The following is an 82,490-nucleotide window of genomic DNA, read 5'->3' as shown; positions in this document are numbered from 1 at the left end:
TGGTATCCACGCGAGCGCTGCCGGTCGTGCGAGGGCGAGTCCTTCACCTGGGAGCCGCTGAGCGGTCGCGGCACGCTGTTCTCCTGGGTGGTCGTGACCCACCCATTCCTCCCGCAGTTCGCCGAGATCGTCCCGTTCGCGCCAGCCCTCGTCGCGTTGGAGGAGGATCCGCGTGTGCGCCTCGCCACCCGCATGGTCGACTGCGATCTCGACGCGCTGGAGTTCGAGATGCCGGTGCACGTCACGTTCCGCCCGCTCAGGTTCGCAGATGTCAGCGGCGAGGTCCTCGCGCCACTCTTCGTCCCAGCTCCGGCCACATCATGACGGCGTTGTCGCCGAGATAGCCGGCGCGATGTTCGGGTGAGAGCTTGGCGGTGGCGGCCCGGCCCCACTCCACGAGCTCGCCGTACGGGCGGTCGTGTGTCTGGGAGTAGTCCGAGCCCCACATCAGCCGCCCGTCGAAGCGCCCCGCGAGCTCGGCGACGACCTCGGCCGGATCACCATGTGCGGCCATCAGGTCGAGTGCGTTGGACGACACCTTGAGGTACAGGTTCGGAAAGACCGCGAGCGCGCTCAGCTCGTCGGGCACACCGTGTGAGAAGTCGGCGAACGCGCAGTGGTCGAGCGCGAGGGGAACCGACGGGATGTTCGGGATCGTCGCCGCGAGCTCCGCGAGTCGGTGGGCAAGGATCGTGACGACGACCGGCACCTCGAGTGTCGAGATCTCGTCCCACAGCCCGCGCGGCTCCTGGAGGCCCCCGTCGGTGATCGCGACCCAACGGATGCCACGCATCGCCTCGTCGCGCACCACCTGTCGAGCCGCAGCGATCGGATCGGACGCGGTCACGTCGATGCACGCGACGCTCGTGCACCGCTCGGGGAAGCGCCGGGCACTTTCGGCGCAGTACCGATTGTCGTGTCGGTACGCGCTGATCGCCTGCACAAGCACCGCCGCGTCCACGCCGGCGTCGTCCATGAGCCGGAGCAACCGCTCCACCGAGCACGGGTCGTCGCGGTACCACGCACCCGTCACCCCGCTCGGGTCGAGGGGGAAGCGCTCCTCGTCCTCGCTGATCACATGTACATGCGTGTCGATGAGCGTCACCATGTCGCGCTCGCTCGGGGCCGGGATACCCGACCCCGTCCCTGTGGGACCGCGCGCCTGCGCATCAGTCCGCGCCTGCGATCGTTGGCTGCGTCGTCAGGAGCGCATCGGCATGCACGGGTTCGCTCTCGTCGATCGATTCGTTCAACGGCCCCATCGCGTCGTACACGAGTGCCGCGAACACCGCGAATGCGAGAACGACGGTGCCGCCGCCGATCACCGTCGCCCGGAGGCCCACGAAGTCAGCAACGGCACCGCCGAGGAGTGCGCCGAACGGGACGCCGGCAAGCAACCCCATCAGGTAGATGGACAACACCCGGCCGCGATGGCTCTCCTCGACCCGAGCCTGGATCGACGTGTTCAACGACACGGCGATGAACATGTATGCGAAGCCCATCCCGAAGAGTCCGACAACGCCGGCCGCATACGCGGGCGCGCCACCGAGCAGCATCTCCCCGACCGCGAAGAGCACGAGACCGATCATCGCAAGCCGCGATCGGCGGATGCGGTCACCGAACGCAAGGGTGAAGAACGTCCCGAAGACCGCTCCCAAACCGAACGCGGCGACCATCAAGCCGTACTCCGCCTTGCCGACGTCGAAGACGCGTCGGGCCAGCGGGGCGCAGAGCTGGATGACGGACGATCCGAAGAACGAGACCACGAAGATCGTCAGGACTGGAAGGAGGAGCGCCTGACGCTCTCGCACGTATCGCACACCGGCCCGGAAGTGCTCGAGTGATCCGGTCATCACCACCGGAAGATCAATCGCACGCGGATGGATCGCGAGCAGCGCCACCAGGACGAGCAGGAACGACACCGCGTTGAAGAGGAACCCCACGCTCGGCCCGAGCTCGGCGAGGACGAGCCCGGCGAGCGCCGGGCCGAACGCGCGCGCGGCGGTGAACTGCACCGAGTTGAGTCGAATGGCGCTCAGCATGTGCTCCGTGGGCACGAGCTGCGGAATGAAGGACTGCCACGACGCAATCCCGAGCCCGGAGCCAATCCCCGACACGAGGAGGATCGCGACGATCGACTCAGGAGTCGCGGCGTCGCTGACCCATAACGCGAAGAGCGCGAACGCTGCGATCATCATCAATGCTTGCGTCACCAGCACGACCTGCTTGCGCGGGTACCGGTCGGCAAGCGAGCCTGCCAACGGCCCCATCGCCAGCGCCGGCCCGAATGCCATGAACGCGGCGAACCCCACCCAGGTCGTCGAGTGGGTCATGCGGAGGATCACGTACGGCACTGTGATCGTCTGCATCCAGTTGCCGGAGTTCGACACGATCGCCGCCAACCAGAACACCCGGTAGTCGCGCGACCGGAATGCCACCAGCGCACCCGGAGAAGCCGGTGTCATGCATCGGTCCCGAGCGCGTTGAAGGGTCCGGCGAGGTATCCACCGTCGATCACGAACTCGGCACCCGTGCAGTACGCGCTCGCGTCGGACGCGAGCCAAGCCACGAGCTCGGCGACTTCCTCGGGCTGGCCGATACGCCCGAGTGGATTCGAGTGGGCCAGCGCCGGCCGCATGTCGAAGCCGTCCCAGCTCTCGGGCTGCACCATCGGCGTATCGATCGGACCGGGGTGCACCGAGTTGACCCTGACCCCACTGCGGCCGAGCTCGAGCGCCGCCACCTTGGTCAACCCGCGCAGCGCGAACTTGCTCGAGACGTAGCCGGCGATTCCGCCGGCGCCCACGAAGCCGTTGACCGACGAAATGAGGACGATCGACCCTCCTCCGCGCTCGACCACGGCCGGCGCGGCAGCGCGCACGCCGAGGAAGGCCCCGACCTGGTTCACCTCGATCACCTTCCGATAGTCGGCCAGATCGGTGTCGACGATCGGTCGGGGCATCGGTGAGATCCCCGCGTTGCTCACGAGCACGTCGAGGCCATCGAAGCGATTCACCGCCGTATCGACCGCAGCGGCCCAGTCGCCTTCGCTGGTCACGTCCAGGTGGCAATAGGCGGCACGTTCACCGATCTCGTTGGCGACGTTCTCGCCGTCATCATCGAGCACGTCGCCGAGAACAACGGCCGCGCCTGCTGACGCGAAGAGCCGGGCCTCCGCGGCACCCTGTCCCCTCGCCGCACCGGTGATCAGCGCGACCTTGCCGTCGAGTCGCGTCACCTCAGGGGAGAAGGTCGGGGACGTGATCCAGGTTGTAGAGGGCCTTGCAGTTGTCGTGGAGCATCGCTTTGACCTGGTCCTTGGGCACTCCGCGGAAGTTGCGCTCGATCGAGACGCGGTTGTTCGGCCACTCCGTACCCGTGTGTGGGTAATCGGTCGACCACATGATGTGCTCCAGGTTCAACCGGTGCCGAAGCTCGATGCCGACGGTGTCGACCATGAACGTGGCCCAGAAGTTCCGGTGGAAGATGCGGCTCGGCATGGTGCGCATCTGCTCGACACCGTTCGTGAACCACCGGTAACGCAGGAACATGTCATCGACCTGCTCGAGCAGCGTCGGGATCCACCCGATGTTCGCCTCGACGAGGAGCAGCTTCAGACGCGTGAACCGTTCGAAGATGCCGGAAAACAGCAAGTCGCACACGACGGGCAGAGTGTGCGCGCCCGCCTTGCTCGAGCCTGCGACGCCCATGAACGCGAGCGTGTCCATCCCTGGCGGATTCTGACCGACCGCACCCTTCACGAAGCTGCCGATGTGCACCGCGACCGGAACGCCGGTGTCCTGCACGAACGACCAATACGGATCGTCCTCAGGCGCGGGGTCGAGGCTGCCGTTGGGGAACGCTGACATCACGACGCCGCGGTGCCCTAGCTCAATGCACCGCTTCGTCTCTTCGATCGCGTCGTCGACACCGGTCGTGGGCAGGATCCCCTGCCCGACGAGTCGACCGTCGGACGCGTCGCAGAACTCCGCGAGCCACTCGTTGTACGCGCGCACACAAGCTCGTTGGAGCTCGGGCTCCGCGCCGTAGACCTTTGCGCCCCCCAACGTGACACTCGGATACAGCACCTGGAGCCAGATGCCGTCGGCATCCATGTCGGCGAGCCGAGCCTTCACATCGAAGCTCCCAGGCCTCATCCCCTCGTACGTGATGCCCGCTGGCTTGAACTGCAGGTACGAAAGCCCCGCGGTCGCCGTGAGGCCGACGGGGCGTATTGACTTGCCGTCGTCGAAGGACCACACGTCGCCGTTGTCGGTATGGACGACTTTCGGTGCCCGGTCCTTGAACTTCGCCGGGACTCGCCCCTGCCACGTATCGGGCGGCTCGTTCACGTGCGCGTCGGAGTCGAGGATCGGGTAGTCGATGCTCGCAACCTCGCTGAAGATGTTGGCGTCCATCGGGTTATCCGACCACTTGCGACCCGGACCCGCAACTGCGAGGGTCGCGTCCGCATGTCGACCGCCGAGATCTGCCACGGCACGTGCGACCCTCGGTTCGCTGCGGTCGGTGATGCTTTCGCCTCCGGCTTTGCCGACGGGCGCGAGCTCGGCGCTTCCCTTGCGGTGGAGATCGACGGCCGCGCGGTGGTCGATCTCTGGGGCGGTCACGTCGACGCGGCGCGTTCACGGCGCTGGGATCGGGACACGATCGCGTGCACGTTCTCGTGCACGAAGGGGCTGGCCGCGATCGCGCTGCTCATGCTCGTGGATCGCGGTGTGGTCGATCTGGACGCTCCGGTCGCGAAGTGGTGGCCGGAGTTCGCGGCAGCCGGCAAGGACGACGTGCCTGTGCGCTGGCTCCTGACCCACGAGGCCGGGCTGTCGGCGATCAGCCGACCGATGCCGTTCGGCTCATTGTCGGACTGGGAAGCGATGACCGACGCGCTGGCCGCCCAGGAGCCGTCGTGGGTTCCGGGCACCGCGCACGGCTACCACGGCGTGACGTTCGGCCACCTGCTCGGCGAAGTTCTGCGCCGCGCCGACGGGCGCACGATCGGGACGTTCCTTTCCGAAGAGATCGCGGACCCGCTGAGCATCGACTGCTTCCTCGGCCTGCCCGCTGCGGAGGAGTCACGCACCGCAGACATGGCGATCGATCTCGTCGAGGGCGCACCGACGTTCTTCTCGCACTGGCAGCCCGACGGTCTGGGCCCGAAGTCGTTCGGGAACCCGCCCGACTGCAACGTCATCGAGCACACGAACTCTCGTACCTTCCGCGCGGCCGAGATCCCTGCTGCCAACGCTCACTCCAACGCGCGCGCGTTGGCGCGCGTCTACGGAGCACTCGGAAGCGGAGACCTCGTCGATCCCGAGCTGGTTGCCGAAGCCGGGCGCATCCACGTGGACGGACTCGACGTCGTGATGGACCTCCCGACCCGCTTCGGCCTCGGGTTCGAGATCACGATGCCCGAGGCCGAGTTCTCGTTCGGACCCGGCGAGCGCACATTCGGTCACAACGGCTCGGGTGGTTCCCTCGGCTTCCTCGACCCGGACGCCGGGGTCGCCTTCGGTTACGTAATGAACCGCATGCAGTGGACCACGCGCCGCGACGACGAGCGGTGGTTCCCGATTCTCGACGCGCTCTACGAGGCGCTGTGAAGGCGTCGGATCGGGAGCAGATCGTGCACACGCTCTTCGAGCGTCTCTCCGCCCGCGACTTCCGTGGTGTGGCCAACCTGCTCGACGACGACGTGGAGTTCGACCTCGCCTTCGCGCCCGACTTCCTCGAGATGCCGGTCCGGGGTCCAGCCGCGATGGAAGCGCTGCTCACAAACGTGATCGGCGCGATGTTCGAGCCGTTCCGCATCGAGGTCACCGCGACGTATCCCGGCGAGGACACCGAGACGTTGGTCGCGGAGTACCGCAGCGAGGCCGTGGTCAAGCACAACGAGCGCCCGTACCTCAACCGTTACGTCGGCATCTTTCGATTCGCCGGCGACAAGATCCGGTTCTGGCGCGAGTACCACAACCCCGAAGCCGCGACCGCCGCGCTGTCCTGACCGAGGCGCGGCGAGTGCCAGCCACGCCATCCAGCGTGCTCGCAGCTCGGCGCGCAGTCGCGCGAGCACCGCGGTCAGGACGTGCCCACTCCGTAGCCCCGGTCCATGGCGGCACCGTACCTGTCGACCTCTGGCTGGACTAGAACGGTCCCAGCAAACGCGCACGGAACGAGGGGGACGAGAATGGGCACGCCAGCCGAGGTCCGCGACATCGCGACCGGCCTGGAATTTCCCGAGGGTCCGATCGTCATGCCCGACGGCAGCGTGCTCGTGGTCGAGATCCGACGCGGCACGCTGAGCCGCGTCGGCACCGACGGCAAGGTCGACGTCGTCGCCGACCTCGGCGGCGGCCCCAACGGCGCGGCGATCGGCCCCGACGGTGCTTGCTACATCGCCAACAACGGCGGCTTCCTGTGGAGCGAGCTCGACGGGATGCTCATCCCGTTTGACCTCAAGACGATGAGCAACCAGCCGGTCGACTTCACGGGTGGATGGATCAACCGCGTCGACCTCGAGACCGGCGAGCACTCCGTGCTGTGCGAGGAATGCGACGGGTTCGCGTTCCGGGGGCCGAACGACATCGTGTTCGACACCGACGGAGGATTCTGGTTCACCGACTTCGGGAAGTCCCGCGCCCACGACACCGACCGCGGCGGCCTCTACTACGGCACGGTTGCCGGGAAGTCCGTCGTGCAAGTGGCGCGAGGGCTGCTCGGGCCGAACGGCGTCGGGCTCTCCCCCGCCGGTGACCGCGTGTACGTGGCCGAGAGCTACACCGGTCGGCTGAATGCTTGGGACGTAACCGGACCCGGCAAGGTCAAGAGCCCGATGGCCACCGTGGTCGAGGCCACCAAAGGCCACTTCGACTCCCTCGCGGTCGAAGCTGACGGCGCGGTCGTGGTCGCGGCGATCGGCGAAGGACTGTGCGTCGTGCAAGCCGACGGCACTGGGCACGAATACGTGGCGCTGCCCGACCGGTTCACCACGAATGTGTGCTTCGGCGGCGACGACATGCGCACCGCCTACGCGACGCTGTCCGGAATGGGAAGGCTGGTCGCGCTGGATTGGCCTCGCCCCGGGTTGAAGCTCGCGTTCTAGCCATGCCCGACATCGCGGAGCTGGTGCGAGCCAGGGCAGCCGGCGGTGAACGCTTCGCACTTCGGTTCGAAGACGACACCTGGACGTGGATCCAGTTCGTGGATGCCGCGACGCAACGCGCCGCGTGGCTGCGCGCCGAGCTCGACCGTGACGTGCCGCGTCACGTCGGACTGCTCCTCGACAACGTCCCCGAGTTCGCGATTTGGCTCGGGGCAGCCGCGCTGACGAACGACGTGCTCGTCGGTATCAACCCGACCCGGCGCGGCGCAGAGCTCGAGCGCGACATCTGCCACACCGACTGTCAAGCCATCGTCACCGAGCGTCGCCACCTGCCGTTGCTCGATGAGCTCGACCTCGGCCCCGCGAACGGTCGGATCCTCGTGATCGACGGCGATGGATACGCCGACGCGCTCGCTCCATACGAGGGTGCCCGGGTTCCCGAAGCCGAGATCGACCCGATCGCGCCCTACCTGCTGCTGTTCACGTCGGGCACCGGCGGTGCACCGAAAGCGTGCATCGTCTCCCAGGGTCGGTTGGTCCGCATGAGCACCGGGCTCACGATGATGCAGCAGCTGACGCACGACGACGTCATGTACTGCACGATGCCGCTCTTCCACTCGAACGCGATCATCACGTCGTTCGGGCCATGGCTGATCTCGGGCGCCGAGCTCGTCCTTCGCCGGCGCTTCTCCGCATCGGGCTTCCTGCCCGACGTGCGCAAGTACAGCGTCACATACTTCAACTACGTCGGCAAGCCACTCTCGTACATCCTCGCCACCCTCGAGCAGCCTGACGACGCCAACAACACCCTCGTGCGAGTGTTCGGCAACGAGGCCGCCGATCTCGACATCGAGCGGTTCGGCACGCGGTTCGGTTGCACGGTGGGTGACGGCTACGGATCCACCGAAGGTGGCGCCAACATCAACCGGATGCCCGAGATGCCCAAGGGTGCGCTGGGCGTGGGTCCCGACGGAACGTCGATCGTGAACCCCGACACCGGGGAAGACTGCCCGCCCGCGCGCTTCGATGACGCCGGGCACCTGCTGAACTCCGACGAGTCGATTGGCGAGATCGTCAACAAGCAGGGCGTGCCCTCGTTCGAGGGGTACTACAAGAACGCCGAGGCTGACGCGCAGCGCGTGCACGACGGCTGGTACTGGACCGGCGACCTCGGATATCGCGACAAGGACGGGTGGTTCTACTTCGCCGGCCGCGATTACGAGTGGCTCCGCGTCGACGGCGAGAACTTCGCCGCCGCACCCCTCGAGCGCATTCTCGCCCGTCACCCCGACGTTGTCCTCGCCGCCGTCTATGCCGTGCCCGACGAGGTGGTCGGCGACCAGGTGATGGCCGCGCTCCAGCTGAAGCCGGGCGCGTCGTTCGACGCGGCCGGCTTTGACGCGTTCCTCGCCGAGCAGGCCGACCTCGGGACGAAGTGGTCACCGCGCTACGTGCGCGTCGTCGACTCGCTCCCCGTGACCGAGACGCAGAAGATCCTGAAACGCCAGCTTCGCAACGAACGCTGGGACGTCACCGTTCCCAACCTTCCCAGCAAGGTCTGGTGGCGCCCCGCCAACGACGAGCAGCTGCGGCCGATGACAGACGCGGATCGGTCCGACCTGCACGCCCGGTTCGAGGCGCGTGGTCGGACCGATCAGCTCGAACGCGTCTGAGGTCAGTACATCATGACTCCCCCCGCAGCGACCCGTGGGGCCGCCAACGGCATGGACGCTAGCCGCGCACTTGCTGCCGCGGCGTTAGCGTCAGTGCCCATGGTCGATCTGAACGGAAGAGTCGCCGTCGTCACCGGCTCGGGCCGTGGCATCGGCCGCGCCGAGGCGACGCGCCTCGCCGCCTATGGCGCCAAGGTGGTGGTCAACGACCTCGGCGTCGCCACCGACGGCAGCGGTACCGACGAGACCCCGGCCGATGAGGTCGTCGGCGAGATCCGTGCTGCCGGTGGCGAGGCCGTCGCGGACCGGTCCGACATCTCCACGCCCGAGGGTGGCGAGGCGGTGGTGCAGCGCGCCATCGACGAGTGGGGCGGGCTCGACATCGTGGTGAACAACGCTGGGTTCGGCCGCCCGCGGATGGTCTTCAACATGGCGACTGAAGAGTGGGACGACGTAATCCGAGTGCATCTCCGCGGCACGTTCGCCGTGACCGCGCCGGCCTGCCGCTGGTGGCGCTCTGAGGCCAAGCGCCAGGACGGGCCGGGATACGGGCGAATCGTCAACACCTCCACTGGCCTGCTGATGCTCGGCGGCGCCGGCCAGTCGAACTACGTCGCGGCCAAGGCCGGGGTGATGGCGTTCACCAACGCGATCGCCACCGAGATGGCGCCATACGGCGTGACGGCCAACACGATCATGCCGTCGGCCTACACACGCCTCGCGGCGATCGGCTGGCGCTCGGCCCGTAACCGAGAGGCCGCGCCGGGCGAGATCGACTACGGCGACCCGGTTCATGTTGCCGAGATGGTCTGTTACGTCGCGTCCCCCGAGGCGGGCTACCTCAGCGGTCAGACGTTCCAGGTGCGGGGTGGGACCGTCGAGCACATCAGCGCGTGGGAGATCGACCGGGTCTTCGATCGTGTCGATCGCGGTTGGACGGCCCCTGACCTCGCGGGCGAGATCCCGCGCCTGTTCGGCGCCGGCGCCAAGCGCCCCGAGCTGCCCCCCAAGGAGTGGAAGAGCAAGTACCAAACCAAGAGCGGGTCCGCGACCACTCCGGAAAGCTGAGGCTCCATGGAGCTCGAACGCATCAGCCACGTGATCGAACAAGCACGCGATGCGCTGACCGTGCGGCGCGTGTACGGCGACCCGATCGAGCGTGACGGCACGGTCGTCATCCCCGCAGCCGCGGTAGCCGGCGGCGCCGGCGGCGGCGGCGGCACGGACGAGCTGGGCAACGTCGGCGGCGGGAGCGGGTTCGGCCTGCACGCGCGACCGGTCGGCGCGTTCGTGATCCGCGACGGCAACGTGCGCTGGGAGCCGGTGATCGACCGCGAACGCCAACTCGTGATCAACGCCGCGCTCGCAATCGGCATGCTGCTCGTGCTCCGGCCGCTCCTGCGCGGTCGCCGTCGCGGCCGAGGTCGGAGCTGAAGCAAGTGTTCTTCGATGTCGACTCCCACTTCATGGAGCCGCCCGACCTCTGGGCCGAGCACATCGAGCCCGCCTTTCGTGACCGCGCGCCCACCACCAGCGATCGCGGCGCGATGTCGGTCGACGGGATGCGCCTGCCGACGGTGAGGTGGCGACGCTTGGCCGGTGGCATGAAGACCCTCGAAGACACCTGGGCCAGCACGTACGGCCGCTACGACGAGCGCGACTGGGACCCCGACGCCTACGTGCTCGCGATGGACGACCAGAGCATCGACCGCATGGCGCTCTACCCCAGCCGCGGGCTGATGCAGGTGGCTGTGGCCGGTCTCGATCCTGCGCTCGCGGCCGCCATCGTGCGCGCGTACAACGACTGGGCCACGAAGTTCGTCGCCCATGTACCGGACCGACTCCTCGCGGTCGGACAGCTCGCACTGAACGACGTCGACGCGGCAATCGTCGAAGCCCGCCGCGGTGTGAACGAGCTCGGGATGAAGGGATTCTTCGTGCTGCCGGAGCCTCCCCTCCCCGGCGTCACGCTCGAGCATGACTACTACGAGCCGCTGTGGGCGACCTTGGAAGAGCTGGGCGCGTCGCTGTCGTTGCACAATGTCGCCGGCACCGGCCTCGGGCAGATCGGCGCCGATCGCTTCGGCGACTGGGCACTGCCGCGCGTCGCCGCTGCGTTCCCACTCGAGTCCCAGCTCACCCTGTTCTCCTTCTTGGTGGGCGGCATCTGCGACCGGCACCCCGGCTTGCGGGTGGTCGTGTTGGAGTCAGGCGCGGGCTGGCTTCCCTTTTGGCTCTGGTGGCTCGACGAGCTGTACGAGCGCTACGCGAGACTTGACGTGCACGAGCTGTCGGCCACGCCGGGCGAGCTCTTCCGCCGACAGTGCTTCGTCTCGGCCGAGATCGAGGAACCCAACCTCCGACAGGTCATCGATGCAGTGGGGCTGGACTGCATCGTGACCGCGGCCGACTTCCCCCACCCCGAAGGCTCGTTCCCCAACGGCGTGCGCGAGTTCATGGCGCGCGACGACCTCAGCAGTGCAGAGAAGACCGCGATCGCCTGGGACAACCCCCGCCGGCTCTACGGACTGGACTAGCCAAAGAGCACGGGAAGGTGGCTCGGCGCGCGGAATGCGAGGCCACTGATGTGCACGTCTTCGGCGTCGGGATCCAAGCGCACGTTGGGCAGCCGGTCGAGCACCGTGTTGATCACGACCGTCGTCTCCATACGGGCGAGGTGGATGCCGAGGCACATATGCGGGCCGAACGCGAACGACATGTGCTGCTGCGAGTCGCGGAACATGTCGAAGTCGTCGGGCCGGTCCCACCGGGACGGATCTCGGTTGGCGCCGCCCATGCACACCTGCACCGGTGAGCCTGCGGGGATCGTGACGCCGTCGACCTCGACTTGGCGCATCGCCGTACGTCCGATGCTGGTGAGGGGCGGCTCCCAGCGCAGACCTTCTTCGATCGCTTGGGGCATGAGCTCGCGGTTGGCGCGCAACGCCTCGAGTTGGTCGGGGTTGCTCAACAGGCCGAACATGAGGTTGCTCGACGACCGATAGGTGGTCTCCGCGCCAGCCGGGAGCAACAGCCGGAGGAACGCGATGATCTCATCATCGGTGAGCCGCTGACCGTCCAGCTCGGCTTCGGCGAGCACGCTGATGACGTCGCTCTGTGGGCTCGATCGCCGGTCGGCGATGATCTTCGCGAAGTAGTCGTAGAGCCACTGCGACGCGACGAGGCCGCGCTCGATGTCGGAAATGATGCTGATCAGCTCTACCGCCTTCGCGTGAAAGGCGGGCAGATCGTCGCGCGGGAGTCCCAGCATCGCCGCGATCACCTGCACCGGGAACGGGAAGAAGAGCTCGCGCACGAGATCGGCGTTCCCGCGGTCGGCGAAGGCATCGATGTTCGCGGCAACGGTCGGCCCGACGATGTCGGCTTCCCACCGTTCCATGGCCTTGCGGGTGAACGCCTGCTGGATGAGCGACCGGTACCGGTGGTGCTCGGGCTCATCCATCTCGAGGATGGAATGGCCCATCAGCAGGCCGATGTTCTCGGCGTAGCCCGACGACGAGAACGTCTCGCCGTCCTTGAGGACCTGCTGCACGCCGTCGAACGACAAGACCGTGTGCGGGACCGATGTCGCGTCACCGAGCAGCGCCGCTTCCATGCCCGTCTCCATTCCGAAGCGGTCCCACATCGGCCCGGCCTGCACCGGGCACTCGCCCCGCAGCTCGTGGTAGACGGGGTACGGGTCTCGAACTTGGCCGACCCCGGCGGACTCGTCGAAGGCCGCGAACGGGTCGTACTCCTCGTGCGCTTCGGAATCGATCGTGTCAGTCATGGCCACCATGCTGCCACGGCCCGCCCTCGGTAGCCTCCCGCCGTGCCCCAAGAGCCCAACCATCCCCTGCTGTTCCAGCCCCTCAAGGTGGGGCCGTTGGAGCTGCGCAACCGGGTGATCTGCGGCGCCCACTTCACGATGTTCAGCGAGCCGAACCCGGTCTGGGGCGAGCCCGGCTTCTACGGGCGCCGGTACGGGCGATATCTGGCCGACCGGGCTCGCGGCGGAGTTGCGGTGGTGATCGCGGGCGAGACCGCGGTGGCACCGAACACCGCGTACAAGATGCCCAACAACGCCAACGGCTGGGATGAGGCGTGCGTCCCCCACTATCTCGATCTCACGAGCCAGGTGCATGAGCACGGCGCGCTCGCCTTCGTGCAGCTCACGCACTCCGGGGCGATGATGCTCGGCAACTGGTCGAAGCAGGTCGCGGTGGGCCCGTCGATGTCACCCGACTACTTCGAGGCGCCCAAGGCCATGGACGCCCGCGACATCGCCGAGGCCATCGACTACCACGTTCGCTGCGCGCGCAACGCGGTGGCCGGCGGCTTCGACGGCATCGAGATCCAGAGTGCGCACGGCTATCTTCTCCACCAGTTCCTCTCTCCCAAGTTCAACTACCGGTCCGACGAATACGGCGGCTCGTTGGAGAACCGCATGCGCTTCGGCGTGCAGGTGATCACCGCGGTACGCGAAGCAGTTGGCAACGAGGTGGCCGTCGGACTCCGGCTGGCGGGCGACGACGAGCAAAGCCACGGCCAACCAGGACTCACCGCCGAAGACTGCGCCGACGTTGCCGCCCGCTACGAGCAGCTCGGGCTCGTCGACTTCTTCAACGTGAGCGTGGGCATCGGCGGCATCGGCATGGTGCGCACCAACTATGCCCCCCACCTCCTCGGCGTCTACGCCGCGCACAAGGTTCGCGAGCGGGTGGTCACCGAGATGCGAGACACGCCCGTGTTCACCGTGCATCGCATCCTCACTCCCGACGAAGCCGAGGGAATCCTGGAGCGCGGCGAGGCCGATGGCATCACGCTCGTGCGCGCGCTGATCGCCGATCCCGAGTGGGTGAACAAAGCAAGGGAGGGAAGGTCCGACGAGATCCGCCATTGCACGGGGATCAACCAGTCCTGCTACGGCAACCTGCTCCAGTCGATGCCGATCAACTGCGTCCAGAACCCCGCGGTCGGACGAGAAGACGAGCTCGGTCTCGGCACCCTCCAAATGGCTTCGCAGACGAAGAAAGCGGTCGTCGTGGGCGGCGGACCTGGGGGCATGGAAGCCGCCGCGGTCGCGGCGGCGCGCGGACACGACGTGACGTTGCTGGAACGAGACGAGGAGCTCGGCGGCGCACTGCGTCTCGCGGCGCAACTGCCGGGAAGGGAAGAGATCTGGGAGATCGCCCGCTGGCGGATCGGTGAATGCGAGCGCCAAGGCGTGGACGTGCGCACCGGCGTGGACGCGACCGCCGATACGGTGCTCACGTTGTCACCGGACACGGTGGTGATCGCAACCGGCGGCGTGCCGTCGAAAGAGGCGCGCTCGGCGTACCACCCGATGCCGGTCCCGGGGTCCGAGCAGGAATGGGTGCTCGACCACGTGGAAGCGCTGCGACGAATCCTTGCGGACCCACGCGCCCTCGGGGACAACGTGGTGCTCTTGGACGGGGTTGGCCACGCCCAGGCCATCGGCCTCGGCGAGATGCTCGCGACGCACGGCGTCGAAGCCACGTGCGTGACCACGCTGCCGGTGCCCCTCGCCCTCGACGGCGAGACGCAGGCTGCGATCCTCCCCCGTGCCGTGCACGCGGGCATGGCCTGGCGACCCAGCACTGCGCTCGCGTTCATCGGCGACCACGAGGTCACGCTCCTCGATGTGCTGTCGAGCAAGCTGGAGACCATCTTTGGTGTGGACACCGTCGTCATCCGCACCAACGGTCTTCCCGACAACCACCTCGCTGAAGATCTGCGCGAACAAGCCTCCGACCTGGACATCAAGGTGATCGGCGACGCGGTCGCGGTTCGCCCGGTCGACCGCGCCGTGTACGACGGCCACGTGGCCGGCCGCGCCATCTAGGAACGCTGGAGCTAGATCAGCCCCTGAGAAAGAAAGCCTGGCGCCGGGTCTTTGGCGCATGCCGCCTCGGGGCTGACACTGAGATCCACGTCAGGATCGTCGAGGAAGACCTGGCGGATCGCGCGCGGGCAGTCGGTGCCCTTGGTGACCGCGTGCCCGAAGCCTGCAAACTCGAAGTACTGCGCGTTCTTGAGCAACTTCGCGGTGCGCTTGCTGTCGGCTGCTGGGGTGATGGGATCGAGGCTGCCCGCGAGCACCAACGTCGGGATCTTCGACCGCACGGGTCGGCTGAACGAGTCAGGCAACGGCTCGACATCCCAGACGTCGCAGTACGGCTGCGCCGCGAATCGCACCAGAACCGAGGACGGACCGGGCTTCTCGGCCTCCTTCGCCTCGCGCTTGGCATTCGCGAACTTGGCTGCGTCGGCGCACTCCACGGAGAGGAACATCCCCTTGGAGGGCGTCGCCAGCGCGGGTATGCCCTGCTCTGCCAACACTTCGAGGAGCCCGGTGTCTCCGGCGGCGAAACTCTCGATGACAGTGGGCAGCGTGGGGATGAGGTCGGTGTCGTACATCGCGTCGAACAACCCCGTGTAGATGTCGTCGCCCGTGACCACGAACGTCTCACCGCTGCTCAGCGTGACGTCCACCGGCGCGTCGTTGTAGCGGTCGACGACGGCCTGGATCGTCTGACCGAGATCGGGTTGGAGGACCGAGCAGTCGGCGTCGGCATCGCATGCAGCGACCAAGCGGTCGAGCGCCGCGCCCGCGCCGTCGGTGTAGAGCTCGAGCCCCCCGACGTCGGGTGGATACACCGAGTCGAGCACCACCGATCTGATCCCCTCAGGGAAAGATCTCATGGTCTCGAGCGCCAACCGCGTGCCGTACGCCACTCCATAGAGGTTCCACTCGTCGAGCTGAAGGGCTTCGCGCAGCGCGGCGACATCTGCCGCACTCTCCTTCGTGTTGTAGGCGTCGAGGTTTACGCCCTCCTCCACCAGCCGCTCGCGGCACGCGACCGTCGCGTCCACCAGCGCGGCCAGCTCGTCGGCGTGCGCATCAGCCCGCGACAACGTGTCGATCGCAGCCTCCGCACGCTCGGGACAGTCGAGCGACGGCCCCGAGCGACCAGTGCCACGCTGGTCAAAGAGCACGATGTCGCGGTTCTCGAGCATCGGGCTGGTCACGAAGTTCTCGAAGCCCTCGATGCCTGGGTCGCCTGGCCCCCCGGACAGGAACACCACAGGATCGGGCTCGGGCGTGGCTGACCGGCTCTCGAGCACCATCACCTCGAGCTCGATGGTCTTGGCCCTCGGTCGGGCCCAATCCTCTGGCACCACCAACGTGTGGCACGTGGCTGACACGCCCCCAGGGATCAGCAGGCCGCATTCGTGGTCGCGCAGGCGGGGTGCACTCTCACCGGCCACGGCTGGCGCGGGAACGAGGCTCAGCGACGCGAGCGCGGCGACGACCGTCAGCCTGAGGAAGCGGATGCGCATATGCCCAGATCTTCGCATCGCAGTCGGCAGCGGATTACTTCCCGAGCCCTGCGAGGAGCATGGTGGCGAACTCCTCACCGATCTCGGGCAGCGTGCGCTTGCCGTCGGGCGTGTACCAGCGATGCGACCAGTTCAGCATCCCGATGATGCCCAGCATGACGAGCCGCGGATCGAGATCGCCGCGGAACTCCCCCGCCGCGATCCCCTCTTCCAACAGCCCGACCATCACCTCGCCGTACGCGTGCGCGTTCTGCTGGATATCACGATCCGAGCCGACCGTGAGGACGTGCAGGTTCTCGGCCAGGAAGACGAAGAGCTCGGGGTAGTTGTCTTCCAATGTCTGCATGTGGTGGATGACGGCCTTGCGCAACCGATCCGTCGGAGACAAGGGAAGCGCTGCGATCTCCCGCAGGTCGGTGGTCATGCGGTGGATCGGCTCATCGAGGATGGCGATCAGGAGCTCTTCCTTGTCGGCGACGTAGTAGTAGAGCGTCGCCCGGTTGATGCCCACCTCACGCGCGACATCTTCGAGTGTGGCGTGCGCGTACCCGAGGCGTCGGAACACCTCGGAACCCGCCTCCATGATGGCGGCCCAACGCTCCTCGGAGTTGCGCCGATCGGCGTTCCGACGTTCGGCGCGTCGCTGTGCCATCCCCGACCCCGGCTTGCCGCGCGTCCGCGCCTGCTTCGCCGGCACTAGCTCTTCCCCTCGGGATCAGTGTTCGCCGCGGGCGCACCCTCGGCGCGCTGGCTCGGATACGTCGGGCGCTTCGTGCCCTCGGGATCCTCGGTCTCGCCGCGCATCCGTCGTTGGTACACCGGGTCGAGGAAGCCCTGCACGTCGCCGGCTGACGACGCCACCGTCATCATGTCGGCCGACTGTTGCATGTGCAGCCGCATCCCCATCATCTCCCACGCCCGCCGCAGCCCCATCTTCGCCGTCATCAACGTCGTGAGCGGCGCATGTGCGATCGTGGCCGCGAGCTCCTCCACGGTCGACTCGAGCTCGGCGAGCGGCACCACCCGGTTGACCATGCCGAACTCGAGCGCCTGCTGCGCCGTGAGCTTCTGGGACGTGAGCAGGTACTCGGCCGCGCGCTTGTAGTTCATGAACACCCACGGCTCGACCATCGTCTGCCCGCCGGGAAATCCCAAACCTTGGACGAGCGGCATCTGGAACCACGCGTCGTCGGAGCACACCGTGAGGTCGGTGAGCAACGCCCAATACGAACCACCCCCCAAGGCGTAGCCGTGAACTTGAGCAATGGTGGGCTTCGGGAACTCCCAGAGGTACAGCACCGGCCACACGAACAGCTCGTAGCGGGCGCGCCACACGCTCCCGAGCCGCTCGATCGCCTCCTCGGTCTCCGGGTACGTGCCCGGCTCTCCGCTCATCACGTGCCCGGCGCAGAAACCCTTGCCGTTGCCCTTGATGATCACGACCTTCACGTCGTAGTCATGCTCGGCCTTGCGCAAGGCGGCATCGAAGTCCCACACCAGCTGTGACGACTGGGTGTTCGCCTTGTCGCCCCGGTTGAGGATGACGCGTGCGACCGCGCCCTCCTTCTCGTAGATCACGCTCTCGAGCTCTTCTCTTTCCATGCTCAGAGCCCCATCGTCACTGCTGCACTTCGACGCCACCGACGTTGGCGGCCGTCTCCTCGATCGTTCCATCGGCGTCGACGAACTTCAGCTCGGAGCGCCTTGCGCGGAAGTTGATCGTCTCGAAGCCACTCGGCTCGGCCGCGAGCGCGTACTTCACGTTGGCCGGGAACGCGAGGCACGTGCCCGTGCTGTTCACCTGGTTCCCCGTGCGCACACCGCCGCTGAGCACGTAGATGAGCTCGTCGGCACTGTGCGAGTGCGGCGTGACCGACCAACCGTCGTCACGCTGCGAGAACAGCAGAAAGGCGTCGCACGTCTCGCATGTGGAGTCGGCGAAGAACCGGAAGAACGGCTTGTCGGGCGGCGACTCGTAGCGCCCACGTGGCCCGATCACGTGGACCGTCGCGCCCCGTAGTGCAGCCGACGGATTCGCCGACCCGAAGTGAGCAACTTTCGTGAAGCCGGACGCCACGACCCTGCCCGCGACGCCCGATTCCACGATGAGCGCCCCGCCGGCGGGACACGATGCGTCCCGCTCCACATCGTTCTCTGGCTTGCCGTCCTGTGCTCCAGCGCTGTCGATCTTGCCTGCATCAACACCCAGCGCGCCACTGATCACGTACACGGCCTCGTCGCCGTGCTCGCGGCCCCACTCCAAGCTCGCGCCCGGCTCGAGCTCGCTCACGTAGAGCCAGATCGAGAAGCCGTCGGGGCTCAGACGACGCGACGTGATCGCACCGTTCGTTGCACAGGTCGCCGGAGAGTCGGCCGCGACCGGCGCATCGGCTTCGGTGGCGCGCTGCTGCTTGACCATGGCTCCCCTGGGCGGACGGCCGTGGCAGCCTACGGGCGGCATGACCCAAGCATCAACGTTCGCGTTGATGAGCATCATGCGGCCACGAGAGCCCGGCGCCCGGGGCGGCTGCCCCTGTGGTTGTCGGCCACCTGGGCAGTCGGGTGGTCGATCGGGCGGCAGCCACTCGGCGGCGGACAAGAACCTCTTGTTGGTGCCTTCGCCGACCAGGCGCAGCTTGTGGCGGTGCTTGTACGTGTGGTGGTAGCGACAGAGCTTGTTGAGGTTGCGGCGCTCGGTCAGTCCGCCTACCTCGACCGGTTGGTTGTGGTCGATCTCGAGGCCGTAGCTGGCGTTGCAGCCGGCGATCGCACACTCGGGGTAGAGCTCCTCGAGCGCGGTACGCAGGTGTGCGGGGATCGTGCGGCCGAGATGCGAGACCGCGAGCACGTCGACACCATTGGTGACGAGCGCTTTGAGGAACGCGTCTTCCGCGAGGCGCTGCGCCACGCTCACCGGGATCGGGCCGACGCCGGCGATCTCACACACCTCGCCGGGCAATGTGTCACCGGTCACGAACGCTCGGTGGTCGATCCGGACCGCGATGGTCGGCATCGGCCCCGTGCCCTTGGGCATCTCTCCGGTTGACGCGTCGGCCATGGCCACCAGCGCGTCAAACATCAGCGCGTCGGCGCGCTCGCGCTCGTCGTTCTTGCGGGCGGCCTCGAACAGCTCGTGCTCATACGGCACGAGGGCCAGCGCGACGCGGGTGGTGAGGTCGAGTGGGCCGCGCACATCGATGCGGCCGGAGCCGTGATAGTCGCTCCAGTGCCGGAACGTCCGCTCGCGATGAATCCGCTCGTACTGCTTGTCGGCATCGCGGGCCGCGGCCGCGATCACGCGGGCACCCTCGGCCTTGAGGCCCTTGATTCCGTCGATCTGCGCACATCGGAGCATCATCGGCTCCGCCGACGGATCCGCGGCGGCCGCGGCGGCGACCTCCTTGACCTGCACACCCGAGAGCCGGCCAGCGCGCAATGCAGCGTGGGTGGCCGGCAGGTCTTCGAGCTGACGCGCGGTGCGGATCTGCTGCTCGGCAGCAAAGACCGTCGTGCCGGTGACCTTGGCAAGGTAATGCGCCGCGCTGCGGTGCTTGGCTAGATCGAACGCGCCCGCCGCTTCCACCCGTCGCGCCATGATCGTGACCCCGGCACCCCCGAGGTGCTGGACCTCTGCGAAGTCCTCCATGAGCTCTCGGGCGCGAGATCCGTCGACACAGGAGGGGTCGACGTCGGCCAGCTCGGCGAGGAGCAGCTCGATCGCCTGGCGGACTCTCGTGGACACGACTTCCCTCCTCCGGGACGGCCCACCTGGGTGGGGCCGATGGGGGAAGTTGTCGTCGACACGATAGCGAACATATGTTCGCCTTGTCAAGCCCAGGGGCAGATTTCTCAAGAAATCTCGGGGCCTGGCGTCAACGCGAACGTTGATGAATTGTCGACGACCGTGGGACCATGAGAACCGCATGAAATCGGGGGCTGCGCCGGAGCGGGTGACCAAGGACTTCGCCGTCTTCGACTGCGACGCCCACATCAACGACCCCCTGAAGATCTGGGACTACGTCCCCAAGTCCCAGCGCGAGCTGGTGCGGGCCACGTACTGGAAGACGAACGAGCAGGCCTGGCTCAACGGCGAGAGGGCCAGCGGCGGAGGGAATGGCGAGTACGCGCCGGCGGGCATGTACAACCCGATCTGCATCGCCGGTCCGCAAATGAATAAGAAGATCGTGCGCCGGCTCGCGTCCATGGTGCCGCTCACCGCCGAGCAGCGCGACTACCTCGAGCACAAGGGTGCCACCGACCCGAAGGCCAGAGTGCGCGACCTCGACCTCATGGGCATCGACCAGGTGCTGGTGATCCCAACGAAGGTGATCCAGAACCTGCCGTTCGCCGAGAACGTGGCGGGCGTCGACGTGTTCTGCCGCGCGTACAACGACTTCGCCCGCGACTGGTGCTCTCACAACAAGCGCCGCCTCTACCCCGCCGCGCTCCTCCCCCTCCAAAGCCCCGAGCACGCCGTGACCGAGCTGCTTCGGGTGGCCGACCGTGGCTTCCCGGTCGCGCTCATGCGCCCGTTCGACGCGGCCGGCTGCTACCCCAACGACCTCGGACTCGACACGGCGGGCTTCGGCATCGGCGGCACGCCGCCGGTCACGCTCGACAACCTGTTCCGCACGTTCGAGGCGACCGGCGTCGTGCTCGGCATGCACACATTCCCCGCGCACCATCCGCCGTCGACGGCAGGACCTGGTTTGCTCGCGTCGCCCGGTGAGCTCGTGGCCTACGCGGGTGCCGACAGCCAGACGCTCTCCTTCATCTTCGAGATCCAGGTGTGGCTCGCACAGGTGCTGTTGTGTGGGTTCCTCGACCGCTATCCCGGATTGAGGATGGCGGTGTTCGAGTCAAACTCGCAGTGGCTGGTGCCGTTCCTCGCGCACTGCGATCGGCTGTTCCAGCTGTACGCCAACGAGCGGAAGTGGGAGGCGAAGCGCCTGCCGTCGGAGGCGTTCCACGAGCAGTGCGTCATCTCGTTCGAGTCCGACGAGACGCAGACGATGCGTCAGTGGGACACGTTCGAGGAGATCGGGATCTGGGCGTCGGACTGCTATCACCACGACGGCGCCGATTCGTGGAGCGCCATCCGCGCCATGCGCGAGATCGGTGTGCCCGACGAGGTGCAGGCGAAGCTGCTCGGCGGCAACGCCCGCCGGATGTACAACATCGACGCCAGGGTGTTCGTGAAGGACGAGCCCGCGCCGATCAAGCGGCCCGACTGGTTCCCCGGCGGTCCCGAGCTTGACGAGTGGGCCGAGCAGCAGGCACACGCGCGCCGCACCGAGCTGACGACATGACCGTCGTCGATATCGACTCCCACGTCTACGAACCCGAGTTCCTCTGGGAGGACTACGTCCCCAAGGAGTACCAAGCCGCGGCGCGTGCCGCGCTGTGGCACGGCTTCGACGACGACGGCCATCGCCTCACGATCCGCAATGGCGCACCGGTGCAAGAGCTCGGTCGATCCCGACTCATCCGAGAGGCGATCTGGTATCCAGGCACGACGCCGAGTGACATCGGCGGCCTCGACCCCAACGTGTTCCATGACCCGAACGCAGGCGCATGGGACGCCGAGATGCGGCTGCACGACATGGACGCCATGGGCGTCGACCAGGCCGTCTTGCACCCCACGTTGTTTGCCGAGCACCTCCCGCTCGTCGCCAACCCCGACGTCGCGGCGGTGCTCGCCCGTGCGTACAACGACTGGGTGTGGGACTTCGCCCAGGCCGCGCCCAACCGTCTGCATCCGGCGGCGGTGTTGCCGCTCCAGAGCGTGCTGCTGGCGCGCCGAGAGCTCGACCGAGCTGCCGAGCGCGGCTTCCGCTCGGTGTCGATCCGTCCGATGTTCTACGCCCGCGAGCCGAACGCCAGCATGAACGGCTCGGCCGGCGGATCGGCGTTCATGGCGTATGACCACCCCACCGGCGGTGTGTTCGTGACCGACGCGCACTTCCTGCCGCTGTGGCGCCAGCTCGACTCGCTCGGCCTCGTGGCCTGCGTGCACCCGTCGCTCGGAATCACGAACCCGGAGCCGACGTCAGCCGGTTCGTTCGTCGAGCGCGTGTCCGCTCGCCTCGGCATCGGCCACACGGTCGCCGAGCCCACTGCGCTGTTCCAGGACAACGCGACGTTTCTCACGGCCACGCTGTTCACCGGCCTGTTGGAGGACATGCCAACCCTCAAGCTGGCGCTCCTCCACTCCGGCGCGTCGTGGCTGCCGTTGGTGCTCGAGAAGGCCGAGACCTACTTGTGGCTCTCGATCCCGGGCGTGCTCAACCCGCCCGAGAATCCGGTCAGCCTCGAACCTGAAGACGTGATCGCCGAGCACCCGCTGTTGCTGTCGTTCGATGCCTGGGAGACGCCCGTCGCACGCCTCGTCGACGAGATCGCCGCCAAGGCCGCGTTCGGCTCCCGGTATCCCAACCACGACACGTCGACGTCCGCCGAAGCAAGGTCGATGCTCGGAGGGAACGGCATCGACCAGAAGACCGCCGACGCGCTCATGGGCGGTAACGCGGCGGCACTCTTCGGCATTGCTGCACGCGTCTGAGCGATCCTGGTCCCATGCCGAAGCAGTTCGTCAAGAAGATCGCCGACCACGATGACCTGGAGCCAGGCGAAGCCGTGATCGATGCCTGCTACGGGCTCGGGAAGGGCGTCCTCCACCTCGCCGACCGAATCGCGCCGACACGGTACGAGGCCACGGCCGACCAGGCGACGGATGACCCCGCCGGGAGTGAAGCAGCCAAGATCGATCGCACCGGGATCCTTGGCGTGTCCGATCGACGAGTGCTGTTCTTCCCGGTGAAGACCGTGCTTGGGAGGCCGAAGGCGGTGAGTGCGGCGTGGTCCTTCGACCAAGTCGCAGGTGCCGCGTACGAGAAACCGATGCTGACGGTCACATTCGCCGACGGTTCGACCGGCGGCCTCCATGTGCCGCGCGATGGCGATGCATTGGCCAACGCGATCAACGAGCGCGCCAAGGCGAACTGAGGCTCGGTATCGTGAGCGAATGCCTTACGTCGTCATGTGTGGTCCGGCGCACACCTCGCCGGACAAGATCGTCGGACCGTTCGAGTCTGGCGACGACGCGGCGCAGTTCACCGCTGGTGAACCCGGTGCGCCCGAGCGCTACGCGGAAGTTCGTGAGCTCGTTCCCCCGCCGGGCTGAAGCCGAGCTACTCGACAAGAATCCAGACGATCAGCCCGACCGCGATGACCGCGGCCACCCAGAAAAAGTGCTTGAAGAAGGTCTGATCGCGCGGTCCCATGGGCGCGTCGCGACCGCCGTCGTTGACGGGACCGATTCGTGGGTCTCCGTCTGGTGGTCCGCCGAGGTTCCCGCGTCGGAAGATGACGCCGTACCGGCGGCGATAACGATCCGTCACGTCGGCAAGCGTACGGCGAGGTCATCGCCATGAGTGCCGGCTTCCGTTGGGAGTACCGGCTCTTCATCGACGGGAAGTGGGAGGACGGGACCGGCGCGGAAACTCTCGAGGTCATCAACCCGGCGACCGAGGAGATCATCGGACAGGTACCGCAGGCGTCGACGAAGGACGTGACGAAGGCCGTCCTCGCGGCGCGCACCGCGTTCGATGACAGACCGTGGGGTCGACTCACGCCGCAAGAACGATCCAAGCTCATGCTGCGCGCCGCAGAAGAGATGATGAAGCGCCAGCCTGCGTTCGCGGAGCTCAACATCGCCGAAGCCGGTTCGGTGGTCGACCTGGCGAACTCGACACAGACGACCGTCGGCATCAACCATTTCACCCACTGGGCCGAGCGTGCCGCCACGTTCCCGTACGTCGAACCGCTGAACGACCCGTCGATCGCCGGCGACGGCGCCATCTTCAAGGTGCCGGTCGGTGTGGTGGCGGCGATCACGCCGTTCAACTTCCCGATGTACCTCAACCTCTGGAAGCTCGGTCCCGCGCTCGCCATGGGCAACACGGTGGTGCTGAAGCCGTCGCCGTACACGCCGCTAGAAGCATTCGCGCTCGCCGAAGTGCTCGAGACGGCCGACTTCCCGCCGGGCGTGGTGAACGTGGTTACCGGCGACGCCGCCGCGGGCGAGGAGCTCACGTCGCACCCGGCCGTCGACATGGTTACGTTCACCGGCTCCGACGTGGTCGGCAGCCGCATCATGGGCCAGGCATCCGACTCGGTGAAGCGCTTGCTGCTTGAGCTCGGCGGCAAGGCGCCGTACATCGTGTTCGCCGACGCCGACATCGACACCATCGGTGCGGCCGCGGCCAACCAGTACATCCGCCACCAGGGGCAGGGTTGCGGCAACCCGACCCGCATGCTCGTGGAGCAGTCGGTGCACGACGACTTCGTCGCGCGCATGGTCGACACGCTCGCCGGCGTGAAGGTGGGCGACCCGGCCGACCCGACCGTTGCGATGGGCCCGCTCATCCGTGAGTCGCAGCGCGCCCGGGCCGAGCACTACATCCAGTCAGGCCTCGACGATGGTGCGTCCGTCGCCTTCGGGGGCAAGCGGCCGGCGCACCTCGAACGCGGCTACTTCCTAGAGCCGACGCTGCTCGTCGACGTGGACAACTCGTGGCCAGTCGCCCAGGACGAGATCTTTGGGCCTGTCGCCTGCGTGATCCCGTTCCGCGACGCGGACGACGCGGTGCGCATCGCCAACGACTCGCGTTACGGGTTGTGCTCGTGGGTGTGGAGCGCCAGCACCGAGCGGGCGATGGCAGTGGCGCAGCGGCTGCGCATCGGCATGGTGAACGTGAACGGCGGCGCCGGCGGCCTGAGCCTCAACGGCACGTTCGGCGGCTTCAAGCGCAGCGGCCTCGGCCGTGAGCTCTCCGACCACGGGCTGCACGAGTACCTGGAGCTCAAGACCGTGTACTGGCCCGCGGAGGGCGGCTGAGGCATCGTGGCCGGCATCGACGTCATCCACTCCCTCACCCTCGGCGATGTCCTGCGCGAGCAGCGCCGCTCGTATCCCGAGCGCACCGCGGTTGTCTGCGGCACACACCGCTTCACATATCCCGAGCTCGACGAACGGGTGAACCGTCTGGCGAACGCGCTTGCCGACCTCGGCGTGACCGAGGGCGAGCGCGTGCTTTGGCTGGGGCAGAACTGCCATCGATTCCTCGAGACACTCCTGGCCACCGCGAAGCTCGGCGCCATCTGTTGCCCGGTGAACTGGCGCAATAGCGCCGACGAGATGGCGTTCGTGCTCGACGACTCGAAGCCGAAGATCGTGATCTGGCAAGAGGAGGAGATCGGCGAACGGGTGAGCGCTGCGCGCGAGAAGGCGGCACACGCGGCGACTTGGATCCAGCACGACAACGGCGAGTTCGAGGCGCTACTTGTCGACGCCTCCCCCGTTGATCCGGACGTCCTGGTCGACGCCGCGGCGTCGGCACTCATGCTCTACACGGCTGCGTTCGAATGCACCCCAAACGGCGCATTGCTCAGCCAGACGGCGATGCTCTGGCAGTCGCTCGTCTGGAGCACAACCCACGACTTCACCTACGAGACCAAGTACCTCGCGAGCGAGCCGATGTTCCATGTAGCCGGCCTGATGAACCTCATCGGCACCTTCCACCGGGGCGGCACGAACGTCTTCGCGCGACGCGTCGACGGCGAAGAGATCTGCCGCCTCATCCAGACCGAGCGCTGCACCACGGCCTACTTCATCGACAAAACCATCAACGAGATCGTCGAGCTCAACAAGGTCCGCAAGTACGACCTCAAGAGCCTCCGCTCACCATCCCGCAACCCCGCATGGGACGCGATGGTCACCCTCGGCACAAGTCCATGGGACACGCAACCCGGCGGCTACGGCCAAACCGAGACGATGGGCATGCTCACGTACCACGCACTGGGCAGCCGTCCTCCCCATGGCGTGCAGGCACGCGTCGTGGACGAAAAGGGCACCGAACTGCCAGCAGACGAGGTCGGCGAGCTCATCGCCAGGGGCCCGACGACGATGAAGAAGTACTACGAGCGCGCTGAGCTGAACGCGAAACGACGGACGGGCCACTGGCACCACACCAATGACCTCGCGCGCCGAAAAGAAGACGGCTCGCTCACCTGGCTCGGCTCGATGGACCGCCTCATCAAGTCAGGGAGCGAAAACATCTATCCAGCCGAAGTGGCGGCACGGATCAAGGAACACCCAGCGGTCGCAGCCTGCGAGGTCATTGGAGTTGCCAATTCCGAATGGGGTGAGGTCGTGCAAGCACTCGTGGTCACGAAACCGGGCATGAGTCTTTCCGAGGACGAGCTGATCCACTACTGCGGTGAGCGCATGGCTTCGTTCAAGAAGCCCCGCACGGTCCGGTTTGTCGACGTACTTCCCGGCGCGTAGCAGTACCGGAGTTCGTGGATCCGCTTCATGATCTCGACGCACGCAGAACGCTCGGCACCTAGGATCCCGGCGGACGCCGCTCCTTTCGCGGCGAGGGGGAGAGACGACCGATGCCACACCCTGACGTGTTCAAGATCCCGCAGGTCGAGGCCCTCGATGAGTACCTCAGTGGCACACCCGACGAGCTGCGCGCCACGTATCGGCACGCGCTCGACTTGATGAGCGAGTACGACGACCAGCCGCTGTCGGAAATCACAGCCCACATCGAGCGGGCCAACGAAGCCAAGGACGCCACGCAGCGCCTCCCGCGCGACGTGGGCACGGCATCGCACTTCTACGAGCACTGGCTCGCCGACTTCAGCGCGCTCGGCGGCAAGAACGTCGACCGCGTGTTCCGCGACGGCTACACGACTGCGATCGAACTCGCGATGAGCGGTGACGAGCCGCTGCCGATCGACACGGTGTGGGTGAGCGGGGTCACCGAAGACTTCGAGATCCACAGCGCTGCAGGTCCGCGACAGATCAGCGTCGTGGTCTTCGTGCCGCTTTCGCAGGAAGAGTTCCAGGCCAGCATCCTCAACGCCAAGTAACGCGCAATCGAGCCAGGCGGTCTGGGCCGAGGCTTCGCCGGCGTATCCACGCCATCCTTCACTCGTTCGCCAGCGCCGAGGCCTGCTCGCCCAGCTGACGCATACCGAGACGCGCCGACTCGTCGACCACAGCTTCGAGGATCGCTCGCGCGTCACGCACATCATCAGGTGCACCGCGGGCGCGGAGTGCGCGTGCCCGCCAGTACTGCGTGCGGGGAAGGAGCGCCCGACCGCCGATCCGCTCCTCCAGAACGAGCGCGTTGTCGAAGTGCGCAGTGGCGACATCCCACTGCCGCCGCGCGGCGGCAAGCATGCCAAGGTAGCGGTCGGCCGCGCCGAGACAGGCCAAGCCACCCAAGGCAACCGCCAAGCGGCCTGCGTACGGGCTCAACAGTTCGTAGAGCTCGCGGGCCGAACCCGGATCACAGTCGCTCGCGATCTCGGCCAGGAGGGCGAGGCCGCCCGCCCATCCGCTCTCGCGCGCGTCGCGGTGGAACCCCGCGGCGCCCAGCCGCTCGAGCACGGCGCGCGCGCCGTCCGCGTCGCCCGACGCGTGCAACGAGGCCGCGAAGAGCGCGCGCGGATAGATGGTGTGGACGTGCTGCTCTGCTACTCCGGCCAGCCCGTGCGCGTCCCTGACCTCGCCGCGCTCGCGTGCCAGGAAGAAGCTCTGGACCGCGAGCATCCCTGCCGCGGCCTGGTAGGCACGTTCGTACCCCCGCATCGCCTCGGCGTAGGTGCCGACCTCGTCGAAGCGACCCTCGAGCAGCGCGACCGTTGCGCTCCATTGCGCGTGGAAGAGCCGGGCGGGCAGCCACCGGAGCTCGGTGCCGACGCGACCGAGCTCCGCGATCGTCGCCGACAACGCGATGGCGTCACCCGCCTCGATGTGGGCCCGCGCGAGGACACGGAGTCCGAACGTGGTCGGTGCCGCGCCGAGGCTCCGTCCGAGCTCGACCAGCTCCTCGCCGAGAGCGATGCGATCGGCGACATCGGGACTCCCTTCGAGGCTGGTCGCACGCGCATGCAGTGCGTTGGCCAGCGTGAAGGAGTCATCGGCGGTGCGCGCTAGTCGGAGGGCCTCGCCGGTCAGCTCCCAGCCGGCTCCGACGGGGAGCTGGTACGACGCGCTCTTGAACGCCTGGATGGCGATCAAGCGAGCCCGCAGCGCGGGGTGCCCGTCGCCGAGCGCGGCGACGGCCTCGCGGAGCAACTCGGTCACCTCGGAGGGGTAGGCCATCGCGCCGTAGCCAGGCTCCGCGAACACCACGACCACGCGCCCCAAGCGCTCCGGTGAGGCCATGGCGCGGGCCTCGTGCACGGCCTCCAACGCGGCCTCGATGCCCGCGCGCTCGTCGACGCTCACGAGCGCTTCGGCGCGATCGATGAGCAGGTCGACGCGTCGAATCGCGTCGGTCGGCGCGTGCTGCTCCAGTAGCTCGAGCGCACGCTCGAAGAACGCGACGGCATCGTCGAAGACGAGGTCGGCCGCCGCGTCGTGGCCCGCCTTCGTCGTGTACTCGATGGCCTTCCCGACGTCGACCAGTGGCAAGGCCCGGGTGAAATGCTGTGCGAGCACGGCGGCACCGACCGGAAGCCCCCGAGTCGCTTCCAGCGCCTCGCCCACCCGGGCATGCAGCTGCGCGCGCCGGGCGACGCCGAGCTCGCCGTAGAGCGTCTGGCGGATCAAGGCGTGCGAGAACGTGTACCGCCCCGCGCCGCCCGCATCTTCGGCGACGAGCCCTGCTGCCCCGGCTTCGTCGAGCGCGTTGAGGACCTCCTCCGTGGCACGCTCGATCGCGCGACCGAGGAGCATCGCATCGAAGTCCGAGCCCACGACGGCCGCCGCGCTCAGCACGTCGTTCACCACGGGCGACAGCCGCGCGAGGCGGCGCACGACGACCTCGCGCACCCCCGCGGGGAGGTCGAGGGCCCCGACATCGATCGCGCGGGTCTCGCCGCCGGTCGACGCCAGCGCGCCCGTCTCGATGAGGTGGCGCAGCAGCTCCTCGAGGAACAGTGGGTTCCCGCCCGTCTCACGGTGCAACGCCTCGACGAGCGGGGCCTCGAGCACGTGCCCGGCGATGCCCTGGAGCAGCGCTGCGCTCTCCGCGACGGACAGGCCGTGCAATGCCACCCACGTTGCGAACGACTCGCGGCGCAGGTCGGCGAGCAGGTCGGCGAGCGGAGCGTCGCGCGCGAGCTCGACGTCGCGGTAACAGATGACGACGAGCAGCGCGGCGCGGCGCGCCGCCCGCACGAGGTGGCGCAGCAGCTGCAAGGTCGGCCGGTCGGCCCAATGCACGTCGTCGAGCACCAGCAGCGCCGGCTGCCCGACCGCGACCCCGGTGATCATCGTCGTCATCGCCTCGAACAGGCGGTACCGCTCGGTCTCGGGGTCGCCCGAGATCGGTCGCACCTCTCCGGGGATCCGGCCGAGGAACTCGGGGAAGAGGCGCGCGAGGTCTTGCTCGAGGCCGTGCAGCCGTTCGTGCATCGCGGCGGGCGAGATCGTGGCAACCAGCGGGCGCAGCGCCTCGACGAAGGGCTGGTACGGAACGATCGTCTCCTGGTCGCAACGGCCGTAGAGCACCACGCCACCCTGCTCGTGGGCGCGCCGCGCGATCTCGGCCGCGAGTCGCGTCTTGCCGATCCCCGGCTCCCCCGCAACGAGCGCCACCTGCACCGCGCCGTCGCCGGCTTGCTGCCACGCGCGTTCGAGCCGGTCGACCTCGGCGTCGCGGCCCGCGAGCCCATCGTCGAGGCGGGCGAACGACGGCTCCTTGCGCCGCAAGCTGCCGGGGAAGGCATCGAGCGTCTGGAGGGGCGGGAACTGCGAGGGCAGCTCGGCGACCGTCAGCTGGTAGACGCGCTCCGGCCCGCTGAGCCCACGAAGTCGATGGTCGCCGAGATCGAGGAGCCCGAGGTCGCGGGGCAGCGCGTCGCGCACCTCGTCGGCGCTCGCGCGACTGAGCACGATCTGACCCCCGTGCGCCGCCGCCATCAACCGAGCGCCGCGGTTGACCGCGGGGCCGTGGTAGTCGCCGTCACGCGGCTCGGCGTCGGCCGTGTGGATGCCGATGCGGACGCGCAACGCTCCGGTGCCACCCCACTCCTCCGTCGCGAGTCGCCGGAGTGCATCAGCGGCGGCGGCAACCGCGTCGGACGACGACGTCAGCACGGCGAGCAGGCCGTCGCCGGTCGTCTTGACCACTGCTCCGCCATGGCGTTCGACCGCGGCGCGAAGGAGCTCGTCATGGCGCGCCAGCGCGGCCGGCATCACGTCGGGGTGCTCGTCCCACAAGCGGGTCGAATCCTCGAGATCGGTGAAGAGGAACGTCACCAGCCCCTTGGGGAGGACCTTGGCGTCCTTGCCCGCCTCGCTCGGTGATGCGTCAGGAGGCACTGAGCTGATCCCGCAGGGTTTGGTGGCGGACCTTCCCCGTCGTCGTCAGGGGGAGCTCGTCGATCGACTCGATGCGCTCAGGCCACTTGTACTTGGCGACGCCCATCTCGCCGAATGCCGTGGTGATCTCGTCCACCGTCGGTGGCGTCTTGCCCGTCGGGACGATGAAGGCGCAGATGCGTTCGCCGTATCGGGCATCGGGTACACCGACCACGGCGGCGTCCTTCACGTCTGGGATGCGCAACAGCAGCTCCTCCACCTCTCGCGGTGAGACGTTCAGCCCGCCGCGAATGATGATGTCGCGCTTCCTTCCGGCGATGCGCAGGTAACCGTCGGCGTCGAAGGTGCCGAGGTCTTGGGTGGTCTGCCAGCCGTCGGGGCGGAATGTCTCGTTGGTGAGGTCGGGCTGGTTGAAGTAGCCGAGTGCCACGTTGGGGCCGCGGCACTCGAGCTCGCCGGGGTTGCCCGGAGCGCACTCGTTGCCGTCGTCGTCCACCGCGCGCACCTGCACGTTCGGCAGCGCGCGGCCGTCGGAGCCGGTGAGCTTCTCGATCGGGTCGTCGAGCCGACCGAGCACCGAGTGGAGGTGCTCGGTCTGGCCGTAGCCGGGGATGAGCGACAGACCGAGGCGCTCGCGGGCGTCGACGCACATCTGGCGCGGGATCGGCGCGCCTGCGCAGATCATCGTCAGCGGACCGGCCGGGCGCCATTCGTCGGCGAGGTCGACGAGGTCGCGCGCCATCGTGGGCGGGCCGTAGATGAACGTGCCGCCCTCGGCGTCGATGAGGTCGGCGGCAGCGCGCGGGTCCCAGCGCTCCATCGAGACGAGGGTCGCCCCGCTGAACAGCGCGAAGCGCAGGCCCCAGCACAGCCCCGCACCCCACGACATCGGCACCGCACACATCACCACGTCATCAGGGCCGAGGGCGACGATCTCGGCGACGGTGCGCGACGAGTATTGCGCCTCTTCATGGCTGTGTAGCACACCCTTCATGGCGACCGTGCCTGACGTGTTGAGGATGTACGCACCGTCGGACGCCTTGGATGGTGTCGTCTCAGGCGCGCCTTCGACCGCTTCCCCGCCCAGGACGTCGCTCGCGGCCGCGACCCGTCCATCGGTCGCGGCCTGGGTCGCACGTTGGATGGCGCCGTAGTCGACGTCCCGCCACGTGCCCGGGTGCAGCACGAGACGACTGCCGAGCAGTCCGTACACCTGGTCGATCTCGTGCTCCCGGAACTGGACTGCGAGCGGGTTGTGGACGCCGCCCACGAGTTCGACGGCCACGTGCAGCACCACCACGTCCGCGCCGTTCGGCAGCTGCGACGACACGATGTCGCCCGGTCCGATGCCGAGGCGCTGGAGCGCCGCCGCCGTGGCCCTGGCCTCGTTCCACAGCTCGGCCCACGTGATGCGCCGGTGCTCGTCAATGACAGCGACGCGGTCACCCTGCGTCGACGCCCAGCGGTGCACGTCGTCAGTGAGCCTGTCCTCGCGCCACCAACCCTCGGAGCGGTACCGCTCATGGTCCTGCTCCCGCTCGGTCGGTGATCCGCCCATCGGCAGGCGAGTCTGTGGCCGCGCCTCACGAAGCGTCAACCAGACGACTGAGGCAAAGGGGGGTCGGTCCGGGCGAGGGCTCCGTTGTGCAGTCGACCGTGATCTGGTGCTCTATCCGGCACGCTGGCTACCGCTCCGTCAGCCGCTCCCAGCCCTCAGGCGGTGGTGCCAGGCGCCAGTACTGCTCGGGTACGGGCGCGTTGAGACGGGTGGACAGCGCGTGGTCGCGCTCCAACGGGCCGAGCTGCGACTTGTAGCAGTCCATCGCGCGGCGTTTGCGCTCGGGGTCGGGCGGCGCAGGGATGACCGCGGGTGTGGGCCAGAGACCGGAGTGGAACAACTTCGAGATGCGCCAGGCGAGCATTCCCGGGATGTGCTTGTAGCCGCTGTCCTCGTACGCGAACCACGCGATATCGGGCATGCGGTCGACCACGAGGCGGCCCGCATCCTGCGTGAGCTCGTGGTCGGGGTTGGCGATCCCCATCGGCACGAACACCGCGCTAGGCGCGGCGGCGCGCAGCGCGGCCTCGAGTGCTTCCGCGACCCGCTCGGGTGTCGCACGCTCGTGCTTCTGTTGGTACTGCCAGTCGACGAAGTCGAGCCACACCGGCTCTGCCTCGAACACGGCCATCGCGGCGCGCTCTTCGACACGGCGGAGCTCGACGACGTCGTCCCCGACCGTGAAGCCGCCAAGGGCGTCCCACTCCGTCGGTTCGGCGGGATAGGTCGGCGGCTTGCCCGCGCACACGGTGATCACGGTCGAGCCTGGGTTCGCCGAGAGCAGGTGTGCGGTGCCGAGCGCGGCATCGTCGAAGTGCGGTGACACGACCACGATGCGCTCAAGGTCACTGGTTGCGACGGCGCCGAACATCGATCTGGAGGCTACCGACGCACCAGGCCTGGGGTCATCGGAACGCCGACGAAGTCAATGCGACTTGTCGGACATTTGGTAGATCTGGAGCCGGTTGCCTGCGGGATCGCGAAAGTAGGAGAACCGACCCCATTCCTCTTCGAGCACTGGGTGGCAGCTGATCCCGGCCTGCTCGAGGCGAGCGCGTTCGGCATCTACGTCGTCGACGAGAAAGCACAGCTCGATGGCCGAGCGCGCATCGGCGCGGAGCTCGTCGACATCGCGGCAGTACGCGACGGCGTCGAAGAGCTCCAGAATCATGTTCCCGGCCACCATCGATGCCCAGTTGACGAGTGGCACGGCGGGCGGGCCCGGTTCGATGTCGATGATCTCGCACCCGAGCTGATCTCGGTAGAACGCGAGCATCGCCGGGAAGTCCTCTACGAAGAGATTCACCTGGGCGAGGATCACGTCTTGTCAGCTGTTCTTCTGGTGCTCCGTCAGCCGAGCGAGCTCCACCGCCACGTCGCTGGCGAACTGGCGGGCGTCCCAGTGCACACCACCATCGCTGTTTGTCGACGCCTTGTTGTCCTCCATGCTGGCGGCGAAGTCATCGAGCAGGAACAGGTCGACGTCGTCGTTCGTGAAGCGGCGGGGCTGGAACGGCGTGTCGAGGATCCGGAGCAGGCGCGCGAGGTAGAGCAGCAGGAAGTAGATCGCGCCCAGGAGCACATACGCCTCAGCACTCGACGAGTTCTCGGTGAACGTGAGCATGCCGACCGCCACGAACAGCACGGTCCAGATCAACATGTACGCCGAGGGCACGAACTCGGTCTGCTGGATGTGGTACACCCGCAAGACGGACTTGCGGATCGCCGACTGCTCACCGCGCAGGCGGGAAATGTACGTGGCGATCACTTCCAGCCGGTCCATCTCCGCGAACGACTCGCTGATGGCGTTCACCGCCGCGACACACGTGCGCTCCCCTGGCTTCTCCAGATCGGAGCGGAACGTGAGCACCACGTTGCGCAGCCGGCGCTCGAGGCCTGCGAGGTCGAAGTGGGCCTTCTCCTTCTTGAACATCGTGCCGTCGGTGTGGATGCTCGACAGGCCGGCGACGATCTCGGCCGGCACGCGCTCACTCTCCTTGTAGTCAGTAAGCGTGCCTGCGACGACGAGCGCGACCACGAAGATCCCACCAGACACCAGCGCCGTGAGCAGCGACGAGACCTCGACGAACTCCCAGTCGAACTCCTCGACCGCGAAGCGCAGGCCCAGGAGCAACGCGACGATGACCGCGGTCTGGAACGCGAGCTTGCCTCGCCTGGCGATGAGACTGATGAACGAACCCATGGATCCTCCGGTGCCGCGTGGGGCCATGGTAGGTGCGCCTGAACCGGAGACCGGGAACCCGGTTCCGGGCACGCCCGCGGACGATCAGTGCCGACTGATCTCCACCGGAAGCGATCGCGGGCCGATCTCGAAGAACGTCGGGACATTGACGAACTCGTAGCCGGGCGCGAGGCGGATCGAGTCCGGCGGGAACCGCTCGAGGAACGCGGCGATCGCGATGCGAGCCTCGGCTCGGGCAAGCGCCGCACCGGGACAGACGTGCGAGCCGTAGCCGAACGTGAGGTGCTGATCGGCGTTCGCACGGTCGATGCGGAACGTGTCGGCATCGTCGAACAGCTGCTTGTCGCGGTTGGCGGATGCGGAACCGACGATCACGCGCTCCCCCGGGTGCACCGGGACGTCGTCGGCGATCGTGGTGTCGTGCACGCAGCCGCGGGCGACGAACAGCACTGGCGGTGAGAGGCGGAGGCTCTCCTCGATCGCGCGATCGAGCGCGGCGTCATCGGTGCGCAGCGCGTGCTCGACGCTGGCGTTGGTCAACATCTGGTTGAGCAAGTTCCCCAGCAGCTGGCTCGTCGTCGTGAACCCGCCGGTGATCAGGTTGCGCGTGAGCGCCCGGACCTGCCGACGGGTCAGCCGACTCCCTTCGACCTCGAGCGCGAGCAGCTTGGTGACGACGTCGGTCGGTGCATCAGGGTCGAGATCGGCGCCTTCTCGTCGGTCGATCTGCTCGTCGATGTAGCCGACGAACTCGGGAAAGGCGTTCTCGAACCCTTCGCCGCGGGCGGTTCGGTTCGTAAGCGGGAAACCGCTCTCCATGAACTCCTTGGTCCACGCCGCGATCCGGTCGGAGTCTTCCGGCGGGAACCCGAGGAGGTACACGGTCACTCGGTTGGGAAGCGGGGCCGTGAACGCCGGCACCAGGTCGGCCGTGCCGGCCACTGGGATCGCGTCGAGCAGACGACCGGCCGTCTCGCGGATGAACGGCTCAGCCGCGTGCACCACGCGCGGGGTCAGCGCCGTCACCATCACCCGGCGGACCGGCGTGTGCAGAGGTGGATCGAGCTCGCCCAGCACCCGATCCTCGAGCGGCACCACGACACCGGGCTCCTTGAGGCCCGATGCGTTCGAGAACGAGGTCGTGTCCCGGAGCACGGCCTGACACTCGGCATGACGGGTCACGTAGTGCATCCCACCGGAGATCGACGCGACCGGTCCTTCCTTCCGAAGCTCGGCGAGCAACGGCCATGCGTCCTGCACCTGCTCGGCGTCGAACGGGTTGAACGCCTTCTCGTCGTCGGTCACGGCCACAACGTATCCCGCTAGTCGGCGAAGACCTCGCGACTCAGCTGGATGAAGAACGTGTGGTCGTGGCCCTTGTTCTCGTCCTTCGCGTTGTACTTGGCGTTCGCGCTTCCGTCGGGGACGCCCTCCTCGGTATAGATGGCGCCGACAGGGCACACGTCGGGCTGGTAGCACGCAGTGCACGACGTGCACTCCTCGAGGTTCACGTACAGGATGCTGTCCGCGAAGACCGAGACCATGTCCGGGTTCGGCTGATGGGTGTTCTCGGTGACGCCGCTTCCCGCCTCCGCCTCGGAGAAGAGCATGTTCTTCGCCGGGTCGAACTCGTAGATGCACTGGACCGGACATACGTCCACGCACGCCCGATCCTTCACGTCGATGCACGCCTCGGTGATGATGGCAAGCCCGGACATCTCTCACTCCTCTGGTCGCTCTCGGGGATCTACCCAGGAGCTCCCTCGAGGAAGCCCCGCTGTGATCAGGGTTGGCTGATGAACGTGGCGCTGTAACGCATCTTGACCGGGTTGCTGCGCATGACGCGCTCGTTCCACACCTCGACGATCTGCGTCCACTTGGAAGCGTCGACGCCGTGCTCGGCGACGATAACCAGCGCCTTCTGCTCGTCGGCTTGCGGGCCGGCGTTGACGATCGCTTTGCAGATCGTGGCGTACTCATCGACCCCGACACCCTCGACCGGCGCGAAGTCGGCGTCCTTCGGGTCGATCTCGGCGCCCTTCACAACTTGCTCCATGAGGCTCTCGGCCGCGCCGGTTGCACCCGCCTGGTCGATCGCATCCATCGACTCGAGCGGCTTCGCTGCACCGCGAGCGCGCAGCGCGGCGCGCAAGCTGTCGAACATTCGTCCCATGGTCCTTCGAGTGTACGGTCCCCCGCGTGACGGCGGCGCGGGGGAACACCACGATCCGAACGATGGCTGAGGCAGTGGGCGAGCTGCGACCGCGCGACTCGCTGACGATCCCACTTGGACCGGGGCAACCGACCGGGTTCCTGCACGCGCTCGGCGAACGCGATGATTGGGAGCAGCTCGATGTGCTGGGCGCGCTGCTCGTCGACCTGTTCGAGGTGCTCACGAAGCCGAACGTGCACTACCGCACCGGGTTCTTCGGACCCGCCGAGCGGTTCCTCATCGACTCGGGCGCCGAGGTGCAATACATCCCGGCTGACTTCCGACGGTTCGGCCCTGTCGCGGAGCAGACCTCGTCGCGAGTCGTGGCAACGCTCGCGACACCACCGGATGAGTCGGGCTTCATGAGCCTCGGCCTGCACTCGGGTGCGATCCAGGACGAGCTCACGCGTGTTGCCGCCGACCCCGATCGGGTGCTCATCGTGGAGATCAACCCTGCCTGCCCGCGCACACTCGGGCTTCCGCCCGACCATCCGCACGGGTTGCACGTGGACGATGTGGACATCCTCGTGGAGAGCGACCGACCGATGTTCGTGCTCGCTGACGTCGAGCCGACCGCGGTGGAGCTCGCGATCGCTGAGCAGGCCGACGGATTCGTGGTCGACGGCTCGACGCTCCAGACCGGTATCGGTGGTGTCCCGTCGGCCGTCGCCGGTCTGCTCGCGCAGGGACAAGGCGGAGACTACGGCGTGCACTCCGAGATGTTCACGACCGGCCTCATGAAGCTGCACGCGGCGGGCAAGATCACGAATCAGCGAAAAGGCGTGTTCGTCGGCCATTCGATCAGCACGTTCGCGGCCGGCACGGCCGAGCTCAACACGTGGCTCGACGGCAACCAAGAGGTCCGGTTCCTCCCCGTGTCGGTCGTCAACTCGCCTGACGTCATCGCGAAGAACGAGCGCATGGTCACGATCAACAGCGCGCTCACGATCGATCTCTTCGGTCAGATCGTGGCCGACACCATCGGGGGCAAGCAGTACTCGGGCATCGGTGGGCACGAGGACTTCGCCGCCGCGTCCGGCATCCAGCTCCAGGACCGTGCGCTCCTGTGTCTACCGTCGACCTCCACGATCGCCGACCAGCTGACCTCTCGGATCGTCGCCTCTTTGCCGGCGGGATCGATCGTCACGACGCCGCGCCATCAGTTGGACGTGGTGATCACGGAGCACGGAACCGCAGAGCTCAGGGGTCGGACCGTGCGCGAGCGCGCCTTGGCGCTCGCCGAGGTTGCCCATCCCGACTTCCGCGACGGGCTGCGCGAGCACGCTCGCTCCCTCGGCTGAGGACCGCGAGCTACTTCAAGCGCTGCTTGTGGGCCACGGACTCGACGTCGAGCGAGCGGTCGACCAGGGCGTGGGCAACGTCGACGAGTCGCAGGTTGTGGTCACGGGCATGGCCGCGGAGCAGCGAGAACGCAGTGTCCATGCTCAGATCGGCGTGCTGGCCGATCACGCCCTTGGCCTGCTCGATGGCCACCCGGCTGTCGAGCGCGTATTGGAGCTGCTCGGCCAGGAGCCGATGCTCTTCCGCGGCGCGGTGCTGGAGGATGCCGATGGTCGCGACATCAGCCAGGGCTTGTGCGGCGACAAGGTCGGCCGCGTCGATCAGGCCCGTCTGGGCCCGCAACAGGTTCAGGGAGCCGATCGTGTCGTCGCGCAGGCGCATCGGCAGGGCATAGGACGAGAGCCAACCCGACGCCACGGCCTGGTCGACGAACCGTGGCCAGCGATCGGCGGCGGTGCGCAAGTCCTCGCACTGAACCAGCGCGCCGGCGCGGAAGCAGTCGAGGCTCGGCCCTTCGTCGCGCTGGATCTCGAGCACGTCGAGCAGACGGGCGTCGTGGCTCGACGATGCAGCAACGCGGACGCCTCCAGGACCGTTGCCGAGGAGCAACCCTGCCTCGGCCAGGTCGAAGAGCTCGACGCATCGCGACGTGAGCACGGTCAGGAACTCCAAGACGTCAAAATCCGCTACCAGGGTGTCGGCAACGTCGACAAAGGTCTGAGCGAGCAAGGTCTCACGCTTCGTGACCACCGCGCCCTCCTCTCGCCGCTCGTGTGCTCAACCCGTCTCGCCTGTCACTCCGTCAGACCGTCCATCGTGACGCGCCGCATGACCACATCACGGGCGACTGCATTGATCGACTCCCCCCGAGCGTACGCGAACGCGCGGAGGCGAACGAGCGCATCCACGATGCCGATCTCCAGCTGCTCGGAGATCATCCCTGACGCCTGGTGTACCTCAGCCCGCAGACCGTCGGCGTGGTCGATCTCGTGGGGGAGCTTGCCCGCCGGCGCACCGGCCTGCATCGAGAGCACGGCTTGGGTCACGACCTCGGCCAGGACGATTGCGTCGGAGATGCGCTCGGGGTCGAGGACCGTGGGGCGATCTGCGTACAGGTCGAGCGCGCCCATGCGCGCCGCGCCGACCCGCAAGGGGAAACCGAAGGCCGCGTGCACACCGAGCTCGCGCACTGCCGGGCCGAAGGTCGGCCACCGGCTGCCCAGCGCCGCCAGGTCCGGTTCTAAGACCGGACGGCCCAAGTCGTGGGCCTGGATCCCAGGCCCTTCACCGAGTGTGAACTGGAGATCTTCGACCGCGCGGATGGCGTCGTCGGAAGCCGCCAGCGCGCTGCCGTTGCCGTCATCGTTCATCAGGACGATGGCGGCTCCGCTCACCGCGAACAACTCAACGCAGGCATGGCACAGATGAGGGCCCAAGTGCTCACCGCGTTCGCGATCACCCTCGAGGCGAGTGAGGAGCTCGACCAGCTCTGGGCGCTGCATCGTCAGCGCGCCGAGTTCTGTAGGGGAACCCCCGATGGAGGTCGAGCCATGTTCAAGCTGCCCTGACGAGACCGAAGCGGGTCATCGAGCGGCGGAACCAGAAGACCGACGCCGCCACTGGACCGAGGAACAGCACCCACGACAACAACGTCTTCGCCATGATGAACGTCGTCGTCGATTGGCTGAGGAGCAGCCAGAGTGTGATCGCTGTGTTGGCAAACCCGACGGCGGCCCACATCATCGAGCAGCGCACCATGAATGCGTGGACGCGTTTGTCGTCCTGGACATGATCCGGGATGAAGCAGTAGTCGCTCGCGAATCGTCGTGCGAGCGGTTGACCGATGACGACCGACAGCAGAAACGCCGACGCGACGAGCGCGGCGCCGAGGATCGGTTGGGCGAAGTACACGAACGTGCTGCCGGTTGCCAGGGAGAGCACCGAGCGGGTGGTGAGCATGAGCGCGCCGACGATCATGATGCCGGACACCCTGCGCCCCGTCAGGAGACGACGGGAGATCGCCGCCGCCTCCCAGCCGAGCCCCGCGACGATGGCGGGCCAGATGCCGAAGAAGCGCATCGTGATCAGGAACAACCCGAGTGGGATCAGTACGCCCTCGAGGATCTGCGGGATGGCCCGACGTGCGAGCTGGACGAACGATGGGATCCGGACACTGGTCGGCTCGGCGTGATCGCGCCAGTAATCCGGGCGTGCCGTGATCGTGCTCACGGCGTGACGTCAGGCATTTGACCGAACCGGGATGAGGCGCGCTGCGTCGAGGCGCGCCGCGTTCGGCCAGCGAACGCGCGTCGCCCAGCCGAGCTTCTCGAACAGGTGGATGAGCGAGGCGGAGGTGTCGACCTGGAACCGATCGACGCCGTAGCGAGCCATGCTCGGGAACGCGTGGTGGGCGTTGTGGAACGCCTCACCCATCGAGATCAAGGCGAGTGACGGCACGTTGCGGGCGCTGTCGCTACTTCGGAACGGGCGCTTGCCGAACAGGTGACACAGCGAGTTGGTCGCCCACGTGACGTGGTGCCACAGACCGATCCGAAGCACACCGGCCCACAGGAACGCCGCGACGCCGTCGCCAAAGTTGCCGGTGATCGCCCACCCGATCCCGAAGGGGATCGCCAGCGTCGCCACACACAACGGCACGAACAGGCGATCGATCATGACGATGTCGCGGTCGGCCAGCAGGTCGGGGGCGTACCTCTCGCGGTTGGTGGACTCTTGGTCGTAGAACCACCCCATATGGGCATGGATCGCGCCACGGAGACGACCGAACCGCTGCGATGCGGGACGGACCGGCGAGTGCGGGTCACCCTCATGGTCGCTGAACACGTGGTGGCGCCGATGGTCGGCGACCCACCCGACGACCGAGCCCTGGAACGACATCGATCCGAGGACGGCCAGTGCGATCTTCAGGGGCCGGTTGGCCTGGAACGAGCGGTGCGTGAACAGGCGATGGAACCCGACGCTCAGCCCATGCGCGACGAGGACGTAGAAGAACGCGGCGATGAGCACGTTACGGAGGGCGAAGTCGCCATTCACCGTCTGGGCGATGATGATGCCCAACGCGGCGAAGGGCGCCACGATGATGATCGTCGTGACCAGGGCCGGCCAGAAGCTCTTCTTCGGGCTGGGCCCTCCGTCGATTGCCGGCACGTGCGCGACCGACCGACGATCTTCAACGGGGCGCTCGAGCTCGATCTGCATCTCTCAACCTCGCGAGGTGGCGATACTCACACCACCGAGGTCCAGGGCAGTGCAACTCGGATCTCCGCCGCGGATCCGGCGGAAGAACCCAACGGTACCACCGCCTCTGGGCTCTCCAGGCATCATCGGTGCACACAACGCCCTGCTTGAGGACGTGTCGTCTCAGCCGATTCGAGGGTTCAGGCAACCTCGACTGAGGTCACTCGTCGACGAGCCTGGCCGCCTTGTAGCCCGATCGCGGCAGCGACCCTCGCTCCACGAGCTCGATCGTCGCTCGCACGCCGATGCCGTCGACGATGGCCGCCTCACACCGGGCGCGCAGCCCGTCGACATCACCGGTGGACTCTCCGCGCTCGACTCGCACCACGACCGGGACGTTGCTTCCCTCGCTCGGACGGACGACTACGAACTCGAGCGAGGGCGTCGAAACCTCGGTGACCGCGAGGAGCGCTCGCTCGACGTCGGCGACCTGGAAAGACACACCTTGCGCGTGCAGCAGGTGGGCCACCCGGCCGCCCCAGAGGGCGCGCACGGTGGTCTCGCCGCAGGGGCACGGGTCGCGGAGGAGCTTGACCGCTTCCTCGAGGTCATATCGCAGCAATGGGTTGTCGCGGTCGAGGGTGGTGAGCGTGAGGCTCCCCCACTCCCCGTCGGGCACGGGGCGCCCGGTGGACTGATCGATCGCTTCGATGACCGCCCAGTCCTCGTTCACGTGCCCACCCGGGCTCTGATCGCACGGGCTCGACACGAACGCGTAGCACTCCGATCCCCCGCTGGTGAGAGGAGCGTCGGCGCCCGGTCCGGGGTAGTGCGACTGCTCGAGTCCGACATCGTCGAACGGATCCAGCCCGAGCTTGGTTGCGACCTCGCAGAACCGGCCGACGGAGTAGTGACCGAACGGAATGTCGGGACGCATGCGCATCCACGTGCGGATGCCTTGTTCCGCGGCCTCGTCGGTCTCGGGCGGCGGCACCCAGATGGCGAGGAACCCGAAGTACTCGTACGCGCCCTGGAGGAGCAGCCCGCCGCCGTAGAGGTATCCCGGGTGCGCGTGCGTGATGCTCATGCCCGGGCGCCAGCCGTTGCGCCACCAGTGGCGGGCGGCTGACTCGTATTCCACCCAGAGGTCGTGGCTCGTCCAGAGCCGGATCGTCGGGATGCCGGTCGTGCCGGTCGACGTGCCCATCCGCACGCATTGCGAGAGGTCCGTGTAGCGGTAGTCCCCCACGGGCGGCGTGGCCTGCTCGGAGTCGCGCAGCTCCTGCTTGACGGTGACGGGGATGGCGGCGAGATCGTCCACACCGCTGACGTCGCGCGCACCCTTTATATGGGCCACGCTGAGCTTGTGGGCAAAGAACGGAACCGGGCGTTCCAGCGTGCGGGCCACGAGATCCCGCAGCCGCTCGTCTTGCACGGCTCGCCGTTGCGCAGGGTCCATTGTCTGGGCGGGCGGATCCCAGAACGGCTGCACCGGATCGCGCGGTGCAGGAAAGAGGATGCCCTCGCTCACGGCGGCGAGGGTACCGGGCGTCCTTGCGCCATGGGAGCAACGGCGCGAAGCCTCGACCGATCTGGACGGCTGATGGATAGCCTGCCCGACCGTGAAGCTCTGGGACGACGAATGGGAAGCGCTCCGCCCCGCGCTGCGTGAGGAAGCCGACGCATACATCGCTTCGTTCGCGCAGGCGCCCGACGATCCGTCGATGCCGCTCGATGAGTGGGTGACTGCGTGGCGAGCCGCGCACGTGGGACAGACGTTCCCGTCCGACAAAGGGATCGACCGGACGATCCATGGCCCCGCCGGGCCGATGCGTCTCCGCACCTTCGTGCCGGACCAGGTCGACGCGGTGATGCTGCACATCCACGGTGGCGGATGGGTCACTGGCGAGCCAGAGATGACCGATCTCCTGCACGAGATGCTGAGCGCCGAGCTGAACCTCGCCTTCGTGAGCGTCGACTATCGGCTCGCGCCCGAACATCCCTATCCCGCGGCTACGGACGACTGTGAAGCCGCAGCACTGTGGCTGCTCGAGCACGCCGAGAAGGAGTACGGCTCGGCACGCCTGCTCATCGGCGGGGAGTCAGCCGGTGCGCACCTGTCGGCGTGCACGTTGGTCCGTGTGCGGGACAAGCACGACGCGGTCGACCGGTTCGTCGGCGCCAACCTCGTCTTCGGCCAGTACGAACACAGCGGCACCCTGCCGAGTCAATGCGCCGAGCCCGAGCGTCCCGACGTCCTGTCGAACGCCACCCTGCGGAGAATCGAGGAGTGCTTCGTACCGGGAATGTCGAGCGATCAGCGGCGCGCTCCCGACATCTCTCCGCTATACGCCGACCTGCGGAACCTCCCGCCCGCACTGTTCACGGTAGGGACCGACGACCACTTCATCGACGACAACCTCTTCATGGCCGCACGCTGGGAGCTCGCCGCCAACACGACCAAGCTCCTCGTGTACCCCGAGTCACCGCATGCCTGCATCGGCATGCCGACGGTCGGCGCGCACTGGTTCCCAAGGCTCCAAGACTTCCTCCGCGAGTGCATCAAGGGATGAGCGAACCGGCTCGTCGCATCCGTCCCGGGTGGTTGCTCCGCAAGGTCGCCAACTCGATGGTGCGCTGGTCGGGTGCCGTTCCGACGCTTTCGGTGGTGGGCCGGCGCAGCGGCAAGCCCCAGCTGCTCCCGGTGAACGTCCTCGAGCTGGGTGGAGAGCGCTACTTGATGTCTGCCCGGGGCGAGTCGGAATGGGTGCAGAACCTGCGCGCGGCTGGCGGTGGCGAGATCCGTCGGCGACGGAAGCGGCAACGCTTCACGGCGACCGAAGTTCCTGCGGCGGAACGCCCGCCGATCATCGCCGCGTACCGCGCCAAGTGGGACGGTGAGGTGAAGCGCTTCTTCGAGCAGCTCCCAGACCCGGCGCAGCACCCGGTGTTCAAGATCACCGATGCCAGCTGATTCAGGGTCCCGCTTTCCGGACGACGTCACCGACGCGGACCACACCACCGGCGATCACCTTGGTGTTGATGCCCCGAAGGTTCAGGTCGCGACCCACGGGTGAGTTGACGAACCGCAGCGCGTCCTTCCCGAATCGGGCCTGGAACTTTGCGCACCCCGTGTGCGGCGTCGCGCTTACCTCGACGACCGCGTCACCGATCGCGAGACGGCTTCCGGGCGGGAGGTTCTCGACACCGAGATCGAAGTCGACGTAGAGCTGGTCGCCCGCGAGCGGCCACAGCTGGCGATCGCCGGCGATGAGCGCGGCGGCTCGTGCGTTCATCAGCGTGACCTGGGCTTCGGGATCCGCGGACCCGTCCTCCCGTCGGCGATTGCCCCGCGGGAGCCAGTTGTCACCGACCAACCCTGCGCGGGCGTCGAGCGTCGCCTCGTCGAGAACTGCCCGCTCTTCCACGTCAGGTCGAGCGACGATCAGCTCGACGCGTCCGTCGTCCTTCGCCGCCAGACGCACCTCGGCGATGCCCGCCTCGAGCGTGTCGGCGTCGCGGTGATCCACGGCATCACCATGCCTCATCGGTGCCGGCCCCACCCAACCGTTTCTCTATGCTCGATGTCGAAGGAGGCTCGATGCTGGTCGACGGCTTCAACCACGTTGCGATCCTCACGCACGACACGGATCGGCTCCACGCCTTCTATGAGGAGGTGTTCGGCGCCGTGGTCGAGCGCGACGGCCCGGAAGACCCTGCCGTGCCGTCGGGCGTCCGCATGTCGACCGTCCACGTCGGTCCGCACTCGGCGTTCAACGTGTTCCAGGTCGAGGGCAACGCCGAAGCCGAGCGACAGGTCCCGATGTTCGAGCGGGGGCGCATCGACCATCTAGCCTTGCACGCGGAGTCGATCGAGGCGTTCGAGACGATCCGCGAGCGGCTGATCGCGCGAGGCGCGGCCGATGAGTTCGTCACCGACTTCGGCTCGATCCTGAGCGTCTTCTTCCGCGATCCGGATGGTCTCGAGTGCGAGATCTGCGTGACCAACCCCGACGCGAAGCCCGGCGTCTCCAACCCGCCCGGCACACCGGCGGCGCGCTACTCGTAACAGTCCCATTGTCGTCAACGCGGGTGTTGACGCTCGGGAAGGCCCGTGGGAACATCGGTTGGTGCGGCTGCAGGGCAAGGTCGCCATCGTCACCGGCGCGGGGCGTGGCATCGGCAAGGCCTACGCGACCCGGCTCCTCGACGAGGGCGCTCACGTGGTGATCGCCGACCTCAACAAGGAGGACGGTGAGGCGACCCTCGAGGAGCTCTCGAGCCGTGGCGAAGCCATCTTCGTGCCCACCGACGTGGCCGACGAGGAGTCGGCGGCGGCGTGCGTGCGCCAGAGCGTCGAGCGCTTCGGCACCGTGGACGTGCTGCTCAACAACGCGGCCCTCTTCGGCGATCTCGACAAGACCGACCACAGCCTCGCCTACCTGAAGAAGGTGTTCGACGTGAACCTGCACGGCGCGTGGCTCATGACGCGCGCCGCCGCGGTCCCGATGGTCGAGCAAGCCCGCGGCCGCGTGATCATGCAGGCGTCGGACGCGGCGTACATCTACGCGCCCGACCGGTTCGAAGCACCCGTGTATGAAGGTCTCAACTCCTTCGGGTACAACCAGACGAAGTGGGGCATCGTCGGGCTCACGAAGTTCCTCGCGGTGCAGCTCGGCCAGTACGGGATCACCGTGAACTGCATTTCCCCCGGCCCCGTACTCACCGACGCGATGAAGGCCGACCTCGAGCCGGCGCGCATCGAAGAGCTACGGCGCAAGGCGGCGTTGCACCGCACCTTGGAGCCCGAAGACCTCACCGGCGCGGCGGTGTTCTTTGCCAGTGACGACGCGTCGATGATCACCGGCCAGGTGCTCTGCGTCGATGCCGGCCTCTGCATGCCAGCATGAGCACCGACGCACCGACGCGCCCGCTCCCCGCGCTCACGCCCGAGACCGAGTTCTTCTGGACATCCGGTGTCGACGGGCGGTTGCGCTTCCTGCGTTGTGGCGACTGCTACTCGTACGTGCACCCGCCGGCGCCGGTGTGTCCGCAGTGCGCATCGCGCTCCGTCGCACCAGAACCAGTGACCGGCCGCGGCACGGTCGCGACTTTCACGGTGAACCATCAGGACTGGGGCTTGATGGACCCGCCGTACGTGATCGCGATCGTCGAGCTCGTCGAGCAGCCGGGGCTCCGGCTGACCACGAACCTCGTGAACGTCGAGGCGGGCGCGGTCGCCGGCGGCATGGCTGTCCAGGTCTGCTTCGAGCAAGTGGACGACGTGTGGTTCCCACTCTTCGAGCCGGCCACATGAGCGCGCGTCCGCGGGTCGGGTACCCCGGCCCGCAGCGAGCGGGGCCGGAGCGGCCCCGCGCAGGCGGCGGCTCCGCCGACCGCCGGAGCACCGAGTCGTCGCTTGCGACGACGATCCATGGAGGCGCGAAGCGCCGAGAGCGGAAGCGATGACTGAGATCCTCGAGCGGCGTTCGGCAATCACGGGTCTGGGCCAGTCCGCGATTGGCCGGAACCTCGAGCGGACGAACCTCGACCTCACGCTCGAAGCGGTGCTCGCCGCGATCGAGGACGCCGGCCTCGCCCGCGCCGACATCGACGGTCTGGCCACGTTCCCCGGCGGCGCCCTCAATGCTCGTGACGCGGGCCGGTACGCGAGCGCCGGCGTGCGCGATGTGCAAGATGCGCTCCGCCTCGAGCTGGGATGGAGCCACGGCGGCGCCGAGGGTCCGGCGCCGTTGGGCGCCGTGGTCGCCGCGTGCCTAGCGATCGCATCCGGGCTGGCGCGCCACGTCGTCGTCTGGAGGACGGTCACCGAGTCGAGTCAGCAGGGCTCGGGGTCTCGCGCCGAGGTAGCGCATGCGGCTGGTCTCGGCAACGCGCGAGTCGACGGGTACCGGCAATGGTCGATCCCGTTCGGTGCTGGTTCGAGCGCCAACCTGCTCGCGCTCTACACCCAGGCTCACTTCGACCGGTACGGCACCACCCGCGAGCAGCTTGCGCAGATCGCACTGACCGACCGAGCCAACGCGGCAGACAACCCAAGGGCAGTGTTCCGCGAGCCGCTCTCGCTGGACGAGTACCTCGGCGCTCGCATGATCAGTACGCCGCTGTGCTTGTTCGACTGCGACCTGCCGGTCGACGGTGCAACGGCAGTCGTCGTCTCGCACGTCGATGCGGCGCCCGACGCGCGCCGCCCGGCGGCTCACGTGCACGCCGTGGGCACTGCGATGCGCGGTCGCCCGTCGTGGGACCAGTTCGATGACCTCACCACGATGGCGGCGCGCGACGCGGCCGCGCACCTGTGGTCTCGCTCCGACCTGACGACGGCGGACGTCGACCTCGCCCAGCTCTACGACGGCTTCAGCTTTCTGGCGCTGGCCTGGCTCGAGGCGCTCGGCTTCTGCGAACCAGGCACCGGCGGCGAGTTCGTCGAAGGTGGCAAGCGCATCGCACGCGACGGTGATGTCCCGCTGAACACCTGCGGCGGTCAGCTCTCGGCCGGCCGACTCCACGGCTTCGGCCTTCTGCACGAGGCCTGCCTCCAGCTCCGCGGTGACAGCGGTGATCGCCAGCTCGACGCGCCGCAGACTGCCGTGGTCGCCAACGGTGGCGGGCCGGTGGCCGGGTGCATGCTGCTCACGAGAGGCACGCCCTGATGGAGATGCAGTGGAGGCGTGGCCGGAGGCCGGGACGCCGTAACGGAATCGACCCGAACTGATGGAGCACCAGTACCGGCTCATCTCGGCTGACAGCCACGTGCTCGAGCCACCCGACCTCTACACCTCACGGGTACCGGCGAAGTTGCGCGACCGAGCGCCGCGCATGGAGCGGTTCGCCGAGGGCGACGCGTGGGTCATCGAAGGGGTCGAGGATCCGATCAACTTCGGGCTCAACGCCTCAGCTGGCATGGATCCCGACGCGATGCGGCCATGGATCAAGTGGGAGGACGTGCGGGAGGGCGCGCACAACCCGGCCGGGCGACTCGCGGAGCAGGACCGTGACTTCGTCGACGCCGAGATCCTTTACCCCACCCCCCGTCTCTCGTGGGCCATTGCCGCCAACGAAGACGCCGAGTACCACCTCGCGATGGTGCGCGCGTACAACGACTGGCTCGCCGAGTACTGCGGTCACGCGCCCAACCGCCTATGCGGGCTCGCGATGATCCCGAACAGCGGCGTGGCCGACGCCGTCGGCGAGCTCGAACGGGCCGTCGTCAACCCCGGGATCGTCGGGGGGCTCCTCAGCCGATACCCGCATGGGGGACTCGACATCGAGCCCGAAGACGACGCGCTGTGGAGCCTTGCGGTCGACGCCGGCGTCCCGCTGTCCATCCACGTCACGCTCGTGGCCGGCATGCCCACGTCACACAAGACGAAGCTGCCGGGCGACGTGCGCTTTTACGACGTGCCGCAGCGCATCCTCCAGCTCATCTTCTCCGGCGTGCTCGACCGCTTCCCCGAGCTCCAAGTGGTACTCGCGGAAGTGGATTGCGGCTGGATCCCGTACTTCAAGGAGCAGATCGACGACCGCTACCACCGGCTGGGCCGAGGCTCGGGCCTCAAGCTCACGATGCCGCCGAGTGAGTACATGGACCGCAACTTCTCGTACACGTACATCACGGATCATTTCGCGGTGCGCAACCGGGCCGACATCGGGCCCGACCGGATGATGTGGTCGAGCGACTACCCGCACGTGGGCGCGGACTGGCCGAACTCCTGGCGCACGATCAACGCCGACTTCTCGGGTGTGCCCGAGGACGAGCGCGACCTGATCCTGGCCGGGAACGCCCGCCACCTGTATCGCCTCGGCGAGTCGCGATGAGCGCGGCGCCACCGCGGATCCGCTCCGCGCTGTTCGTCCCCGGACATCGACGCGACTTCCGCGAGCGAGCGGTTGCATCGGGCGCAGACGCGGTCATCCTCGACCTCGAGGACTCCGTGCCCGCGACCGAGCGTGGTGACGCCCGCGCCGTCGTGGCGGAGTGGCTCGGTGCCGGTGATGCAGCGCCCGCCGTCTGCGTCCGCATCAACGCGCTCTCCGAGAGCTGCCTCGATGCCGATCTCGACGCCATCGTGCAGCAGGGTCTCGTCGCCGTGATGGTGCCCAAAGTGACCGAGCCCGCCGAGGTGCAGCGCGTGGCCAAAGGTCTCGACAAGCGCGAACGTCGGGCCGGACTCCCCAGCGGCTCGGTGCGCGTGTGGCCAAGCGTGGAGAATGCGGCGGCCGCTCGCCGCGCCTTCGACCTGGCGTCGTCGTCTCCCCGGGTGGCGTACATGGGTGGAGCCGCGGCGCTGAACGGTGACTTGGCCCATGCGCTCGGCTTCGGCTGGACGCCACCGCTGTTCCTGGAGACGCTGTACCTGCGTTCGGAGATCCTCGTCGACATGCGGGCGGCTGGTGTCCCCAACCCGATGACCGGCGTCGTGACCAACCTTCGAGAGCTCGACGAGGTCGAGGCGTTCGCCCGGCAATCACGAGCCATCGGCTACGAAGGGATGATGGTCATCCACCCATCACACGTTGAGATCGTCAACGAAGTGTTCGGCGCAACGCCCGACGATGTGGCGGCAGCCAAGCGTCTCCTCGAGGCGTGGGACGGCGCGGCGCGGGACGGCATGGGCGCCCTCGATCACGAGGGCCAGATGGTCGACGCGGCGATGGTGCGCGTCGCCCGCGACCTCCTGACTCGCCACGCGCACTCCGCGCCGACCGAGCGAGCGCCCGCGGGCGGGGTATCCCCGACCGCAGCGAGCGAGGCAATGCAGGAGGACACATGAGCGAGGCGCTCGACGACCTGCGCGTCATCGACGTGGGTCACGTGCTCGCCGGGCCGTTCGCCGCCACGCTCCTCGGCGACCTGGGCGCCGACGTGATCAAGATCGAGCCGCCGGAGGGCGACGGGCTGCGCCGGCTCGGACCGCGGAAGGACGACCGCCCTCTGTGGTGGACGGTGGCCGGCCGGAACAAGCGCTGCATCACTCTCGACTTGCGCACGCCAGAGGGTCAGGAGCTGTTGATGCGCCTGGCGCGCGACGCCGACGTGCTCGTCGAGAACTTCCGTCCAGGAACGATGGAGCGCTGGAACATCGGGTGGGAGCGGCTGCACGCCGAGAACCCGCGCCTGATCATGCTCCGCATCAGCGGCTACGGGCAGCAGAGCGCCGCGTCGAACCCCAAGCCGATGTTCGGACGCCCATCCGAGGCATTGAGTGGTGCGCTGCACCTGTCTGGCTTTCCCCAGGGACCGCCGAATCACATCGGCTTCTCGCTCGGCGACACGTCTACGGCGCTGATGGGTGCATACGGCGTGCTGGCCGCGCTCCACGACCGCGAACGCACGGGCACCGGGCAGATCGTCGACCTGGCCTTGTTCGAGACGCTGTTCCGCATGATCGAGTGGCACATCCCCACGTACGACCAGCTCGGCGTCGTCACCGAGCGCGCCGGGAACCGCTTCCCGCTCGGCTTGATGGTTGGCAACGTCTACCAGTCGGCCGACGGCAAATGGCTCTCGATGTCAGCGGCAGCCGAGACCGTCATCCGTCGGATGCTGTTGCTCGTGGGCGGCGGGCAGCTCGCCGATGATCCACGGTTCGCCACACCCGTGTCGCGCAACGTGCCCGAGAACATGCAAGCCCTACTCGACGCGGTCGGCGAGTGGATCGCGGCACGCTCGGCACAGGAAGTGCTCGACGCGTTCGAGGAGGCCGGCGCAGTGATCGCCATGGCCCACGACGCCGCCGACATTGTCGACTCCCCCGCCTACAAGGACCGCGACGCGATCATCACCGTCGACGACCCGTATCTCGGCCCGGTCAAGATGCCGAACGCGGTACCGCGCCTGTCTGCATCGCCGGGCTCCGTGCGTTGGACCGGGCCCGACATCGGCGCGCACAACGAAGAGATCTACTGCGGCCTGCTTGGCGTCACCGCTGAGGATCTTGAGAAGCTCAGGGAGTCCGGCGTCGTCTGAAACCGACGTTCGGGGCTACGAGATGATGACGGGAGTGCCGAGCGGGAGGTAGTCGATCAGCGCGAGCACGATGTCGTTCGCCACGTGCGGGCAACCGTTCGAGGCGTCGGCTCCGATGCTCGACGGCTGGTTCGTGCCGTGGATCGCGATCCGTCCGTCACCGGTGCCGAACTGGTAGAAGACGTCGGAGTGACCGGAGAGGCCGAAGGCGAACGGCCCGTACGGGTGGTTCATCGAGCCCGTCGGGAAGTGATCGCGCACGAAGAACTGGCCCGACGGTGTGGGGGTCGTTGGCCGCCCGATCCCCACCGCGGTCGTCAGGAGAACCGCGTCGTCGCTCATGCGAACGACCTTCAGCTCGTGAGCGGCGAGCGAGATCTCGACGCGGTGGGCCGGCACCGACCTGCTCACATCCTGCGCGCGCACCCATCCGGTGGACCCGTTGGGTCGGGTAGGCAGCAGCACCTGGATCCAGTCTCCGTACTGCTGAACTCCCAAGAGCACGAGCGGGGATCCGAGCTCGTTGAACGCGGGCAGACCTTGGCTTGGGACCGGAGCTCCGGCCGCCGGGTAGATGTCGAGGCCAGCCCCGACGGGCGGGGTGACGATGACCCGGGGATCGGCGGGCTCGACCGGCTGGACGGGCTGGGCTGGCGCCGTTGGCTCCACGCGGGTGTTGGCGACCGGCTGCTGGGCCACGTCGCGGCGGAAGGTCGTGGCTGCCTCCGCGGTGACGCTGAAGACCACGCCCGCCACGAGGCCGACAGGCACCAAGATCGAGAGGACCAGCCGGAGGGCCGACAGTCGACGGGGCGAGCGCATGCCCACCCCTTCGACCACTCAGAGTGCTGGTTTGAGGGCCAATCTGCCCACTTTAAGTGGGATTGGGGAATTGGCCGGGGCAGGGGCTCCCCGCTCGGGCCCCAACGCTGTCCCCGCTCACCCGCCGAGGAGGTCGGGGCGGCGGCGGGAGACGATCGCGAACGCCACGATCACCCTGGTGAAGACGGCGCCGCCGATCATCCGGTCCAGCGCGTCGCCCGACTGGCCCACGACCCGGGCATGTTCCGGGTTCTCGGGGTCGTACTCGATGCGGATGCCTTGACGGTCGGCCCGCGGGTGGTCGTGCTCGAAGTCGCCGTCGTACGAAACGTTCGTCATGTCTTCGTGGGGTCATCGCCTCGCGGCTTGAACCGAATGGTCAGCGTGCTCGTCGGGCCGTCCTCCCCGCCGGTGTTCACCGTCACGTGCACGACCTCAGCCGGCACCTCGGCGCCACGCTCGTCAAGCTTGCCGGCGCTCTCGTAGTCGGCGATCCCAGTACCCAGCATGACGAGCGCAACCGGGATGAGAACGACGATGGCGCTCCAGGTCGCGAACCGCGCCCACCGCTTCGGGATGTTCATCTGGACAGCATGCCCGCGCCCCTCTACTTTCATCGACCACGGCGTTGATCGCGAGGGGGGATCGATGAGCGACGTCGAGAAGGTCACCGAGCATTTCGACCATCACGACGTCGCGTTCATGCAGGACCCGCTGGACGCGTACGCGGTCTTGCGTGAGCAGTGCCCGGTGGCGCGCAGCGACCAACACGGCGGCTTCTGGATCATCACCACCTACGACGACCTGCACGAGGTCTACTTCGACACCGACCACTTCTCGTCGTTTGTCGTGACGATCCCGAACAGCGGACATGGCGAGCGTCGATTCCCGCTCACGATGTCTGACCCTCCGGATCACTCGTTCTACCGCCAGATCGTGCAGCCGTACTTCACGCAGCAGAAGATGACCGAGTACGAGCCCGAGATCCGCAAACGCGTGAGTGTGCTGATCGACGCATTCATCGAGACAGGTGAAGCGGACCTGTTCTGGGACTTCGCCCGCAAGCTTCCGGCGAGCGTCATCGCCGACATCATGGGGACGCCGTACGACGACGGAGTGAAGTTTGAGGACTGGGCGCACCGGATCACGCAGGCGACAGCCACTGAGCCCGAGAGCGCGGCCCTGGCCTACGAAGAGATGAACGAGTACTTCATGGCACTCCTCGCCCAGCGCGAGCACGAGCCACGCGACGACCTGATCACGCTGCTCGTGCAGGCCACTGTTGACGACCGCCCGCTCACCGACGAGGAGCGGGTGATGTTTTGCATCCTCATCATGATGGCGGGGTTCGACACGACGTCGTCGTTTATCGCCAGCATGCTCTGGTGGTTGGCCGAACACCCCGATCAGCGGGCGCGTCTGGTGTCCGACCGATCGCTCATTCCCGCAGCAGTGGACGAGCTGTTGCGTTGCTTCCCTCCCGGGTCGCCGGCACGCGTCATGAAGAAGGACACCGAGCTGCGCGGACAGCAGTTGCGCGAGGGCGATCCGGTTCTGCTGCTCACTGCGTCGGCCAACCGGGACGACACGATCTTCGAGGATTCCGATGAGGTGATCTTCGAGCGCAAGCCGAACAAGCACCTCGGTTTCGGCATGGGTATCCACCGGTGCCTCGGGATGCACCTGGCGCGACTCGAGTCGGAGGTCGCGGTCCAGGAGATCTTGCGCCGACTCCCCGACTACGAGCTCGTGCCCGGCACCACCATCGAGTGGTCGCACGGGCAGATCTGGGGTCCGCGCAACCTCCCGGTCACGTTCACCCCGCGCAGCTAACGCTCGTAGTGGCGGATCTCGATCAGGTGGTTGTTCGGGTCGTTGACGTAGAGGGTTGTCCCCAAGCCGTGGGCGCCGGTCTCGTCGCCGGGGTCGTGCATGTTGTCGGCGGCGTGCGGATCGTCGCCGTACGCGAGTCCGGCGTCCTTGATCCGCTGGAAGGTGTCTCCGAACTCGGCGGCTGACATCGAGAACGCGAGGTGCTGCCCGCCTTCGGTTCCCCAGGGCGCGACGAGGAGCACGAAGTCGGGCGTGACCCGTACGACCGTGAACGGACCGTCCTCGCCGTCACGCTCGAGACCGAGGATGCCGGTGTAGAAGGCGAGGCTTTCGTCGAGGACGTTGACCGCGAGGACCAAGTGGTCGAGCTGCACGGTCATCGCGGGTTCCCGCCTCCCTCGACGATGGCCGCCGCACTGCGGAACAGGCTCGGGACCATCTGCTCCAGCCTGGCATGCGCCGGGTTCGTGCTCTCCCCTGTCGCATATCGGGCGTACGCGCCTTCGAGCACGCACCCCAGCTTGAACAGCGCGAGCACCTCGTACCAACCGAGGTGCTCGAGCTCCCGGCTGGTCACGCGGGCGTAGCGCTCGGCGAGCTCGGCGCGGGTGGGGAACCCAACCTCGTGCGTGACGCGCATCTCGGAGAGGCCGCGAATCGGCTCTTCGCCTGACTCGTCCCAAAGCGCGAGCAGCCACCCGAGGTCGACGAGCGGATCACCGATCGTGGACTGCTCCCAGTCGACGATTGCGGCAATGCGCGCCGGCCCGCCGTGATGGAACATCACGTTGCCGAAGTGCACGTCTCCGTGGAGGATCCCGGGCTCGCCCATCACGGGTGTGTGCTCCCGCAGCCACGTGGAAACGCCGTCGACGGCGGGAAGGTCTCGGTTGCGGGCACGTTCAAGCTGGCCGAGCCAACGGTCGACCTGTCGATCGAGATATCCGTCGGGGCGGCCGAACTCCTCGAGGCCACGGCCACGCCAGTCCACCTGGGAGAGGTCGGCGAGGGCGTCCACGAGCGTGGTCCCCATGCCGTGGCGCTCACCAACGTCGGCATCGAACGGCGGCGGTAAGGGGATGCGCGCCGGGAAGCCGTCCACGCGCTCCATGAGATAGAAGGGCGCGCCGATCACCTCGACGTCGTTGCACATCGCATGCGGTTTCGGGTGCGGCACGGGCGTGCCCTCCAGCGCCGAGAGCACGAGGAACTCACGACCCATCGTCGTGGGCGGAGCGGGTGAGTTCGGTGACGGCCGACGGAGCACCCACTCGGCCCCACCGCGCCGTACGACGAACACCTCGTTCGACGCCCCGGTGGTGATTCGCTCCACGTCGAGCGGCTCCCCATCCCCAGTGTCCAGGAGCTGCTCGTCCAGCCACGCCGCGAGCCGGAGCGGGTCGACGAGCTCGCCTGTCATTCCGCCCTACTAGAGATCGCTGGTCGCTTCATCGAGGAGGGCTGCGAACTTCTGCCGGGCAGCCTGGCGTCTCGTGGGTATGTGCTCACGGGGCCAGAGGCCGTCGTGGGGCTTGTAGCCCTTGAGCACACGCCGAGCGACCGTGACGCGGTGGACCTCGTCGGGGCCATCGACGACGCGCGCGACACGCGCGTGTCGATACATGGTCTCGAGCGGCAGGTCGTTCGACATGCCGAGCGAGCCATGGATCTGCATGGCCCGATCAATGACGTCGTGGAGCACCTTCGCTCCGAAGAACTTGATGGCGGCGATCTCGGTGCGAGCCTTCGAGGTGCCGCGCTGATCGATCGTCCACGCGGCGTGCAGGGTCATGAGGCGAGCGGCCTGCATCTCCGCGTAGGAGTCGGCGATCCAGTTCTGGATCGTCTGCTTCTCCGACAGCACGCTGCCGTGCGTGACCCGGGTGAGTGCCCGCTCGCAGAGCATGTCGAACGCGCGACGGCCTTGACCGAGCCAGCGCATGCAGTGATGGATGCGGCCGGGCCCAAGTCGCTTCTGCGCGATCACAAACGCGCCACCCTCATCGCCGAGCAGATGGTCAGCGGGAACCCGCACGTTGTCGTAGATGACCTCGGCGTGGTGTGCCTCGCCGAGGCCGAGCACACCCACCTCGCGTACGACGTTGACGCCCGGCGCGTCGGCCGGCACCACGAACATCGACATTCGAGAGATCGGCGGCTGCTCGGGGTCGGTCACACACATGACGATGATGATGTCGGCCTTGGCCGCGCGCGACGAGAACCACTTGTGGCCGTTGATCACCCACTCGTCGCCGTCGCGCACCGCGCGTGTGGTGAGGAGCGTGGGGTCGGAGCCGGCACCGGGCTCGGTCATCGAGTAACAGGAGCGCAGACTCCCGTCGAGCAGCGGCCAGAGCCAGCGGTCCTTCTGCTCATCAGTGCCCGCGATGGCGAGGATCTCGGCATTGCCCGAGTCGGGCGCCTGGCTGCCGAAGATCGGCGGGGCCAGGATCAGCGAACGGCCGATGGTCTCGTTCATCAGCGCGAGCTTCATCTGTCCGAAGCCCTGCCCGCCGAGCTCGGGGTCGAGGTGGCACGCCCACAGGCCGGCGTCCTTCACCTGCTGCTTGAGCGGCGCGGTCGCGCGCAGGAGCTGGTCTGGCGTGAGGTCAAGCGTCTCGAGCGGATAGACCTCGTCCTCCATGAACCGTTCGATCCAGTCGAGCTTCTCCTGGAATTCGGGTTCGGTCGAGAAGTCCCACATCTCTGCGTGCCTCAGCTCGGCTTGACGGTGCACGAGCCAGAGGCGGGCGTCGGCGCCGCAGGTACCCTGCGGCGCAGCCAGCCGTGGCCCGAACGGCCCGACCCGAAGGGCCGAGAGTGGGAAATAGGTTGTCCGCCGTGACAGGGGTGTCGTTCGGCCTGATCCTCCCCATCGGCCGGCGCATGGAGCTGCGAGACATCCCCCTGCCCGAGACCAAGTGGCTGGCGACCATTGCGGCCGCGCAGCGCGCCGAAGAGATGGGCTACGACTCGGTGTGGGTGTACGACCACCTCCACAACGTGCCCGAGCCTGCGCACGAGACCGTGTTCGAGTCGTGGGCCGCGCTCGGTGCGCTCTCGCAACACACCAACCGTGTGCGACTCGGGCACATGGTCGCCTGCAACCTCGTCCGTCACCCCGCGCTCGTCGCCAAGATGGCGGCGACGCTCGACGTGATCAGCGGTGGCCGCCTTGACTTCGGTCTCGGTGCCGGGTGGGACGAGCGCGAGCTGCGGGCGTATGGCTACGACTTCCCCACCGCCCGCGAGCGCCTCGACCGGCTGGCCGAGGCTGTCGACGTCGTCCGGGCGATGTGGACGGAGGCCGACGCCACGTACGACGGCGCCTACTACCGAGTGGCCAGCGCGCAGTGCGACCCCAAGCCGCTCCAACAGCCCCACCCGCCGATCTGGATCGGCGGCGCCGGCGAGCGCCGCACGCTGCGCATCGTCGCCGAACGGGCTGACTGCTCCAACTTCGGTGGGACCCCCGAGGAGTTCGCCCACAAGTGCGAGGTGCTCGCCCGGCACTGTCGTGACGTCGGGCGCGACCCCGAGACCATCGTCAAGTCGTGGCAGCACGACGCGCTGGTGAGGGAGTCGACGGCCGCGATCGAAGAGGCGGGCTCGCTCGACATCTGGGGCGGCGCGCCCGACGACTGGCGCGACGCCAACCTCGTCGGCACGCCCGAACAGGTCTGCGACCGGATCCAGCGGTACGTCGACGCCGGGTGCCGAGCGATCGTGATCTGGCCGTCGGATTACCCGTCGCACGAGACGCTGACGTTGTTCGCGCAACAGGTCATTCCCGAGTTTCGCTAGAGGTTGTAGAGGCGGGCGGCGTTGCCGCCGATCATGAGGCGGGTCTCGTCGAGTGGCAGGCCGTCGAAGTGCGTGTGGATGACGTCCTGCGAGTGCGGCCAGGTGCTGTCGGGGTGCGGGTAGTCGGTCGCCCACATCATGTTCTCGACGCCGATGAGCTCGCGGAGCTCCATGCCGAGCTCGTCCTCCTCGAACGTGGCGGCCATCTGGCGGTGCCAGTAGACGCTCGGCTTCTCCTTCAACATGTCGAAGTGGTCCCAGCCGTGCTTGGTCATCATGCGGTCAAGGCGCGCCAGCCAGTACGGGAGCCAACCGAGGCCGGCCTCGACCATCACAACCTTGAGCCTCGGGAACCGCTCGAGGATGCCGGCGACGATCCAGAAACCGATCGACTCGGCCATGAAGATGTTGGGCAGCGCGTGCATCACGCCCCGCATCGGCGTGGGGTCGGCGGCGCGCAACGTGGCGAGGTACGCGTTGCTCGCCACGTGCTGGCTCACCGGCATGCCCACCTCGGAAAGCACCGACCACAGCGGGTCGTAGGTCTCGTCCCAATAGCCGGGAAACCCGAGGTCCATCGGGTACAGCGGCAGGTGCGCGGCGCGGGCACCCTCGTTGGCGACACGCTGCACCTCCTTCACCGCCTCGTCGATGTCGGCGATCGGGATGATGTACACGGGAAGCAGGCGCTCGGGATCGACCGAGGCGAAGTCGATGGCCGCCGAGTTGAACGCTTGGAAGCCGGCGAGCCAACCACCATTGGGCATCTCGTAGAACGCGGCACCCGCCCACGAATCCGTGTACAGGATCTCGGCGTCGACCTGGTCGGTGTCCATATCGACGAGGCGTGCGTGCGGGTCGAACGCGCCGGGGCGGCCGGCCGACTCCCAGCGGTGCTGCTCTTCGTCGTCGTCGAGCCCGAGCTGGTCGGACTCGATCATCTTCTCGGCCTCATCACCGACGAACTTGCGCAGTGCAGCGAGCTTGCCGGCGCGGTACGCGTCGTGGTGCTTCGCGGGAAGGTGCTCGAGGACCGCGGCGTCACGGATCGTCACATGCGAGTCGGCTGAGATGATCCGTTCCTTCTGCACGGGTCGACTCCGCTCCGGCCTCCCGGCCGTCCGGCCAGGACTCCGCTTCGTCTCCTTCGCCATGGACCAATCCCCCGATGTGGCCGAAGCATTGCCGTGTCGCGAGGCCCGCTGGTATCGTCAACGCCAGTGTTGACGATCATAGCGGTCGCCTGATGGCCGACGTCCGGGCCGAGCGGCGGGGCGAGGTCGCCTGGTTGGTGCTCGATCACCCCGAGCGTCTCAATGCGTACGACCGGATGATGGGCGACGAGCTGCGCCGACTGGTCGACGCGTCGACCGATGCCGGTGTGATCGTGATCACCGGCTCGGGTCGAGGATTCTGCGCCGGTGGCTACCTCGCCGAGCTGGCCGACCCCGAACCCGATGAGCTCCGCAAGCTCTTCCGCTGCTCGCTCGAGCTGTTCGAGGCCATCCGCTCGAGCCCGCGCCCGGTGATCGCGGCCGTCAACGGCGTCGCCGCGGGCGGTGGCAACGAGCTCGTGGTCTCCTGCGACCTCGCGATCGCAGCCGAGAGCGCCACGTTCGGTCAGACCGGGCCCCGCGTCGGCAGCTCCCCCGTCTTCGGCGGTGCCAACTTCCTCACGCACTCCGTGGGTGAGAAGCGTGCGAAGGAGATCGCGTTCCTGTGCCGGCGATACAGCGCCCACGAAGCCAAGGACCTTGGTCTCATCAACGCGGTGGTGCCCGATGACCAGCTTGAGGCCGAGGTCCTGAAGTGGGCCGAGGAGCTGCTGGCGTTGAGCCCCCGGTACCTCGAGATCACCAAGGTGTCGTCCAACACGCTCTGGAACCAGCACCGCGACGCGTACATGCACGGGATGGCGCTGCTCACGCAGGCGATCGGCTCGTACGACATGATCGAGGGCGCACGGGCCTTCGTGGAGAAGCGCTCCCCCCGCTTCGAGGGGCGCGACGGTGTCCAGGGGGACGGAAAGGGACGCGATGGCGGAGACGAAGCGGAGCCCTGGCCGGACGGCCGGGAGGGCACAGCGGAGTCGACCCAGCAAGGCGGACGAGCCGACGACACCGTCGGGGATCCCGCTCCGACCCGTCTACGGACCTGACGACCTCCCGGCCGACCACGGCGCTCGCGCCGCGCCGCCCGGTGAAGCGCCGTTCGTTCGGGGCGCATACCTGCAGATGTACCGCGGGAAGCCGTGGCGCATCTTTCAGCTCAGCGGATACGGCAGCCCTGAAGAACTGAACCAACGGTTGCGGTTCCTGCTCGAGCAGGGCGAGACCGGTTTCATCATGAAGCGGGACCGGGTCACGAACGACCACCTCTACGACCCCGACCATCCCGAGGTCGACGCCCGGCGCGAAGACGTCGGGCAGACCGGCTCGGTCCTCCTGAGCGCGCGCGACGTGCAGGTAGCGATCGACGGGCTTCCGATCGAGCAGACGTACGCCCACCCGGGCGCCGGCGTGGTGCAGGCCGCACCGTGGTGCCTCGGGTCGTACTGGGTGGCGGCGAAGCGGCGGGGCGTCGACTTCACGAAGCTCGCCGGGACCGGCCAGAGCGACTTCTTCCTCACCTACGTGGGTTGTCTCACCAAGGACCAGATCCCGCCACGCGAGGGGTTGCGCCTCAACCGCGATCTCATCGAGTTCTGCACCGAGCGCATGCCCCGATGGGTACCGGTGTCGGTCGCGGGTTACAACGGTGCTGACTCGGGGCTCGTCGCGCACGAGGAGCTCGGGGCGGTGATGGCCAACGCGGTCGAGTACCTCGACGCGGTGCGCGATCGCGGGCTGGTCATCGACGGGTTCGCCCGCGGGATCGGCGGCGTGAGCTTCCGTACGTCAATGGCGTTCTTCGAGGACATCGCCAAGCTCCGCGCGGCTCGCAAGATGTGGCACGACCTGCTCTCGCAGCGGTACGGCGTGACCGATGAGAAGGCACTTGCGCTGCGCATCCACGTGGTGACCGCGGGGTCGGCGATGACCTACCAGCAGCCGCTGAACAACCTCGTTCGCGGCACGTTGATGGCGCTCGCGGCTGGTCTCGGCGGCGTGCAGTCGCTCGGCGTTTCGGGCTACGACGAGGCGATCTCCATCCCCTCGGACCACGCGCACCAGATGTCGATCCGCATCCAGCAGATCCTCCAGGAGGAGTGCGGCGGGCTGGTGGACGTGGCTGACCCGCTGGGTGGGTCGTACTTCGTGGAGTCGCTCACCGAGGCGCTGGAGACGCGCGCCTGGGAGTTCTTCGAGGAGGTCCAGGCGCGGGGCGGCTTCATCGAGTCGATCGACGATGGCTGGCTACTCCAGCGCGCCGCCGACAACCAGATAGCAGAGAGCATGCGTTCCGGCTCGATCGTGGGCGTGGACATCCACACCGACGACGCGACGCCCTGGGAGATCGACGGGTTCGCTGGTGGCTCCGACGCATGGGACCGAGGGATGGATCGGGTCGCCGGCGTGCGGCGCGAGCGTCACGAGGCGGCGGCCGGCGACGCGCTGCGTGCGCTCGAGGCGGCTTGTCGAGCCGACGACAACGTGATCCCGTTGATGCTCGACGCGCTCGACGCGGATGTGACCATCGGCGAGGTGGGCGCGGTGTACCGCGAGGCGTTCGGGAGCTGGAAGGTTCCGGTTCAGCTGTGACCGCGGCGCCGGGTGGCTCGAGCCGTCCGGCTCGGGTGCTGCTCGCCAAGACGAGCCTCGACGGTCATTGGCGAGGCGTGATGGTCGTGGCTCGGATCCTCCGCGACGTCGGGTTCGAAGTGGTGAACGTAGGCATGGCCACGGCCGATCAGATCGCAGCCGCGGCGCGCGACGAGGACGTCCAGCTGGTGGGCCTCAACGTGGGCGGGCGGGTTGAGGTAGTGGAGCGCGTCCTCGACCGGGTGCGCGAGGTCGCGGGCGATGTACCGGTGTTCGCAGGCGGCACGGTGCCGCCCTGGGCGGCGAAGCGACTCGCCGAGCGAGGCGTTGACGTGTTCCCACCCGGCTCGTCGAACGAGGACATCATCGCGACGGCGCGCCGATTGGTCGGCGCGCCGTCGACGTGATGGTTTGAGTTAGGCCTTGCCCCAGAAGTCGTCCTCGGCGGCCTGGTCGGACGGGGCCTCGTCGATGCGAGCGATCTTGCCGTCCTTGACCGTGAAGTTGAGCGTCGTGTCGGCGTCAAGCTTCTTGCCGTCGCGCTCGGCCTTGCTCCTGTGCACCGAGACCACGCCGTTGTCGCTGTCGGCCTTCACGCTCTTGAGGTCGACGGAGAACGTCCCGCCACTCTGCTCGAAAAGCTGGCCGTAGAAGCCCATGGCCGCGGGGACACCCTTGTAGTCGCCTGTGAGCTGGTTGTTGCCACCAACGCTGTGCACGAAATCATCCGTGTACAGCGAGCCGAGCTTCTCCATGTCGCCGGCACTGAAGGCTGCGTAGCCGTCCCGAACCAGGTCCTCGTTGGCGTTTGCCATTTCGGATTCCCTCCGTTTGATTGCCCCTGCGCGCTCTATCCCCAGAACGCGTCTTCGGCGGCCTGGTCGGACGGAACTTCGTCGATGCGGGCGATCTTGCCGCCGTCGATCGTGAAGTTCAGCGTGGTGTCGCTGTTCAGCGTCTTGCCGTCACGCTCCGCCTTGTTCGTGTGCACCGCAGCAACCTTGTCACCGTCGACCGTGACGCTCTTGAGGTCGACCGACATGTTGCCGCCGGTGATCTCGAACAGCTTCCCGTAGAGGCCGAGCACTTCGTCGATACCCTTGTAGTCCCCGGTCAGCTGGTTGTTGCCCGGCACGCTGTGCACGATGTCGGGCTTGAACAGAGAGCCGAGCTTCTCCATGTCGCCGGCGCTGAAGGCGTCGTAGCCGTCCCGGATCAGCTGCTCGTTCGCGTCTGCCATCGGTGTCCCTCCGTTTGTGGTCCCCTACTCGGGCCAGCCTGTGGTCCCGTTCGGCTCCCGTCAAGCGGCTGGATCACCGTTCGCTCGGCGTTTACACCCAGTACACCGCCAGAGAGACGGGCTGTCGCAGCCCCGCCTTGTTCTGCATCCGGACGACGACTGGCTCGCCGAGCACGACGGGACCATGGCCCGCGCCGTCCCGGCCGACATTCTCGACGTTCACCACGCGAACGCGCTCACCACGCTGCGTGACCACGACCCGCACGCCGGTCCCTGATGCCTCGGACTCCGGTGGACCGGCCACGACGACGTCCCATCTCGAAGGTGTGATGATGAGTGCCGCACTGCGTTCGCCGGGATCGAGCGGAGGCGGTGCCAGATGGAAGAACTCATCGCCGGCCTCGTAGGTCACGGAGAGTCTCGCTACACGCACCGACGCGTCGGTCCTCGCGCGAACGAGCAGCGCGATGTGAGCTACAGGCGGGGTGGGCAGGTCCAGGGCAACCCCCTTCTCGAGGGGCAGGCACACGTCGAACCAGTACGGCCCGACCGTTTGGACTCCGTCGAACACGTCTGCAAGCTCGGCCGGACAGACCTCCAGGCCATCGGCCGTTACGCCGATCGTCACCGGATCACGCGTCGGATGGAACCCGAACGCGACGGCTTCACCGGCGTCGAGCCGAAGGTCCCGCAGTTCGAACATGCGTCTTGAGGGAGTCTCGACGTCTCCCGCGATCGCACGGAACACGATCACTGACTGGAAGTCGGAACCGTCGACCTGGAGCGCGTAGCAACCCGGTTCCTTCACCTGTGGTCCCGAGGGCTGGTCCCGCCACTCGGGACCGACGGTGCTCATCACGTCTTCGTCGAGCACAAGCCCCGAGACGCTGCTCTCGCCGTTTCGGAAGCGGACGCTCCCAGGACCGTCGAGCCGACGCCCGCGCACGAGCAGCGGCGGAAGGTCGGCGTCGAGGAGCCATAGGATCTTGCCCGCGAGCCATTTGGAATCAGAAGCGCTGTCGGCATGGAAGGGCAACACGCCGTTCACGCCGATGCCGACCGCGGCGACCGGCCCCGCGCGTACCCCGTTCCCAGCACCGTCGACCACGGGCTCGGGATACGCCGGCACTGGACAGATGTCCTCGGATCCAAGCCTCGGGAGGCTGAGCTCGCGAGCCCGCAGATCGCTGAGCGTGTTCGCACCGTCGTCCACCTTGCGGAACGACACGATCTCGGTGCCCGCACCCGTGCTCGATGCCCCGATGCTGATCCCGGCCAATGCGATACCGAGCACGGCGGTTGAACAGCGATGACGTCGGGTTCTGCTGATCCTCATGTCCACTACCCGACGCCTCACGGAGCCACGCGGTTGCCTCTCGGCTAGCCCTTGGCGCGCTCTTGGGCTTCCCAGTCGGCGACGCCCTTGAGGAAGGCGTCGACATCGTTGGACTTGCCTTTCACGATGGCGTCCATGTGCTGGCTGGCCGGGGTGAACAGCTCGAAGCGGTCGTCGGTCAGGAACGGGACGATCTCGGCCGCGACCTCTTCCGGCGGTGACTTCAGGCCGTCATAGACGGTTGGCTCGACGTCGGGGTGGGTCCAGATCTCGGTGTCGACCGCGCCGGGCGTGACCACCTTCACCTTCACGCCGCTGCCCCAGAGGTCGAGCGCGAGCGCCTCGCTCCAGCCGGTGAGGGCGAACTTGGCTCCGCTGTACGCGGCCTCGCGTGCGATGCCCAGTCGGCCACCGACGCTGCCGACGTTGACGATCGTGCCGCTCCCCTGCTTCAACATGCGCGGGATGAGCGCCATCGTGATGCACACCGGCGACATGTAGTTCACCCGCATTTGCCGCTCGATCTCCGCACGAGTGAGCTTCGTGACGTGGCACACCTGCGGGATGGCCGCGTTGTTTACGAGCACATCGAGTCCGCCGAAGGCGTCCCAAGCCTCTCGTGCCACCGCCTCGGCCCGATCGAGGTCTTCGAGATCAGCGACCCAGCGCTGTGACTCTGGCGACGACGCGCGGCACTCGGCGAGCACGGCGTCGAGCCGGTCTTCCCGCCGGGCAACCAGGCCGACCGTGTCACCACGCGCTGCGAGTGCGCGGACAAGCGCAGCGCCGATGCCCGACGACGCTCCGGTGACGAGGACGTTCACTTCGCGGCGGTGAACTCGAGAGGTAACGAGCGCAACCCACGAAGATTGAGACTCGACACGTACTTGAGGTCGGCATCCGGTGCGAGGCGGATTTCGTCGAGCCGGTCGAACAGCGCCTCCAAGCCGGTGCGCGACTCCGAGCGCGCCAACGATGCCCCGATGCAGTAGTGCGCGCCGTGACCGAACGCCAGATGCCACCGCAGGTCCTCGCGGTCGGGGTCGAACTCCTGCGGCGCTGCGAAGCACGCTGGATCGCGGTTGGCCGCGCTGTTGCTGATCATGAGAATCGACCCGGCTGGCACGTTGGTGCCACCGAGCTGCACTGTGCGGCGCGCGATGCGAAAGCTCCCCTTCACTGGGCTCAGCATCCGCAATCCCTCCTCGACGAAGTTGGGGACCGCGGTGCGATCACCGCGGAGCCGCTTCATGAGGTCGGGGTCGTGAATGAGATGGCACATGGCCGAGCATAGGAACTTGGCCGTGGTCTCCTGCCCGGCGGCCGTCAACATGTAGGCGAGCGAGACGAGATCCTCAACCGACGGGAGTGACCCGTCGGGAAACGTCGTGGTGGCGATCGCAGTGACGATGTCATCGCGGGGATCGGCCCGGCGCTCGTGCACGTAGCGCTCGAACATGTGAGCGATGTGGTCGACGAGCCCGCCACCGTGCTCTGCGATCTCCTCTTCCAACGACCGACCGCTCACTCCCTGCCCCTGACCGCGCTGGAAGTACGAGAGCAGTTCGGGCTTGTCTTCGTCGGGCACGCCGAGCAGGTCGGCCACCACCAGCAAGGTGTACGGCCCGGCGAACTGGCGATTGAACTCCACCTTGCCGTCGTCGACGAACGCATCGATCAGCTCGTGCGCACAGCGCAGCATGAACTCCTCATTCTCGGCGACACGTCGTGGGGTGAGAAGCCGGCGCAGGAGCGCTCGGTGATCGGTGTGCTTCGGCGGATCGAACGTGATCAGCATGTTGTTGAGCGGGATCTGCGCTCGTCGTTCTTCGAGCAGCTCCGAGATGTCTTCTTTGCCTTCAGCTTCGAACGTCACGCCGGTGAACGGACCGAACGACACAACCAGGTTGGAGAAGTTCTCCGTATCGCTGGCCACTTGGATGTACTCCTCGTGACCCGTCACGATGAACACGCCCTGGAACGGCTCTTGCCAAACCGGCCCGTGCTCGCGAGCCGCCTCGAACCATGGCGCCGGATCGCGGATCAGATCCGGGTCGTTGCCGAAGTAGTCGTGGTCGAGGATCTCGGTCATCGCATCGCCGCCAATCCGCCGTCGGCCGGGATCACTGCGCCCGAAATGTAGGCGCTGGCGTCGCTCGCCAGGAAAAGCGCGATGCGAGCAACGTCCTCGGGCTGACCCAAGCGGCGCGCCGGGTTGTGCCGCGTGAGGCCGGCGACGTAGCCCTCGTAGTCGGGTTCGTCGGCATGCGCCTTGCGGAAGCGGGGAGTCTCGATTCCGCCCGGGGCGATGATGTTTGCCCGGACCCTCGGTCCGTACTCGACCGCGATCTGACGGGTGAGCGTGACGAGGCCGGCCTTCGACGGCCCATACGCCGCGTACCCTGGCGCGCCGATGTACCCCATGACGGAGGCAGTGTTGATGATGCTGCCGCCGTCGCCCGCGAGCATGTGCGGGATGGCGGCACGGCAGGCGTAGAAGATCGCGGAAAGGTTCGTCGCGATGGTCCGGTCCCAGTCGTCCTCGGCGCAGTCCGTGAGCCGACCTGACATCTGGAGTGCCGCGTTGTTGTAGAGCACGTCGATGCAGCCATAGGTCTCGAGCGCCGATCGCACCATCGCGTCGCATTCGGTCGATCGAGACACGTCGGCGTGCACCGCGGCGGAGTCGCTCCCCTGCGTTCGCAGCAGCTCGATCGTCTCGGCGGCGCCGACGTCGTCGAAGTCGGCAACGACCACATGGGCACCGTGTGCTCCGAACAGCAAGGCCGCGGCGCGTCCCTGCCCTGAGCCGGCGCCCGTGATGACGGCAACCCGTCCATCGAGCAGCGCGCCCCAGTCCACGGTTGGCGCCATGGCCGTCATCTCGACCCGAGTACCACCACGCTGCGTGCACCCTTGCCGTCGAGCATCTCGTCGAACGCCTCGTCGATGTCGTCCAGTCCGATTCGTCGCGTCACAAGGCGCTCGAGGTCGAGCAAGCCTCGCTCTTGCCAACGGACGAGTCGCGGGAAGTCCCGCAACGGGTCCGTCGATCCGAACACGCATCCGCGAATCGTGCGGGCGTCCACCATGAGATTCGCCGCGGAGATCGAGACCATGTCGTCAAACGCCCCGGCACCGACCACGGTCACCGTGCCGCCCCGACGCGCCATCTCGTACGCCTGGCGGATCGTTGCCGACAGTCCGACGACCTCGAACGAGTAATCGACTCCTCGGCCGTCCGTGAGCTCGCGCACGCCTGCGATCGGATCGCCGCTGCTGGCGTCGACCGTCTCGGTGGCGCCGTTGCCACAGGCATGCTCCAGCCGCTCGGCGATGCGGTCGACCGCGATGATCTGTGAGGCGCCGGACATCCGCGCCGCCTGGATCGCGGCGAGGCCGACACCGCCACAGCCAATGACCGCGACCGTCGCACCGGCCTCGACCTTCGCCGAGTTCACGACCGATCCGACGCCGGTCACCACGCCGCATCCGATGAGCGCCGCGATCTCGATCGGGAACGAAGGATCGAGCGGGACGACTGACGTCGCCGGAACGATCGTCTCGTCGGCGAACGCCGCGGGGCCAAGGCCGGGATGGATCTGCTCGTCACCTGCACGCGCGTGAGACAGGAACATGTGCTGAAAGCCCTGGTCGCAGAGCGTCGGCTCACCACGCAAGCAGTGGAAGCAGGTGCGACATGCGGCGATCGGCGCCATGATCACGTGGTCGCCCGCCACGACGTTGCTCACGGCGCTCCCGACCTCGACCACGGTGCCCGTACCTTCGTGCCCGAGCACCGATGGCAGCGCCACCGGCATCACGCCCTGTTGCACCGACAGATCGGAGTGGCACACACCGCACGCGGAGACGCTGATTCGCACTTCGTGCGCCGCGAGCGCGCGCAGCTCGATCTCCTCGACGGGCATCTTCCCGCCGACCTCGCGCAGCACCGCGGCCCTCACGCACTCCCCCTCGTTCGGCGTGAGTCTCCCATCGGCCTGACGCCGCCGTCAGTTCGGTGTTAGGAAGCCGTCGATGAACGCCGCCGTCGCCGGGATCGGCCAGACCACGTACGCAAAGAACATGGGACGGAGCGAGCTCGATCTCGCGTGCGAGGCCATCCGGGCTGCCTGCCTCGATGCCGGGCTTCCCGTCGCGGCGATCGACGGCTTCGTCAGCTACCACGTCGAACAGGTCGCCGAGCTCGATCTCATGACCGCGCTCGGCATCCCCGAGCTGCGCCTCATGGCCCGGACGCCATCTGGCGGCGGCGGCGCGGCATCGCTGCTGGGGCTCGCGGCGCTCGCGGTTGCCCAGGGCGCTGCAGAGTGCGTCGTCGCGTTCCGTGCACGGAACCGCTCGAAGTCAGCTTCGTATGGGAGTGATCCGAACCAAGGCGGTCGCCCGTGGGCGAAGGGAGGCGACCGCGTCTCGGACGCGCGCCAGTGGCACTACCCCTTTGGCATCGCCGCACCGGCGCACGAGTTTGCGTTGATCGCGAGTCGACACATGCACGTGTACGGCACGCGTCCGGAGCACTTCGGCATGCAGGCGGTGGCGCAGCGCTTCCATGCGAGCCGCAACCCCGACGCGATCATGCGCGACCCGATCACGCTCGAGGACTGGCAGGCATCGCGGCCGATCGCCGAGCCGATCCGGCTCTTCGACTGCTCGCTCGAGAATGACGGCGCGGCGGCGGTAATCGTCACTTCACTCGAACGCGCCCGCGATCTCCAGCGACCAGCGGTCCGGGTGCTCTCGCAGGTGCAGTACGGCGCACCGATCCATGTGCAGCTCTGTGACTTCTTCGGCACGACGGCCGCATTCGGTGAGCGCGAGGGCGGCGCCGTGACCGCGAGCCGACGACTCTTCACCGAAGCTGGCGTCGCCCCCGCTGACGTCGACGTCGCGATGATCGTCGAACCCTTCACCGTCGCAGTGCCGCTTGCACTCGAGCAGTACGGGTTCTGTGAGCGCGGCGCGGGAGGGCCCTTCATCGAGAGCGGCGCCACGCGATGGCCCGACGGCGCCCTGCCGGTGAACACCCACGGAGGTTCGACGGCGGAGGCGTTCGTCCACGGCATGAACCATCTACCCGAAGCCGTGCGTCAGGTGCGCGGCACCGCCGTGAACCAAGTGGCCGACGCCGAGGTCGCGTTCGTTTGCGGCGCGATCAGTGACCCATCCGGCGCGGTGCTGCTCGGGGTCGACCGTTGAGCCCGCCGATCCCGCGCCCGGATCCGGCCGGTGCCGAGGATGCGCGCTTCTGGTCTTACGTCGCCGACCGTCAGCTGCGCATCCAGCGCTGTTCCGACTGTGGAGCACACCGGCATCCGCCCCGCCCACTTTGTGCTGCGTGCGGATCGCTCGCGGTGGAGTGGGTTCCGATCTCGGGACGTGGCGAGGTGTGGACACGTACCGTGATCCATCCACCGACGCTGCCGGCGTTCGCATCACGAACGCCGTATTGCGCAGTCGTCGTACGACTCGACGAAGGCGTGTTCATGGTCAGCAACGTCGTCGACCTTCGCCCTGACGAAGTCACCGTCGGAATGCTCGTCGAAGCCACGATCACCGAGGTCGAGCCGGGGCTCTATCTGCCGCTGTTCCGCGCGGTCGAGGCGCCAGCCTGACCATGCGACATGCCAGCTGCTCTCTCCGGCTCCAACGTCACCTGTTCGGTGGAGCGAGCCGCTCGAGCACTTCGTCGAGATCGAGTTCGCCCTCGCGGGTCTGTCCACCCGCGTCGAGAAAGCGGCCCATCCGCTCGCGCGCGTCGTCCGACATCGCGGCACGGAACTGCTCGGCTTCGACGGCGAACCCAGCATTGAAGTCGCCGGACACCGCGTTCACGGCTTCCTTCGCTGACGCCACCGCATCGGGTGGCATGGCCGCGATGCGAACGGCGACGTCACGTACGACCGAGTCGAGCTGTTCGTCGTCGACGACGCGGTTCACGTAACCGATCGTGGCCGCCTCTTCGCCGGTTACATCCGCACACCCGAGGATGATCTCGAGTGCACGCGCCCGGCCGACGAGGCGCGTGAGGCGCTGTGTGCCGCCTGCACCAGGGATGATCCCGAGTGCGACTTCCGGCTGGCCGAGCCGGGCGGAACGGGTCGCGAACCGGAGGTCGCAGGCCAGCGCGATCTCCGAACCGCCGCCTCGCGCGATGCCGCCGATCGCGGCGATCGACACCTTGGGCATCAGTCGGAACCGCTCCAGCAAGAGGTTCACCGGGGCGGGCTCGCCGGGCGTGCCCTGCACGTCCGAAGGCATGTCCCGGATCATCTGCACGTCGGCATGCGCGATGAAGTAGTCGCGGTCGGCGCTGGCCAACACGAGGACCCGTGCGTCGACATCGGCCTCGAAGTCACCGATGAGGCGCACGAGATCACCGGTGAACGCCCGGTCCCAGAGGTTCATCGGCGGGTGATCGATGGTGGCCCACGCAACACCGCGTTCGACTTCGACGCCGATCACGGTGAGCTCGTGATAGGCCACGCGCTCAGTCCGGCATCGGAGGGTCCCACTGGACGCCGTTGATGTGACCGCCCCCGTCGGCCAGCATCGTCATGCCGGTGATGTAGTCGCTGTCCTCGGTCGCGAGGAACAGCGCGACCCCGCCGATGTCGTGCTCGGGATCACCCATGCGCCCGAGCGGGTTCTGCTTCAGCATCTCCTTGGCGTTCTCGGGGGCCGCCTCGGCGAACGCGACGTACGCCGGTGACGCCGCGGCCGGGGCGATGGCGTTCACCAGGATGTTGTGCTTGGCCCATTCCCGCGCGGCCGTGCGGGTGATCGCACGGATGCCTTCCTTGGCTGCGTTGTAATCCACCGAGTACTGGTGCGCGTTGATCCCGTTGAGCGACACGAAGTTGATGATGCGACCCCAGCCCTGTGCCTTCATATGCGGGAACACCGCTTGCATGGCCCAGAAGGTGTGCAGCGGACCGCCGCGGAACGCGAGCAAGAGGTCGTCGTCGGGCTTCCGCTCGAAGCGGTCGAAGCCGCCGGCCGCGTACGCGTTGTTCACGAGGATGTCGACGTGGTCGAACTCGTCGACCGTGCGATCCACGACAGCCTGGACTTGATCCTTCTCGAGGACGTCGGTCGCGATGAACCGAGCGCTTGCACCCAGCTCTTCGACGATCTCTGCTGCCACCTGCTCGCCCGTCGAAGGATTGACCTCGGCAATGACGACTGCGGCACCCTCTCGCGCGAATCGCCGCGCGACACCGCGACCGATGCCCTGGCCGCCACCCGTGACGATCGCCACCCGTCCATCGAGCCGTCCCACGGCGCGGAGGGTACCTGGCATGGCCTCCGGTACGCTCCGGCGGCGATGGGCACGCAGGAAGTGGTCGACGCAGTCGACGCCGGTCTCGACGACGCGCGTCACTCGCTCGAGGAGCTCGTCCGCATCCCGAGCATCAGCGCCGACGAGGAACGTGCCGGAGATGTGCAGCGCAGCGCCGATGCCACCGCGGCGTACCTCGAGCGATGCGGACTCGAGCACGTGCGCCAGGCCGCGGCCGGCGGTAGCCCGCCGGCGGTGATCGGCGAGTGGACCCACGCGGCCGACGCCCCGACCATCCTCTTGTATGCCCATCACGACGTGCAGCCGCCGGGCTTCGTCGAGCGCTGGACCTCGGATCCATTCGAGCCGGTCGAGCGCGATGGGCGCCTGTTCGGGCGGGGCACAGCCGACGACAAGGCCGGTGCGGTGGCCCACGGCGCCATGGTCAAGGCGTGGCTCGACACCGCCGGGGTGCTCCCGTGCAACGTGAAGGTGTTCGTGGAGGGCGAAGAGGAGATCGGCTCGCCGCGGCTGGCCGCGTTCCTCGCCGAGCACGGCGACGAGCTTGCCGCCGACGTCCTGCTCCTCGCGGACGCCGGGAACTGGAGCGTCGGCACGCCGGGACTCACGTACTCGCTGCGCGGCCTCGTCAGCGGCACGGTGACCGTCGCGGTCATGGACGCGCCAGTGCACTCCGGCATGGCGGGTGGCCCGATACCCGATCCGGTGCTGGTCCTCGCCAAGATGCTCGCGTCGACGATCGACGAGCACGGCGACATCGCGATCGACGCCTTCTGGGACGACGTCCGCGAGCTGACGCCTTACGAGCGCGACCGGCTCGCCGGGCTTCCCGACAACAGCGAAGCGTTACGACGCGCATGGGGGGTGCTCCCGGGCGTCGAACTCACCGGCGACCCGTCGGTCTCGATCTACGAGCGGCTGTGGTTCCGACCGGCGATCGCCGTCCTCGGGTTCGACTCACACCCGATCGAGGGATCGTCGAATCAGATCGTGGCGCGCGCCAGCGCACGCATCAGCATCCGCGTCGCCCCGGGGCAGGATCCGCGACGTCTCGTCGAGATCCTCCGCTCCCACCTCGCGGCGCACGTGCCGTTCGGTCTCGAGTTCTCCTTCGACGCGAACGAGGCCGTCCCGGCGTGGACGTGCGAGCCAACGGGTTGGGCGTTCGATGCGGCGCAGCGCGCGCTCCGGGCGGGCTTCGGCACGGCCCCGGTCCTGATGGGTATGGGGGGCACGATCCCGTTCGTCGGGCCGTTCGCCGAAGCGTTCGGCGGGATCCCCGCCCTGCTGCTCGGCCCCGCCGATCCAGGGAGCGACGCCCACGGCGAAGACGAGAGCCTTCACCTCGGCGACTGGCGCAACCTCATGGTGAGCGAGGCGTTGTTGCTCGCCGAGCTCGCCGCCGCGGCGACGTAAGCGGAGGGTCCCGAGTGCGTCAGGACCGGCGAAGGTAGCCTCCGCGCGTCGAGAGGGGTGGAGATGAGCGGGACAGATGAGACCATGGCCGGCGGCGGGAGCGATCAGACCATGGCCGGCGGTGGTCCGCCCACCGGGGACAGCGGTGGGAATGGTCCCGACGACTCGGGTGAGGGCCGCAAGTGGTGGCTCATCCCGCTCGCCCTCTTGTTCGTCGGCGTGATCGTCGGCGCCGGGATCGCGGTCGCCAGTGGTGGCGGCGACGACAAGAAGGAGGCCGACAGCACATCGACCAGCTCGTCCACGTCGACCAGCAGCTCGACGTCCACGACGCTCGGGGCCACCACACCGGGTGGTGGTGGTAGTGGTGGTGGTGGTCAACCCAGCGACGACCCCTCAATCACCTTCAGTGGCAACAAGAACTCCCCGTACACGTGCACATCGCCCGCGCCGGATGTGTCGACATCGATCCCTGGCATCAACTTCACCGTGTCCTGGCAGACGCAGAACACGTCTTCTGTCGATCTCGCCGTGGACGGGCCCGGCCTCTACCAGAGCTATGGGGGAGGAAATGGGTCGCAGTCGTTCAACTACGACTGTTCGGACCAGACGCACACCTTCAAGGTCACGGCCAAGGGACCGAACGGGCCGGAGGCGACCAAGCAGCTCTCGTTCACCATCGACGACACGAGCACCTGACAGAGCACCGCCTTGGGTTGGTCAGCTCCCCTTCTTGCGGAAATGGGGGATGACCTTCTCACCCCACTGGCGGATGGTCTCCATGCACGCCGCGTGCGGCACCGTGCCCATCTGGATGAGGCACATGATCTCGTCGGCGCCGGCGTCCTGAAGACGCTCGGCATAGGCGATCGCGTCGCGCCAATCGCCGTACGCGTGCTCCACGAGGTTGAACGTGAACGTGCTGTTCGGCCCGACGGGGATCTTGGCTTCGTGCAGGTGGGCAACCATGCGCTCGGCCGCGTGCTCGATCTCTGCGCGTTGGTCGGCGTCCTCATCACCGGGATTCGGGGGCGGGCCGCCGCCGTACCAGTGCGCGATCGCCTCGGCGAAGAACCGCTGACCGCGCGCGCCGATCTGGAACGCGTGGTCCTTGTCGTCGAGCACGATCGTCGGGCACAACGCCGAGAAGTGGTCGTTGACCTCCGTCGACACGAACCGCTTCTTGGAACGGGCGGCTATCCCGTCGTCGTAGATCGTGCGCAAGCTCGCGACATCCTCGGGTCCGGAGAAGCCGAGCACCAACGCACCGATGCCGTACTCCGCCGCGAGACCAACCGTTTCGTTCTTCGTGCATGCGAGGTACAGCGGCGGGTGCGGCAGCTGTACCGGGCGCGGCAGGATCGGATGCGGCGAAACCTGCAACAACTCGCCGTGCCACTCGAAGTCTTCCTCGCCGTCCTTGCCGCGCCACATCGACCCGATCATGCGCAGCGCCTCTTCGACCTCGGCATACGTGCGGTCGGGATCCACACCCATCGCGGACATCTCTTGGAGCGTCGCGCCTCGCCCGGCGCCGAGGTCGAGACGGCCGCCTGAGAGCGAGTCGAGCATCGCGACTCGCTCGGCGACGCGCACCGGATGGTTGTAGTTGAAGGGCATGCACACCACGCCGTGACCGACGCGGATGCGTGAGGTCCGTGCCGCCACCCATGTGAGGAAGATCTCGGGCGCACTCATGTGCGCGTACCACCGCAGGCAGTGATGCTCGACGGCCCACACGCGGTCGAAGCCCATCTCCTCGGCGAACACCGCTTGCTCGACGCAGTCGGCAAGGACCCGGCGCTCGTTGGCCGCACTCGGGTCAGCCATCTGGGCTTCGAAGATCATCGAGAACTGCACCGCTCCCCCTCTTCCATCTGGACTCTGGGCAGACCGCTACCTACCTGACCGACTGGCGAGCCACCGCTCGAACGCTTCGTGCTCGAGCTCGAGCGCGTCTTCCACGGATCGACCGGCCGCTCGTCGGTAGATGTCGAGGACGGTGCCGGTCGCAATCGCATCGGCATCGCGCATCGCCGCCGCGATCTCGTACGTGCGGGGCATCAGGTCGTCGTGCGTCAACACGTGGTTCACGAGCCCGATCCGCAGAGCCTCACCAGCGTCGATGAACTCCCCGGTGAGCGAGAGCTCGACGGCTTTGCGCGTACCGACGGCGTGGGCAAGGAACGCGCTCATCCCCCACGCCGGGACGAGCCCGAGCTTCACATGGGTGTCGGCGAATCTGGCGTGCTCCGACGCGATCAATACGTCGCACGCCAAGGCCAGCTCGAGGCCGCCCGTGACGCACACGCCGTTGATCGCACCGAGCACGGGCTTCGGCACGGCATGCAACGCGGCGGCCGGATCGATGATCTCGCCGCCACCCTCCCGCGCCTCACCCGACCGCAGCTCTTTGACATCGACACCCGCGCAGAACGCCGGATCCGCACCGGTCAGCACGATCACGGCCACCCCGTCGTCGGTCCCGGCCGCCGCGAACTGCTCCTTCAAGCTGCGCCGCATCGCGAGGCTGAGCGCGTTCCGGGCGTCGGGCCGATCGATGGTGATCGTGCAGATGCCGTCGTCGGTGGCGACGCGCAGATGCTCGTCACTCATCGGGAGACAGCTCGATGCGCGCGTTGTCGAAGCTCAGGATGCGATCGTCGGGAACGATCTCCATGACCGCGATCTCGACCTCGTACTGCGACCGGGTTACGTCGGGCATCGCTGCCCGCTTGCTGCGGAAGCTCCCGTACTTCTGGTCGAGAAGCTCGCGTACCCGCGCGATCCGCTCGGGATCGCTGATCCGGTGCGCCTGGCCGGTGAGGTGGACCCCGCGAAGCTCGGCCCACCGCTCCCCCGACTCGACGAGGAACGACACTCGCGGGTCGCGCTCGATGCGGGCGACCTTCTTGCGGTGTACCGGTGACGCCACATAGATCCGCTCGTCGAGCGCCACGAACCACACCGGCAACGTGATCGGCACACCGTCGGCCCGCATTGTGGTGAAGATGCCGGTGTGGGCTTCGGTCAGGACGGCCCACGCTTCCTCACGACTGAGCCGGATGCTCACCCCCTGACCGTAGCGAGCCGGTGCTCGCCCAGCGTGAAACCTCGTGGGGGACCTGGACGTCTTGCACCATGTGGAGGTCGAACCGCAGCTGGCCGAGTTCTGCCGGCTCGAATGGCCCCGCCTCGTGGGCTCCCTCTCCCTGTACACCGGTGACCGCGACTTGGCGGAAGATCTTGCCCAGGAGACGCTCGTGCGCGCGTGTCAGCACTGGTTGACGGTGCGCAGCGAGGCGTCCAGGTCCGCGTGGGCCCACCGAGTGGCTTTCAACCTGGCCAAGTCCCAGTTCCGGCGCCGGGCCGTTCGTCGGCGCTACCAACACCTCGAACAGCTCGAACTCGTGGTGCACGATCCCGACACCTCGACCCGCATCGCGGTTCGATCTGCCCTCGCAGCGCTGCCCGAGCCCCAACGACGCGCGCTCGTGCTCCGTTACTTCGCCGACCTCTCCGTACTCGAGGTCGCGGCATTGATGGGTTGCCCGGAGAACACCGTCAAGACGCACACGCGTCGCGCGCTCGAAGCCCTGCGAACAGCCGGTCTGGTCACTGACCCCGTGACCAGGCCAGGCCGTCTAGCCACCGGAGGTATGCGATGAGTGACCACGTACGAGATCTCCTGCACGGAGCCGTACCTCCACCAAAGCGTCGGATCGACGTCGGAGCAACGGCCGCCATCGCTCACGCGCGACTGCGGCGACGACGGTTCACGATTCGTGCCGGTGCGATTGCTGCGGTCGTCGTGCTCGCCGGCGTCGGGGTTTCCGCCGCATTCGGCGGAGACGACGGGCGTCGGGTGGAGATCGCCGCGGGTTCCCAGGCGTCGAACGCCGATGCGGCGGTGACCGTCGAGCTCCTGGATGGCTGGCAGCAGCTGCCGCTCGTCGAGCGGGCGATGAGCCCCGGCGAGGTGCTCGTCGTGGGTACGGCCGAACGGCCGGCAGGCGAGCCGATGCAGGCCTGCGCGATCGATGAGCACACGCCTTCGACCAGGTCTGCGTACGTGACGCTCTACGAGTACCGCCCCGGCGACGCGCTCAACATGGTCGGCGACCTCGGCACGTACTCGCCCGAGTCGTTCCAGATCCGTCCGGACGACTTCACGAACGCGAACATGCCCGCCAGCGGCGACTGCCCGAACGTGCCACTCGAAACGCTCTTCGCTGCACAAACGCCGCTCACATCGGCAACGACCACTCCGGATTCGGTGCCGGACAACACCGCCCCGACGACGTCGACGTCGTTGACGTTGCCGCCGATCACAGGTCCGGATGCTGCCCCCGTGAACCACTTCCGCCAGATCACCTTCACCGACGGCGATCGGATGTTCCTCGCGCGCATCATCAGCGTGCAGGATCCCTCCGAGGAGCTGCTCGCGCAGGGCTTCGCGGTGCTCAACAGCCTGGTGATCAACGCCGTCGAGGCCCCCACGACCACGACAATGGCACCGGGATTCGACGAGGAGGCGGCGGAACAGCAGATCGTCGACGCCATCAATGCCTCGATGGGGACCCCGAGCCCCACTCCGTCCGAGCTCTCGGTCGAGGGTGGTCACCCATTCGCCGATCCTGTCGCGGCGGAGGCCGCGGCCGAAAAGGCAAAGAGCTCCGACCCACTCACGCGGAGCTCGTACGAAGGCTCGCTAGAAGGAAAGCTCGTCGCGCACATCAACTGGATCGAGTTCGACAGCCCGACCTACGCGCGCTTGAACTTCGACGTGTTCAACGACGGCGAGCTCGCGACCGCCAACACGACGGGGTACGCGGTATTCGAAGACGGGTTCTGGCGAATCGGCCGCGGCACGTTCTGCGAGATCGCCGCACGAGGCGGAGTCAACTGCCCGGCGTGATGTTGAGGACTACGCCGCCTTGCCGAAGACCAGTGCGCTCGTCGGCACCATCGTTCCCGCGGTGACCAGTACATGCTCGACGTTTGGCGGCTGGTTGTACGAGTCTCCGCGGATGAGGCGCACACCCTCGGCGATGCCATTCATCCCGTGGATATACGCCTCACCGAGCTGACCGCCGTTGGTGTTGATCGGGAGACGGCCGCCGAGCTCGATGTTGCCGTCGGCGATGAAGTCCTTCGCCTCGCCGCGGCCGCAGAACCCGAACTCCTCGAGCTGCGGGAGCGCGAGCGGGGTGAAGTGGTCGTAGATGATCGCGGCCTGCATGTCGTCGGGCCCGAGGCCAGTCGTGTTCCACAGCTGCCGGGCGATGAGCCCCATCTCGGGAAGCCCGGTGATCGACGGGCGGTAGTAGCTCGTCATCATGTCCTGGTTCTCGCCCGCGCCCTGCGCCGCGGAACGCACGATCGCGGGAACGCCCTTGAGATCGCGCGCGCGCTCGGGTGTCGTCACCACGAGTGCCTGGCCCCCGTCGCTCTCTTGGCAGCAGTCCAAGAGATGCAACGGCTCGACGATCCACCGGCTCTCCTGGTGGTCCTCGAGGGTGATCGGCTTCTCGTAGAACCACGCTTTCGGGTTCTTGGCCGCATGCTTACGGTCGGCTACCGCGATGCGACCGAAGTCTTCGCTGGTCGCCCCATACTCGTGCAAATAGCGGGCAGCGAACATCGCAACCCACTGTGCCGGTGTGAGCAAACCGTGCGGCGAGTACCAGGAGAAGTGCGCGGTGTCGGCGGTGGCCGCGGGCTGGCGGTCCTGTACGCCAGTCCCGAACCGGTGCCCGGAACGCTCGTTGAACGCGCGGTAGCAGACGACGTAGTCGGCGACACCTGCGTTCACCGCGAGCACCGCCTGCTGGATCGTGCCGCACGCTGCGCCGCCGCCGTGATGGATACGCGAGAAGAAGCTGAGTTCGCCTACGCCCAGACTCTTGGCGATCTCGATCTCCGGGTTGGTGTCCTGGGTGAACGTGACCATGCCGTCCACCTGGCTGGGCTTCAGGCCCGCGTCGGCGATCGCGGCTTCGCACGCTTCGATCGCCAGCTTGAGGTCGGAGCGACCCGACTCTTTGGAGAACTCCGTCGCGCCGATGCCCACGATGGCGCCTGCGTCGAGCAAGCGGTGCTTCTCGCTCATCGTTCCCGCTCCCGGCGCACAGCGCCGGGCCGCTCAGGCCCCGCTCGCTGCGGACCGGGATACCCGGTCCGCTCACGCTCGCTCATTTCGGGAGCTCCAGCACGACGGTGCCCAATAGGTGGTCGCCGAGGTTGTTGGCGCCACGCAGCGACACTTCGACCACACCGTCCTCCTTCTTGGTGACCTGACCGCTCATCACCATCGTGTCGCCCGGATAGTTGGGCGCACCGAGGCGGATCTTCACCGACTTGAGGAGCGCGTCGGGCCCGGCCCAGTCGGTGACGTAGCGACCGACGAAGCCGTTGCTCGCGAGGATGTTCATGAATATGTCGGGCGAGCCACGCTCCTGGGCGAGGCCCGGGTCGTGGTGCACGTCCTGGTAGTCGCGGGAGGCGATCGCGGTGGCCACGATCAACGTACGGGTCAGCGGGATCTCGAGCTTGGGGAGCTCGTCGCCGACGTTCACGTCGCCGTACTTGAGTGAGGTCGTGGCGCTCACGTGGTCGTCGCCTCCGCCAATGCTCGGCCCAGCCGTGCGAGCTGCGCGCTCGCGCCGCCGAGGGTGTCCTCGATCTGCTTGCCCCAGAGGAAGTACCGATGGACCGGGTAGTCGACATCCGCGCCCATACCGCCGTGCAAGTGCTGCGTGTTGTGCACCGCGTGCTGCCCGGCCTCCGACGCCCACCACTTGGCGACCATCACGTCAGTGGTCGCGTCACGACCGGCGTCGAGCTTCCACGCGGCCTGGAGCGTGGTGACCCGGATGCCCTCGGTGTCGATGTATGCATCCGCGGCTCGGATCTGCGCGCCCTGGAAGCTCGCCAGCGGACGCTCGAACTGGGTTCGCCCGTTCGTGTACTCGGCGGCCATGGCCAGCGCGGCTTCGCACACTCCCACCTGGATGGCCGCGAGACCGAGGAGCGCCCGGTCGAGGATCCAAGCGAGCGCTCGGTCAGGCGATGCTTCGTCACCGAGCAGCTCGGCGGGCGCGCCATCGAACGTGAAGTGGGCGACGAGCGACCGGTCGGTCGTCTCGGCCGACTCGCGGCTCACACCGGCCGCGCCGCTCTCGACGAGGCACACGCGGACGCCGTCGTCCGTCGCCGCGGGCACGAGCAACGCGTCGGCGACATGGCCGGCGGGCACGGACGGCTTCATACCGTCGAGGCGCCACCCGTTGCCGTCGGGCGTGGCCCGTACACCGGGGCGGAACGGATCGTTCAGCCCGGACTCGGCCACGGCCGCGCTCACGAACGCGGTTCCGCCCACGATCGGTGGAAGCCAGCGCTCACGTTGGGCCGGCGTGCCGAGCTCGGCGATCGGCAGCGCGCCGCACACGATCGTGGCCCAGTAGGGAACGGGCGCGACCGTGCGCCCCTGCTGTTCCAGCACGAGGCATGTCTCGATCATCCCGAGGCCGCTGCCGCCGTCCCGTTCGGGAACGGCGATGCTGAGCAGGTTCGCGTCGGCGAGCGCGCGCCAGAGGTCACGGTCGACGCGCTCCTCGCCCGCTTCGCACGCCTTGACGCGCTCGACGGTCGCCTGGCCCTGGAAGATCTGCTCAGCCAGGTCGCGAACCGCCTGCTGCTCTTCGCTGAGGCTGAAGTCCATCTAACGCGCTCGCTCACTGCGGCTCGGGATACCCGAGCCGCGGGCGTTCGCTCGCTGGCGAGCGACCTTCGGTCGCCGCGTCGCACTCGTTCCGATGATCATTTCGCTGGGTGGAACGCCGGGAGCGTGAGGTCGGGATCGTGCTCCACCCACTCGACTTCCACGGACATTCCGATCGTGACGTCGGCCGGCTCGATGCCCACGATGTTGGCGACGAGACGCGTGCCCTCTTCCAGCTCGATGAGACCGACGGCGAGCGGGTAGTCGAACGCCGGAACCTGCGGGTAGTGGTTCACGACGAAGCTGTAGACGGTTCCCCGCCCACCCGCCTCGACCGCGTCCCACTCGTACGAACCGCACTTGTCGCAACGCGGGCGGGGTGGGTGACGAAGCACGCCGCAACCCGAGCAACGCTGGATCACCAAGCGGTGCTCCGTCGCGGCATCGAACCAGAACTTGTTGTCGAGCGTGATGGCGGGGCGCGGGCGCTTCGGGCGGTCGTGCTGCTCGGGCTCGGCTTTCGCCGCCTGTCGTCCGGTACCCGGCCTGAACTTGAGGATGCGGAACATCTGCCGCCCGACCGGCTCGCCGTCGAGCGTCTCGTACTCCACGCGCGTCGTGATGAAGTGACCGACACCGAGACCCGTGGCCTTCTCCTCGGACACGGAGTCGATGACCGTGCGGTTCCGCAGGTGATCGCCGAGGTGCAGCATCCGGTCGTACTCCTGCTCACAGTTCGTAGCGACGACCGACGTGAAGCCCTCACTCTCCACCAGCGCCATGAGATCGTCCTGGGCCGACGGATTCGCGCTCGGCCGTGGCGCGATCCCGCGCATCACCCACGCCTGGAGCATCACCGCCGGCGCGATCACCTGTCCGTGCACCGTCTTCGCCGCGACGTCGGGCTCCGTGTAGACGGGGTTCTGGTCACCCATCGCCTCGACCCAATGCCGGATCATCGCTTGGTTCACCTCGTCCGCACCGTCCTGCGTGCCGACCTCGCGCCCCTCGAACTCCTTCAGCTTGGCCAGGAAGGAATGCTTGTCCGTCACTATTGGCGCTGCTCCCACTCCGCTACTTCCACTCGCTGCGCTCGCTCCATGCGCTCCGTTCGCAGCGCATCGACTTCGTCGATCCTCATCGACCGCTCCGCACCATGCCGAGCCCGGTCGTCGCAACGATCTCGCGCAGCACCTCGACCACGCCGCCACCGAAGGTGTTGATCTGCGCCGAGCGCGCCATGCGCTCCACGTCACCTTGGAGCACGGCGCCGGCCGACCCGTCGGGGAGGTAGCCCGCCGCGCCGAGGATGCCGAGGAACAGGCGGTACGCGTCGATCTGCGTCTCCACCCCGAACACCTTGGCCGCCGACGCGTCGGTGGGCGTGAGCGTTCCGTTGGCCACCGCCGCGGCCATGCGCCAGTTGAGGAGCTTCATCGCCTCGAGCAAGGCGTGCGCCTTGGCCAGATCCATCTGCACCCACGGCACGTCGATCATGCGCTGATCGCCGTCACCCGACTTCGTGTCGCGGCACCAGGCCACCATGTCGTCGTACAGGCGGTGCGTGCTGCCGCCGAGTGCGGCCAACCCGACGCGCTCGTGGTTCAGCTGGTTCGTGATGAGCCGCCAGCCCGCGTTCACGTCGCCGACGATGTTCTCCTTGGGCACACGCACGTCGTCGTAGTACGAGGCCTGGGTGACGACGCTGCCGACGGTGACGATCGGCGTGCACTTGAACCCGGGCGACGACGTGGGGACGATGATGATCGAGATGCCCTTGTGCTTCGGCGCGTCAGGATCGGTGCGGCACGCGAGCCAGATGTAGTCGGCCTGGTTGGCGCCGCTCGTGAAGACCTTGTTGCCGTTGATGACCCACTCGTCGCCGTCGTCGAAGGCCCGGGTGTGGAGTGACGCGAGATCGGTGCCGGCCTCCGGCTCGGTGTAACCGATCGCGAAGTTGATCTCACCCCGCAGGATGCCGGGGAGGAACTGCTCCTTCTGCGTCTGCGAGCCGTACGTCATGATCGTGGGCCCGACCGTGTTGATCGTCACGAACGGGAACGGCGCGCCGGCGCGTTGCACCTCGTCGAAGAACACGAACTGGTCGAGCTCACCGCGCCCCTGGCCGCCGAACTCCTTCGGCCAGCCGATGCCGAGCCACCCGTCGGCGCCCATCTGGCGCACCACGTCTCGGTACTTGGGGCTGCCCTCGCCCGGCGGGCCCAGCTCCTCACGGAGCTCCGGGGTCATCAGCGCGGCGAAGTACTCCCGTAGCTCCTTGCGGAGCGCGCGCTGCTCGTCGGTGTAATCCAGAAACATAGAACGTGT

General features: G+C 67.6%; 85 protein-coding genes and 1 pseudogene. 38 read left to right on the top strand and 48 right to left on the bottom strand.

All coding sequences use genetic code 11. From position 1 onward, the window contains the following. Positions 1–324: OB-fold domain-containing protein (locus WEE69_08710; GenBank protein ID MEX1145370.1), on the top strand; the 324-nt coding region annotated here is incomplete at its 5' end. On the opposite strand, the gene WEE69_08705 is transcribed toward WEE69_08710, so the two are convergent. The 4 genes from WEE69_08705 to WEE69_08690 all read right to left on the bottom strand — a co-directional run bounded on the left by WEE69_08705 (position 272) and on the right by WEE69_08690 (position 4,418). Then, positions 272–1,108, bottom strand: coding sequence for an amidohydrolase family protein (locus tag WEE69_08705; protein MEX1145369.1), 837 nt, complete (start codon positions 1,106–1,108; stop codon positions 272–274). The genes WEE69_08710 and WEE69_08705 overlap by 53 nt on opposite strands. Before the next feature lie 61 nt (positions 1,109–1,169). After that, a complete protein-coding gene (locus WEE69_08700; GenBank protein ID MEX1145368.1) occupies positions 1,170–2,465 on the bottom strand; it encodes an MFS transporter in 1,296 nt (431 codons plus the stop codon). Then, positions 2,462–3,238, bottom strand: coding sequence for a glucose 1-dehydrogenase (locus tag WEE69_08695; GenBank protein MEX1145367.1), 777 nt, complete (start codon positions 3,236–3,238; stop codon positions 2,462–2,464). The genes WEE69_08700 and WEE69_08695 overlap by 4 nt, the downstream gene beginning before the upstream one ends. Position 3,239: 1 nt before the next feature. Continuing rightward, a complete protein-coding gene (locus WEE69_08690) occupies positions 3,240–4,418 on the bottom strand; it encodes an amidohydrolase family protein (GenBank protein MEX1145366.1) in 1,179 nt (392 codons plus the stop codon). Between the two features lie 54 nt (positions 4,419–4,472). On the opposite strand from WEE69_08690, the gene WEE69_08685 reads away from it, so the two are divergent. The 7 genes from WEE69_08685 to WEE69_08655 all read left to right on the top strand — a co-directional run bounded on the left by WEE69_08685 (position 4,473) and on the right by WEE69_08655 (position 11,327). After that, positions 4,473–5,618, top strand: coding sequence for a serine hydrolase domain-containing protein (locus WEE69_08685; GenBank protein MEX1145365.1), 1,146 nt, complete (start codon positions 4,473–4,475; stop codon positions 5,616–5,618). Then, positions 5,615–6,019, top strand: coding sequence for a nuclear transport factor 2 family protein (locus tag WEE69_08680; GenBank protein MEX1145364.1), 405 nt, complete (start codon positions 5,615–5,617; stop codon positions 6,017–6,019). Before WEE69_08685 ends, WEE69_08680 begins: the two co-directional genes overlap by 4 nt. A 183-nt stretch (positions 6,020–6,202) precedes the next feature. Beyond that, positions 6,203–7,117, top strand: coding sequence for an SMP-30/gluconolactonase/LRE family protein (locus WEE69_08675; protein ID MEX1145363.1), 915 nt, complete (start codon positions 6,203–6,205; stop codon positions 7,115–7,117). Between the two features lie 2 nt (positions 7,118–7,119). After that, positions 7,120–8,790 carry an AMP-binding protein gene (locus WEE69_08670; GenBank protein ID MEX1145362.1) on the top strand — a complete coding sequence of 557 codons (1,671 nt, stop codon included), beginning with the start codon at positions 7,120–7,122 and terminating at the stop codon, positions 8,788–8,790. 99 nt (positions 8,791–8,889) lie between these two features. Beyond that, positions 8,890–9,858, top strand: coding sequence for an SDR family NAD(P)-dependent oxidoreductase (locus tag WEE69_08665; protein MEX1145361.1), 969 nt, complete (start codon positions 8,890–8,892; stop codon positions 9,856–9,858). 6 nt (positions 9,859–9,864) lie between these two features. After that, the gene (locus WEE69_08660; GenBank protein MEX1145360.1) at positions 9,865–10,224 is read left to right on the top strand and encodes a spore germination protein GerW family protein; all 360 of its coding nucleotides are present in this window, start codon (positions 9,865–9,867) and stop codon (positions 10,222–10,224) included. 5 nt (positions 10,225–10,229) lie between these two features. Then, positions 10,230–11,327, top strand: a complete 1,098-nt coding sequence (locus WEE69_08655; protein ID MEX1145359.1) for an amidohydrolase family protein — start codon at positions 10,230–10,232, stop codon at positions 11,325–11,327. Here the strand turns inward: WEE69_08655 and WEE69_08650 are convergent. Further along, positions 11,324–12,580 carry a cytochrome P450 gene (locus WEE69_08650; GenBank protein ID MEX1145358.1) on the bottom strand — a complete coding sequence of 419 codons (1,257 nt, stop codon included), beginning with the start codon at positions 12,578–12,580 and terminating at the stop codon, positions 11,324–11,326. The genes WEE69_08655 and WEE69_08650 overlap by 4 nt on opposite strands. 42 nt (positions 12,581–12,622) lie before the next feature. On the opposite strand from WEE69_08650, the gene WEE69_08645 reads away from it, so the two are divergent. Then, positions 12,623–14,656 carry an FAD-dependent oxidoreductase gene (locus WEE69_08645; GenBank protein MEX1145357.1) on the top strand — a complete coding sequence of 678 codons (2,034 nt, stop codon included), beginning with the start codon at positions 12,623–12,625 and terminating at the stop codon, positions 14,654–14,656. Between the two features lie 11 nt (positions 14,657–14,667). Here WEE69_08645 and WEE69_08640 read toward each other — a convergent pair whose 3' ends face one another. From WEE69_08640 to WEE69_08625, 4 genes are read right to left on the bottom strand one after another with little or no spacing between them, the layout of a single operon-like run. Beyond that, positions 14,668–16,155 carry an alpha/beta fold hydrolase gene (locus WEE69_08640; protein MEX1145356.1) on the bottom strand — a complete coding sequence of 496 codons (1,488 nt, stop codon included), beginning with the start codon at positions 16,153–16,155 and terminating at the stop codon, positions 14,668–14,670. 34 nt (positions 16,156–16,189) lie between these two features. Further along, positions 16,190–16,852 (bottom strand): TetR/AcrR family transcriptional regulator, encoded by a 663-nt coding sequence (locus tag WEE69_08635; GenBank protein MEX1145355.1) that lies wholly within the window; start codon positions 16,850–16,852, stop codon positions 16,190–16,192. After that, on the bottom strand, positions 16,852–17,757 hold the full coding sequence (locus WEE69_08630) for an enoyl-CoA hydratase-related protein (protein MEX1145354.1): 906 nt from the start codon (positions 17,755–17,757) through the stop codon (positions 16,852–16,854). The genes WEE69_08635 and WEE69_08630 overlap by 1 nt, the downstream gene beginning before the upstream one ends. A 16-nt stretch (positions 17,758–17,773) precedes the next feature. After that, on the bottom strand, positions 17,774–19,897 hold the full coding sequence (locus WEE69_08625) for a DUF222 domain-containing protein (protein ID MEX1145353.1): 2,124 nt from the start codon (positions 19,895–19,897) through the stop codon (positions 17,774–17,776). A gap of 181 nt (positions 19,898–20,078) precedes the next feature. Here WEE69_08625 and WEE69_08620 point away from each other — a divergent pair, with 181 nt between their 5' ends. From WEE69_08620 to WEE69_08605, 4 genes are read left to right on the top strand one after another with little or no spacing between them, the layout of a single operon-like run. Further along, on the top strand, positions 20,079–21,464 hold the full coding sequence (locus WEE69_08620) for an amidohydrolase family protein (protein MEX1145352.1): 1,386 nt from the start codon (positions 20,079–20,081) through the stop codon (positions 21,462–21,464). Further along, positions 21,461–22,717 carry an amidohydrolase family protein gene (locus WEE69_08615; protein ID MEX1145351.1) on the top strand — a complete coding sequence of 419 codons (1,257 nt, stop codon included), beginning with the start codon at positions 21,461–21,463 and terminating at the stop codon, positions 22,715–22,717. Before WEE69_08620 ends, WEE69_08615 begins: the two co-directional genes overlap by 4 nt. A 14-nt stretch (positions 22,718–22,731) precedes the next feature. Then, positions 22,732–23,160, top strand: a complete 429-nt coding sequence (locus WEE69_08610) for a hypothetical protein (protein ID MEX1145350.1) — start codon at positions 22,732–22,734, stop codon at positions 23,158–23,160. A 19-nt stretch (positions 23,161–23,179) separates the two neighbouring features. Continuing rightward, a complete protein-coding gene (locus WEE69_08605) occupies positions 23,180–23,338 on the top strand; it encodes a hypothetical protein (GenBank protein MEX1145349.1) in 159 nt (52 codons plus the stop codon). A 7-nt stretch (positions 23,339–23,345) separates the two neighbouring features. Here WEE69_08605 and WEE69_08600 read toward each other — a convergent pair whose 3' ends face one another. Further along, positions 23,346–23,555 carry a hypothetical protein gene (locus WEE69_08600; protein MEX1145348.1) on the bottom strand — a complete coding sequence of 70 codons (210 nt, stop codon included), beginning with the start codon at positions 23,553–23,555 and terminating at the stop codon, positions 23,346–23,348. A gap of 29 nt (positions 23,556–23,584) precedes the next feature. On the opposite strand from WEE69_08600, the gene WEE69_08595 reads away from it, so the two are divergent. The 3 genes from WEE69_08595 (at position 23,585) to WEE69_08585 (ending at position 27,093) form a co-directional block, all read left to right on the top strand. Then, complete coding sequence (locus tag WEE69_08595; protein MEX1145347.1) at positions 23,585–25,054, top strand: aldehyde dehydrogenase family protein; 1,470 nt, start codon at positions 23,585–23,587, stop codon at positions 25,052–25,054. A gap of 6 nt (positions 25,055–25,060) precedes the next feature. Further along, on the top strand, positions 25,061–26,503 hold the full coding sequence (locus WEE69_08590; protein ID MEX1145346.1) for an AMP-binding protein: 1,443 nt from the start codon (positions 25,061–25,063) through the stop codon (positions 26,501–26,503). 110 nt (positions 26,504–26,613) lie between these two features. After that, complete coding sequence (locus tag WEE69_08585; protein ID MEX1145345.1) at positions 26,614–27,093, top strand: hypothetical protein; 480 nt, start codon at positions 26,614–26,616, stop codon at positions 27,091–27,093. Between the two features lie 58 nt (positions 27,094–27,151). On the opposite strand, the gene WEE69_08580 is transcribed toward WEE69_08585, so the two are convergent. The 8 genes from WEE69_08580 to WEE69_08545 form a co-directional block, all read right to left on the bottom strand. Then, the gene (locus WEE69_08580; GenBank protein MEX1145344.1) at positions 27,152–30,499 is read right to left on the bottom strand and encodes an AAA family ATPase; all 3,348 of its coding nucleotides are present in this window, start codon (positions 30,497–30,499) and stop codon (positions 27,152–27,154) included. Beyond that, positions 30,489–32,057, bottom strand: coding sequence for an AMP-binding protein (locus WEE69_08575; protein ID MEX1145343.1), 1,569 nt, complete (start codon positions 32,055–32,057; stop codon positions 30,489–30,491). The genes WEE69_08580 and WEE69_08575 overlap by 11 nt, the downstream gene beginning before the upstream one ends. 127 nt (positions 32,058–32,184) lie before the next feature. Continuing rightward, positions 32,185–32,928, bottom strand: a complete 744-nt coding sequence (locus WEE69_08570; GenBank protein ID MEX1145342.1) for a PIG-L family deacetylase — start codon at positions 32,926–32,928, stop codon at positions 32,185–32,187. A gap of 54 nt (positions 32,929–32,982) precedes the next feature. Beyond that, entirely contained in the window at positions 32,983–33,363 is a 381-nt protein-coding gene (locus tag WEE69_08565; protein MEX1145341.1) for a VOC family protein, read from the bottom strand. Positions 33,364–33,384: 21 nt separating this feature from the next. Then, positions 33,385–34,260, bottom strand: coding sequence for a hypothetical protein (locus tag WEE69_08560; GenBank protein ID MEX1145340.1), 876 nt, complete (start codon positions 34,258–34,260; stop codon positions 33,385–33,387). Between the two features lie 84 nt (positions 34,261–34,344). Beyond that, on the bottom strand, positions 34,345–35,565 hold the full coding sequence (locus WEE69_08555) for a cytochrome P450 (GenBank protein ID MEX1145339.1): 1,221 nt from the start codon (positions 35,563–35,565) through the stop codon (positions 34,345–34,347). Between the two features lie 17 nt (positions 35,566–35,582). Next, positions 35,583–35,978, bottom strand: coding sequence for a ferredoxin family protein (locus WEE69_08550; GenBank protein ID MEX1145338.1), 396 nt, complete (start codon positions 35,976–35,978; stop codon positions 35,583–35,585). 65 nt (positions 35,979–36,043) lie between these two features. Beyond that, on the bottom strand, positions 36,044–36,433 hold the full coding sequence (locus tag WEE69_08545; protein ID MEX1145337.1) for a hypothetical protein: 390 nt from the start codon (positions 36,431–36,433) through the stop codon (positions 36,044–36,046). A gap of 62 nt (positions 36,434–36,495) precedes the next feature. Between WEE69_08545 and WEE69_08540 the strand changes: the two genes are divergently transcribed. After that, positions 36,496–37,773, top strand: a complete 1,278-nt coding sequence (locus WEE69_08540; GenBank protein MEX1145336.1) for an acetyl-CoA hydrolase/transferase C-terminal domain-containing protein — start codon at positions 36,496–36,498, stop codon at positions 37,771–37,773. Between the two features lie 10 nt (positions 37,774–37,783). On the opposite strand, the gene WEE69_08535 is transcribed toward WEE69_08540, so the two are convergent. Further along, a complete protein-coding gene (locus WEE69_08535) occupies positions 37,784–38,524 on the bottom strand; it encodes a GAF and ANTAR domain-containing protein (protein MEX1145335.1) in 741 nt (246 codons plus the stop codon). Positions 38,525–38,568: 44 nt separating this feature from the next. Beyond that, positions 38,569–39,210, bottom strand: coding sequence for a GAF and ANTAR domain-containing protein (locus tag WEE69_08530; GenBank protein MEX1145334.1), 642 nt, complete (start codon positions 39,208–39,210; stop codon positions 38,569–38,571). On the opposite strand from WEE69_08530, the gene WEE69_08525 reads away from it, so the two are divergent. Then, positions 39,199–39,342 (top strand): hypothetical protein, encoded by a 144-nt coding sequence (locus tag WEE69_08525; protein MEX1145333.1) that lies wholly within the window; start codon positions 39,199–39,201, stop codon positions 39,340–39,342. The two genes, WEE69_08530 and WEE69_08525, sit on opposite strands and share 12 nt — an antisense overlap. On the opposite strand, the gene WEE69_08520 is transcribed toward WEE69_08525, so the two are convergent. From WEE69_08520 to WEE69_08510, 3 genes are all read right to left on the bottom strand, one after another. Next, the gene (locus WEE69_08520) at positions 39,329–40,003 is read right to left on the bottom strand and encodes a VC0807 family protein (GenBank protein ID MEX1145332.1); all 675 of its coding nucleotides are present in this window, start codon (positions 40,001–40,003) and stop codon (positions 39,329–39,331) included. The genes WEE69_08525 and WEE69_08520 overlap by 14 nt on opposite strands. 9 nt (positions 40,004–40,012) lie before the next feature. After that, positions 40,013–40,993, bottom strand: coding sequence for an acyl-CoA desaturase (locus WEE69_08515; GenBank protein ID MEX1145331.1), 981 nt, complete (start codon positions 40,991–40,993; stop codon positions 40,013–40,015). 199 nt (positions 40,994–41,192) lie between these two features. Further along, complete coding sequence (locus WEE69_08510; protein MEX1145330.1) at positions 41,193–42,503, bottom strand: hypothetical protein; 1,311 nt, start codon at positions 42,501–42,503, stop codon at positions 41,193–41,195. Positions 42,504–42,594: 91 nt separating this feature from the next. On the opposite strand from WEE69_08510, the gene WEE69_08505 reads away from it, so the two are divergent. Together WEE69_08505 and WEE69_08500 are read left to right on the top strand one after the other, a co-directional pair. Further along, entirely contained in the window at positions 42,595–43,545 is a 951-nt protein-coding gene (locus WEE69_08505) for an alpha/beta hydrolase (GenBank protein ID MEX1145329.1), read from the top strand. Further along, a complete protein-coding gene (locus WEE69_08500; GenBank protein MEX1145328.1) occupies positions 43,542–43,946 on the top strand; it encodes a nitroreductase family deazaflavin-dependent oxidoreductase in 405 nt (134 codons plus the stop codon). The genes WEE69_08505 and WEE69_08500 overlap by 4 nt, the downstream gene beginning before the upstream one ends. A gap of 1 nt (position 43,947) precedes the next feature. On the opposite strand, the gene WEE69_08495 is transcribed toward WEE69_08500, so the two are convergent. Then, positions 43,948–44,502 carry an MOSC domain-containing protein gene (locus WEE69_08495; GenBank protein MEX1145327.1) on the bottom strand — a complete coding sequence of 185 codons (555 nt, stop codon included), beginning with the start codon at positions 44,500–44,502 and terminating at the stop codon, positions 43,948–43,950. Positions 44,503–44,573: 71 nt separating this feature from the next. Between WEE69_08495 and WEE69_08490 the strand changes: the two genes are divergently transcribed. The 7 genes from WEE69_08490 to WEE69_08460 all read left to right on the top strand — a co-directional run bounded on the left by WEE69_08490 (position 44,574) and on the right by WEE69_08460 (position 50,963). Beyond that, entirely contained in the window at positions 44,574–45,041 is a 468-nt protein-coding gene (locus WEE69_08490; GenBank protein MEX1145326.1) for a VOC family protein, read from the top strand. 61 nt (positions 45,042–45,102) lie between these two features. Then, complete coding sequence (locus tag WEE69_08485; GenBank protein MEX1145325.1) at positions 45,103–45,882, top strand: SDR family oxidoreductase; 780 nt, start codon at positions 45,103–45,105, stop codon at positions 45,880–45,882. Then, positions 45,879–46,289, top strand: a complete 411-nt coding sequence (locus WEE69_08480; protein ID MEX1145324.1) for an OB-fold domain-containing protein — start codon at positions 45,879–45,881, stop codon at positions 46,287–46,289. The genes WEE69_08485 and WEE69_08480 overlap by 4 nt, the downstream gene beginning before the upstream one ends. Positions 46,290–46,437: 148 nt before the next feature. Beyond that, the gene (locus tag WEE69_08475; protein ID MEX1145323.1) at positions 46,438–47,646 is read left to right on the top strand and encodes a thiolase family protein; all 1,209 of its coding nucleotides are present in this window, start codon (positions 46,438–46,440) and stop codon (positions 47,644–47,646) included. Positions 47,647–47,707: 61 nt separating this feature from the next. Next, on the top strand, positions 47,708–48,811 hold the full coding sequence (locus WEE69_08470) for an amidohydrolase family protein (protein MEX1145322.1): 1,104 nt from the start codon (positions 47,708–47,710) through the stop codon (positions 48,809–48,811). Then, the gene (locus WEE69_08465) at positions 48,808–49,767 is read left to right on the top strand and encodes a CoA ester lyase (GenBank protein ID MEX1145321.1); all 960 of its coding nucleotides are present in this window, start codon (positions 48,808–48,810) and stop codon (positions 49,765–49,767) included. Before WEE69_08470 ends, WEE69_08465 begins: the two co-directional genes overlap by 4 nt. Next, positions 49,764–50,963: a CoA transferase gene (locus tag WEE69_08460; GenBank protein MEX1145320.1), complete on the top strand. Its 1,200-nt coding sequence runs from the start codon at positions 49,764–49,766 to the stop codon at positions 50,961–50,963. The genes WEE69_08465 and WEE69_08460 overlap by 4 nt, the downstream gene beginning before the upstream one ends. 15 nt (positions 50,964–50,978) lie before the next feature. Here the strand turns inward: WEE69_08460 and WEE69_08455 are convergent, their stop codons facing one another. From WEE69_08455 to WEE69_08445, 3 genes are all read right to left on the bottom strand, one after another. Then, entirely contained in the window at positions 50,979–51,734 is a 756-nt protein-coding gene (locus tag WEE69_08455; GenBank protein ID MEX1145319.1) for a L,D-transpeptidase, read from the bottom strand. 168 nt (positions 51,735–51,902) lie between these two features. After that, positions 51,903–52,124, bottom strand: a complete 222-nt coding sequence (locus tag WEE69_08450; protein MEX1145318.1) for a hypothetical protein — start codon at positions 52,122–52,124, stop codon at positions 51,903–51,905. Then, positions 52,121–52,369 (bottom strand): hypothetical protein, encoded by a 249-nt coding sequence (locus WEE69_08445; protein ID MEX1145317.1) that lies wholly within the window; start codon positions 52,367–52,369, stop codon positions 52,121–52,123. The genes WEE69_08450 and WEE69_08445 overlap by 4 nt, the downstream gene beginning before the upstream one ends. 64 nt (positions 52,370–52,433) lie before the next feature. Between WEE69_08445 and WEE69_08440 the strand changes: the two genes are divergently transcribed. Beyond that, positions 52,434–53,618: a cytochrome P450 gene (locus WEE69_08440; protein MEX1145316.1), complete on the top strand. Its 1,185-nt coding sequence runs from the start codon at positions 52,434–52,436 to the stop codon at positions 53,616–53,618. Here WEE69_08440 and WEE69_08435 read toward each other — a convergent pair. From WEE69_08435 to WEE69_08425, 3 genes are read right to left on the bottom strand one after another with little or no spacing between them, the layout of a single operon-like run. Continuing rightward, positions 53,615–53,998: a VOC family protein gene (locus tag WEE69_08435; GenBank protein MEX1145315.1), complete on the bottom strand. Its 384-nt coding sequence runs from the start codon at positions 53,996–53,998 to the stop codon at positions 53,615–53,617. The two genes, WEE69_08440 and WEE69_08435, sit on opposite strands and share 4 nt — an antisense overlap. Further along, positions 53,995–55,038, bottom strand: coding sequence for a phosphotransferase family protein (locus WEE69_08430; GenBank protein MEX1145314.1), 1,044 nt, complete (start codon positions 55,036–55,038; stop codon positions 53,995–53,997). The genes WEE69_08435 and WEE69_08430 overlap by 4 nt, the downstream gene beginning before the upstream one ends. A gap of 9 nt (positions 55,039–55,047) precedes the next feature. Then, the gene (locus tag WEE69_08425) at positions 55,048–56,322 is read right to left on the bottom strand and encodes an acyl-CoA dehydrogenase family protein (protein MEX1145313.1); all 1,275 of its coding nucleotides are present in this window, start codon (positions 56,320–56,322) and stop codon (positions 55,048–55,050) included. Positions 56,323–56,459: 137 nt separating this feature from the next. Between WEE69_08425 and WEE69_08420 the strand changes: the two genes are divergently transcribed. Then, on the top strand, positions 56,460–57,422 hold the full coding sequence (locus WEE69_08420) for an LLM class F420-dependent oxidoreductase (GenBank protein MEX1145312.1): 963 nt from the start codon (positions 56,460–56,462) through the stop codon (positions 57,420–57,422). Here WEE69_08420 and WEE69_08415 read toward each other — a convergent pair. Next, a complete protein-coding gene (locus tag WEE69_08415) occupies positions 57,419–58,513 on the bottom strand; it encodes an amidohydrolase family protein (GenBank protein ID MEX1145311.1) in 1,095 nt (364 codons plus the stop codon). The genes WEE69_08420 and WEE69_08415 overlap by 4 nt on opposite strands. 155 nt (positions 58,514–58,668) lie before the next feature. Here WEE69_08415 and WEE69_08410 point away from each other — a divergent pair. The 3 genes and pseudogenes from WEE69_08410 to WEE69_08400 all read left to right on the top strand — a co-directional run bounded on the left by WEE69_08410 (position 58,669) and on the right by WEE69_08400 (position 61,530). Further along, positions 58,669–59,418: pseudogene (locus tag WEE69_08410) on the top strand (enoyl-CoA hydratase/isomerase family protein). 40 nt (positions 59,419–59,458) lie between these two features. Beyond that, the gene (locus WEE69_08405) at positions 59,459–61,123 is read left to right on the top strand and encodes an acyl-CoA mutase large subunit family protein (protein MEX1145310.1); all 1,665 of its coding nucleotides are present in this window, start codon (positions 59,459–59,461) and stop codon (positions 61,121–61,123) included. Next, positions 61,120–61,530 (top strand): cobalamin-dependent protein, encoded by a 411-nt coding sequence (locus tag WEE69_08400; protein ID MEX1145309.1) that lies wholly within the window; start codon positions 61,120–61,122, stop codon positions 61,528–61,530. The genes WEE69_08405 and WEE69_08400 overlap by 4 nt, the downstream gene beginning before the upstream one ends. 9 nt (positions 61,531–61,539) lie before the next feature. Here the strand turns inward: WEE69_08400 and WEE69_08395 are convergent, their stop codons facing one another. From WEE69_08395 to WEE69_08365, 7 genes are all read right to left on the bottom strand, one after another. Further along, positions 61,540–61,938 (bottom strand): nuclear transport factor 2 family protein, encoded by a 399-nt coding sequence (locus WEE69_08395; GenBank protein MEX1145308.1) that lies wholly within the window; start codon positions 61,936–61,938, stop codon positions 61,540–61,542. 35 nt (positions 61,939–61,973) lie between these two features. After that, on the bottom strand, positions 61,974–62,363 hold the full coding sequence (locus WEE69_08390) for a nuclear transport factor 2 family protein (protein ID MEX1145307.1): 390 nt from the start codon (positions 62,361–62,363) through the stop codon (positions 61,974–61,976). 91 nt (positions 62,364–62,454) lie between these two features. Further along, entirely contained in the window at positions 62,455–63,699 is a 1,245-nt protein-coding gene (locus WEE69_08385) for a hypothetical protein (protein MEX1145306.1), read from the bottom strand. A gap of 44 nt (positions 63,700–63,743) precedes the next feature. After that, on the bottom strand, positions 63,744–64,523 hold the full coding sequence (locus tag WEE69_08380) for an SDR family oxidoreductase (protein MEX1145305.1): 780 nt from the start codon (positions 64,521–64,523) through the stop codon (positions 63,744–63,746). After that, entirely contained in the window at positions 64,520–65,791 is a 1,272-nt protein-coding gene (locus WEE69_08375) for a cytochrome P450 (protein MEX1145304.1), read from the bottom strand. Before WEE69_08375 ends, WEE69_08380 begins: the two co-directional genes overlap by 4 nt. Further along, positions 65,788–66,573 (bottom strand): glucose 1-dehydrogenase, encoded by a 786-nt coding sequence (locus tag WEE69_08370; GenBank protein MEX1145303.1) that lies wholly within the window; start codon positions 66,571–66,573, stop codon positions 65,788–65,790. The genes WEE69_08375 and WEE69_08370 overlap by 4 nt, the downstream gene beginning before the upstream one ends. Before the next feature lie 5 nt (positions 66,574–66,578). Beyond that, entirely contained in the window at positions 66,579–67,664 is a 1,086-nt protein-coding gene (locus WEE69_08365; GenBank protein MEX1145302.1) for a Zn-dependent alcohol dehydrogenase, read from the bottom strand. 73 nt (positions 67,665–67,737) lie between these two features. On the opposite strand from WEE69_08365, the gene WEE69_08360 reads away from it, so the two are divergent. Together WEE69_08360 and WEE69_08355 are read left to right on the top strand one after the other, a co-directional pair. Beyond that, a complete protein-coding gene (locus WEE69_08360; GenBank protein MEX1145301.1) occupies positions 67,738–68,919 on the top strand; it encodes a hypothetical protein in 1,182 nt (393 codons plus the stop codon). Then, a complete protein-coding gene (locus WEE69_08355) occupies positions 68,916–69,335 on the top strand; it encodes a Zn-ribbon domain-containing OB-fold protein (protein MEX1145300.1) in 420 nt (139 codons plus the stop codon). Before WEE69_08360 ends, WEE69_08355 begins: the two co-directional genes overlap by 4 nt. Positions 69,336–69,372: 37 nt before the next feature. On the opposite strand, the gene WEE69_08350 is transcribed toward WEE69_08355, so the two are convergent. Continuing rightward, positions 69,373–70,206, bottom strand: coding sequence for an enoyl-CoA hydratase-related protein (locus tag WEE69_08350; protein ID MEX1145299.1), 834 nt, complete (start codon positions 70,204–70,206; stop codon positions 69,373–69,375). Positions 70,207–70,210: 4 nt separating this feature from the next. Beyond that, complete coding sequence (locus tag WEE69_08345; GenBank protein ID MEX1145298.1) at positions 70,211–71,002, bottom strand: SDR family oxidoreductase; 792 nt, start codon at positions 71,000–71,002, stop codon at positions 70,211–70,213. A 45-nt stretch (positions 71,003–71,047) separates the two neighbouring features. On the opposite strand from WEE69_08345, the gene WEE69_08340 reads away from it, so the two are divergent. Together WEE69_08340 and WEE69_08335 are read left to right on the top strand one after the other, a co-directional pair. Then, complete coding sequence (locus tag WEE69_08340; GenBank protein ID MEX1145297.1) at positions 71,048–72,439, top strand: M20/M25/M40 family metallo-hydrolase; 1,392 nt, start codon at positions 71,048–71,050, stop codon at positions 72,437–72,439. A 63-nt stretch (positions 72,440–72,502) separates the two neighbouring features. Beyond that, positions 72,503–73,138, top strand: coding sequence for a hypothetical protein (locus WEE69_08335; GenBank protein MEX1145296.1), 636 nt, complete (start codon positions 72,503–72,505; stop codon positions 73,136–73,138). A 21-nt stretch (positions 73,139–73,159) separates the two neighbouring features. Here WEE69_08335 and WEE69_08330 read toward each other — a convergent pair whose 3' ends face one another. The 3 genes from WEE69_08330 to WEE69_08320 are packed head-to-tail and all read right to left on the bottom strand — an operon-like array spanning position 73,160 to position 75,512. Next, positions 73,160–74,299, bottom strand: a complete 1,140-nt coding sequence (locus WEE69_08330) for an LLM class flavin-dependent oxidoreductase (protein ID MEX1145295.1) — start codon at positions 74,297–74,299, stop codon at positions 73,160–73,162. Positions 74,300–74,335: 36 nt separating this feature from the next. Further along, on the bottom strand, positions 74,336–75,055 hold the full coding sequence (locus WEE69_08325) for an enoyl-CoA hydratase (protein ID MEX1145294.1): 720 nt from the start codon (positions 75,053–75,055) through the stop codon (positions 74,336–74,338). Further along, complete coding sequence (locus tag WEE69_08320; protein MEX1145293.1) at positions 75,048–75,512, bottom strand: pyridoxamine 5'-phosphate oxidase family protein; 465 nt, start codon at positions 75,510–75,512, stop codon at positions 75,048–75,050. Before WEE69_08320 ends, WEE69_08325 begins: the two co-directional genes overlap by 8 nt. Before the next feature lie 43 nt (positions 75,513–75,555). Between WEE69_08320 and WEE69_08315 the strand changes: the two genes are divergently transcribed. Then, a complete protein-coding gene (locus WEE69_08315; protein ID MEX1145292.1) occupies positions 75,556–76,107 on the top strand; it encodes a sigma-70 family RNA polymerase sigma factor in 552 nt (183 codons plus the stop codon). Continuing rightward, on the top strand, positions 76,104–77,357 hold the full coding sequence (locus WEE69_08310; protein ID MEX1145291.1) for a hypothetical protein: 1,254 nt from the start codon (positions 76,104–76,106) through the stop codon (positions 77,355–77,357). The genes WEE69_08315 and WEE69_08310 overlap by 4 nt, the downstream gene beginning before the upstream one ends. Positions 77,358–77,366: 9 nt before the next feature. Here the strand turns inward: WEE69_08310 and WEE69_08305 are convergent, their stop codons facing one another. From WEE69_08305 to WEE69_08285, 5 genes are all read right to left on the bottom strand, one after another. Continuing rightward, positions 77,367–78,551, bottom strand: coding sequence for a lipid-transfer protein (locus tag WEE69_08305; GenBank protein ID MEX1145290.1), 1,185 nt, complete (start codon positions 78,549–78,551; stop codon positions 77,367–77,369). 82 nt (positions 78,552–78,633) lie between these two features. Beyond that, complete coding sequence (locus tag WEE69_08300) at positions 78,634–79,050, bottom strand: MaoC family dehydratase (protein ID MEX1145289.1); 417 nt, start codon at positions 79,048–79,050, stop codon at positions 78,634–78,636. Continuing rightward, entirely contained in the window at positions 79,047–80,162 is a 1,116-nt protein-coding gene (locus WEE69_08295; protein ID MEX1145288.1) for an acyl-CoA dehydrogenase family protein, read from the bottom strand. Before WEE69_08295 ends, WEE69_08300 begins: the two co-directional genes overlap by 4 nt. Before the next feature lie 98 nt (positions 80,163–80,260). Then, positions 80,261–81,214, bottom strand: a complete 954-nt coding sequence (locus tag WEE69_08290) for a bifunctional MaoC family dehydratase N-terminal/OB-fold nucleic acid binding domain-containing protein (protein MEX1145287.1) — start codon at positions 81,212–81,214, stop codon at positions 80,261–80,263. Positions 81,215–81,299: 85 nt separating this feature from the next. Then, the gene (locus tag WEE69_08285; protein ID MEX1145286.1) at positions 81,300–82,481 is read right to left on the bottom strand and encodes an acyl-CoA dehydrogenase family protein; all 1,182 of its coding nucleotides are present in this window, start codon (positions 82,479–82,481) and stop codon (positions 81,300–81,302) included. Positions 82,482–82,490: the final 9 nt, after the last annotated feature.

Source organism: Acidimicrobiia bacterium (genome assembly GCA_040881685.1).
GTDB lineage: Bacteria > Actinomycetota > Acidimicrobiia > IMCC26256 > PALSA-555 > SHVJ01.
This window is presented reverse-complemented; position numbering and strand designations above follow the sequence as displayed.

What these genes read in the sequence shown, in the direction of transcription:
- WEE69_08705 (MEX1145369.1), bottom strand. Translation starts at nt 1,108, where the DNA reads ATGGTGACGCTCATCGACACGCATGTACATGTGATCAGCGAGGACGAG.
- WEE69_08700 (MEX1145368.1), bottom strand. Translation starts at nt 2,465, where the DNA reads ATGACACCGGCTTCTCCGGGTGCGCTGGTGGCATTCCGGTCGCGCGAC.
- WEE69_08690 (MEX1145366.1), bottom strand. Translation starts at nt 4,418, where the DNA reads ATGGACGCCAACATCTTCAGCGAGGTTGCGAGCATCGACTACCCGATC.
- WEE69_08685 (MEX1145365.1), top strand. Translation starts at nt 4,473, where the DNA reads ATGTCGACCGCCGAGATCTGCCACGGCACGTGCGACCCTCGGTTCGCT.
- WEE69_08675 (MEX1145363.1), top strand. Translation starts at nt 6,203, where the DNA reads ATGGGCACGCCAGCCGAGGTCCGCGACATCGCGACCGGCCTGGAATTT.
- WEE69_08670 (MEX1145362.1), top strand. Translation starts at nt 7,120, where the DNA reads ATGCCCGACATCGCGGAGCTGGTGCGAGCCAGGGCAGCCGGCGGTGAA.
- WEE69_08665 (MEX1145361.1), top strand. Translation starts at nt 8,890, where the DNA reads ATGGTCGATCTGAACGGAAGAGTCGCCGTCGTCACCGGCTCGGGCCGT.
- WEE69_08660 (MEX1145360.1), top strand. Translation starts at nt 9,865, where the DNA reads ATGGAGCTCGAACGCATCAGCCACGTGATCGAACAAGCACGCGATGCG.
- WEE69_08650 (MEX1145358.1), bottom strand. Translation starts at nt 12,580, where the DNA reads ATGACTGACACGATCGATTCCGAAGCGCACGAGGAGTACGACCCGTTC.
- WEE69_08640 (MEX1145356.1), bottom strand. Translation starts at nt 16,155, where the DNA reads ATGCGCATCCGCTTCCTCAGGCTGACGGTCGTCGCCGCGCTCGCGTCG.
- WEE69_08630 (MEX1145354.1), bottom strand. Translation starts at nt 17,757, where the DNA reads ATGGAAAGAGAAGAGCTCGAGAGCGTGATCTACGAGAAGGAGGGCGCG.
- WEE69_08620 (MEX1145352.1), top strand. Translation starts at nt 20,079, where the DNA reads ATGAAATCGGGGGCTGCGCCGGAGCGGGTGACCAAGGACTTCGCCGTC.
- WEE69_08615 (MEX1145351.1), top strand. Translation starts at nt 21,461, where the DNA reads ATGACCGTCGTCGATATCGACTCCCACGTCTACGAACCCGAGTTCCTC.
- WEE69_08610 (MEX1145350.1), top strand. Translation starts at nt 22,732, where the DNA reads ATGCCGAAGCAGTTCGTCAAGAAGATCGCCGACCACGATGACCTGGAG.
- WEE69_08605 (MEX1145349.1), top strand. Translation starts at nt 23,180, where the DNA reads ATGCCTTACGTCGTCATGTGTGGTCCGGCGCACACCTCGCCGGACAAG.
- WEE69_08595 (MEX1145347.1), top strand. Translation starts at nt 23,585, where the DNA reads ATGAGTGCCGGCTTCCGTTGGGAGTACCGGCTCTTCATCGACGGGAAG.
- WEE69_08585 (MEX1145345.1), top strand. Translation starts at nt 26,614, where the DNA reads ATGCCACACCCTGACGTGTTCAAGATCCCGCAGGTCGAGGCCCTCGAT.
- WEE69_08575 (MEX1145343.1), bottom strand. Translation starts at nt 32,057, where the DNA reads ATGGGCGGATCACCGACCGAGCGGGAGCAGGACCATGAGCGGTACCGC.
- WEE69_08570 (MEX1145342.1), bottom strand. Translation starts at nt 32,928, where the DNA reads ATGTTCGGCGCCGTCGCAACCAGTGACCTTGAGCGCATCGTGGTCGTG.
- WEE69_08560 (MEX1145340.1), bottom strand. Translation starts at nt 34,260, where the DNA reads ATGGGTTCGTTCATCAGTCTCATCGCCAGGCGAGGCAAGCTCGCGTTC.
- WEE69_08550 (MEX1145338.1), bottom strand. Translation starts at nt 35,978, where the DNA reads ATGTCCGGGCTTGCCATCATCACCGAGGCGTGCATCGACGTGAAGGAT.
- WEE69_08545 (MEX1145337.1), bottom strand. Translation starts at nt 36,433, where the DNA reads ATGGGACGAATGTTCGACAGCTTGCGCGCCGCGCTGCGCGCTCGCGGT.
- WEE69_08540 (MEX1145336.1), top strand. Translation starts at nt 36,496, where the DNA reads ATGGCTGAGGCAGTGGGCGAGCTGCGACCGCGCGACTCGCTGACGATC.
- WEE69_08525 (MEX1145333.1), top strand. Translation starts at nt 39,199, where the DNA reads ATGAGGGCCCAAGTGCTCACCGCGTTCGCGATCACCCTCGAGGCGAGT.
- WEE69_08515 (MEX1145331.1), bottom strand. Translation starts at nt 40,993, where the DNA reads ATGCAGATCGAGCTCGAGCGCCCCGTTGAAGATCGTCGGTCGGTCGCG.
- WEE69_08500 (MEX1145328.1), top strand. Translation starts at nt 43,542, where the DNA reads ATGAGCGAACCGGCTCGTCGCATCCGTCCCGGGTGGTTGCTCCGCAAG.
- WEE69_08490 (MEX1145326.1), top strand. Translation starts at nt 44,574, where the DNA reads ATGCTGGTCGACGGCTTCAACCACGTTGCGATCCTCACGCACGACACG.
- WEE69_08480 (MEX1145324.1), top strand. Translation starts at nt 45,879, where the DNA reads ATGAGCACCGACGCACCGACGCGCCCGCTCCCCGCGCTCACGCCCGAG.
- WEE69_08475 (MEX1145323.1), top strand. Translation starts at nt 46,438, where the DNA reads ATGACTGAGATCCTCGAGCGGCGTTCGGCAATCACGGGTCTGGGCCAG.
- WEE69_08470 (MEX1145322.1), top strand. Translation starts at nt 47,708, where the DNA reads ATGGAGCACCAGTACCGGCTCATCTCGGCTGACAGCCACGTGCTCGAG.
- WEE69_08465 (MEX1145321.1), top strand. Translation starts at nt 48,808, where the DNA reads ATGAGCGCGGCGCCACCGCGGATCCGCTCCGCGCTGTTCGTCCCCGGA.
- WEE69_08460 (MEX1145320.1), top strand. Translation starts at nt 49,764, where the DNA reads ATGAGCGAGGCGCTCGACGACCTGCGCGTCATCGACGTGGGTCACGTG.
- WEE69_08450 (MEX1145318.1), bottom strand. Translation starts at nt 52,124, where the DNA reads ATGACGAACGTTTCGTACGACGGCGACTTCGAGCACGACCACCCGCGG.
- WEE69_08445 (MEX1145317.1), bottom strand. Translation starts at nt 52,369, where the DNA reads ATGAACATCCCGAAGCGGTGGGCGCGGTTCGCGACCTGGAGCGCCATC.
- WEE69_08440 (MEX1145316.1), top strand. Translation starts at nt 52,434, where the DNA reads ATGAGCGACGTCGAGAAGGTCACCGAGCATTTCGACCATCACGACGTC.
- WEE69_08435 (MEX1145315.1), bottom strand. Translation starts at nt 53,998, where the DNA reads ATGACCGTGCAGCTCGACCACTTGGTCCTCGCGGTCAACGTCCTCGAC.
- WEE69_08430 (MEX1145314.1), bottom strand. Translation starts at nt 55,038, where the DNA reads ATGACAGGCGAGCTCGTCGACCCGCTCCGGCTCGCGGCGTGGCTGGAC.
- WEE69_08425 (MEX1145313.1), bottom strand. Translation starts at nt 56,322, where the DNA reads ATGTGGGACTTCTCGACCGAACCCGAATTCCAGGAGAAGCTCGACTGG.
- WEE69_08405 (MEX1145310.1), top strand. Translation starts at nt 59,459, where the DNA reads ATGGCGGAGACGAAGCGGAGCCCTGGCCGGACGGCCGGGAGGGCACAG.
- WEE69_08395 (MEX1145308.1), bottom strand. Translation starts at nt 61,938, where the DNA reads ATGGCAAACGCCAACGAGGACCTGGTTCGGGACGGCTACGCAGCCTTC.
- WEE69_08390 (MEX1145307.1), bottom strand. Translation starts at nt 62,363, where the DNA reads ATGGCAGACGCGAACGAGCAGCTGATCCGGGACGGCTACGACGCCTTC.
- WEE69_08385 (MEX1145306.1), bottom strand. Translation starts at nt 63,699, where the DNA reads ATGAGGATCAGCAGAACCCGACGTCATCGCTGTTCAACCGCCGTGCTC.
- WEE69_08375 (MEX1145304.1), bottom strand. Translation starts at nt 65,791, where the DNA reads ATGACCGAGATCCTCGACCACGACTACTTCGGCAACGACCCGGATCTG.
- WEE69_08370 (MEX1145303.1), bottom strand. Translation starts at nt 66,573, where the DNA reads ATGGCGCCAACCGTGGACTGGGGCGCGCTGCTCGATGGACGGGTTGCC.
- WEE69_08360 (MEX1145301.1), top strand. Translation starts at nt 67,738, where the DNA reads ATGAACGCCGCCGTCGCCGGGATCGGCCAGACCACGTACGCAAAGAAC.
- WEE69_08340 (MEX1145297.1), top strand. Translation starts at nt 71,048, where the DNA reads ATGGGCACGCAGGAAGTGGTCGACGCAGTCGACGCCGGTCTCGACGAC.
- WEE69_08335 (MEX1145296.1), top strand. Translation starts at nt 72,503, where the DNA reads ATGAGCGGGACAGATGAGACCATGGCCGGCGGCGGGAGCGATCAGACC.
- WEE69_08325 (MEX1145294.1), bottom strand. Translation starts at nt 75,055, where the DNA reads ATGAGTGACGAGCATCTGCGCGTCGCCACCGACGACGGCATCTGCACG.
- WEE69_08310 (MEX1145291.1), top strand. Translation starts at nt 76,104, where the DNA reads ATGAGTGACCACGTACGAGATCTCCTGCACGGAGCCGTACCTCCACCA.
- WEE69_08305 (MEX1145290.1), bottom strand. Translation starts at nt 78,551, where the DNA reads ATGAGCGAGAAGCACCGCTTGCTCGACGCAGGCGCCATCGTGGGCATC.
- WEE69_08295 (MEX1145288.1), bottom strand. Translation starts at nt 80,162, where the DNA reads ATGGACTTCAGCCTCAGCGAAGAGCAGCAGGCGGTTCGCGACCTGGCT.
- WEE69_08285 (MEX1145286.1), bottom strand. Translation starts at nt 82,481, where the DNA reads ATGTTTCTGGATTACACCGACGAGCAGCGCGCGCTCCGCAAGGAGCTA.